Origin of the sequence: Mycolicibacterium wolinskyi str. Jessa 2025 (assembly GCF_049241375.1) — a bacterium.
Taxonomy (GTDB): Bacteria; Actinomycetota; Actinomycetes; order Mycobacteriales; family Mycobacteriaceae; genus Mycobacterium; species Mycobacterium wolinskyi.
This window is the reverse complement of the sequence record NZ_CP185960.1, coordinates 5781787-5892074: the sequence shown is the minus strand read 5'-3', so window position 1 is coordinate 5892074 and position 110288 is coordinate 5781787. Positions and strand designations below refer to the sequence as shown.

115 protein-coding genes and 2 pseudogenes (1 of these 117 running past the window's edge) are annotated in these 110288 nt (G+C 66.9%); 65 read left to right on the top strand and 52 right to left on the bottom strand.

Annotated elements, in window-relative coordinates; translation table 11 throughout:
- Positions 1 to 1370 carry the 3' portion of a signal peptide peptidase SppA gene (sppA, locus tag ACOI2T_RS29190; protein WP_409502066.1) on the top strand. The gene continues 415 nt to the left of window position 1, outside the view, so 1370 of the gene's 1785 nt are visible here — the last part of the coding sequence; its start codon lies beyond the left edge, outside the window; its stop codon occupies positions 1368 to 1370.
- 573 nt (positions 1371 to 1943) lie between these two features.
- Here the strand turns inward: sppA and ACOI2T_RS29185 are convergent.
- From ACOI2T_RS29185 to ACOI2T_RS29170, 4 genes are read right to left on the bottom strand one after another with little or no spacing between them, the layout of a single operon-like run.
- On the bottom strand, positions 1944 to 2855 hold the full coding sequence (locus ACOI2T_RS29185) for a class I SAM-dependent methyltransferase (protein ID WP_409502065.1): 912 nt from the start codon (positions 2853 to 2855) through the stop codon (positions 1944 to 1946).
- 7 nt (positions 2856 to 2862) lie between these two features.
- Positions 2863 to 3759, bottom strand: coding sequence for a class I SAM-dependent methyltransferase (locus tag ACOI2T_RS29180; protein WP_067842266.1), 897 nt, complete (start codon positions 3757 to 3759; stop codon positions 2863 to 2865).
- Between the two features lie 7 nt (positions 3760 to 3766).
- On the bottom strand, positions 3767 to 4669 hold the full coding sequence (locus ACOI2T_RS29175; RefSeq protein ID WP_085146551.1) for a class I SAM-dependent methyltransferase: 903 nt from the start codon (positions 4667 to 4669) through the stop codon (positions 3767 to 3769).
- A gap of 9 nt (positions 4670 to 4678) precedes the next feature.
- Entirely contained in the window at positions 4679 to 5593 is a 915-nt protein-coding gene (locus tag ACOI2T_RS29170; protein WP_409502064.1) for a class I SAM-dependent methyltransferase, read from the bottom strand.
- A gap of 266 nt (positions 5594 to 5859) precedes the next feature.
- Here ACOI2T_RS29170 and secY point away from each other — a divergent pair, with 266 nt between their 5' ends.
- The 11 genes from secY to ACOI2T_RS29115 all read left to right on the top strand — a co-directional run bounded on the left by secY (position 5860) and on the right by ACOI2T_RS29115 (position 15492).
- On the top strand, positions 5860 to 7185 hold the full coding sequence (gene secY, locus ACOI2T_RS29165; protein WP_067842272.1) for a preprotein translocase subunit SecY: 1326 nt from the start codon (positions 5860 to 5862) through the stop codon (positions 7183 to 7185).
- Positions 7182 to 7727 (top strand): adenylate kinase, encoded by a 546-nt coding sequence (locus tag ACOI2T_RS29160; protein WP_067842274.1) that lies wholly within the window; start codon positions 7182 to 7184, stop codon positions 7725 to 7727. The genes secY and ACOI2T_RS29160 overlap by 4 nt, the downstream gene beginning before the upstream one ends.
- Positions 7724 to 8521: a type I methionyl aminopeptidase gene (map, locus tag ACOI2T_RS29155; RefSeq protein WP_409502063.1), complete on the top strand. Its 798-nt coding sequence runs from the start codon at positions 7724 to 7726 to the stop codon at positions 8519 to 8521. Before ACOI2T_RS29160 ends, map begins: the two co-directional genes overlap by 4 nt.
- 113 nt (positions 8522 to 8634) lie before the next feature.
- Positions 8635 to 9156 carry a sigma-70 family RNA polymerase sigma factor gene (locus ACOI2T_RS29150; RefSeq protein WP_067842281.1) on the top strand — a complete coding sequence of 174 codons (522 nt, stop codon included), beginning with the start codon at positions 8635 to 8637 and terminating at the stop codon, positions 9154 to 9156.
- Positions 9153 to 9890 carry an anti-sigma factor family protein gene (locus ACOI2T_RS29145; protein ID WP_409502062.1) on the top strand — a complete coding sequence of 246 codons (738 nt, stop codon included), beginning with the start codon at positions 9153 to 9155 and terminating at the stop codon, positions 9888 to 9890. The genes ACOI2T_RS29150 and ACOI2T_RS29145 overlap by 4 nt, the downstream gene beginning before the upstream one ends.
- Before the next feature lie 136 nt (positions 9891 to 10026).
- Positions 10027 to 11760 carry a thiamine pyrophosphate-binding protein gene (locus tag ACOI2T_RS29140; RefSeq protein ID WP_409502061.1) on the top strand — a complete coding sequence of 578 codons (1734 nt, stop codon included), beginning with the start codon at positions 10027 to 10029 and terminating at the stop codon, positions 11758 to 11760.
- Positions 11741 to 12421 carry an SRPBCC family protein gene (locus tag ACOI2T_RS29135; protein ID WP_085146558.1) on the top strand — a complete coding sequence of 227 codons (681 nt, stop codon included), beginning with the start codon at positions 11741 to 11743 and terminating at the stop codon, positions 12419 to 12421. The genes ACOI2T_RS29140 and ACOI2T_RS29135 overlap by 20 nt, the downstream gene beginning before the upstream one ends.
- A gap of 8 nt (positions 12422 to 12429) precedes the next feature.
- A complete protein-coding gene (locus ACOI2T_RS29130) occupies positions 12430 to 13455 on the top strand; it encodes a 3-oxoacyl-ACP synthase III family protein (protein ID WP_110775282.1) in 1026 nt (341 codons plus the stop codon).
- On the top strand, positions 13455 to 14486 hold the full coding sequence (locus tag ACOI2T_RS29125; protein ID WP_409502060.1) for a pyridoxal phosphate-dependent aminotransferase: 1032 nt from the start codon (positions 13455 to 13457) through the stop codon (positions 14484 to 14486). Before ACOI2T_RS29130 ends, ACOI2T_RS29125 begins: the two co-directional genes overlap by 1 nt.
- A gap of 32 nt (positions 14487 to 14518) precedes the next feature.
- Positions 14519 to 15022: a MarR family winged helix-turn-helix transcriptional regulator gene (locus tag ACOI2T_RS29120; protein ID WP_085146563.1), complete on the top strand. Its 504-nt coding sequence runs from the start codon at positions 14519 to 14521 to the stop codon at positions 15020 to 15022.
- A 41-nt stretch (positions 15023 to 15063) separates the two neighbouring features.
- Positions 15064 to 15492: a hypothetical protein gene (locus ACOI2T_RS29115; RefSeq protein WP_409502059.1), complete on the top strand. Its 429-nt coding sequence runs from the start codon at positions 15064 to 15066 to the stop codon at positions 15490 to 15492.
- Here the strand turns inward: ACOI2T_RS29115 and ACOI2T_RS29110 are convergent.
- The 3 genes from ACOI2T_RS29110 to ACOI2T_RS29100 form a co-directional block, all read right to left on the bottom strand.
- Positions 15489 to 15872 carry a nitroreductase family deazaflavin-dependent oxidoreductase gene (locus ACOI2T_RS29110; protein WP_067842305.1) on the bottom strand — a complete coding sequence of 128 codons (384 nt, stop codon included), beginning with the start codon at positions 15870 to 15872 and terminating at the stop codon, positions 15489 to 15491. The two genes, ACOI2T_RS29115 and ACOI2T_RS29110, sit on opposite strands and share 4 nt — an antisense overlap.
- A gap of 84 nt (positions 15873 to 15956) precedes the next feature.
- A complete protein-coding gene (locus ACOI2T_RS29105) occupies positions 15957 to 17165 on the bottom strand; it encodes a GAF domain-containing sensor histidine kinase (protein ID WP_409502058.1) in 1209 nt (402 codons plus the stop codon).
- Positions 17162 to 17824 carry a response regulator gene (locus tag ACOI2T_RS29100; RefSeq protein WP_067842311.1) on the bottom strand — a complete coding sequence of 221 codons (663 nt, stop codon included), beginning with the start codon at positions 17822 to 17824 and terminating at the stop codon, positions 17162 to 17164. The genes ACOI2T_RS29105 and ACOI2T_RS29100 overlap by 4 nt, the downstream gene beginning before the upstream one ends.
- A gap of 104 nt (positions 17825 to 17928) precedes the next feature.
- Between ACOI2T_RS29100 and ACOI2T_RS29095 the strand changes: the two genes are divergently transcribed.
- On the top strand, positions 17929 to 18729 hold the full coding sequence (locus tag ACOI2T_RS29095; protein WP_409502057.1) for an HAD family hydrolase: 801 nt from the start codon (positions 17929 to 17931) through the stop codon (positions 18727 to 18729).
- 614 nt (positions 18730 to 19343) lie between these two features.
- Here ACOI2T_RS29095 and mmsB read toward each other — a convergent pair.
- The 4 genes from mmsB to ACOI2T_RS29075 all read right to left on the bottom strand — a co-directional run bounded on the left by mmsB (position 19344) and on the right by ACOI2T_RS29075 (position 23873).
- Positions 19344 to 20216, bottom strand: coding sequence for a 3-hydroxyisobutyrate dehydrogenase (mmsB, locus tag ACOI2T_RS29090; protein ID WP_409502056.1), 873 nt, complete (start codon positions 20214 to 20216; stop codon positions 19344 to 19346).
- A gap of 8 nt (positions 20217 to 20224) precedes the next feature.
- A complete protein-coding gene (locus ACOI2T_RS29085; protein ID WP_409502055.1) occupies positions 20225 to 21391 on the bottom strand; it encodes an acyl-CoA dehydrogenase family protein in 1167 nt (388 codons plus the stop codon).
- A gap of 7 nt (positions 21392 to 21398) precedes the next feature.
- Positions 21399 to 22919, bottom strand: coding sequence for a CoA-acylating methylmalonate-semialdehyde dehydrogenase (locus ACOI2T_RS29080; RefSeq protein ID WP_085146575.1), 1521 nt, complete (start codon positions 22917 to 22919; stop codon positions 21399 to 21401).
- Between the two features lie 129 nt (positions 22920 to 23048).
- The gene (locus tag ACOI2T_RS29075; protein WP_409502054.1) at positions 23049 to 23873 is read right to left on the bottom strand and encodes an MOSC domain-containing protein; all 825 of its coding nucleotides are present in this window, start codon (positions 23871 to 23873) and stop codon (positions 23049 to 23051) included.
- A gap of 78 nt (positions 23874 to 23951) precedes the next feature.
- On the opposite strand from ACOI2T_RS29075, the gene ACOI2T_RS29070 reads away from it, so the two are divergent.
- From ACOI2T_RS29070 to ACOI2T_RS29060, 3 genes are all read left to right on the top strand, one after another.
- Entirely contained in the window at positions 23952 to 25460 is a 1509-nt protein-coding gene (locus ACOI2T_RS29070; protein WP_409502053.1) for an FAD-dependent oxidoreductase, read from the top strand.
- Positions 25457 to 26059: a TetR/AcrR family transcriptional regulator gene (locus ACOI2T_RS29065; protein WP_409502052.1), complete on the top strand. Its 603-nt coding sequence runs from the start codon at positions 25457 to 25459 to the stop codon at positions 26057 to 26059. Before ACOI2T_RS29070 ends, ACOI2T_RS29065 begins: the two co-directional genes overlap by 4 nt.
- Before the next feature lie 81 nt (positions 26060 to 26140).
- Positions 26141 to 27010, top strand: coding sequence for an SAM-dependent methyltransferase (locus ACOI2T_RS29060; protein WP_409502051.1), 870 nt, complete (start codon positions 26141 to 26143; stop codon positions 27008 to 27010).
- Between the two features lie 242 nt (positions 27011 to 27252).
- Here the strand turns inward: ACOI2T_RS29060 and ACOI2T_RS29055 are convergent, their stop codons facing one another.
- Positions 27253 to 28122, bottom strand: coding sequence for an SAM-dependent methyltransferase (locus tag ACOI2T_RS29055; RefSeq protein ID WP_409502050.1), 870 nt, complete (start codon positions 28120 to 28122; stop codon positions 27253 to 27255).
- Entirely contained in the window at positions 28109 to 28594 is a 486-nt protein-coding gene (locus ACOI2T_RS29050; RefSeq protein WP_409502049.1) for a GbsR/MarR family transcriptional regulator, read from the bottom strand. Before ACOI2T_RS29050 ends, ACOI2T_RS29055 begins: the two co-directional genes overlap by 14 nt.
- 158 nt (positions 28595 to 28752) lie before the next feature.
- On the opposite strand from ACOI2T_RS29050, the gene ACOI2T_RS29045 reads away from it, so the two are divergent.
- The 3 genes and pseudogenes from ACOI2T_RS29045 to ACOI2T_RS29035 all read left to right on the top strand — a co-directional run bounded on the left by ACOI2T_RS29045 (position 28753) and on the right by ACOI2T_RS29035 (position 31123).
- Positions 28753 to 29655, top strand: a complete 903-nt coding sequence (locus tag ACOI2T_RS29045; protein WP_409502048.1) for an ABC transporter ATP-binding protein — start codon at positions 28753 to 28755, stop codon at positions 29653 to 29655.
- Complete coding sequence (locus tag ACOI2T_RS29040; protein WP_409502047.1) at positions 29652 to 30365, top strand: fluoroquinolone export ABC transporter permease subunit; 714 nt, start codon at positions 29652 to 29654, stop codon at positions 30363 to 30365. Before ACOI2T_RS29045 ends, ACOI2T_RS29040 begins: the two co-directional genes overlap by 4 nt.
- Positions 30362 to 31123: pseudogene (locus ACOI2T_RS29035) on the top strand (ABC transporter permease). Before ACOI2T_RS29040 ends, ACOI2T_RS29035 begins: the two are co-directional and overlap by 4 nt.
- 30 nt (positions 31124 to 31153) lie before the next feature.
- On the opposite strand, the gene ACOI2T_RS29030 reads toward ACOI2T_RS29035, so the two are convergent.
- Positions 31154 to 31555, bottom strand: coding sequence for a MarR family winged helix-turn-helix transcriptional regulator (locus ACOI2T_RS29030; protein ID WP_067842347.1), 402 nt, complete (start codon positions 31553 to 31555; stop codon positions 31154 to 31156).
- 168 nt (positions 31556 to 31723) lie between these two features.
- On the opposite strand from ACOI2T_RS29030, the gene ACOI2T_RS29025 reads away from it, so the two are divergent.
- From ACOI2T_RS29025 to ACOI2T_RS29010, 4 genes are all read left to right on the top strand, one after another.
- Positions 31724 to 32761 carry a substrate-binding domain-containing protein gene (locus ACOI2T_RS29025; RefSeq protein WP_085147298.1) on the top strand — a complete coding sequence of 346 codons (1038 nt, stop codon included), beginning with the start codon at positions 31724 to 31726 and terminating at the stop codon, positions 32759 to 32761.
- An 82-nt stretch (positions 32762 to 32843) separates the two neighbouring features.
- On the top strand, positions 32844 to 33473 hold the full coding sequence (locus ACOI2T_RS29020) for an AmiS/UreI family transporter (RefSeq protein WP_409502046.1): 630 nt from the start codon (positions 32844 to 32846) through the stop codon (positions 33471 to 33473).
- A gap of 34 nt (positions 33474 to 33507) precedes the next feature.
- Complete coding sequence (locus ACOI2T_RS29015; protein WP_067842353.1) at positions 33508 to 34545, top strand: aliphatic amidase; 1038 nt, start codon at positions 33508 to 33510, stop codon at positions 34543 to 34545.
- Between the two features lie 11 nt (positions 34546 to 34556).
- Positions 34557 to 35570: an AAA family ATPase gene (locus tag ACOI2T_RS29010; protein WP_409502045.1), complete on the top strand. Its 1014-nt coding sequence runs from the start codon at positions 34557 to 34559 to the stop codon at positions 35568 to 35570.
- A 113-nt stretch (positions 35571 to 35683) separates the two neighbouring features.
- Here ACOI2T_RS29010 and ACOI2T_RS29005 read toward each other — a convergent pair whose 3' ends face one another.
- Together ACOI2T_RS29005 and ACOI2T_RS29000 are read right to left on the bottom strand one after the other, a co-directional pair.
- On the bottom strand, positions 35684 to 36553 hold the full coding sequence (locus ACOI2T_RS29005; RefSeq protein WP_409502044.1) for an EamA family transporter: 870 nt from the start codon (positions 36551 to 36553) through the stop codon (positions 35684 to 35686).
- Positions 36550 to 37218, bottom strand: a complete 669-nt coding sequence (locus tag ACOI2T_RS29000) for a TetR/AcrR family transcriptional regulator (protein ID WP_409502043.1) — start codon at positions 37216 to 37218, stop codon at positions 36550 to 36552. Before ACOI2T_RS29000 ends, ACOI2T_RS29005 begins: the two co-directional genes overlap by 4 nt.
- Before the next feature lie 46 nt (positions 37219 to 37264).
- On the opposite strand from ACOI2T_RS29000, the gene ACOI2T_RS28995 reads away from it, so the two are divergent.
- Positions 37265 to 38356, top strand: coding sequence for a DmpA family aminopeptidase (locus tag ACOI2T_RS28995; protein WP_409502042.1), 1092 nt, complete (start codon positions 37265 to 37267; stop codon positions 38354 to 38356).
- A gap of 1 nt (position 38357) precedes the next feature.
- Positions 38358 to 39791, top strand: coding sequence for an APC family permease (locus ACOI2T_RS28990; protein WP_409502041.1), 1434 nt, complete (start codon positions 38358 to 38360; stop codon positions 39789 to 39791).
- Between the two features lie 6 nt (positions 39792 to 39797).
- On the opposite strand, the gene ACOI2T_RS28985 is transcribed toward ACOI2T_RS28990, so the two are convergent.
- The 4 genes from ACOI2T_RS28985 to ACOI2T_RS28970 all read right to left on the bottom strand — a co-directional run bounded on the left by ACOI2T_RS28985 (position 39798) and on the right by ACOI2T_RS28970 (position 43234).
- Positions 39798 to 40394 carry a dTDP-4-dehydrorhamnose 3,5-epimerase family protein gene (locus ACOI2T_RS28985; RefSeq protein WP_409502040.1) on the bottom strand — a complete coding sequence of 199 codons (597 nt, stop codon included), beginning with the start codon at positions 40392 to 40394 and terminating at the stop codon, positions 39798 to 39800.
- Positions 40391 to 41386, bottom strand: a complete 996-nt coding sequence (rfbB, locus tag ACOI2T_RS28980) for a dTDP-glucose 4,6-dehydratase (protein WP_067842408.1) — start codon at positions 41384 to 41386, stop codon at positions 40391 to 40393. Before rfbB ends, ACOI2T_RS28985 begins: the two co-directional genes overlap by 4 nt.
- 113 nt (positions 41387 to 41499) lie before the next feature.
- Complete coding sequence (locus tag ACOI2T_RS28975) at positions 41500 to 42366, bottom strand: LLM class F420-dependent oxidoreductase (RefSeq protein ID WP_409502039.1); 867 nt, start codon at positions 42364 to 42366, stop codon at positions 41500 to 41502.
- A gap of 16 nt (positions 42367 to 42382) precedes the next feature.
- Positions 42383 to 43234: an LLM class F420-dependent oxidoreductase gene (locus ACOI2T_RS28970; protein ID WP_067842414.1), complete on the bottom strand. Its 852-nt coding sequence runs from the start codon at positions 43232 to 43234 to the stop codon at positions 42383 to 42385.
- Positions 43235 to 43346: 112 nt separating this feature from the next.
- On the opposite strand from ACOI2T_RS28970, the gene vapB reads away from it, so the two are divergent.
- From vapB to ACOI2T_RS28955, 3 genes are all read left to right on the top strand, one after another.
- Positions 43347 to 43574, top strand: coding sequence for a type II toxin-antitoxin system VapB family antitoxin (vapB, locus tag ACOI2T_RS28965; protein ID WP_067842417.1), 228 nt, complete (start codon positions 43347 to 43349; stop codon positions 43572 to 43574).
- A complete protein-coding gene (locus tag ACOI2T_RS28960; RefSeq protein WP_234790670.1) occupies positions 43571 to 43975 on the top strand; it encodes a PIN domain nuclease in 405 nt (134 codons plus the stop codon). Before vapB ends, ACOI2T_RS28960 begins: the two co-directional genes overlap by 4 nt.
- A gap of 104 nt (positions 43976 to 44079) precedes the next feature.
- Positions 44080 to 44994, top strand: coding sequence for an AEC family transporter (locus ACOI2T_RS28955; RefSeq protein ID WP_409502038.1), 915 nt, complete (start codon positions 44080 to 44082; stop codon positions 44992 to 44994).
- On the opposite strand, the gene ACOI2T_RS28950 is transcribed toward ACOI2T_RS28955, so the two are convergent.
- From ACOI2T_RS28950 to ACOI2T_RS28935, 4 genes are read right to left on the bottom strand one after another with little or no spacing between them, the layout of a single operon-like run.
- A complete protein-coding gene (locus ACOI2T_RS28950) occupies positions 44995 to 46464 on the bottom strand; it encodes an ATP-binding protein (protein WP_409502037.1) in 1470 nt (489 codons plus the stop codon).
- 41 nt (positions 46465 to 46505) lie between these two features.
- A complete protein-coding gene (locus ACOI2T_RS28945; protein ID WP_409502036.1) occupies positions 46506 to 48197 on the bottom strand; it encodes an NAD(P)/FAD-dependent oxidoreductase in 1692 nt (563 codons plus the stop codon).
- Between the two features lie 50 nt (positions 48198 to 48247).
- Positions 48248 to 49801, bottom strand: coding sequence for a flotillin family protein (locus tag ACOI2T_RS28940; RefSeq protein WP_067842433.1), 1554 nt, complete (start codon positions 49799 to 49801; stop codon positions 48248 to 48250).
- A 21-nt stretch (positions 49802 to 49822) separates the two neighbouring features.
- Positions 49823 to 50317, bottom strand: coding sequence for an NfeD family membrane protein (locus ACOI2T_RS28935; protein WP_198538762.1), 495 nt, complete (start codon positions 50315 to 50317; stop codon positions 49823 to 49825).
- A gap of 299 nt (positions 50318 to 50616) precedes the next feature.
- Here ACOI2T_RS28935 and infA point away from each other — a divergent pair, with 299 nt between their 5' ends.
- The 8 genes from infA (at position 50617) to truA (ending at position 55248) form a co-directional block, all read left to right on the top strand.
- Positions 50617 to 50838: a translation initiation factor IF-1 gene (infA, locus tag ACOI2T_RS28930; protein WP_003418601.1), complete on the top strand. Its 222-nt coding sequence runs from the start codon at positions 50617 to 50619 to the stop codon at positions 50836 to 50838.
- Between the two features lie 83 nt (positions 50839 to 50921).
- A complete protein-coding gene (gene rpmJ / locus ACOI2T_RS28925; protein ID WP_003879483.1) occupies positions 50922 to 51035 on the top strand; it encodes a 50S ribosomal protein L36 in 114 nt (37 codons plus the stop codon).
- A 169-nt stretch (positions 51036 to 51204) separates the two neighbouring features.
- The gene (gene rpsM, locus ACOI2T_RS28920; protein WP_004571523.1) at positions 51205 to 51579 is read left to right on the top strand and encodes a 30S ribosomal protein S13; all 375 of its coding nucleotides are present in this window, start codon (positions 51205 to 51207) and stop codon (positions 51577 to 51579) included.
- Between the two features lie 3 nt (positions 51580 to 51582).
- Positions 51583 to 52002: a 30S ribosomal protein S11 gene (rpsK, locus tag ACOI2T_RS28915; protein ID WP_067842438.1), complete on the top strand. Its 420-nt coding sequence runs from the start codon at positions 51583 to 51585 to the stop codon at positions 52000 to 52002.
- A gap of 14 nt (positions 52003 to 52016) precedes the next feature.
- Positions 52017 to 52622: a 30S ribosomal protein S4 gene (gene rpsD / locus ACOI2T_RS28910; protein ID WP_067842441.1), complete on the top strand. Its 606-nt coding sequence runs from the start codon at positions 52017 to 52019 to the stop codon at positions 52620 to 52622.
- 86 nt (positions 52623 to 52708) lie between these two features.
- Positions 52709 to 53761, top strand: coding sequence for a DNA-directed RNA polymerase subunit alpha (locus ACOI2T_RS28905; RefSeq protein WP_067842444.1), 1053 nt, complete (start codon positions 52709 to 52711; stop codon positions 53759 to 53761).
- Positions 53762 to 53819: 58 nt separating this feature from the next.
- Positions 53820 to 54368: a 50S ribosomal protein L17 gene (gene rplQ, locus ACOI2T_RS28900; RefSeq protein ID WP_409502035.1), complete on the top strand. Its 549-nt coding sequence runs from the start codon at positions 53820 to 53822 to the stop codon at positions 54366 to 54368.
- Positions 54369 to 54387: 19 nt separating this feature from the next.
- Positions 54388 to 55248: a tRNA pseudouridine(38-40) synthase TruA gene (gene truA, locus ACOI2T_RS28895; protein WP_409502034.1), complete on the top strand. Its 861-nt coding sequence runs from the start codon at positions 54388 to 54390 to the stop codon at positions 55246 to 55248.
- Positions 55249 to 55364: 116 nt separating this feature from the next.
- Here the strand turns inward: truA and ACOI2T_RS28890 are convergent, their stop codons facing one another.
- From ACOI2T_RS28890 to ACOI2T_RS28870, 5 genes are read right to left on the bottom strand one after another with little or no spacing between them, the layout of a single operon-like run.
- Positions 55365 to 56231 (bottom strand): hypothetical protein, encoded by an 867-nt coding sequence (locus ACOI2T_RS28890; protein ID WP_409502033.1) that lies wholly within the window; start codon positions 56229 to 56231, stop codon positions 55365 to 55367.
- Between the two features lie 39 nt (positions 56232 to 56270).
- Positions 56271 to 56984, bottom strand: coding sequence for a cutinase family protein (locus ACOI2T_RS28885; RefSeq protein ID WP_409502032.1), 714 nt, complete (start codon positions 56982 to 56984; stop codon positions 56271 to 56273).
- Between the two features lie 53 nt (positions 56985 to 57037).
- Positions 57038 to 57709, bottom strand: a complete 672-nt coding sequence (locus tag ACOI2T_RS28880) for a cutinase family protein (protein ID WP_067842456.1) — start codon at positions 57707 to 57709, stop codon at positions 57038 to 57040.
- 25 nt (positions 57710 to 57734) lie between these two features.
- Positions 57735 to 58385 carry a cutinase family protein gene (locus ACOI2T_RS28875; protein WP_067843582.1) on the bottom strand — a complete coding sequence of 217 codons (651 nt, stop codon included), beginning with the start codon at positions 58383 to 58385 and terminating at the stop codon, positions 57735 to 57737.
- 39 nt (positions 58386 to 58424) lie between these two features.
- Positions 58425 to 59477, bottom strand: coding sequence for an EamA family transporter (locus tag ACOI2T_RS28870; RefSeq protein WP_409502031.1), 1053 nt, complete (start codon positions 59475 to 59477; stop codon positions 58425 to 58427).
- Between the two features lie 78 nt (positions 59478 to 59555).
- Between ACOI2T_RS28870 and ACOI2T_RS28865 the strand changes: the two genes are divergently transcribed.
- Positions 59556 to 60107, top strand: a complete 552-nt coding sequence (locus ACOI2T_RS28865) for a CGNR zinc finger domain-containing protein (protein WP_085146614.1) — start codon at positions 59556 to 59558, stop codon at positions 60105 to 60107.
- 50 nt (positions 60108 to 60157) lie between these two features.
- Positions 60158 to 61564: a type VII secretion protein EccB gene (eccB, locus tag ACOI2T_RS28860; RefSeq protein WP_409502030.1), complete on the top strand. Its 1407-nt coding sequence runs from the start codon at positions 60158 to 60160 to the stop codon at positions 61562 to 61564.
- Here the strand turns inward: eccB and mycP are convergent.
- Positions 61520 to 62839, bottom strand: coding sequence for a type VII secretion-associated serine protease mycosin (mycP, locus tag ACOI2T_RS28855; protein ID WP_409502029.1), 1320 nt, complete (start codon positions 62837 to 62839; stop codon positions 61520 to 61522). The genes eccB and mycP overlap by 45 nt on opposite strands.
- A complete protein-coding gene (gene eccD / locus ACOI2T_RS28850) occupies positions 62836 to 64185 on the bottom strand; it encodes a type VII secretion integral membrane protein EccD (protein ID WP_409502028.1) in 1350 nt (449 codons plus the stop codon). Before eccD ends, mycP begins: the two co-directional genes overlap by 4 nt.
- Before the next feature lie 123 nt (positions 64186 to 64308).
- Between eccD and eccCa the strand changes: the two genes are divergently transcribed.
- From eccCa to ACOI2T_RS28830, 4 genes are all read left to right on the top strand, one after another.
- On the top strand, positions 64309 to 68040 hold the full coding sequence (gene eccCa, locus ACOI2T_RS28845) for a type VII secretion protein EccCa (RefSeq protein WP_409502027.1): 3732 nt from the start codon (positions 64309 to 64311) through the stop codon (positions 68038 to 68040).
- Entirely contained in the window at positions 68037 to 69170 is a 1134-nt protein-coding gene (locus tag ACOI2T_RS28840) for a type VII secretion-associated protein (protein ID WP_409502026.1), read from the top strand. The genes eccCa and ACOI2T_RS28840 overlap by 4 nt, the downstream gene beginning before the upstream one ends.
- Before the next feature lie 74 nt (positions 69171 to 69244).
- Positions 69245 to 69565 carry a WXG100 family type VII secretion target gene (locus ACOI2T_RS28835; RefSeq protein ID WP_067842481.1) on the top strand — a complete coding sequence of 107 codons (321 nt, stop codon included), beginning with the start codon at positions 69245 to 69247 and terminating at the stop codon, positions 69563 to 69565.
- A 12-nt stretch (positions 69566 to 69577) separates the two neighbouring features.
- Entirely contained in the window at positions 69578 to 69874 is a 297-nt protein-coding gene (locus ACOI2T_RS28830; protein ID WP_067842485.1) for a WXG100 family type VII secretion target, read from the top strand.
- A gap of 113 nt (positions 69875 to 69987) precedes the next feature.
- Here the strand turns inward: ACOI2T_RS28830 and ACOI2T_RS28825 are convergent, their stop codons facing one another.
- The 5 genes from ACOI2T_RS28825 to ACOI2T_RS28805 form a co-directional block, all read right to left on the bottom strand.
- Positions 69988 to 70542, bottom strand: a complete 555-nt coding sequence (locus tag ACOI2T_RS28825) for a hypothetical protein (RefSeq protein WP_409502025.1) — start codon at positions 70540 to 70542, stop codon at positions 69988 to 69990.
- A complete protein-coding gene (locus ACOI2T_RS28820) occupies positions 70539 to 71294 on the bottom strand; it encodes a hypothetical protein (protein WP_409502024.1) in 756 nt (251 codons plus the stop codon). Before ACOI2T_RS28820 ends, ACOI2T_RS28825 begins: the two co-directional genes overlap by 4 nt.
- A 2-nt stretch (positions 71295 to 71296) precedes the next feature.
- On the bottom strand, positions 71297 to 71479 hold the full coding sequence (locus ACOI2T_RS28815) for a hypothetical protein (RefSeq protein WP_067842498.1): 183 nt from the start codon (positions 71477 to 71479) through the stop codon (positions 71297 to 71299).
- A gap of 226 nt (positions 71480 to 71705) precedes the next feature.
- Positions 71706 to 71993, bottom strand: coding sequence for a hypothetical protein (locus ACOI2T_RS28810; protein WP_067842500.1), 288 nt, complete (start codon positions 71991 to 71993; stop codon positions 71706 to 71708).
- Complete coding sequence (locus tag ACOI2T_RS28805) at positions 71990 to 72460, bottom strand: Asp23/Gls24 family envelope stress response protein (RefSeq protein ID WP_067842503.1); 471 nt, start codon at positions 72458 to 72460, stop codon at positions 71990 to 71992. Before ACOI2T_RS28805 ends, ACOI2T_RS28810 begins: the two co-directional genes overlap by 4 nt.
- A 135-nt stretch (positions 72461 to 72595) precedes the next feature.
- On the opposite strand from ACOI2T_RS28805, the gene ACOI2T_RS28800 reads away from it, so the two are divergent.
- A complete protein-coding gene (locus ACOI2T_RS28800) occupies positions 72596 to 73156 on the top strand; it encodes an RNA polymerase sigma factor (RefSeq protein ID WP_409502358.1) in 561 nt (186 codons plus the stop codon).
- Between the two features lie 71 nt (positions 73157 to 73227).
- Entirely contained in the window at positions 73228 to 73749 is a 522-nt protein-coding gene (locus tag ACOI2T_RS28795) for a hypothetical protein (protein ID WP_067843587.1), read from the top strand.
- Positions 73750 to 73758: 9 nt separating this feature from the next.
- Here ACOI2T_RS28795 and ACOI2T_RS28790 read toward each other — a convergent pair whose 3' ends face one another.
- Positions 73759 to 75090, bottom strand: coding sequence for a DEAD/DEAH box helicase (locus ACOI2T_RS28790; protein WP_198538766.1), 1332 nt, complete (start codon positions 75088 to 75090; stop codon positions 73759 to 73761).
- 294 nt (positions 75091 to 75384) lie between these two features.
- On the opposite strand from ACOI2T_RS28790, the gene ACOI2T_RS28785 reads away from it, so the two are divergent.
- The 3 genes from ACOI2T_RS28785 to ACOI2T_RS28775 all read left to right on the top strand — a co-directional run bounded on the left by ACOI2T_RS28785 (position 75385) and on the right by ACOI2T_RS28775 (position 78770).
- Positions 75385 to 76650, top strand: coding sequence for a helix-turn-helix domain-containing protein (locus ACOI2T_RS28785; protein ID WP_409502023.1), 1266 nt, complete (start codon positions 75385 to 75387; stop codon positions 76648 to 76650).
- A 106-nt stretch (positions 76651 to 76756) separates the two neighbouring features.
- On the top strand, positions 76757 to 78280 hold the full coding sequence (adh, locus tag ACOI2T_RS28780; protein WP_409502022.1) for an aldehyde dehydrogenase: 1524 nt from the start codon (positions 76757 to 76759) through the stop codon (positions 78278 to 78280).
- Between the two features lie 91 nt (positions 78281 to 78371).
- Positions 78372 to 78770, top strand: coding sequence for a GlcG/HbpS family heme-binding protein (locus ACOI2T_RS28775; protein WP_409502021.1), 399 nt, complete (start codon positions 78372 to 78374; stop codon positions 78768 to 78770).
- Here ACOI2T_RS28775 and ACOI2T_RS28770 read toward each other — a convergent pair.
- Positions 78767 to 79477, bottom strand: coding sequence for a (2Fe-2S)-binding protein (locus ACOI2T_RS28770; protein WP_409502020.1), 711 nt, complete (start codon positions 79475 to 79477; stop codon positions 78767 to 78769). The two genes, ACOI2T_RS28775 and ACOI2T_RS28770, sit on opposite strands and share 4 nt — an antisense overlap.
- Before the next feature lie 261 nt (positions 79478 to 79738).
- Between ACOI2T_RS28770 and ACOI2T_RS28765 the strand changes: the two genes are divergently transcribed.
- The 9 genes from ACOI2T_RS28765 (at position 79739) to ACOI2T_RS28725 (ending at position 89129) form a co-directional block, all read left to right on the top strand.
- The gene (locus ACOI2T_RS28765) at positions 79739 to 80167 is read left to right on the top strand and encodes a diol dehydratase small subunit (RefSeq protein WP_085146641.1); all 429 of its coding nucleotides are present in this window, start codon (positions 79739 to 79741) and stop codon (positions 80165 to 80167) included.
- 8 nt (positions 80168 to 80175) lie between these two features.
- Entirely contained in the window at positions 80176 to 81900 is a 1725-nt protein-coding gene (locus tag ACOI2T_RS28760; RefSeq protein WP_409502019.1) for a propanediol/glycerol family dehydratase large subunit, read from the top strand.
- 1 nt (position 81901) lies between these two features.
- Positions 81902 to 82474, top strand: coding sequence for a propanediol/glycerol family dehydratase medium subunit (locus tag ACOI2T_RS28755; protein ID WP_409502018.1), 573 nt, complete (start codon positions 81902 to 81904; stop codon positions 82472 to 82474).
- Complete coding sequence (locus tag ACOI2T_RS28750; protein WP_409502017.1) at positions 82474 to 84333, top strand: diol dehydratase reactivase subunit alpha; 1860 nt, start codon at positions 82474 to 82476, stop codon at positions 84331 to 84333. The genes ACOI2T_RS28755 and ACOI2T_RS28750 overlap by 1 nt, the downstream gene beginning before the upstream one ends.
- Positions 84299 to 84697: a glycerol dehydratase reactivase beta/small subunit family protein gene (locus ACOI2T_RS28745; protein WP_409502016.1), complete on the top strand. Its 399-nt coding sequence runs from the start codon at positions 84299 to 84301 to the stop codon at positions 84695 to 84697. Before ACOI2T_RS28750 ends, ACOI2T_RS28745 begins: the two co-directional genes overlap by 35 nt.
- 205 nt (positions 84698 to 84902) lie before the next feature.
- Positions 84903 to 86315 carry an ethanolamine permease gene (gene eat, locus ACOI2T_RS28740; protein WP_409502015.1) on the top strand — a complete coding sequence of 471 codons (1413 nt, stop codon included), beginning with the start codon at positions 84903 to 84905 and terminating at the stop codon, positions 86313 to 86315.
- A complete protein-coding gene (locus tag ACOI2T_RS28735; protein WP_085146645.1) occupies positions 86312 to 87727 on the top strand; it encodes an ethanolamine ammonia-lyase subunit EutB in 1416 nt (471 codons plus the stop codon). Before eat ends, ACOI2T_RS28735 begins: the two co-directional genes overlap by 4 nt.
- Entirely contained in the window at positions 87724 to 88497 is a 774-nt protein-coding gene (eutC, locus tag ACOI2T_RS28730) for an ethanolamine ammonia-lyase subunit EutC (protein ID WP_409502014.1), read from the top strand. Before ACOI2T_RS28735 ends, eutC begins: the two co-directional genes overlap by 4 nt.
- A gap of 53 nt (positions 88498 to 88550) precedes the next feature.
- Complete coding sequence (locus ACOI2T_RS28725) at positions 88551 to 89129, top strand: Lrp/AsnC family transcriptional regulator (protein ID WP_275082834.1); 579 nt, start codon at positions 88551 to 88553, stop codon at positions 89127 to 89129.
- Here ACOI2T_RS28725 and ACOI2T_RS28720 read toward each other — a convergent pair.
- From ACOI2T_RS28720 to ACOI2T_RS28685, 8 genes are read right to left on the bottom strand one after another with little or no spacing between them, the layout of a single operon-like run.
- The gene (locus ACOI2T_RS28720) at positions 89072 to 89545 is read right to left on the bottom strand and encodes an Lrp/AsnC family transcriptional regulator (RefSeq protein WP_409502013.1); all 474 of its coding nucleotides are present in this window, start codon (positions 89543 to 89545) and stop codon (positions 89072 to 89074) included. The genes ACOI2T_RS28725 and ACOI2T_RS28720 overlap by 58 nt on opposite strands.
- Before the next feature lie 34 nt (positions 89546 to 89579).
- Positions 89580 to 90314 carry a 3-keto-5-aminohexanoate cleavage protein gene (locus ACOI2T_RS28715; RefSeq protein WP_409502012.1) on the bottom strand — a complete coding sequence of 245 codons (735 nt, stop codon included), beginning with the start codon at positions 90312 to 90314 and terminating at the stop codon, positions 89580 to 89582.
- A gap of 38 nt (positions 90315 to 90352) precedes the next feature.
- Positions 90353 to 91027, bottom strand: coding sequence for an RraA family protein (locus ACOI2T_RS28710; RefSeq protein ID WP_409502011.1), 675 nt, complete (start codon positions 91025 to 91027; stop codon positions 90353 to 90355).
- Positions 91027 to 91827: a carbon-nitrogen hydrolase family protein gene (locus ACOI2T_RS28705; protein WP_409502010.1), complete on the bottom strand. Its 801-nt coding sequence runs from the start codon at positions 91825 to 91827 to the stop codon at positions 91027 to 91029. The genes ACOI2T_RS28710 and ACOI2T_RS28705 overlap by 1 nt, the downstream gene beginning before the upstream one ends.
- 46 nt (positions 91828 to 91873) lie before the next feature.
- Complete coding sequence (locus ACOI2T_RS28700) at positions 91874 to 92947, bottom strand: ABC transporter ATP-binding protein (protein WP_409502009.1); 1074 nt, start codon at positions 92945 to 92947, stop codon at positions 91874 to 91876.
- Positions 92947 to 94017 carry an ABC transporter substrate-binding protein gene (locus ACOI2T_RS28695; protein WP_067842564.1) on the bottom strand — a complete coding sequence of 357 codons (1071 nt, stop codon included), beginning with the start codon at positions 94015 to 94017 and terminating at the stop codon, positions 92947 to 92949. The genes ACOI2T_RS28700 and ACOI2T_RS28695 overlap by 1 nt, the downstream gene beginning before the upstream one ends.
- 40 nt (positions 94018 to 94057) lie before the next feature.
- A complete protein-coding gene (locus ACOI2T_RS28690) occupies positions 94058 to 94855 on the bottom strand; it encodes an ABC transporter permease (protein ID WP_409502008.1) in 798 nt (265 codons plus the stop codon).
- On the bottom strand, positions 94843 to 95724 hold the full coding sequence (locus tag ACOI2T_RS28685) for an ABC transporter permease (protein WP_409502007.1): 882 nt from the start codon (positions 95722 to 95724) through the stop codon (positions 94843 to 94845). The genes ACOI2T_RS28690 and ACOI2T_RS28685 overlap by 13 nt, the downstream gene beginning before the upstream one ends.
- A 475-nt stretch (positions 95725 to 96199) precedes the next feature.
- On the opposite strand from ACOI2T_RS28685, the gene rplM reads away from it, so the two are divergent.
- The 6 genes from rplM (at position 96200) to ACOI2T_RS28655 (ending at position 101104) form a co-directional block, all read left to right on the top strand.
- Positions 96200 to 96643 (top strand): 50S ribosomal protein L13, encoded by a 444-nt coding sequence (gene rplM / locus ACOI2T_RS28680; protein ID WP_067842570.1) that lies wholly within the window; start codon positions 96200 to 96202, stop codon positions 96641 to 96643.
- Positions 96640 to 97101: a 30S ribosomal protein S9 gene (rpsI, locus tag ACOI2T_RS28675; protein WP_084356365.1), complete on the top strand. Its 462-nt coding sequence runs from the start codon at positions 96640 to 96642 to the stop codon at positions 97099 to 97101. Before rplM ends, rpsI begins: the two co-directional genes overlap by 4 nt.
- Before the next feature lie 334 nt (positions 97102 to 97435).
- Positions 97436 to 97861, top strand: coding sequence for a hypothetical protein (locus ACOI2T_RS28670; RefSeq protein WP_409502006.1), 426 nt, complete (start codon positions 97436 to 97438; stop codon positions 97859 to 97861).
- Positions 97862 to 98012: 151 nt separating this feature from the next.
- Complete coding sequence (glmM, locus tag ACOI2T_RS28665) at positions 98013 to 99350, top strand: phosphoglucosamine mutase (protein WP_085146662.1); 1338 nt, start codon at positions 98013 to 98015, stop codon at positions 99348 to 99350.
- Positions 99351 to 99391: 41 nt separating this feature from the next.
- The gene (locus tag ACOI2T_RS28660) at positions 99392 to 99697 is read left to right on the top strand and encodes a DUF7162 family protein (RefSeq protein ID WP_067842579.1); all 306 of its coding nucleotides are present in this window, start codon (positions 99392 to 99394) and stop codon (positions 99695 to 99697) included.
- Positions 99698 to 99700: 3 nt separating this feature from the next.
- Positions 99701 to 101104 (top strand): hypothetical protein, encoded by a 1404-nt coding sequence (locus ACOI2T_RS28655; protein WP_409502005.1) that lies wholly within the window; start codon positions 99701 to 99703, stop codon positions 101102 to 101104.
- A 65-nt stretch (positions 101105 to 101169) separates the two neighbouring features.
- Here ACOI2T_RS28655 and ACOI2T_RS28650 read toward each other — a convergent pair whose 3' ends face one another.
- Complete coding sequence (locus ACOI2T_RS28650) at positions 101170 to 101658, bottom strand: hypothetical protein (protein ID WP_409502004.1); 489 nt, start codon at positions 101656 to 101658, stop codon at positions 101170 to 101172.
- A gap of 403 nt (positions 101659 to 102061) precedes the next feature.
- On the bottom strand, positions 102062 to 102940 hold the full coding sequence (locus ACOI2T_RS28645; RefSeq protein ID WP_409502003.1) for a LysR family transcriptional regulator: 879 nt from the start codon (positions 102938 to 102940) through the stop codon (positions 102062 to 102064).
- 70 nt (positions 102941 to 103010) lie between these two features.
- On the opposite strand from ACOI2T_RS28645, the gene ACOI2T_RS28640 reads away from it, so the two are divergent.
- A complete protein-coding gene (locus ACOI2T_RS28640; protein WP_409502002.1) occupies positions 103011 to 103727 on the top strand; it encodes an SDR family oxidoreductase in 717 nt (238 codons plus the stop codon).
- Here ACOI2T_RS28640 and ACOI2T_RS28635 read toward each other — a convergent pair.
- Together ACOI2T_RS28635 and ACOI2T_RS28630 are read right to left on the bottom strand one after the other, a co-directional pair.
- Positions 103724 to 104764, bottom strand: coding sequence for an LLM class F420-dependent oxidoreductase (locus ACOI2T_RS28635; RefSeq protein WP_409502001.1), 1041 nt, complete (start codon positions 104762 to 104764; stop codon positions 103724 to 103726). The two genes, ACOI2T_RS28640 and ACOI2T_RS28635, sit on opposite strands and share 4 nt — an antisense overlap.
- Before the next feature lie 38 nt (positions 104765 to 104802).
- Positions 104803 to 105645 carry a dienelactone hydrolase family protein gene (locus ACOI2T_RS28630; protein ID WP_409502000.1) on the bottom strand — a complete coding sequence of 281 codons (843 nt, stop codon included), beginning with the start codon at positions 105643 to 105645 and terminating at the stop codon, positions 104803 to 104805.
- Positions 105646 to 105712: 67 nt separating this feature from the next.
- Between ACOI2T_RS28630 and glmS the strand changes: the two genes are divergently transcribed.
- Both glmS and ACOI2T_RS28620 read left to right on the top strand, forming a co-directional pair.
- Complete coding sequence (glmS, locus tag ACOI2T_RS28625; protein ID WP_409501999.1) at positions 105713 to 107578, top strand: glutamine--fructose-6-phosphate transaminase (isomerizing); 1866 nt, start codon at positions 105713 to 105715, stop codon at positions 107576 to 107578.
- 82 nt (positions 107579 to 107660) lie between these two features.
- Positions 107661 to 108598: pseudogene (locus tag ACOI2T_RS28620) on the top strand (alpha/beta fold hydrolase).
- A gap of 13 nt (positions 108599 to 108611) precedes the next feature.
- Here the strand turns inward: ACOI2T_RS28620 and ACOI2T_RS28615 are convergent.
- Both ACOI2T_RS28615 and ACOI2T_RS28610 read right to left on the bottom strand, forming a co-directional pair.
- Positions 108612 to 109277 carry an MSMEG_1061 family FMN-dependent PPOX-type flavoprotein gene (locus ACOI2T_RS28615; protein WP_409501998.1) on the bottom strand — a complete coding sequence of 222 codons (666 nt, stop codon included), beginning with the start codon at positions 109275 to 109277 and terminating at the stop codon, positions 108612 to 108614.
- 12 nt (positions 109278 to 109289) lie between these two features.
- Positions 109290 to 110231 carry a PDR/VanB family oxidoreductase gene (locus ACOI2T_RS28610; protein WP_409501997.1) on the bottom strand — a complete coding sequence of 314 codons (942 nt, stop codon included), beginning with the start codon at positions 110229 to 110231 and terminating at the stop codon, positions 109290 to 109292.
- Positions 110232 to 110288: the final 57 nt, after the last annotated feature.

Sequence of the window (110288 nt, the reverse complement as noted above, 5' to 3'; positions counted from 1 at the left end):
CGTCGGGAACCGTCGGGCTCGTCGGCTTCGCGACAAGCGCGATGTTCCTGCGCGACGCGCTGGACAAGGCCGGCATCGAGGCACAGTTCGTGGCCCGCGGCGAATACAAGTCAGCGGCAAACCTTTTCACGCAGGACCGCTACACCGATGCGCACCGCGAGGCCGACAGTCGGTTGATCGAGAGCCTGCAGGGCCAGGTCTGGCAGGCCGTCGCCGAGTCACGCAATCTCGAACCGGAGGCGATCAACGCGCTCGCCGACCAGGCTCCGCTGCTGCGTGACGCCGCGGTGACCGGCGGCCTGGTCGATCGCATCGGCTTCCGCGATGAGGCGTACGCCCGTATCGGCGAGTTGTCGGGTGGGCCGCAGAACGTCGAGGCCGACGACGAAGATGCACCGCCGCGGCTGTATCTGTCGCGCTATGCGCGGGCGACGGCACCGAAACCTGCTCCGCCGCTTCCGCAATTGCCGGGCCGCAAGGCCAAGCCGACCATCGCCGTGGTGACCCTGCACGGCCCCATCGTCAGCGGGCGAGGTGGCCCGCAGATGCTGCCGTTCGGGAACGCGAGTGCCGGTGGCGACACCATCGCGGCGGCGCTGCGCGAGGCGGCCGCAGACGACGACGTGTCGGCGATCGTGTTGCGGGTGGACAGCCCCGGTGGATCGGTCACAGGCTCGGAAACCATTTGGCGCGAAGTGATTCGGACGCGCGACTCCGGCAAGCCGGTGGTGGCCTCGATGGGTGCGGTTGCCGCATCGGGTGGCTACTACGTGTCGATGGGCGCCAACGAGATCGTCGCCAACGCGGGAACCATCACGGGCTCGATCGGCGTGGTCACCGGAAAGCTGATCTCCCGTGAGCTCAAGGACAAGCTCGGGGTGGGCTCAGACGGCGTGCGTACCAACGCGAATGCCGATGCCTGGTCGACCAACGCGCCGTTCACCGATGAGCAGCACGCGCAGGTCGAGGCCGAGGCCGACCTGTTCTACACCGACTTCATCGAGCGGGTCGCCCACGGCCGCAATCTTTCGGTCGAGGCGGTCGACGCGGTGGCGCGTGGCCGGGTGTGGACGGGGGCGGATGCCAAGGAACACGGCCTGGTCGACGAACTCGGCGGACTTCGCGCCGCGGTCACGCGCGCCAAGGTGCTGGCCGGGCTGGAGCCGGACACCGAGGTGCGGGTGGTGAGCTTCCCAGGCACATCGTGGCTGGACATGTTGCGGCCCAAGCCCTCGTCGCAGCCGGCGGCGGCCTCGTTGCCGCAGGCCCTTGGTGCGTTGCTGGGACAGTCGGTGGCTGGTGTGCTCGATCATGCCGAACGGTCGGTTACCGGGGTCAGCGCGTTGTGGGTGGGGGATTACCGGTTCTGACGTCGCGCCTATGCGACTCGGACCCGAGTTGTCGATGCGCCCGGCTATGAGCGACAAAGTCGCTGAAATCGCCTCTGCCGCAACATTGGTCACAGAGGTTCCACGCTCTGAGTCACATGGGTCCGTGGGGCACCACCGGTCACGCTGGTTCCGCTATCTGACCTGCCCGCCTTGTAGCGACATTGTCGCTGGCAGGGTGGGTTGAATACGGACCCGCAATCGACGCCTTGACGTGGGATGTCGGTGGGCGGATGGCCCCACATTCGAAATGTTCCGCGTATGAAGCGCGGTGGCGGTCCCGAAGCCGATTTTCCGCCACCGCGCTTCACGCGCGGTTACTGGCGTGGATTGCGTTGCCCCGAAGTCGGAAGTCGCGCACCGTTGCCCGCCTTGGCGCGCGACATTGTCGCTGCAATGCGGGCAGCCGAAATCGCGTTGCCCGCGTGACCGCTGAGGCAAGAGTGGCTTTGCGTGACTCGCGGCTTGGTGCGCGTGTGACGAGCGTTGCCCACGAGGCGATTTCAGCGACATTGTCGCTCATAGCCGGGCGCAACGACTACGTGCCGTACCTGCTCAACCGAATGTCCCGCTCACATAGACGATTTCACCCAGTGGATCGTCCTCTCCGAGGTCGGGCACCGGCAGGCCGTAGCGCGTGAACAGCTCCGACCGCGGCACGGAATCCATCTGCCAGCCCTTGCCGGCGAGATAGTCTGCCGCGGAATGCCGTTCACCGTGGTAGATGAGTGACGGCATGTCGAGGTTCAGCCCGAACTGACTGAACGTCGCGGTTGCCTCGCGCGCCTTCTCCTCATCGAAATCCTTCAAGGCGGGCACGAACTCGGTGGCGACCGAGCTGCGGGGTGCGCTGAGTTCGGCGATGTTGTCGAACAGCCGGTCCTGCGCGTCCGGCGGCAGATAGATCAGCAGACCCTCCGCACACCACGCGGTCGGAGCCGACGGGTCGAATCCGGCGGCGCGCAGTGCGGCGGGCCAGTCCTCACGCAGGTCGATCGGCACGGTGTGCCGCTCGGCCGCGGGTTCGGCGCCCAGCCCGGCAAGCGTCCGGGTCTTGAACTCGATGACGTCGGGCTGGTCGATCTCATAGACCACGGTGCCGGCCGGCCAGGGCAACCGGTAGGCCCGCGAGTCCAGGCCCGACGCGAGGATCACGGCCTGGCGGATACCGCCTTCCGTCGACGCGACGAAGAAGTCGTCGAAAAACTTTGTCCGGACGGCCATCTCGTCGATGTTCGCGCGGACGCGCGCGGCGGCGTCGGGCACAACGGCCTCGATGTCGAGCGTGCCGTCGACCATCGCGGTGAACGCGTCGATGCCCACAGCGCGCACCAGCGGTGCCGCGAACGGGTCATCGATCAGCCTCCGCGGATCCTGGCTCGCGATGGCGCGCCCGGCGGCGACCATCGTCGCGGTGGCGCCGACGCTGGACGCCAGATCCCAGGTGTCGTTGTCGCTGCGTGCCATCAATTCCTCACTTGAACTGAGCCGACAGGTAACCCGAGTCACCGGCGAGTTCGGCCAGGTCCTCGGGGAGTTCGAAGCCGTTCCCAGCGTAGGCGTCGCGCGTGGACTCCACCGTCACCTGCCAGCCGTGTGAACTCAGATAGTCGCGGGCCGTGTGGCGCTCGCCCGAATAGAACAGGTCCTTCAGGTCGACTTCGGACCCGACGCGCTTCGACCACTCGCTGACCTTCTTGGTCCATTCCTCGGACAGCATGTTCATGTCCATGTGCTCGGTGGCCAGCCGGCTGCCCGGAGCCGACAGTGCGGTGATGTTGTCGAAGAGCCGGTCCTGGGCGTCTGGCGGCAGATAGATCAGTAGCCCTTCGGCGATCCAGGCGGTCGGGGCGGACGGATCGAAGCCCGCGGCGCGCAGCGCGGCAGGCCAGTCGTCCCGCAGGTCGATGGCGACCGCGCGACGTTCGGCACCCGGTTCGGCGCCCAGCTTGGCCAGGGTCTGGCTCTTGAACTCGATGACTTCGGGCTGATCCACCTCGAACACCACGGTGCCCGGCGACCAGTTCAGCCGGTAGGCGCGGGTGTCGAGCCCGGAAGCCAGGATGACCGCCTGCCGGATGCCTGCCGCACCGGCCGCCGAGAAGAAGTCGTCGAAGAACCGGGTGCGCACGGCGATCTGCTCACACATGCGCTGCCGGTCGAGCATCTGGTCGCCTTCGACGCACAACTCTCCGTTGGCGAGCTTGATGAAATGTTCCAGACCCACCGCGTTGACGAGCGCATCGGCGTACGGGTCGTTGATGAGCGGGTCAGGCTGTTTGGTCGCCAGCGCGCGGGACGCGGCGACGCCGGTAGCGGTCGAGCCGACGCTGCTTGCCAGATCCCACGTGTCGCCATCGGTGCGTGCCATCGGATTCCTACTTTCGTATCGCGGTTACCGCCAACGAACTACGCATCGGTGCGTTGTCGTCGGTGTCGGGAAATGTGCGGCCGTAGTCGGCGAACATCTCGGTCCGGGGACGCGTCGTCACCTGCCAGCCGTGCTGCGTCAGGTACCCGTCCACCGGGCTGCGATCGCCGTCGTACCAGAGGTCGGACAGGTCGATGTCCAGGCCGTGCTCGCGCCAGCGTTGGCTCATGGCCTGGCCGCGCTCCCGGAAAGTCGCCCCGACATCGAGGTGGAACTCGGTGGCGAGCCGGCTGCCAGGGGCGCTCAATGCGGTGATGTTGTCGAAGAGCCGGTCCTGGGCCTCGGGCGGCAGATAGATCAACAGCCCTTCGGCGATCCAGGCCGTCGGGACGGACGGATCGAAGCCGGCGGCGCGCAGAGCCGCAGGCCAGTCGTCGCGCAGATCCACCGCAACCGCCCGGCGTTCGGCGCTCGGGGCGGCCCCGATGCCGGCCATGGTCGCCGACTTCGCCTCGATCACCTGAGGCTGGTCGATCTCGTAGACGACGGTACCGGCGGGCCAGGCCAACCGGTAGGCGCGCGAGTCGAGACCGGAAGCGAGGATCACGGCCTGCCGGATGCCCGCCGCACCGGCCGCTGAGAAGAAGTCGTCGAAGAAGCGGGTGCGGACGGCCATGACCGAGATCATCATCTGCGCGGCCGCGGCGTCCTCACCGTCCAACTCGACGTCACCGTCGACCAGCTTGGTGAAAAAGTCCACGCCCACCGCACGGACCAGGGCAGCGGCATACGGATCGTCGATCAGAGGCTGCGGTTCCGCGCTGGCGAGGGCACGCGCCGCGGCGACCATGGTCGCCGTCGCACCCACGCTCGAGGCGAGGTCCCAGTTGTCGGTGTCGGAGCGCGCCATCGGGCGGTCCTACTTCTCGGCGCTGATGTAGACGACCGACGCGAACTGGGCATCGTCTTCGATCGGCGGCAGACCGGTGCGGACGAGGAGGTCGTTGGTGCTGATGCTCGTGGTGCGCCAGCCGTGCCCGTCCAGGTATGCCGTCACGTCGGCGCGATCGCCGAGGAACACCAGCTCGCTGAAATCGAGGTCGAACCCGTGGGCCTTCCACCGATCGGAGAAATCCTGCATCCGCGCGCGGATGGTTTCCTGATCCTCTGCCTTGGTGCTCGGGACACCTTCGACACCGACGCGGCTGCCCGGCGCGCTCAGCTCGGTGATCAGGTCGAGCAACCGGTCCTGGGCTTCGGGCGGCAGGTAGCCGAGAAGGCCTTCAGCGATCCAGGCGGTCGGTTTGGTGGAGTCGAATCCGGCCGCCCGCAGGGCCGCGGGCCAGTCGTAGCGCAGATCCTCGGCGACCGCGCGTCGGTCGGTGGTCGGGCCTGCGCCGAGTTCGGCGAGCGTGCGGGTCTTGAACTCGATCACCTGCGGTTGGTCGATCTCGAAGACCACGGTGCCGGCCGGCCACGGCAGCCGGTAGGCCCGCGAGTCCAACCCGGCGGCCAGGATCACGGCCTGCCGGATGCCTGCGCGCGAGGCGTCCAGGAAGAAGTCGTCGAAGAAGCGGGTGCGGGCGGCCATGCCGTTGGCGAACCGGGTGAGGCCGGTCGCGGCCTCCTCGTCGAGGTCTTCGACCTTGAAATCACCGTCCACGAGCTTGGTGAAGAAGTCGACGCCGACCGCGCGCACGAGCGGTCCTGCGTACGGGTCATCGATCACCGGATCTTCGGCGTTCGTCGCCATCGCCCTCGCGGCGGCAACCATCGTCGCGGTAGCTCCGACGCTCGATGCCAAATCCCAAGTATCGTTGTCCGTCCGCGCCATAACGTCCCCTTTTGTCCGTGTTAGTTAGTCGGTGTAACGAGCTGGCGCCGACTGTACGCTCCGAATCTGAAGACAGCCTTAGCCCGCGGGAGCGCGCAGCGATGCGGGCCAACGAGGGTGCAACTGTTACTCTCGTAGACTGTTTGACAGCTGAGTTCGCAGGCTGCGCGCCTGCCGAACTGCTGCACATGACTTGACCAAACCGCTGGACCCACCAGCCCCATTTGGCACGCCGCGCTGAAGAGGTCGGCTGCGCAGGAGGAAGAGTGCTTTCGGCTTTCATCTCGTCGCTGCGGACGGCCGACCTCAGACGCAAGATCCTGTTCACGCTGGGCGTGGTGATCCTGTATCGAGTCGGCGCGTCGATCCCGTCTCCCGGGGTGAACTACCCGAACGTGCAGAAGTGCATCGAGCAGGTGAGTGGCGGTGACTCGGCACAGATCTACTCGCTGATCAACCTGTTCTCCGGTGGCGCACTGCTGCAGCTCACGGTGTTCGCGGTGGGCGTCATGCCCTACATCACCGCGAGCATCATCGTGCAGCTGCTGACGGTGGTCATCCCGCGGTTCGAGCAGCTGCGCAAGGAAGGCCAGGCCGGGCAGGCCAAGATGACGCAGTACACGCGTTATCTGTCGATCGCGTTGGCGATCCTGCAGGCCACGAGCATCGTGGCGCTCGCCGCCAACGGCGGCCTGCTGCAGGGCTGCTCGCTCGACATCATCCAGGACAGCTCGATCTTCGGCCTCATCGTCATCGTGATGGTCATGACCGCGGGCGCGGCCCTGGTGATGTGGATGGGCGAGCTCGTCACCGAGCGCGGCATCGGCAACGGCATGTCGCTGCTGATCTTCGCCGGTATCGCCGCCCGCATCCCGTCGGAGGGCCAGACCATCCTGGAGAGCCGCGGCGGCGTGGTGTTCACCGCGGTCTGCGTGGCCGCGCTGATCATCATCATCGGCGTCGTGTTCGTCGAGCAGGGCCAGCGCCGTATCCCGGTCCAGTACGCCAAGCGCATGGTGGGCCGCAAGATGTACGGCGGCACCTCGACCTACCTGCCGCTCAAGGTCAACCAGGCCGGCGTCATCCCGGTCATCTTCGCGTCGTCGCTGATCTACATCCCGCACCTGATCACGCAGTTGATCCAGAGCGGCAGCTCCAACCCGGGCACCGGCTGGTGGGACAAGTTCGTCGCCGACTACCTGACCAACCCCGCAGATCCGGTCTATATCGCGATCTACTTCGGCCTGATCGTGTTCTTCACGTACTTCTACGTGTCGATCACGTTCAACCCTGACGAGCGTGCCGACGAGATGAAGAAGTTCGGCGGGTTCATCCCAGGCATCCGGCCCGGTAAGCCGACCGCGGACTACCTGCGGTACGTGCTGAGTCGGATCACCCTGCCCGGCTCGATCTACCTCGGCGTGATCGCCGTGCTGCCGAACTTGTTCCTGGAGATCGGTAACACCGGGTCGGTACAGAATCTGCCATTCGGCGGTACTGCGGTTCTCATCATGATCGGTGTCGGCTTGGATACCGTCAAACAAATCGAGAGCCAGCTCATGCAACGCAACTACGAAGGGTTCCTGAAGTGAGAGTCGTTCTACTCGGACCGCCCGGTGCGGGCAAAGGCACGCAGGCAGAGAAGCTGTCCGAGAAGCTCGGCATCCCGCAAATCTCCACCGGGGATCTTTTCCGCAAGAACATCGGCGACGGCACGCCGCTCGGCGTGGAGGCCAAGCGTTACCTCGACGCAGGCGACCTGGTGCCGGCCGAACTGACGAACCGCCTGGTCGAGGACCGTATCGACCAAGAGGACGCGGCTGCCGGATTCATTCTCGACGGCTACCCGCGCTCGGTCGAGCAGGCCGGTGCGCTCAAGGACATGCTGGCCGCCCGCAACACCAAGCTGGACGCGGTGCTGGAGTTCCAGGTTTCCGAGGACGAACTGCTGACCCGCCTCAAGGGCCGCGGACGCGCCGACGACACCGACGAGGTGATCCGCAACCGGATGAAGGTCTACCGCGACGAGACCGAGCCGTTGCTGGAGTACTACCGCGACGATCTGAAGACCGTTGACGCGGTGGGTGGTCTCGACGAGGTGTTCGCCAGGGCGCTGCGCGCATTGGGCAAGTGATCAACCTGCCGGGGCTGCGTAACCGCAAGGTCGTCGCGCAGCGCACCCCCGCGGAACTGGACGCGATGGCTGTAGCGGGCGCGCTCGTCGCCGCCGCATTGCGTGCGGTCCGGGCCGCCGCCGCGCCGGGCGTCTCGACGCTCGAACTCGACCGCGTCGCCGAGTCCGTCATCCGCGACGGTGGCGGCACGCCGTCGTTCCTGGGCTACCACGGCTTTCCGGCCAGCATCTGCGCGTCGGTGAATGACCGTGTGGTGCATGGGATTCCATCGGCCAGCGAGGTGCTGGCCGCAGGCGATCTGGTGTCCATCGACTGTGGCGCCATCGTCGACGGCTGGCACGGCGACTCCGCCGTCACGTTCGGCGTCGGCACTCTGATCGACGCCGACGCGGCACTCTCGGCGGCGACGAAGGCGGCCATGGAGGCCGGAATCGCCGCGATGGTACCCGGCAACCGGCTCACCGACGTCTCGCACGCGATCGAGGTCGAGACGCACGCCGCCGAGGCCCGGCATGACCGTAAGTACGGCATCGTCGCGGGCTACGGCGGGCACGGCATCGGCAGGCAGATGCACATGGACCCGTTCCTGCCGAATGAGGGTTCGCCCGGACGCGGCCCGTATCTGGCTCCCGGTTCGGTGCTTGCCATCGAGCCGATGCTGACGCTGGGCACCACCAAGACCGTGGTGCTCGAAGACGAGTGGACAGTCGTCACCGCCGACGGCACGCGCGCCGCGCACTGGGAACACACCGTCGCCGTCACCGACGACGGGCCGCGCATCCTCACCCAGTAGGGCCGCCAGCAATCACTACCTGTTTATCGCCCCAGCCCTGGTGAGGTGGGCCCGCGCAAAGGTAGTAATGAACTGGATCACCGCCAACGTCGTATCAAAGACGGAGGTTGGGAATGGACGATCCGGAGGCCGCGATGATGCGGGCGCTCTATGACGAGCATGCCGGGGCATTGTGGCGGTACGCCCTGCGGCTCACGGGCGATCGCGCCCGTGCCGAGGACGTCGTGCAGGAGACCCTGTTGCGGGCCTGGCGCCATCCCGATGTCACCGCCGACACGGACCGTTCGGCCCGCGCCTGGCTGTTCACCGTGGCGCGCAACATGATCATCGACGAACGCCGGAGCGCTCGGTTTCGCAACGAAACCGGTGTCCCGGACCCCGAACAGGTGGCCGACCATCATCAGGCCGCCCCAGACCAGGTGGATACCGCGTTGGACCGGCTACTGCTGAGCACGGCGCTCAGCCAACTCTCCGAAGAACACCGGGCGGTGATCCGCCGCGCCTACTACCAGGGCTGGACCACCGGACAGATCGCGAGCGATCTGCAGATACCCGAAGGCACAGTGAAATCACGGCTGCACTACGCGGTCCGCGCGTTGAAGCTCAACTTGCAGGAAATGGGGGTGACACGATGACCCGATTCGGTGTACCCCATGGCGTCGACCCCGTCGAGCCGGATCGATACGCGACCTGGGACGCCGCCTACGTGCTCGGCTCGCTGGACAGCAATGAGCGCCGCGAGTATGAGACGCACCTCGCGGGGTGTGCGCAGTGCCGCGCCGCGGTCGCCGAACTGAGCGGCATGCCGGCGCTGCTGGCGATGCTCGAACTCGACGACGTGCGGGCCCTCGACGAAGCAGAGCCCGAACCACCCCTGCGCCCTGAGGTGCTGCAGTCGGTGCTGACCAAGGTCAGCTCGCGGCGGCGGCGATCACGGTGGATCACCTCGGGCGCGGTCGGGCTCGCGGCGGCGCTGTTGGCGGTCGGCATGGTGATCGCGATCCGCCCGGAGATCATCGGCCTGCAGCGCGGCGCCGAGCAGCAGCAGACCGCGCAGATGCTCGAGATGACCAAGGTCTCCCAGACCCCGATCAACGCCAGTATCGCGATGACCAGCTACGGCTGGGGCACCCGGATCGACATGGCGTGCACGTACGGGGACTGGGGCCGTCGCGACGCACCTCCGCAGAACCTGGGCATGGTGGTGGTCGGCCGCGACGGCAGCCGTGAGGAGATCGCGACCTGGCTGGGGCTGTCCGGTGCGACGGCACTGCCGAGCGGCAACACCCAGAAGCCCATGGAGGAAATCGCTGCGGTGCAGATGGTTTCGTCGCCCGACGGCAAGGTGCTGCTCGAAAAGAAGCTGTAGACGCCGGGGACTGTCGCGCCGTCTCACCTGCCAGCTTGCTGCGCCGATGGTTGGAATCTGCTCAAACCCACCTCCGCGGTGAACCGACCCTACTCACCGGTCGTGTCACTAGGCAGAGGACAGGAGCAGGTGACATATGGCCAAAGGGCACCGGGTGGTCGACCACATCGTCGGCTTTCTCGCAGCAAGCGGGGTCTCACACATCTTCGGCGTCGACGGCGCCAACATCGAGGATCTGTACGACGCGGCATTCTTTCGTGAGGGCATCACCGCGGTGTTGGCCAAACACGAATTCTCCGCTGCCGCAATGGCGGACGGATACAGCCGCAGCGGCGCCGGGCTCGGGGTGGTGGCCGCGACCTCAGGGGGCGGCTGCCTGAACACCGTGCCCGGCCTGGGCGAATCACTGGCCAGCCGGGTCGGCGTGCTGGCGTTGATCGGGCAGGCGCCGACCGCCCTGGACGGGCGGGGCGCCTTCCAGGACACCAGCGGTGAGAACGGCGCACTCGACGGCCTGGCGCTGTTCTCGGCCGTTTCGGTGTATTGCCGCCGGGTGGTGACACCCGCCGACATTCTGACGATGCTGCCGGAGGCGGTGGCCGCGGCACGCAGCGGCGGGCCGGCGGTGTTGCTGCTGCCCAAGGACATCCAGCAGGCCGTCATCGACAAACCCACACACGCCAACGGGCGGGTCAACGGAAAGCCCGCGGGCACATCACTTTCCGATCCACGGATGCTGGCCGAGATGCTACGCGGCGCGGACGGTCCGATCACCATATTCGCCGGTGAACAGGTCGCCAGGGACGATGCGCGGCACGAGTTGGAGCAGCTGCGGGCAACTCTGCGGGCGCGGGTGGCGACGGTGCCCGACGCCAAGGACACCGCGGGCATACCGGGTCTCGGGTCATCCTCGTCGCTGGGGGTGTCCGGCGTGATGGGACATCCGGGTGTCGTGGCGGCCGCCGCGCAGAGCGCGGTGTGCCTGCTCGTCGGCACCCGCATGACGGTCACCGCCCGGGCGGGCCTCGACGATGTGCTGGGTACCGTCCCCACCATCTCGATCGGCTCGGCGCCGCCGTATCTGCCGTGCCCCCATGTGCACACCGACGACCTGCGCGGCACGCTGAACCTGCTCAGCCAGGCGTTGTCCGGGCACGGGCGCCCGACCCAGGTGCGCGTCCCGGAGAGCATGGCGCACAGCGAATTACGGCCGCCGCCCCACGACGGGCCGGGTATCCGTTACCGCGATGCCATGACGGTGCTCGACGCCGCGCTACCCGACGGCACCGACATCGTCGTCGATGCCGGCAACATCGGCGCCTCGGCCATCCACTATCTGCCGGTCCGCCGGGACGGCCGATTCATGGTCGCGCTCGGGATGGGCGGCATGGGCTACAGCTTCGGTGCGGGCATCGGGATGACCTTTCACCGCGCCGGCGGAGGCATGCGTCGGCGGACCGTGGTGATCGCGGGTGACGGGTCGTTCTTCATGCACGGCATGGAGATTCACACTGCCGTGCAGTACCGGTTGCCCATCACGTTCCTGCTGTTCGACAACCACGCGCACGCCATGTGCGTGACCCGTGAGCAACTGTTCTACGACGATCAGTACAGCTACAACAGGTTCGGCCCGAGCCGGCTGGGCGCAGGCCTGGCGGCCATGTTCCCTGGCCTGATCGCGCTCGATGTCGACGACATCGAGCACCTGCCCGCCGCACTGCGCACCGCTCTCGAATCCGACGGACCGTCCGTCGTCAGCGTGGAGTGCTCACCCGACGAAATACCCCCGTTCGCAGCGTTTCTCGCCAAGTCCACCAACACACCGTCGACCACGAAGGAGAACACATCCCATGTCGCTGCCCGCGCTTGAAGACATCACCACCCACCGGGGCACTGCCGACCCCATCGATGGGCTCATCCGCATCGAGACCTCACCCAAGGAGAAGGCCACGCCGATCATCATGGAGATGATGCGGTCGGTCTACCCGCACGACCAGGTGTTCGGCGAGTACTGCACCGTCAACGACTACATCGACTGCCCACCCGACGAGCTGTACGACTACCTGTCCGACACCCGTTGTCTGGAGGAGTGGACTTACAGCCTGCGCGGTTTCAGCCCCACGGAGGAGCCGGGCCTGTGGCTGGCCCACGACCGGCTCGGCGCCGGCCACGGGGGACCCGGCAGTGAGATCTACACGCGCACCGTGGCCAATCGCGATGCGATGACCGTCGATTACCACTGTGCCTGGGATCAGGGCAAACACCTGTGGATGATCTATCTGATGCGTGTCGTCGATGCCCAGGTGGTCTTCGACAAGCCGGGATCAGTTGTGCTGTGGACCAATTGCCACCATCCGTTCTACGACCACAACCCGTATCCGGAAACCGCGCCGCCGGGCCGGCCGGTGTGGGTCGGTGACTTCTGGGACATGTTCGGCCCCGGCCACCTGCTCGAACTGAAGAACCTCAAGGCGATCGCCGAGTACCGCCACCGCAACGGCCTGCCGCTCACCCCGGCCTGGATGAAATGAGCCTGCCCATGACCAACGACAACACCGCCGTGAGCCTCGTCGACGTCTCGACGTACCTGCCCGGTGACGCGATCGGCGCCGACTACTACGCGCAGTTCGCCGACTCCGATGATCTGCGGGACAACCTGATGTTCCGGGCGCCGCGGTTCCGTCACCACGTGGCGCCCGACGAGACCGCGATCGACATGGTCGAACGGGCGGCGGCCGGGCTCATCGAACGCCACGGCGCCGACGTCGTCACGGGCGCCGACGTGCTGATCACCCACACGCAGCTGCCCGACATGCCGTTCTACGGCGGCGGCGGGGGTATGGCGCATCGCCTTGGCATGAAACCGAACTGGGTCATCGATCTCCACAACGGCGGCTGCGCGGCGTTCGTGCTCGGCCTCAAACTCGCCCGTAATCTCCTGGCGTCGGGAGAGGGCCACACCGCCCTGATCGCGGTTGCCCAGAACGCGGCGGGCCAGATCTTCGAGCAGGAGACCATCCGCCGCAAGGCGCAGGCCTCGGTACCCGGCGACGGTGCGGCGGTCGGGTTGGTGACGCTTTCGGACAGCTCACCGATCCTCGACGTCGAATGCCGCACCTATGGCGAATACGCGGGTGACATGACCATCTCGGTCGACCCGCCGCGCAAATGGTGGGCAGCAGGCCCGGGCGAAGGATGCATCGGGTTCACCGAAAGCAAGATCACCAAGGTGTTGGCCCGCGGCAACCGGCAGGTGCCCGAGGTGTCCTACGCCGTGTGCGACCGGATCGGTATGCAGCCCAAGGACGTTGACCTGCTGGTGACCAACCAGCCGAACCGGGTGTTCCTGCGCAACTGGCGCGAGGCGCTCGAACTGCCCGCCGAACGCCACGTCGACACGTTCGACGAATGCGGAAACCTGTTCGCCGCGGGGATTCCCGTCAACCTGGACCGGGCGATCACCGACGGCCGGGTCAAGGCGGGGGACACCGTGTTGATGTCGGCCTTCGCGCATGCCGGTGATTTCGCCGGGGCAGCGGCCGTTCGATGGGGCGGGCGAGTCTGATGGCGTCGCCGCGCGGCGCACTGCTCGATGCGGTCAGTGCGCTCCCACAGGCGGTCAATCCGCTGGCGTTGTCGCTCAACGAATGTCCGTTCCCGCCGCTGCCCGCAGTCCGGTCGGCGCTGAGCACCTCGAACGACGCCGTCAACCGCTATCCGGAGTTCCTGCCCGAGCGGTTGCGGTCGCTGATCGCCGGACATGACGGGATCGGTGAGGACCAGGTCGTCATCGGGGTCGGTGCGACCGGCGTCATCATGCAGGTGCTGCACGCCGTGACCAGCCCGGGCGACACCATGGTGATGTCGTCACCGACGTTCGACGGGTATCCCATATTCGCTCAGATGGCGCGGTTGCGATCGGTCACCGTTCCGCTCGACCGCCACGGCCACCACGACCTCGACGCGATGGCCGAGGCCGCGGCACACGCCAGGGTCGTGGTGGTCTGCCGGCCCCACAACCCGACCGGCACCGTCGAACCGGCGGCCGACATCGAACGGTTCCTGGCCCGCGTGCCCGCCGACACCGTCGTGTTGCTCGACGAGGCGTATGTGGAGTTCCTGGCCGCCGAGCACCGTATCGACGGGCCGAGCCTCGTCGCCCGGTTCGGCAATGTCGTGGTGGTGCGCACCTTTTCGAAGGCATACGGTCTGGCGGGGCTGCGGATCGGGTACGGCTTCTGCGCCCCCGAACTCGGCCGGCAACTGTGGACGATGCAACTGCCGTTCGGCATCGGGCTCACCGCCATGGTGGCCGTTGCCGCGTCCTATGATGCGGAAAGCCAATTACGCCAAAGGATCCGGATGATCGCCGCCGAGCGGCGATACCTGCAGATGCGGCTGCGTGCGCTGGGTGTCTACACGACCGACGGCCAGGCCAACTTCATCTATCTGCCCGCCGACCACGCGCCGTGGCGCGAAGTCTTCGACGGCACCGGCCTGCAGGTGCGCCACTACGCCGACGGTGGTGTGCGGATCACCATCGGGTCACGACAGTCCACCCGAGCCGTGCTTCGGGCGGTGCGCGCAGTCCGCTGACGGGTTCGGGGCGGAATGCGGTATGAAGAACCGTGCCCTCCCCACCGGACAAGCGTGACCCCATCGCGCTGGCGCGCGCGAACTGGGAGGCTGCCGGATGGGGCGATGTCGCGGGCGGCATGGTCGCGGTGACCTCGGTTATGCGGGCGCACCAGATCCTGCTGGCGCGCGTGGAGACCGCGCTGCGGCCCTACGATCTGAGCTTCTCCCGGTTCGAACTGTTGCGCCTGCTCGCGTTCAGCCGTACCGGGGCCCTGCCGATCACCAAGGCCTCGGACCGGCTTCAGGTGCACGTCACGAGCGTCACGCATGCGATCCGGCGTCTGGAGGCCAACGGTCTGGTGGAACGGATCCCGCATCCGACCGATGGCCGCACCACGCTGGTGCGGATCACCGATCTGGGGCGCTCCACCGTCGAGGACGCGACCGTGACGCTCAACGAGCAAGTGTTCGCTGACGTCGGGATGTCCGACGAGGAATCGCGGGCGCTGGCCGCGTCGATCGAGACGCTGCGCCGCAACTCCGGGGACTTCTGAATTCTGCGGCAGTAGGCTCGAACTCAATCGAGGGGAGCACTATGTACGCCAAGCGTCTGGGGTTGGTGCTCGCGGCCGCCGCGATAGCGGTCGCGGCCTGCACCACCACCACGTCGGGGGTTGCTACCGCACCGGATGACGTAACCCCGTTCACGACGTCGAAGAAGCCGACCAAAAGCCCCACCCGGACCCGCACACCCACGGCGACCGCCGCACCGGGCACCGGTCTGCCGCCGGAGGCGTTCGCCGAGGTGCGGGGCGCGGGGATCGAGGGCTCGGATTCGGCGATCAGCGATCAGGTGTCACTGGCCTGCATCATGGCCGCGGGCAGCTTCAACGACTCCAAGCAGGATGTCGTCGACGTACTGATCCAGATGGGCAGCAAACTGCCGCCCGAAGCACTCCTGGTGATCGTCGACGTGGCCGTGAAATACGAGTGCCCCGAGTACGCGGGGAAACTCGGCGGTTAGGCCGCCAACTCGAGGCTGAGGAACTCCGGCGCCTTGATCACGCGGCGCAACATGAAGCGGATGAACGCCGGCATGCCCGCGGCGCTTTCGTCGCGGTAGACCCTGGGGTCGGTGAGTCGATAGTGGTGGCGCCGGGTTTCCAATTCGCACCCGCCGGCGGCGAGCACGTTGCGTACCCAATCGGCCTGCGATCCGTACGTGAGCGCGATGACGTAACCGTGTGGACGCCTGAACGCCCACAGCGGCGTGCGGAACGTGCGGCCCGACTTGCGGCCGCGATGGATGACGACGGCCCAGCCCGGAGCCCACGGGGCGATGAATTGGGTGAGCCGATTGAGGCCGATCTTGTTGGCGCGAGCGACCCAGCGTGGAGCCGGCATCAGAACTCCTCAGTTGTTGAATTACTCCGTCAAGCGTAGTGCGCCGGGTCCGGCGAAGTCAACGATCGTTGAATTTGTGCAGCGCTATTCCATGACGCTGGGCAGCGGAATGGTCGCGGTCACCGTGGTGCCCGTCCCTGGGCGAGAGCGGATGTTGAGCCGGCCCCCGACGATCTCGGCACGCTCGGCCATCGAGAGCAGCCCGTACCCACTCGTCTCGTCGCTGCCGAGAGGATGCTCAAAGGTGTCGAAACCCTTTCCGTCGTCGACTATTTCGAGACGTGCGACACCGTCCTCCACAGCGAAGGTGAGCCTCGCCCGGCTGGCCTCGGCATGTTTGACGACGTTCTGCAGGCACTCCTGGGCGATGCGGTACAGCGCCAGCTCGATGTGATCGGGCACGCGGGTCTCGGCGAGGTCGACCTCAAGTTCCACGCGGGGGATCGAGCGGGCCAGGCTCGCGAGGCCACCCGACAGGCCGAGGTCGTCGAGCACCGGCGGCCGCAAGCCGCTGATCGCGGCGCGGGCTTCCTGCAACGTGAGGTCGACGAGTTCGCGTGCCTTGTCGAGTTGTTCGGCCACCGCCGTCGGTTCGCCGACCGCGCGGGCCGCGGCGTCCAGCCGGTACGACAGCGTCACGAGCCGCTGCGAGATGCCGTCGTGAATATCGGCGGCGAGCCTGCGCCGTTCGAGTTCCTGCGCCTCGATGACCTGCTCGACGAAGTTCTCGTGGGCCCGTTCCCGGGCGACGAGCTGGCGGTGCAGCCGCGCCTGGTGCAGCGCACCCGCGATGAGCCGGCCGATGACCACGAGCAGTTCGACGTCGCGGGCGGTGAACTCGCGGCGATGCACGGTGTGGACGTTGAGCACGCCGACCAGACCGCCGGGGCCGGTCTCCATCGGCACCGAGACCATCGAGGTGAAGTCGCGTCCGCGCAGTGACTCGAACGGCAGATAGCGCGGATCGGCCTCCTTGTCGTGGCTGATCACCACGGGTTCGCGGTGGCTGGCCACCCAGCCCGAGATGCCCTGCCCGAGCGGCAGCCGGATCTTGCCCACCTCGCTGTCGAACGGCGGGGTGGCCCCGGTCAGGGTGAGGGAGCGATCGGAATCGTCGAGCACGTGTACGAAGCACACGTCGGTCGCGGTGGCCGCGGTGATCATCCGGGCTGCCGCGGCGGCGAGCGGCTCGACGCCTGGACCGCTCGACGCCGCCTGGATGAGTTCACGCAGGAGCGCGAGCTCGCGGTCGGCGGTGAGGTCGATCGAGGCGAGGTCACGTTTCGTGGTCATTGGTAGATGCCCTCGCGCAGTGCGGTCGCGACCGCGCCCGCGCGGTCCCCAACCCCGAGCTTGCGGTAGATCGACCGCAGATGCGTCTTGACGGTTTCGTCGCCGATCACGAGCTTGTTGGCGATCCCGCGGTTGGACAACCCGGCGACGACGTACGACAGGATCTCGCTCTCCCGTTGGGTCAACCCCTGGCGCACACCCGGCCAGAACTCGTCGCGCTGCAAACGGGCCGCGGTGCCCGCCGCCCTCGCGGCCATGCCGGGGTCGATCGCGGTCTCGCCACCATGGGCGAATTCCAGCTGACGTACCAGTTCATCGCTGCTGATGCTCTTGAGCAGATAGCCGGACGCGCCGACCCGCAGCGCCTGGAACAGGTATTGCTCGTCGTCGTAGACCGACAGCATGACCACTTTGCGGTCCGGGTCACGCTCGCGCAGCGTCCGGCACAGGTCGAGCCCGCTGGAGCCCTGCATGCGCACGTCGCACAACACGATGTCGGGGTTGAGGTCTTCGACCACGCCGAGCGCCCGCTCGGCGCCGACGGCCTGACCGACCACCTGCACCCGATCGGCGAACGCGGCGAGCATGGCCTTGAGACCCTCGATGACCATCTCGTGGTCATCGACCAGCACAAGGCGCACTGGGCTGGAGGGCGCCATGCCATCACCCTAAATGGGCAGATCGGTTCGGTAGCTCAACTTGGCCTGCCCAATCCCCCCTACGGGGGACGCGGAGCGGGTGTGATGTGGGCCACTCTCGTCAGGTGCCCACAACACAGGAGAAAACATGGCGTGCCGGACGGTTCTGGTGGGACTGTCCGCAGCCGTCAGACACCACTGCCTGTCCGTTGCGGACGGTGATCTTCGATCTCGATGCCCTGTCCGACCTTGACGTCGACGGGCATCGCGTTGTCTTCAACGCCGCGTTCGCCGCGCACGGGTTGTCCATCGCCTGGAGCGTCCCGCGTTATCGCCGGCTGCTGGCGTTGCACGACGAGCGCCAACGCGTCGCGGCCGAACTCCGCAAGCGCTGCGTCGGGCCGGAATGCGACGTGCTCACCGAACTGCTCGCCGACGAGATCTGCGCGACCAAGGACATGATGTTCGACGAGATGATCCTCGACCTGGGGCTGACGCCGCGGCCCGGTCTGGTGGACCTCGTGATGGATGCGTTCGCCGACGGGATACCGGTGGGCGTCGTGTCCAGCGGCCGTCGCCGCTGGGCCGAGCCGCTGGTTCGGCAACTGGTCGGCGAAGGCTTGGTGGAAACGGTCGTCACCGGCGATGACGTGAGCAAGCCCGCTGACGGTTACCGCCACGCACTGGCCGAACTCGGGGTGTTGCCGCATGACGCACTCGCCGTGACGGGCTCGGCCGACGGTCTGCGCGCCGCCAATGCCGCCGGGTTGGCCACGGTGCTCATCACCGCGTTCGACACCGGCGTGGCCGCGCGGACTGCCGCCGCGGTTCGGCCCGATTACGCCGGATCCGAACCGCTGCGGTTGACGACGTGCCGGCGCGTCCACGCCCAGTGGTGGGCCCAGCACAGCCCGTCGGCGGCTTAGCGCTGCGCGGCCGGGTCTGGCTGTCGCGTCGGCTCTTGGCGTTCTCCGGACATCGTTCTCCGGGCAGTAGGTGTGGTTCTGCCCGCCTATGCGCGACAATGTCGCTGATAGCGCCTCTCCCGCAACATGTTTCACATCAATCCCACACCTGTGATAACAGCTGACACTCTGGCGCCAATGAGTATCATGCGTATCGCCGATTCGCCTGCCCGCATACGAGCGACATTGTCGCGCGGGTGTGGCCATACGACATTCTTGGCCCGGAACGTCGAAAGCACCCGGCGGCTATCTGTTCACTATGCCTAGGCTTCCAGCCAGTAGGTGGCAGCAGTCCTCGGCGTAGACGCCGCAACGAATACCGTCAACACCAACGTCATCTGTTGTCCGCCTACGAGCGACAGTGCCGCTGCAACGCGGGCGCGTAACCAAAGTGGCTGGTGTTTCTCGGCGAAGTTGTTGTGGCCTGTGTGGTTTAGCGCTCTGGGCCTGGTAGGGCCAGTGAGGCTGGTGTGGCGAATTCAGCGACATTGTCGCGCATAGGCGGGCAGACAGGCACCGCGCTGGAGGCGTGGGCAGACACACGCCGCGACGAAGGCGCGTGCCCACCTCCGGCCTCAGCCGCGCAGCGTTTCGATCACCGCGCTGAAGTCCTTGTCGGCGTTGTCCACCGCAAACTGCGCGTAGATCTCGGCGGCGTGGGTACCGAGCGGGGCCGAGGCGCCGGTCGAGGAGACCGCCGCCATCGCCAGGCCGAGGTCCTTGTTCATCAGTGCAGTCGCGAAGCCCGGCTTGAAATCGTTGTTGGCCGGCGACGTCGGAACCGGTCCAGGCACCGGGCAGTTGGTGTGGACGGACCAGCAGTTGCCGGTCGCGCCGGTGATCACGTCGAACAGCGACTGTGCGGACAAGCCGAGTTTCTCGGCGAGCACGAACGCCTCACCGATCGCGATCTGCTGTACGGCCAGGACCATGTTGTTGCAGAGCTTGGCCGCTTGACCGGTGCCCGAGCCGCCGCAGTGAATGATCTTGCCCGCCATGGGATCGAGCACCGGCCGGGCGCGCTGCACCGCGTCGTCCTCGCCACCGACCATGAACGCCAGCGTGCCTGCCGTCGCACCCTTCACGCCGCCCGACACCGGTGCGTCGAGTTGCGCGTGTCCGTGGTCGACGGCCTGCGTGTGGATCTCACGGGCATCGTCGACCGAGATGGTCGACGTATCGATGAACAGCGTGCCCTTGGGTGCCGCGGGCAACACCTCGTCGTAGCACGCCTTGACGATGGCGCCGTTGGGCAATGACGTGATCACCACTTCGGCCTCGGCTGCCGCCTCGGCTCCGCTGTCGAACACCGTGGCGCCGTTGGCTTCTGCTGCCGCCTTCAGGTCAGGCACCGGGTCGAAGCCGCGCACCGTATGGCCCGCGGCGACGAGGTTGGCCGCCATCGGGCCGCCCATGTGGCCCAAACCGAGGAATGCGATCGTCGTCACGTGTCTCCCTATGCCGAGGCGCGGGCTCGGGCGGCTTCCGCGCGACCGATGACCACACGCATGATTTCGTTGGTTCCCTCAAGGATGCGGTGCACCCGCAGATCGCGGACGATTTTCTCCAGGCCGTACTCGCGCAGGTAGCCGTAGCCACCGTGCAGCTGCAACGCCTGATCCGCCACGTCGTAGCAGGTATCGGTGACGTACCGCTTGGCCATCGCGCACAGCGTCACCTTGTCGGGGTGATCCGCGTCGAGCGCAGACGCCGCACGCCACAACAGGTTTCGCGACGTCTCCAGACCGGTGGCCATGTCTGCCAGTGCGAACCGGACCGTCGGCTCATCGAGAAGTGCACCGCCGAATGCCTGACGGTCGGCGAGGTAGCCCACGGCCTTGTCATAGGCGGCCTGGGCACCGCCCAGCGAGCACGCCGCGATGTTGATCCGGCCGCCGTTGAGGCCCTTCATCGCGATGCCGAACCCGGTGCCTTCGCCCTCGGTGCCGCCCAGCATGGCATCGGCAGGCACCCGCACGCCTTCAAAGATCACCTGTGCGGTCGGCTGCGCGTTCCAGCCCATCTTCTGCTCGTCGGCACCGAAACTCAGTCCGGGCGTGTCCTTTTCGACCACGAATGCCGATATGCCGCGCGGCCCTTCGCCGCCGGTGCGGGCCATCACGACATAGACGTCGGATGTGCCCGCCCCGGAGATGAACTGTTTGACGCCGTCGAGGACGTAATCCTCTCCGTCGCGAACTGCCCTGGTACGCAACGCCGAAGCGTCCGATCCCGCCCCCGGTTCGGTCAGGCAGTAACTCGCGATCGATTCCATCGAGGCCAGCCGCGGCACCCAGGTCTTGCGTTGCTCGTGGGTGCCGAAGCTGTCGACCATCCACGCGCACATGTTGTGGATGGACAGGAATGCCGCGATGGTCGGATCGGCGGCCGCGAGTTGCTCGAAGATGCGTACCGCATCGATACGGCGCAGCCCGCTGCCCCCGGCGTCCTCACGGCAGTAGATCGCCGCCATGCCGAGTTCGGCCGCCTCGCGCAGCACGTCGGTGGGGAAGTGGTGCTTCTCGTCCCACTCCAACGCGTATGGCGCGATGCGCTTTTCGGCGAACGCGGCCGCCGTTTCGGCGATCACCCGGTCGTCGTCGTCCAGATCGTGCAGATTCACGCGGCCGCTACTTCATGGTCGGGATGACGAATTCGGCGCCATCCTTGATGCCCGACGGCCAGCGCTCGGTCACCGTCTTGACCTTGGTGTAGAACTGGATCGAGGCCGGGCCGTGCTGGTTGAGGTCACCGAAGCCGGACCGCTTCCAGCCGCCGAAGGTGTGGTAGGCCACCGGCACCGGGATCGGCACGTTGACGCCGACCATGCCGACCTGGACCCGGGACACGAAGTCGCGGGCAGCGTCACCGTCACGCGTGAAAATCGCGACGCCGTTGCCGTATTCGTGTTCGGTGGGCAGGCGCAATGCCTCGTCGTAGTCGTGTGCGCGCACGATGCACAGCACCGGACCGAAGATCTCGTCGGTGTAGATCGACATGTCGGTGGTGACGTGGTCGAACAGGCTGGGGCCGATGAAGTAGCCCTTGGAAAGGTCGGCTTCATCGAAGGTGAGCTCGTCGGTGGCCCGCTCGCGGCCGTCGACCACCAGCTCGGCCCCGGCTTCGACGCCCTGGCCGATGTAGTCCTTGACGCGCTTGAGCGCGGCCTCGGTGACCAGTGGTCCGTAGTCGGCCTTGGGATCGAGGCTGTGGCCCACCCGCAGTTGCTTGACGCGCTCGACGAGGCGGTTGCGCAGGCGATTTGCCGTCTCTTCGCCCACCGGGACCGCCACGCTGATGGCCATGCACCGCTCGCCTGCACTGCCGTAGCCCGCGCCGATCAGTGCGTCGACGGCCTGGTCGAGATCGGCGTCGGGCATCACGATCATGTGGTTCTTGGCGCCGCCGAAGCACTGCGCGCGCTTACCGTGTGCGGCCGCGCCGGAGTAGATGTACTGGGCGATGTCGGAGCTGCCGACGAAGCCCACCGCCTGGATGGTCGGGTGCTCGAGAATGGCGTCGACGGCCTCCTTGTCGCCGTGCACCACCTGGAAGACGCCCGGGGGCAGCCCGGCCTCGATGAAAAGCTCGGCCAGCCGCACCGGCACCGAGGGGTCACGCTCAGAAGGCTTGAGCACGAACGCGTTTCCGCATGCCAGCGCCGGGCCGGCCTTCCACAGCGGGATCATGGCCGGGAAGTTGAACGGCGTGATGCCGGCGACCACGCCAAGCGGCTGACGGATCGAGTAGACGTCGATGCCGGTGCCCGCACCCTCGGTGAACTCGCCCTTGAGCAGGTGGGGAATGCCGACGGCGAACTCGATGACCTCGATGCCGCGCTGGATGTCGCCGAGCGAGTCGGCGACGGTCTTGCCGTGCTCAAGCGACAGCAACTCGGCCAGTTCGTTGGCGTTCTGGTTGACCAGATCGATGAACCGCATGAGCACGCGCGCGCGGCGCTGCGGGTTGTAGGCGGCCCACTCTTTCTGTGCCTCAGCCGCGCCCGCGACGGCGGCGTCGACATCGGCGGCCGACGCCATCAGCACCTGCGCCTGAACCTCGCCGGTGCTGGGGTTCATGACGTCGGCGGTGCGAGTCGAGCCGGCGCTCGTGCGCTGGCCGTTGATGAAGTGCTGGATCTGTGTGGTCATGACATCCGTCCAAGGTTTGTGCGCATTGGTGCAGCAGTACAGCTCGGGTCGAACCCGAGATACTTGGATATCCTAGTAATTGGCCGGAGTGTTTGGCAAGAGTTCTGCCGATCTGAATGGGAAGGCCGGTCAGCCGAGGGAGACGGGGTCGCCGACCTGCATGGTGCCCTCGGACACCACCTCGAGGTACGTACCGGCACAGGGCAAAAGGCCCATCCCGAAGGCGTCGACACGATTCTCGGCCGCGGGTGTGCGCAGTGCCTGGGGTGCCCTGGGGAGCTCGCCGTGTTCGAGGGTCGGGATGACGCAGCGAGGCGTCGGCCCCATGGCGCGCAGCCGCGTTCCGCCCACGCTGAGAACCTGACCGGTCCACTCGTTCTCGGCGTACGCGGGATAACCCGGTGGCGTGGCGATCACGAGATTGGGCCGGTATCGCGCCGCCTCGACGCCGATGCGTTCGAGGGTCGCCGTCGTGATCGCGTGGACGGGAGCCAGATCGACGAAGGAGTCCCCTGGAGTTGCCTGGGCCAGTTCCAGAATCGGAGCATCGACTTCGGCATCGACTCCCATTTCGAGTACCTGGTCGGGGTCGGCGCGCTCGATCGAGGCGCCGTCGGACCGGCTGCGGCCGAGGCGGACCGAACGCCCCAGGAACCGTGACAACACGTCGTCGACGTGGTCGTCGTCGGAGGCCGCCGTGCTGCCGTCCGGCAGTCGGATCACGACGCCTCGGTCTTGCGTGAGGGCGCTGCACGACAAGAGTCCGCGCCACAGTCGTGCTTGCTTCGCACTCGCAACCCTGCCGCTGGATTCGTCGATCAGCGCCAGACGGCGATCGCCCTCGGCGCCGCGAGCGTCTATGAAGATCGAGTCGACGCTCTCGCCGAGCATCGACTTCACCGGATAGCGGTACAGACTCCCGACCCGCAGCTGCTCAACCGTCTCGGCGCTCATGAATCGAACATAGCCCTGTCCGCGCGCGCTCGGAGAAAGCCTCTTTCAATTACGAAACGGTACCGTTATAGTATTCGCGTGGATCCCGCTGACGTGAACCCCGATGTGCTCGTGGTCGGTGCCGGCCCCACGGGGCTAACCCTGGCGTGTTCGCTGCGCCTGCATGGTCTTTCGGTGCGGGTTGTCGACCGCGCGCCGGGTCCGGCCACCACATCCCGAGCCAACTTCCTCCATGCCCGCGGGTCGGAGGTCCTCAACCGCATCGGTGCGTTGGGCACGTTGCCGGACGAGTCGCTGCGGGCCATGCGCATCACCAACTACCTCGGCGACCGGCCGGTGATGACGCTGGAATTCGGTGACCCCGGCATGCGTACCGCGTCGCCGCCGATGGTCGTGTCGCAGGCCAAGGTCGAGGCGGCACTGCGGGCCCGGCTCGCCGAACTCGGCGTCACGCCGGAATGGGGCCTGCCGCTGCGAGCCGCGCATCAGGACACCGACATGGTGGTGGCAGAAGTGGGGGACGGCGAGGTGATTCGTGCGCGGTGGCTGGTCGGCTGCGACGGCACGTCGAGTACGACCCGCGAACTCACCGGCATCGACTTTCCGGGCGTCAAGCTGAGTGAACGTTTTCTGTTGGCCGACATCCACCTCGACTGGGATCTCGATCGGGGCGGCACGTCGGGCTGGATCCATCCCGACGGCGTCGTCGGCGCCATGCCGATGCCCTCCAGCGGCACGGACAACCTCTGGCGATTGTTCGTCTACGATCCGACGCTACGGGAAAAGCCAAGTGAGGCAGACATTCTGGAGCGAATCAAGCAGATCCTGCCGCGGCGTACCGGCCGGCGTGTGCAGATCGGTGACGCCGAATGGCTCTCGGTGTTCACCGTGCATCGCCGGCTGGCGGACACGTATCGGCGCGGGCGAATACTCATCGCCGGCGACGCGGCGCACGCTCACGCGCCGTTCGGCGGACAAGGCATGCTGACCGGTATCGGAGACGCCGAGAACCTGGCGTTCAAGCTGGCACTCGTGGTCCGTGATCGAGCATCCGATGCCCTCATCGACACGTACGAAGCCGAGCGCAGGCCGCTGGCCACCGAAGTGCTGCGCGGCACGAGCGCGATCACTCGGGTCAACGTCGCCGACAACCCCGTCGGGCGCTTCGTGCGTGACCACGTCGCCACGCGCATATTCGGGCTCGCAGTCGTGCAGCGACGGACGACGTATACGGCCTCGCAGTTGTGGGTCAGTTACCGCAAGGGGCCACTCGGTGGACGCGGACGTAAGCCACGCCCCGGCGACCGCATCGCCGATTCGGCCTGTAGCCGTGCAGACGGCACCTCGACGACACTGCACAGCGAGCTCGGCGGACGCTGGGCGCTGCTCGTGCCCGCAACCGCATCGGCTGATCCCGAAGCGGTGCACCGCCGACTCGGTGATCTTGTCGGAGTGCTGTACCACGGCGGTGACCAGATGATGTTGGTCCGGCCCGACGCCCACCTCGCGTGGCGGGGTAGACCGGACAACGTCGACGGCCTCGATCATTGGCTGTGCGCCGCATTGGGATCCGGGAACGCCCGATGACCACACCGGCAGGGCGAGGCCGGCCACGCGACGCCGCAGCCGACCGCGCCATATTGCAGGCCGCGCTGGATATGTTCATCGAGCGGGGCGTCGAGGGCACCAGCATCGAGCAGATCGCCAAGAAGGCCGGTGTCGGCAAACCGACGATCTACCGGCGCTGGTCAAGTAAGGAAGACGTGATCGCCGCCGCCATGGAGACTTTGATCGTTGACGAGGTGGCTTGGGCGTCACCGGCTGCGATCGAGGCGGAGCCGCCGTACGCGTTGGTGGAAGCGGCCATCGACAGTGCGGCCGCCACGGTCACCACGCCGCAGTATCGCGCCTTGGTCGCCAGGGTATACGGGTCGGCGGTCAACCATCCGGCCCTCATGGCGGTCTATTGGGAACGCTATATCCTGCCGCGCCGACAGCTCGCCGCACGCCTTCTCGAGCGTGCCCGCGCGGCCGGAACCGTCGACGCCGACACGGATTTCGACGTGGCCATCGACATGATGGTCGGTGCGATCACCTACCGTGTGCTGCAACCCAACCCTCCCGACATCGACGAGATGCGGCGCTACCTACGTGCCATCTACCGCCAAATTGGGCTGTTGCCCTGACGCCCGTCCTGCTACCGTCGACCGTGGTGCGCCGGGAAGCCTGGTCGGCAGTTGGTGAAACTGCGACGGCGAGGGGCACACATGAGCGTTGGAGTCGAGCGGACCGCGATCGGGCCGACATTGATCGTCGCGATCGATCAGCATGAGGATCCGCCGCTGATTCCGGATCCCTGGGCTCAGCGAATTCTTCCGCGACCGTGGCGTATTCCCTTGATTCTCAGCAGGTTCGGTCCGATACGGCGGGCCATGGTGGCAGCCACCGAGCAGTCGGTACCCGGCGGCTGGGCCAGCCTGTTGTGCCGTAAGCGCTACATCGACGATCTGCTGCGTGAGGCCGCCGGGCGGGGCCTGGACGCCGTGGTGATCCTGGGAGCGGGCTACGACACCCGCGCATACCGCGTCGCGGAGCTGGCCGGAATGCGGATATGGGAGCTGGACCTGCCCGCGAACATCGCCGCCAAGACCCAGGCACTCCGGCGGTGTTTCGGGCGAATCCCGGCCAACGTCACGCTGTTGTCAGTCGACCTGGAAACAGATGATGTATTGGACCAGTTGTGTCGCAACGGTTTCGACAGCAACATGCGGACCTTCTTCGTGTGGGAATCGGTGACGATGTACCTGCCGGACGCGGTCGTGCGCCGCACCCTCGACAGCTTGAGCGGTTCACCCGTCGGGAGCTGCCTGGCATTCACCTTTTTCCGCAAAGACTTTGTTGATGGGAGCAACCTCTACGGCGCCGATCGAGCACATCAGAAGTTTGTGGCCGAACATGGGCTGTGGAAGTTCGGGGTGAATCCGGATGAACTCGGCAGGATCCTGGCTGAATACGGTTGGCGCCAGATCGAGCAACTCGGCCGGGCAGAGTACCGCGAGCGCTATCTGAGGCCGTCGGGCCGCGACCAACCGGTGTCCGAGATCGAACGCGCGGCGTTCGCTGAACGGGTGTCGTGAGCACTTGTCGAGGCGCTAGCCATCTTGCCGTCCGTGCGCCTGTCGCTCCTGCCGCTTGACTATGTATCGCAGCGACAGCAGAACGGCGGCCGGTACCGCCATGAGCGCGAGGACTTGCATAAGCTCGCTCATCGTTCACCCCGTGCGAAAGTCCCTATGCGGTAGTGGTTTTGCTTCACAACCACTATCTCTACTCGCCGTCCTCGGCATGCGCATCAATCCATACGTATTCTTAACGCCGGTCAGCGTTCGGCATACACCGCGCGTTCGATGGCGGAGGCGGTCATCGTGCGCCCGTTCGGCGTCAGGTAACGGGCTGTGTATTCCTCGGGGCCGACCTGCTCGCGCTCGTGCCAGCCGTATTCGGCGAGGAACGCCGAGACGCCTCGGGGGTCCATGCCGAACTTCCACAATCCCTGCTTGACGACGAAGTCGTCGTAGGCCTTCTTGGCGCCATACATCTGCCGCCCATCAAGGAAGTCTTGGCGTACGTATGTGAACCCGAGTGCACTACCCGGCGCGGCACCGGCGAGGTGCTCCATGGTGCTGCGGACGGCGGCCTCGGAGAGGTATTGAGTGACGGCCTCCCAGATATAGAACATCCGCTGCTTGTGAGTGAATCCCGCGTCGGCCAACCGGGTCGTCAGATCGCTCGTTTCGAAGTCCGTCGGCAGGAGCGTGACGTTGTGAGGAGTGCGGCCGAAACAGCGTTGGAGCGCCGAGGACTTGCGCGTGACATTGGCAGGCAGATCGACTTCGCATACGGGAATGTCCGCGAGCTGGGGTAACCGGTATGCGCGGGTGTCGTAGCCGGCGCCGAGGATCACCACCGCTTCGATGCCCCGCGGAATCGTCGCGAGGAGTTGATCATCGAGGTAGCGCTTGCGGCAGAGGAAACTGGCCCAGCCGCCACTGAACTTCTCCTCCGTCGCCCTCATCAAATATCGCCGGACAGCCGGCCATCGGGTGGCGCCCGCGGCGATGCGACCGCTCCAGGGAAGGAGGCGATGTGCCCACGGATCGTGAACCAGCGGCGCCGGTTCGTATTGGTCGGCCGCGACGACGACCATGGGGCCGAGCGCGGTCTGGGCGGCGGGGTTATTCACGTGCATTCTCCGAAGACTCGTTGTTCGACAACTGATTCCACCGTTCGAGCAGCGTGGGGATCGCGGCCATCAGAAAGGCATAGAAATCGCGCATCTGGGTGAGGCGCTGGTGTGCCGGACTCCGACTGTCGGTCGCCTCGATTCCGGCTTCGGCGGCGGCCTGCATCGCCGAGATCGTCTCGTTCTGGTTGGTGAACAAGATCGCCCACGCATTGTCGCGCAGCCGGAAATGGTCGCGCCTGCTTGCTGGCGCGGGCACCCGTTCGGCAAGCCCGACAGAGGTGAGCATCTTGAGCGCCCCGGAGATCGCGCCCGCGCTGGCTTCGAGGCTGTCGGCGAGGTCACTCATGGTGACGCTGGTCTGCTCGGTGAACAGCAGCGTGGCCAGCACCCGTGCTGTCATCCGCTGCATGCCGTGGCTGGTGAGGACCAGTCCGAGCCGTTCGGCTGCGAGCTGAAGATCCGGCGAGGTCGGCATCCCAATCCTTGTCCATCAAAACAACCTTCACAAATTACTGAAAGTTTAGTACAGTCCAGATCGGTGCTCCGGGAAGTCTGGTCGGAAACGGTATCCACCTGCGCGGAGCCGGTCGGTACACGACAGGCCGCGCCGACCGAAGGGCGACTGAGTTACCGATGCAAACCATCCCCGCGGCGATGTCCACTGCCGCCACCTTAGACGTCATCGACGTCCGGGGCCTGACGTTCACCTACCCGAAAGCGGCTGAACCCGCTGTGCGCGGTATGGATTTCACTGTCGGCCGCGGTGAGATCTTCGGCTTCCTGGGCCCGAGCGGTGCGGGCAAATCGACGACGCAGAAGTTGCTCATCGGCTTGTTGCGCGGACACGGTGGCCAGGCCACGGTGTGGGGTCGGAGCCCGCTGGAGTGGGGTCCGGACTACTACCAGCGCGTCGGTGTGTCGTTCGAGTTGCCCAACCACTATCACAAGCTCACCGGCCTGGAGAATCTCCGTTTCTTCGCCTCGCTGTACGCCGGTGAGACGGCCGAGCCCATGGAACTGCTCGATGCAGTCGGACTCGCCGATGCGGCGAATGTGCGAGTTGGCAAGTATTCCAAGGGAATGCAGATGCGTCTGACATTCGCGCGGTCGCTGATCAACAACCCCGAGTTGCTGTTCCTCGACGAGCCGACATCGGGTCTTGACCCGGTCAATGCGCGCAAGGTCAAAGACATCGTCTTGGACCTCAAGGCCCGCGGGCGCACGATATTCCTGACCACACATGACATGTCGACCGCCGACGAACTGTGCGACCGGGTCGCGTTCGTCGTCGACGGCCGCATCGTCGCGCTCGACAGTCCCAACGAACTGAAGATCGCCCGCAGCCAGCGTCGGGTTCGCGTACAGTACCGTGTGCCCGAGACCGGGCTCACCACAGCGGAATTCGAGATGGACGGGCTCGCCGACGATCCCGAGTTCCACAGGATTCTGCGTAATCACCACGTCGAAACCATTCACAGCCGGGAAGCCAGCCTTGATGACGTGTTCGTCGAGGTGACCGGACGGCGGCTGACATGACGAGACTGCTGAGTGCGGTTCGGCTGGAGGTGATGGTCCAGTACCGGCAGAAGTTCCTGCACGCGGGCTTCTTTTCCGGGCTCATGTGGCTGGCGGTGCTACTGCCGATGCCGCACAGCCTTCGTCCCGTGGCCGAACCCTATGTGTTGATCGGGGACATCGCGATCATCGGATTCTTCTTCATCGGGGGCTCGGTGTTCTTCGAGAAGCAGGAACGCACCCTCGGCGCAGTCATCTCGACCCCGCTCCGGTTCTGGGAGTACCTGACCGCCAAACTCGCCGTGCTGCTGGCGATCTCGCTGATCGTGGCAATCGGGGTGGTGATTATCTCCAGTGGTACCGCCTACCGTCCGGTGCCGATGGTGCTCGGCGTGGTGCTCGGCACGCTGTTGATGCTGATGGTCGGATTCATCAGCTCGTTGCCGTTCACGTCGGTCACCGACTGGTTCCTCTTCTCGGTCATCCCGCTCGCGGCCATGCTCATTCCGCCCATACTCCACCACTCCGGGCTGTGGCCGAATCCCGCGTTGCACGTGGTGCCGACGCAGGGCCCGATGTTGTTGCTGGGTGCGGCCTTCGGTCAGGTGACCCTCTCGGCTTGGCAAGTGGTCTATGCCGTCGGCTATCCCGTTCTGTGGCTTGCGGTCCTGTGGCGCGCCGCTCACGCGCTCTTCGTCCACTACGTGATCGAGAGGTCGGGTGTGCAGTGACGACATCCTCCGTGCCGGCGGCCGGCCGTGCGTTGGCAGCTTTCGGCCGCAACGATATTCGTGGAACCTACCGCGATCCGCTGTTGGTCATGCTGGTTCTCGCGCCGGTGATCTGGACCAGCGGCGTCGCGTTGCTCACGCCGATGTTCACCGACATGCTCGCGCAGCGCTACGACTTCGACCTGGTGCCGTACTACCCGCTGATACTCACCGCATTCCTGCTGCTGACCAGCATCATCATCCCCGGAGGTCTCGGCGCGTTCCTGGTGCTGGACGAGGTCGACGCAGGCACGATGACCGCGCTGCGGGTGACGCCGGTTCCGATGTCGACGTTCTTCGCATATCGCGCGGTCACAGTCATGGTGGTGACAACCGTCTAAGTGGTCGCCACGCTGTCGTTGAGCGGGATTCTGGCACCCGGGCTGGTCGGCGTCCTGATCCCGATCGGCATGCTCGCCGGATTGTCCGCGATCGTGACGCTGCTGGCGATCATTGCGGTCGCGAACAACAAGATCCAGGGCATCGCGATGGTGCGTGCGCTCGGCATGCTGATCGCCGGGTTGCCTTGCCTGCCATGGTTCATCGACTCGGCGTGGAACCTGGCCTTCGGTGTGCTGCCGCCCTACTGGGCGGCGAAGGCCTTCTGGGTCGCCAGTGCGGGCGGGGTGTGGTGGCCGTATCTGCTGGGTGGTGTGGTCTACAACGTGGCCATCGCGTGGCCGCTGTTTCGCCGGTTCCTCGCCAAGACCGAAACGTAGGTGCGGAACCTGGCCGACGATCAGCCGGCGTCAGTCCTGAACCATCCACGCACTGGCGCCGTGCTGGTCGAACCAGGCCTGCTCGGCCGGGCGGATCGTGGACAGCAGGCGGGCGTGCAGCGCAGCACCACGCTTGCTGAGATTCACCCGTACCTTGCGGCGATCGTCGGCGTCGACCTCGCGGAACACGAGGGCCCGGGCAACCAGCCGGTCCACCACGCGCGTCAGGGTCGGCGCCGCGGTCAGAGTCTGCGCCCGAAGCTCGGCCATCGTCAGACCGGGGGCGGTGCCAAGTGCCTCCAGGACCAGCCAGTCGTCCAGGGTGAGGTCCTCGTCGGCGAGGTGGCGCTCGATCACCGCGCCGATCATGCGTGCCAGACGCACGAGGTGGGTGCCCGTCGGGGGACCGTCGGGCGGGAGCACGTCCGTCACTGCCGGTCGACCTCCCAACTGACGATTGCCTCGCGCCGTTGACCCGAGGATACTTCCAAGTGGAATGATTCTAGCTGACCGTCTCGTCGACCCGGTAACGAGGAATGGAATGCGCGGGTGAACGTACGAGTGCGCACGGCGGCCCGCGACGCCGAATGGCGGCTGGCGATGGTGGTGCCGCTACAGGGACCGGCCGGGCTGTTCGGGCCGTCCTGTGAGGCGGTCGCCGACCTGGTGGCCCACGACCTCAACGCCGCAGGCGGCGTGCTGGGCCGCGAAGTGCACATCGAGGTGGTCGACGGCGGTGCGCACCCGGCCGCGGTCGCGGCCGACGTGAAGCGGCTGATCGACCAAGATCGCATCGACGCCGTCAGCGGTTGGCACATCTCGTCGGTGCGGAACGCGTTGGCGCCCGTGGTGGCGGGTCGGGTGCCGTACTCGTACCCCGCGCTGTACGAGGGTGGGGAGCGGCGCCGCGGCATCTACTGTTGCGGTGAGACGCCCGACCAGCAGATCGCGCCCGCACTGCGATGGCTGCGCGACAACCTCGGCATCAAGAAATGGTTCGTGGTCGGCGACGACTACGTATGGCCGCGCACGTCGCTGGCCGAGGTGCGCCGCTACGTCCGGGAACTGTCGCTCGACCTCGTCGGTGGTTCGTTCGTCGCACTCGGTCACGGCGACATCGACCGGCTCGTCGACAAGGCCGCCCAGTCGCGCTGCGAGGCCGTGCTCATGCTGCTCGTCGGCCAGGATGCAGTCGAGTTCAACAGGTCGTTCGCGCGGCGCGGGCTGCACGAGAACCTGCTGCGATTCAGCCCGCTCATGGACGAGAACATGCTGATCGCGAGTGGTCACGAGGCAACGCAGGGTCTGTTCGTCGCGGCGTCATACTTCCGCTCGATGATCGGCCGGAACTCGATGGAACTGCTCGACCGATATCTCACGGTGAACGGATCCAATGCGCCCGCGCTGGGTAATGCGGCCGAATCCTGTTATGAGGGAGCGCATTTCCTCGCGCAGATGATCCACCGGTCCGGCGACTACCGCGACATCGAGGCCGTCGCCGACGGCGCTGCCTATGACAGCCCGCGCGGCACTGTCGAGTTCATGAAACGCCGCACCCGCCAACCGGTCCACCTCGCCGTCGCGTCCGGTGTCGACTTCGAGATCGTCACGACGCTGCCGTCCGACCTGTGTGACTGACCCTGATACCTGTTGACAGTGTGGCGCCAGTCACTTACTTTCATTTGAGTCTATTCCATTTGGAAGTAATGGAGGTGCCCCGATGGGCAACGTCGGTCTCCTTTACGTCGGTGCGGTGCTCTTCGTCAACGGACTGATGCTGTTGAACGTCGTGCCGGCGCGCTCGGCGGCGGTGCTCAATCTGTTCGTCGGTGCGCTGCAATGCGTACTGCCCACCATCATGCTCGTCATGGCTGACGGCGATGCCGCCGCGACGCTGGCAGCCTCGGGCCTCTACCTGTTCGGGTTCACCTATCTCTACGTCGGCATCGTCAACCTCGCAGGTCTGGAACCCGAAGGCATCGGCTGGTTTTCGCTGTTCGTGGCGGGCGGCGCCATCGTCTACGCCGTCCTGTCCTTCACCGTCGTCGACGACCCGGTGTTCGGCGTCATCTGGCTGAGCTGGGCCGTGCTGTGGCTGCTGTTCTTCCTCGTGCTCGGGCTGGGCCGCGAACAGCTCACCCGGTTCACCGGCTGGGCGGTGGTGCTGCTGAGCCAGCCGACCTGCACCCTGCCCGCATTCCTGATGCTCAGCGGCAACTACCGGACAACGCCTGGCGTCGCCGCGATCTGGGCAATCGGGCTCGCGTCGTTGTTGGTCGCCGCAAGGCTGCTCAGTTCGCCGCGCTCGCACCGAACCCGCACTACCGCAAGTCAACCCGTCTACAGCTGAATCACCGTAAACCCCTTCCAGAAAAGGAATCATCATGAGGCACGGAGACATCTCCTCGAGCAACGACACCGTCGGCGTAGCCGTCGTCAACTACAAGATGCCCCGGCTGCACACCAAGGCCGAGGTGCTCGACAACGCCCGCAAGATCGCCGACATGCTGATCGGCATGAAATCCGGCCTGCCCGGTATGGATCTCGTTGTGTTCCCGGAGTATTCGACGCAGGGGATCATGTACGACGAGCAGGAGATGTACGACACGGCCGCGACGATTCCCGGCGATGAGACCGCGATCTTCTCGGCCGCCTGCCGCGAAGCCGGCACGTGGGGCGTCTTCTCGATCACCGGCGAGCGCCACGAGGACCACCCGAACAAGCCGCCCTACAACACGCTCGTGCTGATCGACGACAAGGGTGACATCGTGCAGAAGTACCGCAAGATCCTGCCGTGGTGCCCGATCGAGGGCTGGTACCCGGGCGACACCACCTACGTCACCGACGGCCCCAAGGGGCTCAAGATCTCGCTGATCATCTGCGATGACGGGAACTACCCCGAGATCTGGCGCGACTGCGCGATGAAAGGCGCCGAGCTCATCGTGCGGTGCCAGGGCTACATGTACCCCGCCAAGGACCAACAGGTGCTGATGGCGAAAGCCATGGCGTGGGCCAACAATTGCTATGTGGCCGTGGCCAATGCGGCCGGCTTCGACGGCGTGTACTCCTACTTCGGCCATTCGTCGATCATCGGATTCGACGGGCGCACGCTCGGCGAGACCGGCGAGGAGGAGTACGGCATCCAGTACGCCCAGCTGTCGCTTGCCGCGATCCGTGATGCGCGCGAAAACGACCAGTCACAGAACCATCTGTTCAAGCTGCTGCACCGGGGTTACTCGGGCGTGCATGCGGCCGGTGACGGCGACAAGGGCGTCGCCGACTGCCCGTTCGAGTTCTACAAGCTGTGGGTGACCGACGCGCAGAAGGCGCAGGAGCGCGTCGAGTCGATCACCAGGAGCACCGTCGGGGTGGCCGACTGCCGGGTCGGATCGCTCCCGGTCGAGCAGACCATCGAAGCCTGAGAGGCGACGCGTTGCCGTTTCTCACCGATATGTACCACGACCAGAACCGCAACTCGGCCAAGGTCGCGGACCCGCCCGCCGCTGCTCCCACGGGAGGCTTTGATCCCGAAGCACTTTCACGGCGGTTGAACGCGGCGATCCTCGGGCAACAAGCCGCCGTCGAGGCGGTGGTCCGTGCGGTTTCGATCGCCCACATCGGTGTGGCCGATCCCGGTCGGCCCCTGTCCAGCGTGCTGCTGGTGGGGCCGACCGGCGTCGGGAAAACCGAGCTGGTCCGCCAGGTCGCGGCGGCGCTGCGCACCGGGCCCGACGACCTGTGCCGCATCGACATGAGCGCGCTGGCTCAGGAGCATTACGCCGCATCCTTCTCGGGCGCGCCGCCGGGCTACGCCGGGAGCAAGGAATCCTTCACGCTGTTCGAGAAGGCCAAGATCGAGGGCGGGCCGTACATGCCGGGCGTCGTGCTGTTCGACGAGGTCGAGAAGGCCGATGCGACCGTGCTCCGGGCACTGTTGCATGTGCTGGACACCGGGGAACTGCGGCTCGCCAACGGCCAGCAGAAGATCTCGTTCCGCAACAGCTACATCTTCCTGACGTCCAACCTGGGATCGCTGGAAGTCGCTGCGGCACAACGGTCCCGGCGTAAGAAGTGGTGGCCCCAGCGCAGGCCGGCGCATCGCACCATGGTGCGCGAGGCGGTCGAGTCGTTCTTCGATCCGGAATTCTTCAACCGCATCGACGAGACCGTCGTGTTCGACGCGTTCGACGACGACACGGCAGAGCAGGTGGCCCGCAAGGAAATCGGCGACCTCGTCACGAGGCTCAAGAGCCGCGGGATCGAGCTTGACGTCGATGACAGCGTCGTCGAACTGGTGCGGGGCCGTGGATTCGACCCGGTATACGGGGCGCGAGGGCTGCGCCGGACGATCCGGCACGAGCTCACCGAACCGGTCGCACGCGCGGTGCTGACGGGACAGTCGTCGTTGCGGGCACGTGTCCAGGACGGCGAGTTGACGGTCACCTAACCAGCGCGAGCAGTCCCCCGCAAGCGGGAGGTACCCCCAACGCAGATACCCAGGTAACGCCATTACCGGGTACGTACGCGTCTGCCCGCGCGGGAAATTGCGCCCAACGGACATCAGCCGAGCGGCTCGGTCGGGGCGTGTGCGGTGCGGACCGCACCGATGCTGGCGGCCGTCACGAGTACGACACCCAGATAGCCGAGCACGCCGATCTGTTGACCGAGCACGACGAGGCCGGCCAGCGCGGCGACCACCGGTGACAGACAGGTCAGCACGGCGAAAACCGCAGGCGCAAGGCGTCGAAGCGAGATCAGCTCCAACGAATAGGGAATCACCGACGACATCAATCCGACTGCCACCGCCACGCCGAGCACATGCCAGTACAGTACGTCGGCGACGTCGACCGAGGCGACGGCAAACGGCGCGACGACGAGTGCGCCCGCGGCGGTGGCGATCGCGAGCCCGTCGAGCCGACGGAACTCGGCCGCGGTGCGTGCCGATGCCAGAATGTAGCCGGCCCAGGCGATTCCGGCGGCGGCAGCGAAGGCGAACCCCGCCGGGTCGAAATGCCCACCGCCCTCGCGCGGCCAGCCCAACAGGGCGACCCCGGCCAAGGCGAGCACGGCCCACAGCCACGCCACCCGGCGTGTGCTCGTGACGACCGAAAGGGCCAGCGGTCCAAGGGCTTCGATGGTTACCGCGATACCGAGCGGAATACGCGCGATCGCGAAATAGAAGCAGAAGTTCATCACGGCGAGCGCGGCCGCCAACGCACCTGCCGAACCCCAGGCGCGTCGCGTCAGGCCGCGCACCGACGGGCGCGCCGCGGTGCACAGCACGACGCCTGCGACGGCGAACCGGGCGAACAACGCGCCCACGGTCCCGACCGCGGCGAACAAGCCAACGGCAAGCGCCGCGCCGACCTCTTGGCTTATCGCGGCGACCACGACCAACAGTGCGGCGCCGACCGGGGCGCGCGTGGTCACACCGTCACCGGAAGCCTTGCCCCTGTTGCCAGTTCGGCGTATCCCCGCTGCAGGCGCAGAGCCGTCTCGCGGCTGAGCTCCGGATCGCGCGCCACGATCCGGTAGCCCAGGTAGTCCTCCATCGCCATCAGCGTCATCGCGATATCGCGAGCGGGGGAGCCCAGCCGGAACACGCCGCTCTGCGCACCTGATTCGAGAATCCGCGTGTAGAGCTTCACCTGCCGGTGATAGATGTGCTGGACGTCGCGGCGCTGGTCGAGTTCGAAGCCCGCCGCGAGCACCGCGCGCCAGATGGCCCGCCACTCGGCGTCCTCCGGTCCGGTCGGCAGGCCCGCGGCGATGGTCAGCGCGAGTTGTTCACGGACGTCCTCGGTGCGGTCGACGACGGCGAGGCGCTCGTCGTAGAAGCGGGTGTCGGAACGCTGCGCGAGCTCCGAGAGCAGTTGATCCATCTCCTTGAAGTAGTAGCGCACCGCGTTGGCGGTCAATCCGAGCTCGGCGGCAACGTCGGCGATGCGCAGCGTGGCGAGGTCGTGACGTTCGATCAGCGCGATCGCGGCGTCGAGGATCTCCTCGCGTCGCTCTGCCTGTCTGTTTGGCCGTCCCACGCCTCCATAGTTACCGATTTCACGGTTCCTCTTGCGCATGGCTCCCGTCACGCGCATTATTTTCCAAACGTGAAAAAAACTCGATGTGAACGTTCGGAGACTTATGCGAGCCCGTGACCTCGGCGTTGTTGTCGGTGAACACCCCACCGGCCCCTACAACGCGATCACCGACGTGGCCGGCGTACGCGTCGGGCACACCACGATCCAGCAGGCGCCTGCCGTGAACACCGGGGTGACCGTCGTCGTCCCGCATTCCGGCATCTGGACCGAACCGGTGTTCGCCGGGGCGCACCGCCTCAACGGCAGCGGTGAGATGACAGGCCTCGAATGGGTGCGCGAATCCGGCGAGCTCACGTCGGCCATCGGACTCACGAACACCCACAGTGTCGGGGTCGTGCGCGACGCGCTCGTCGACGCCCAGGTGCAAGCCCGCGGTGAAGGGCTGTATTGGTCGCTGCCGGTCGTCGGGGAGACCTACGACGGCCTGCTCAACGACATCAACGGCCACCACGTCCGCGCCGAGCACGTCCGCGCGGCGCTGGACTCCGCGACCGACGGCCCGGTCGCCGAAGGCAACGTCGGCGGCGGCACCGGGATGATCTGCCACGGCTTCAAGGGCGGCATCGGCACGGCATCGCGTGTCACCGACACCGCCGCCGGCCGCTACACCGTCGGGGTGTTGGTTCAGGCCAACCACGGACGCCGAGAACGCCTGCGGGTCAACGGAGTTCCGGTGGGGGAGCTCGTCGGGACCGACCAGGTGCCGACGCCCGAGATGCCGCGCGCCTACGAGCCGGGGTCCGGCTCGATCATCGTCATCGTGGCCACCGACGCGCCGTTGCTGCCGCACCAGTGCACGCGGCTGGCTCAGCGGTCGGCGTTGGCGGTCGGTGCGCTCGGCGGCACCGGCGAACAGTACAGCGGCGACTTGATGCTGGCCTTCTCGACCGCCAACCGGGGCATCCCGCCGTACGCGTGGGACGAGAACACCGAGACCGAACGCCCCGAGATTCCGGTGCGGATGGTCGCCCCGCAGCTCATGACTCGGCTGTTCGATCTCGTCATCGAGGCCACCGAGGAAGCCATCGTCAACGTGCTCGTCGCCGCCGAGACCCTCACCGGACGCGACGGTCGCACCGCACATGCACTCGACCACAACCTGTTCCGCCGGGCCATGCAGCACTGGGAGGGCTGAAATGACAAATCAATCCGTTACCGACAACGGCAGCCGCCTGCACGGACGGCTCGGCCCGATCGGAGTCGTGTTCATGGTGGTCGCCGCGGCGGCCCCGCTGACCGTGATCGGCGGCAACATGCCACTGGCCATGGGGCTGGGCAACGGCGCAGGCGCACCCGTCGGCTTCCTGATCGCCGCGCTCGTCCTGCTGGTGTTCAGCATCGGGTTCGTCGCGATGACGCCGTACGTGCCCGAGGCCGGTGCGTTCTTCTCCTACGTGACACTCGGACTCGGCCGGCGCATGGGCAGCGGTATCGCCGCGGTCGCGCTCATCGCCTATACCGCGATCCAGGTGGGGATCTACGGCTACATCGGCTGGGCCATCGACGACACCGTGCGGTTCTACGGCGGCCCGCAGATACCTTGGCCCGTCTACTCATTCGTGATTCTCGCCATCGTCGCACTGCTGGGCTACCGCCACATCGAACTGAGCGCCAAGGTGCTCGGGGTCGCCCTGGTGTTGGAGATCGGCATCGTGGTGCTGCTCGATCTCGTGATCGTCGCCGATCCGGGTCCGCAGGGGCTGAGCCTCGCGTCGTTCTCGCCGGGCGTCTTCACCGACGGCGTACTCGGCATCGCGGTGCTGTTCGCGCTGACCGGGTTCATCGGATTCGAGGCGACCGCGGTGTTCCGCGACGAGGCGCGCGACCCCGAGCGCACCATCCCGCGGGCGACCTACGCCGCGGTGCTCATCATCGGCGGCTTCTACGCGTTGACCTGCTGGGCGTTCGTCGTCGCGATCGGGCCGGACCAGGTCACCGAGGTCGCGCAGCGCACGCTCGACGGCGAGGCCAACATGCTGCTCGACACCACCGACGACAACCTGGGCCGCATCGGCCGCGACGTGGTCAACGTGCTGCTGCTGACGAGTCTGTTCGCATGCGTGCTGTCATTCCACAACGTGATCGCCCGCTACCAGTTCGCCCTGGCCCGAAAAGGATTGCTGCCCAACAAGTTGGCCGTGGTGCACGACCAACACGGTTCGCCCGCGCTGTCGTCGGTGGTGCAGACCGTGACCGCAGCGGTGATCGTCGGAATCCTCGCAGTCCTCGGCATCGACCCGCTCGTCGGGGTGTTCGGGTCGATGGCGGGCGTGGCGACGGTCGGCATGGTCGTGCTGATGCTCACGACGTCGGTGGCCGTGCTCGTCTACTTCGCCCGAAACAGCGAGCATGCCCGCGGACGGGTCTGGCAGACCCGCATCGCCCCGGTGCTCGCGTGCCTCGGCCTGCTGGCCAGCCTGTGGCTCGTTTTGACGAACTTCACTCTGGTGACCGGCGGTTCGGCCACGCTGAGCGCGATCCTGGCGGCCGTGCCGTTCGTGGGACTCCTTGTGGGCGTTGCCATTCGCCCGCCCGGGAAGACCGATCCGGTCAGCACGGCCGGGGAGTGACGGCGGCTACCGGGCGCGCAGTTGCTCGACGAAGGTGCGGGTGTCGTCCCACGTCGGCAACAGGCCGGCGTCCCGCACCTCGTCGAGTGTCGGGGCATTGGCGTCGCGTTCGGACAGGACCAGTTCGTGATCGTCGGGCCAGTCGATGCCGAGCTCGGTGGCCCGGATCGTGTGCTCACGTTGCGGCGCATATGGCGTCGAGCACAGGTACATGACCGTCGAATCGTTTTCGAGCGCAAGGAAAGCGTGACCCAGACCCTCGGAGAGGTAGATCGACCGGCGGTCGCGGTCGTCGAGCAGCACCGAATCCCACTGCCCGAAAGTCGGTGAGCCGACCCGGATGTCGACCACGACGTCGAACACCGCGCCACGTAGGCAGGTGACGTACTTGGCCTGGCTCGGCGGCAGCTCGGAGAAATGGACGCCGCGCAGCACCCCGGCCGCCGAGACCGAACAATTGGCTTGCCGCATGTCGAAGCGGTGGCCGGCGAATGCGTGAAAGCCGCTGTCGGTGAACCATTCGAAGAAGAGGCCACGCGAATCGCCGTGCAATTTCGGCGTGATCTCCCAGGCGCCGGGGATCTTCAGTTCGCGTGCGGTCACTGCCCGCGCTCCCGATAGTTCGCTTCGACGGCGTCTTTCAAAGGGCCCCACCAGGATTCGTTGTCGCGATACCAGTCGATGGTGGCGCGCAACCCCTCGTCGAAGTCGGTGTGCTTGGGCGCCCAGCCGAGCTCGTCGTGCAGCGTCGACGGATCGATCGCGTATCGCAGGTCATGGCCGGCGCGGTCGGGCACATGGTCGAAGTCGTCGGGGTCGCGGTCCATCAGCCGTAGCAGCGTGCGCATGACGGTCAGGTTGTCGCGCTCGCACTCGGCGCCGATCAGGTAGGTCTGGCCGATCCGGCCGTCGGCCAAGATCCGCCACACCGCGCTGTTGTGATCGTCGACGTGGATCCAATCCCGCACGTTGGCGCCGGTGCCGTAAAGCTTGGGCCGCCTGCCGGTCAGCACATTGGTGATCTGGCGGGGGATGAACTTCTCGACATGCTGATAGGGGCCATAGTTGTTGGAGCAGTTCGAGATCGTCGCGCGCACACCGTAGGAGCGCACCCACGCCCGGACGAGCAGATCGGCGGCGGCCTTCGTCGACGAGTACGGGCTCGACGGGTTGTAGGGCGTGGTCTCGGTGAACCGCGCCGGATCGTCGAGTTCGAGATCGCCGTACACCTCGTCGGTCGACACGTGATGTAGCCGCACGCCGTGCCGGCGGACGGCCTCGAGCACCGTGAACGTGCCGATCACATTGGCTCGCAGGAACGGCTCCGGGTCGGCCAGCGCGTTGTCGACGTGGGTTTCGGCGGCGAAATGTACGACGGCGTCGGCCTCGCGCACCAGATCACCGACGAGCTTCGCGTCGGTGATGTCGCCCTGCACGAGCTGGATCCGGTCGGCGACCGGCGCGAGAGCCTCGCGGCTGCCGGCATACGTGAGGGCGTCGAGCACCGTCACCGACGTTGTCAGCGCCTCGTGGAGCGCGAGGTGCACGAAGTTCGCGCCGATGAACCCCGCGCCGCCGGTGACGAGCAACCGCATGCGTCAACCCTAACGGGCGGGAGTTTCCGGACGGTCACCCCGCGCGAGCGACCGCATAATGCCGGTGTTTGACGGCGTGTCGGTGTACAAACACGGTCGCTCGCGGTGTGGGGTTAGTCCTCTCCCAGGTCCTCGTTCAGGCCGAGGGGGCCGGCGAGCTCGGTGAGCGTGGGGATCAGCTTGTCCCAACCGCCGAGCACCTGGATCGTCACGTGATCGGCGCCTGCCGCGATGTGCTGGCGCAGCCGTGCGGCGATATCGCCCGCCGTTCCGTGCGCGACGACCGCGTCGATCAACTTGTCGCTGCCGGGCTTGGCGATGTCTTTCTCGGTGAACCCGAGCCGCTTGAAGTTGTTGAGGTAGTTGCTCAGGTTGAGGTAGAAGTCGACCGTCTCGCGGCCGATCTTGCGCGCCTCGGCCGAATCGGTGGTCAGCACCACCTTGTGCTCGGGCGCCAGGAACACCGTCTCGCCGAGCACGTCGCGCGCGTGCTCGGTGTGCTCGGGTGTGGTCAGGTAGGGATGGGCACCGGCGCTGCGGCGTGCCGACAGCTTGAGCACCTTGTCGCCGAGCGCCGCGAGCACCAGGCGACTCGTCGGCACCTTGGCGGCGTCGAGCACGTCGAGGTATTCGACGAGGGCGTCGTAGGGCTTGCGGTACTCGTCGGTGTGCTCGGGGTGGCCGACGCCGACCCCCAGCAGGAACCGCCCGGGATGCGCGGCCTCGATGCGGTGGAAGGACTCCGCCACCTGGTTGGCGTCGGCCGTCCAGATGTTGACGATGCCGGTGGCCACCTGCAGGTTCTCGGTGTTGTCGAGGATCGGCTCGACGGATGCGAGATCGGCCGCGGGGGATCCGCCGATCCACACGGCGCCGTAGCCGAGCTTCTCGATCTCGGCGGCCTGCTCGGGCTTGACCGCGCCGAGCGTCCACACGCCGTAGCGGCCGAGATCAGGTTTGAGTGAAAGTGCTTCGGTCACAAAGTCGTCCTTGTCCTCAGGCCAGGCCCAGCGGTCCGGCGAGTTCAGCCAGTGCCGGCACCAGTTTCTCCGGTGAGGTCAGCACCTGCACGGGTACGTGGTCGGCGCCGGCGTCCAGATGCTCCTTGAGGCGCGCGGCGACGGCTTCAACGGTGCCATACGCGACGACGGCGTCGATGAACCGGTCGCTGCCGGGCTTGGCCAGATCCTCGTCGGTGAACCCGAGCCGCTTGAAGTTGTTGAGGTAGTTGGTCAGCCCGAGGTAGATGTCGAGCGCCTTGCGGCCGACGGTGCGCGCCTTGTCCGCGTCGGTGGTGAGGACCGCCTTGTGCTCGGGCGCGAGAAACGCGTCGGGCCCGAGCACCTCGCGGGCCTGGGCGGTGTGTTCGGGCGTCGTGAGGTACGGGTGCGCGCCCGCCGAGCGCTCGGCCGACAGCTGCAACACCTTCGGTCCGAGGGCGGCCACCACGCGACGGTGCTTGGGGACGCCGTACTCGTCGAGTTTGTTCAGGTAGTCGGTGAGCGCGTCGAGTGGCTTGCGGTATTCGCCGATGGCTTCGCGGTGCCCGACACCGATACCGAGCAGGAAGCGCCCGGGATAGGCCGACTCGATGCGATGAAACGACTCCGAGACGGGGCCGGCGTCCGCCGTCCAGATGTTGACGATGCCGGTGGCGACCTGCAGCGTCGTGGTGGCCTCCAGGATCGGCTCCACCCACTCCAGCTCGGCGGGCGGCGAGCCACCGACCCAGACCGCGCCGTAGCCGAGCGCCTCGATGTCCTTGGCTTGCGCGGGCGTCACACCGCGACCGAACGAGCCGTACTTGCCGAGATCAGGTTTTGTGGGCTGAGCTGTGGTCTGCGTCATGGTTCGGTCAACCCGGCACCCCGGCGTGGCTATTCCGGACGAATCACGCCGATTCTGAGCACGGAGGTTGTGTCGCAGTCCTGCGATATCGTTGATATCAGGAGGCTTGGATATGGCTGATGTGCTGATCAGGGGATTGTCCGACGCGGCAGTTGCCCGCATCGATGCTGCGGCGGCCGAACAGGGATTGTCCCGCCAGGAGTACCTGCGGCGTCGATTCGAAGCCGAGCGCGCCGAGTCCCTGCCGCACGGCAGGATCACCGTCGATGACATGCGCCGCGCCGCTGCGGCGGCTGCAGACCTCGACGACCCCGACGTCATGCGTGATGCGTGGCGATGACAGTCTGGCTCATCGACAAATCTGCCTACACCCGCTTGGCGGTGTCGCCGGATGCGGACCTCTGGATCGATCGCATCGAACGTGGACTGGTGCGGCTCAGCACCGTCACCCGGCTGGAAATCGGCTACTCGTTCCGCACGGCAGCCCAAGCCCGACATGAAGTGGTGTCTCCGCCACTGTCTCTCATGCCGGTGGAGTACCTCACGCCTGCAGCCGAGGATCGCGCCGTCGAGATGCAACTGCTGCTGGCGGACCGAGGGCAGCATCGCGCACCGTCGATCCCCGATCTACTCGTGGCGTCAACCGCGGAGATCGCCGGCCTCACAGTTCTCGCAATCGACAAGGACTACGACCTCATCGCCGAGATCTCCGGACAGCCGATCGAACAATTGCGGATGTGACTTCGCCACGATTGGGCGCCTGCTGCGCCCTGCGCGATAATTCTCCGCGAGCGAAATAAACGGATCGCGCGAGGAGACGACTCATCAGACGGAAGGCCCGGTAGGTGCTGGCTGTATTGCAGGCCTTCGCCGTCATCGCGATCGTCATCGTCGTCGGAATCATCGTGGGGCGCTACGACGTCCTCGGCGAGAACGCGAGAATGGTGCTCAACCGCGCGGCGTTCCACATCGGCGTCCCGGCATTGATGCTGATCGGCCTCGCCGATGCTCAACTGTCCCAAGTGTTTTCGCTGTTGTTGTTGGCGTCGGCCGTCGCCGCGATGGCGGTGTACGTGTTGTATTTCGGGATCGCCAAGCTGATGCGCCGCCCGCGCGGCGAGACCGTCATCGGCTCGATGCTGGCGTCCTACGTCAACGCGGGCAATCTCGGTATCCCGGTCAGCGCCTACGTGCTGGGCAGCACCACCGAGGTATCGGCGATCATCCTGTTCCAGATCCTGGTCCTGGCGCCCATCAGCCTCGGGCTGCTCGACGCCGAGAACTCCCGGCACAAGCCGGTCGCCAAACGCGTGCTGAGCCTGTTCACCAACCCGATCATCGCGGCGAGCGCCGTCGGGCTGATCCTGGCCGAGACCGATGTCGACCTGCCGCAGGTCTTGCGCGATCCGCTCGAACTGCTCGCCGCGCTGGCCGTGCCGACCGTGCTGCTCGCGTTCGGTATATCCCTGAGTGCGCGCACGCGCGGCGACGGGCACCCGCACCGCGGCGAGCTCGCGCTTGCGATCGCGTTCAAGATCTTGCTGATGCCCGCGGTTGCGTACGGCGTGGCTTGGGCGCTCGGCGCCGACCATCACCAGCTCGAGATCGCCACCGTGCTGGCCGCGCTGCCGTCGGCGCAGAACATCAACACCTACGCCGCCTTGTACAAGCGCGGGGAAACGCTTGCCCGGGACGCGACACTGATCAGCACGATCCTGGCCGTCCCCGTGATCGTGGCCGTCGTCGCGCTGACGGAGTGACTACTCGGCGGATTCGACGGCCGCCGAAAGGGGTGCGGGAGCCTGCAACGGCAGCAGCACGACGAAGCGGGTGTTGCCCGGTTCGGAGTGCACCCGCAGGTCGCCGTTGTGCTTCTCGACGACGATGCGCCAGGCCAGGTCGAGGCCGAGCCCGGTGCCCTCACCGAACGGTTTGGTGGTGAAGAACGGGGTGAAGATCCGGCCGATGATTTCCTCGGGGATGCCCGGGCCGTCGTCGCAGATCTCGACGCGGATCATCTCGTCGTTCTCGCGGGCGGTACGGATGGTCAGCGTGCCGTGCCCGTCCATCGCCTGGATGGCGTTGTCGATGATGTTGGTCCACACCTGGTTGAGATCGCCCGGATAGCACTGCAATTCGGGCAACGACTTGTCCATGTCCTTGACGAGGGTGATCGGCTGATCCTTGCCGATCTTGCCGCCGAACATCATGAGCGTGCTGCGCAGCAGTTCGTGGACGTCGGCGCTCTGGTAGGAGCCCCGGTCCATCTGCGAGTACTGCTTGGCGCCGGCCAGCAGCGCCGAGATGCGCTTGCTCGCCTCGGCGATCTCGTTCATCCGCAATTCGGTGTCGATCGTGTACTTGAGCCACCCGATCGCGCCCTGCAGCGACGCCGACGCGTCGACATCGTCGACCGACGCCTCGATGCGCTCGAGCCAGTCGATGTCGAGGCCCGCCTCGACGAACGTCGGCGCGTAGTCCCACGCACTCGAGATGCCGTGATCCTCGAGCCAGTCGCCGATCTGGTCCTCGCGGTCGGAGGTCTCCAGCGCGGTGAGCTCGAGCCCCTTGCTCTTGGCGACCTGCTCGGCCACCTCGTCCTGGATGGTGACCAGCACGCGCAGCGCTTCCGGGGTGAACTTGCCGTCGGCGAGCATCGCGAGCTTGTGGCGCATCTTGCCGACGCCTTCGCGGAGGTCGGCGACGGCACGCGCGGTGGCCGCGGCCGGATTGTTCAGCTGGTGGGTCAGCCCCGCCGTGATGGTGCCGAGGGCCAGCAGCTTCTCGCGCTGACCGATGATCTGGCTCTGCCGACGCCCGCCGACCTTGTGCCCTTCGAGCAGGTGCACGGCCATCGGAAACTGCGACTGCATGAACGCCGCGAACGCGTTGGCGTCGAGCACGAACACCCGCGAGGGCTGCGTCAGTCGTACCGACGCCTCGTAGATGTGTTCCTCACCGGGAATGTAGGCCGACCAGGCGCCGAAGTAGACGCCGCGCTGGGAGGTCCGGTTCGTCTGGAGGTCGACGCCGCCCGACCGCTTCGACATGATGAGCTCGCCTTCGAGCATCACGTAGAAGCATGTGGCCGGGTCGCCCTCGGTGACGATCGGGCCTGCCGGGAAGGTCTCGATGCTGCCGGCCTCGCACAGGGTGTCGAGTTGCTCGTCGGAGAGATGCTCGAACAGGAACAGCGTCCGTAGTTCGTCGCGAACACACACTTCGCTCATATCCGTCGTCTACTCCTCATGCTTCGTCGGCGGGGCCGACCTCATGCCTCGGCCAGGTAGCGGTGCACCAGCATCACCGCCATCGACCCTTCGCCGACCGCGGCCGCCACCCGCTTCGCGGATTCGGCGCGCACGTCTCCTGCAACAAACACACCGGGCACACTTGTTTCCAGGTGATGCGGCGGACGTTCCAGGGTCCAGCCGCACACGTCCCGCAGATCGGGTCCGGCCAGGATGAAACCGTGGTCGTCGCGGGCCACGACACCTTCGAGCCAGTCGGTGCGCGGCGTCGCCCCGATGAAGCAGCACAGCCGGCTCGACCGCACCTCTTCCTGCTCGCCGGTGCGCTTGTTCTGCAGGACCAGGCCGACCAGGTGGTCGTCCTCACCGATCGCCTTGACCACCTCGGTGCAGGTCAGGACCCGGATCTTCGGGTTCTGCTCGATCTGCTGGATCAGGTAGTAGGACATCGACGCTTCCAGCGACGGGCCGCGGACCACCATCGTCACCGAGTTGGCCTCGCGGGCCATGAACATCGCGGCCTGGCCCGCCGAGTTGGCGCCGCCGACGATGAACACGTCCTCGTCCTTGCATTCCGACGCGTCGGACACCGAGGCGCCGTAGTAGACGCCGCGGCCGACGTAGTTGACCGGATTGTCGGGATCGTCCCAGCATCCCGGTACGGGAAGCTGGCGGTAGTCGACGCCCGTCGCCAGGATCACCGCCCGCGCACCGATGGTGTCGCCGTCGGCGAACGTGATGGTGCGGGCCGCGCCCGCGACGTCGAGTTGGGTGGCCTCACGAGTGGTGATGACCTCGGCGCCGAAGCGTTCGGCTTGCCTGCGGGCCGACGTCGCGAGCTCGGCGCCCGAGACGCCGGTGGGGAAGCCCAGGTAGTTCTCGATGCGGGAACTGCGGCTGGCCTGCCCGCCCGTCGTGGTGCCCTCGATGAGCACGGTCTTGAGCCCCTCGGACGCGCCGTACACCGCCGCGGCCAGGCCGGCCGGGCCGCCGCCGATGACGGCGAGGTCATACATCGTCAGCGACGGGCTCGTGGACAGGCCCAGCATGTCGGCGAGCTCGCCGTCGGTGGGCTCGACGAGCGTGGTGCCGCCTTCGGTGATCACGACCGGCAGCTGCAGGCCGTCGAGGCCCGCCGCCTCCAGAAGCTGGCGCCCCTTGGGCTCGTCGGCCGTGAACGCGCGGTACGTGTGCTGGTTGCGGGCCAGGAACTGGCGCACCTCCCACGATCGCGGGCTCCACTGGTGACCGATCACCTTGGTGTACGGAATCGCGCGGTCCCCGACGGCGTGCCAGGCCTCCAGCAGGCCGTCGATCACCGGGTAGAGCTTCTCCTCCGGCGGATCCCACGGCTTGAGCAGGTAATGGTCGAGGTCGACGACGTTGATGGCCGCGATCGCCGCAGTGGTGTCGGCGTAAGCCGTCAACAGCACGCGGCGGGCCATCGGGTACAGATCCATCGCGGCTTCGAGGAACTCGATGCCGCTCATCTGCGGCATCCGGTAGTCGGCGACGAACACCGCAACGGTGTCACCGCGCAGCTTGAGTTCGTTGAGCGTTTCCAGGGCGTCCGGACCCGACTCCGCACGCACGACGCGGTACCGCTCGCCGTAGTGGCGGCGTAGGTCACGAGCCACGGCACGGGACACGGCGGGATCGTCGTCGACGCTGAGAATTACGGGTTTGCGGGGCTGGGGAGCGGGTCCAGTCATATCGCCACTAATTATGCGCTCCCCAGCCAGCGATTTTCTTGGTCAGGCCGCTACTCGACGTGCGACAGCGATCCATTGCCGTCCGGCGCGACCGGCGGCACCGGAGCTTCGGACCGGTTGAGCAACGCGGCCACGTCGATGCCCGACGACTTGAGTGATTCGAGGATCTTGGCCACCGCGAGCGGGCTGACGCCGAGCAGGCCGCCGACCGCGTCCTGGGTGTCGCTCGAGCCGCCGATGATCGAGAGCCGTTCGATCTCGCCGAGCGGCGTCGCGGCCGCCTCGGTCGCCTTGACCACCGACTGCAGGACGTCCGGCAGCATCAGCAGCCGTGCCGCATCCGCGGTGTAGCTGTTGAGGGCGGCCGCGATCTCCTTCTTGCCGTTCGCCTCGGCGAGCAGCTTGGCCTCGATACCGGCCGCCTCGGCCTGCTGTTCGACGCGCAACGCGTCCGCGAGTTCCTTCTTGCCCGCGGCCTCCGCGACCAGCTTGGCCTGGAGGCTGTCGGCCTCGGCCTGCTTCTCGACCCGCAGCGCGTCGGCGGCGGCCTTGCGGGCGTCGGCCTCGGCCTGACCCTTGCGCCGCTCGGTCTCCGCCGCGGCCTCGGCCGCCAGGATCGAGGACTGGCGCTGGCCTTCGGCGATCGCGATGTCGGCCTGTCGTTTCGCCTCGGCGGGCGCGATCACGTCGGCCTGCAGGGCGGCCTGTGCCTGCTCGGCGCGCCGCTGCTCGACCTCGATGCGGGCCTGCACGCGGGCCGCCTCGGCCTGCTCGATCGCGATGCCGACGTCCTTCTGGGCGCGCGCGTTGGCGAGCGGCCCGGCCTGATCGGCCTGTGCGTTCTCGGCCTCGGTCTGTGCGCGCAACCGCGCGAGCTCGACGTCGCGTTTCTGGTTGGCCGTCGCGATCGCGGTGTCCGCCTCGGCCTGCGCGATCGAACCTTCCTGGCGGGCCTTGGCCGACTGGATCTGTGCGTCGCGCTCGGCCTCGGCGGTGCCGACCGTCGCGTCGCGCTTGACCTCGGCGATTCTGCGCTGGCCCAGGGACTTGAGGTAGTCGTTGGCGTCCGAGATGCCGGCGATCTTGAGAACGTCGACCTCCATGCCGATGCGTGCGAGGTCACCACCGGCCTCCTCGACAACGCTGCGGGCCAACGTGTCGCGGTTGGAGTTGAGGTCCTCGACCGTCATCGTCGCGGTGATACCGCGCAGGCTGCCGGCCAGGATCTCGTTGATCTGGCGCTGCAACTCGTTCAGGTCGGAGGTCAGGAAGCGCTGCACCGCGGTCTGCACGGCTTCGTCGGCCGATCCGATGCGGACCAGGCCGACGGCTTCGACGTTGACCGGCACACCGTTGTTCGACAGTGCGTTCTGCAGGTTGATGCTGACGTTGAACGGTTCGAGGCTCATGATGTCGACGCGCTCGATGCCGGGCATCCGGAACCGCGCGCCGCCGCGCACGACCTTCGGTTGGCCGCGGCCGGTGAACACCGCGACCTCGTTGGGCGGGACCTTGATGTAGTTCTTGACGTAGACCATGGGCAGCACCACCAGGATCAAGATCGCGGCGATAGCGGCCAGTACGACGATGAGCAGCAGGGACACGGTGATGGCCTTTCTAGCGGGTCAGGTCTCTGGAACAGCGACGACATGCACGAAATCGGAGTCGATGTCGGCGATGTAGATACGGGTGGACTTGGGCAGCGCGGCCGGTTCGTCGCTCTTGGCGCGCGAGAACACCCGATTGCCGTCGGCGTCGACGAACGACACCTCACCCCAGCCGCCCGCGGGCACTTCGAGGGTGACGGTGCCGAGCAGGCCGATATAGGAGGAGCGGCCCTTGTGGGAGTTGGACTGCTGGCGGCGCAGGTAGGGCAGGAGCACGCCGTTGAGCACGAACACCAGCACGACGGCGCAGGCCCCGGCCAACAGTGCGGTTGCGAAGGTCTCCATCCCGACCCAGGTGCCGATCAGGCCACCGGTGCCCGCGCCGACCAGCGCGGCCGACACCCCGGTGAGGCTCAGGAAGGGCATACCGTCGCCGTGGCCGATGTCGGCCAGCAACAGCGCAGACAGCAGGGCGACGCCGCCGACGACGAACGCCGCCAGGTACACAGCCATCACGTGTCTCGTCTCCGCTTCTGCGCCGCGGATGGCGCAAATCACTATGAACCATTGTCACGTGTCACGGGCGGCTCGCGTGCATGAATATTTGGTGCCCGCACGCTGGCCAGCCGTGATTTTGGCGCAGGCCGATGAGCGGGTATTGTGGACCAACGGTGCGGCTTCCGTGCCGACTTTCTGCGTGCCCCGTTCTGGATTTACCGGAATTCTGTCGATTCGGCTCACGTTTTGAAGTCGGATGGTCGCTGTGCCGACGGGCGCACGATACGAAACGAAAGCAAGGATCGCCAGACAGTATGGCCAAGAAAGACGGTGCCATCGAGGTCGAGGGTCGCGTGGTCGAACCCCTGCCCAATGCGATGTTCCGCATTGAGCTGGAGAACGGACACAAGGTCCTGGCCCACATCAGCGGGAAGATGCGGCAGCACTACATCCGCATCCTGCCCGAGGACCGGGTAGTGGTGGAGCTTTCTCCCTACGACCTGTCCCGGGGCCGCATTGTGTACCGGTACAAGTGACATAACCGAGCCCGACCGAAACGACAAGAGCACGTGTCGCGCATCCGCGCGTCATCGACAGACCTAGAAGGATCGAAACAGCCGTGAAGGTGAACCCGAGCGTCAAGCCCATCTGCGATAAGTGCAGGGTGATCCGCCGGCATGGGCGGGTCATGGTGATCTGCAGCGATCCGCGCCACAAGCAGCGTCAGGGCTGACCAGCCCCAGCTGACGGCACATCACAACTGAATGCAGACCTCCCAGCACCACTGAATGGATAGGCCATTCGCACACGTCCGGAACGGAGGCCGGACCCCGGAGAGCCCTTAGGGGCTGACGGGAACGGGCTGGGATCAGACCTCCGCATAGAAGAAGGAATACCGCCACATGGCACGCCTCGTGGGCGTTGATCTTCCGCGCGACAAGCGCATGGAGATCGCGCTGACCTACATCTACGGCATCGGCCGTACCCGCTCGAACGAGATTCTCGCCGCGACGGGCATCGACAAGAACATGCGCACGAAGGACCTGACCGACGATCAGGTGACCGTCCTGCGCGATTACATCGAAGGCAACCTCAAGGTTGAGGGCGACCTGCGCCGTGAGGTGCAGGCCGACATTCGCCGCAAGATCGAGATCGGCTGCTACCAGGGCCTGCGCCACCGCCGTGGCCTGCCCGTGCGTGGCCAGCGCACCAAGACCAACGCGCGCACCCGCAAGGGCCCGAAGCGCACCATCGCCGGCAAGAAGAAGGCCAGGTAGACTATGCCCCCAGCAAAGAAGGCAGCAGGTACGGCCGCCAAGCGCGGTAAGACCACTCGCCGCCGGGAAAAGAAGAACGTCCCGCACGGCGCTGCGCACATCAAGAGCACGTTCAACAACACGATCGTGTCGATCACCGACCCGCAGGGCAACGTCATCGCCTGGGCGTCGTCGGGCCACGTGGGCTTCAAGGGCTCGCGTAAGTCGACTCCGTTCGCCGCGCAGCTGGCCGCCGAGAACGCCGCCCGCAAGGCGCAGGAGCACGGCGTCAAGAAGGTCGACGTGTTCGTCAAGGGTCCCGGCTCGGGCCGTGAGACCGCCATCCGCTCGCTGCAGGCCGCCGGCCTCGAGGTGGGCGCGATTTCCGACGTCACCCCGCAGCCGCACAACGGCTGCCGTCCGCCCAAGCGGCGCCGGGTCTAGGAAGGATCTAGAAAATGGCTCGTTACACCGGCCCCGCGACCCGCAAGTCGCGTCGTCTCGGCGTCGACCTGGTCGGCGGAGATCAGTCGTTCGAGAAGCGCCCTTACCCGCCCGGTCAGCACGGTCGCGCGCGGATCAAGGAGAGCGAATACCGCCAGCAGCTTCAGGAGAAGCAGAAGGCGCGTTTCAGCTACGGCGTGATGGAGAAGCAGTTCCGCCGCTACTACGAGGAAGCAGTGCGTCAGCCCGGCAAGACCGGTGACAACCTGCTGCGCATCCTCGAGAGCCGGCTGGACAACGTCGTGTACCGCGCAGGCCTGGCCCGCACCCGCCGCATGGCGCGTCAGCTGGTCAGCCACGGCCACTTCCTGGTCAACGGCGTGAAGGTCGACATCCCCAGCTACCGGGTGTCGCAGTACGACATCATTGACATCAAGGACAAGTCGCTCAACACCCTGCCGTTCGAGGTTGCCCGGCAGACCGCGGGTGAGCGCCCGATCCCGTCCTGGCTGCAGGTCGTCGGCGAGCGTCAGCGCGTCCTCGTCCACCAGCTGCCCGAGCGTGCGCAGATCGACGTGCCGCTCACCGAGCAGCTCATCGTCGAGCTCTACTCGAAGTAGTAGAGCTGGCTCCTGTGTGGCCGACCGGCCACACAGGCAACTGACCGGCATCAAATAGCGGGTGCCGAGAAGGAGATAGAAACACCATGCTGATCTCTCAGCGACCCACACTGTCCGAGGAGAGCGTCGCCGAAAACCGCTCCAAGTTCGTCATCGAGCCCCTGGAGCCCGGCTTCGGTTACACCCTCGGCAACTCGCTTCGGCGCACGCTGCTGTCGTCCATCCCGGGCGCGGCCGTCACCAGCATCCGCATCGACGGTGTGCTGCACGAGTTCACCACCGTCCCCGGGGTGAAGGAAGACGTCACCGACATCATCCTGAACCTCAAGGGTCTGGTCGTGTCCTCGGAGGAGGACGAGCCGGTCACCATGTACCTGCGCAAGCAGGGCCCCGGTGCGGTCACCGCCGGTGACATCGTGCCGCCGGCCGGTGTGACGGTGCACAACCCCGACATGCACATCGCCACCCTGAACGACAAGGGCAAGCTTGAGGTCGAGCTCGTCGTCGAGCGCGGCCGCGGCTACGTCCCGGCCGTGCAGAACAAGGCCTCGGGCGCCGAGATCGGCCGTATCCCGGTCGACTCGATCTACAGCCCGGTGCTGAAGGTGACCTACAAGGTCGAGGCCACCCGTGTCGAGCAGCGCACCGACTTCGACAAGCTGATCCTGGACGTCGAGACCAAGAACTCGATCAGCCCGCGTGACGCCCTGGCGTCGGCAGGCAAGACCCTGGTCGAATTGTTCGGTCTCGCACGGGAACTCAATGTCGAGGCCGAGGGCATCGAGATCGGGCCGTCGCCCGCCGAGGCCGATCACATCGCCAGCTTCGCGTTGCCGATCGACGACCTGGACCTGACGGTGCGCTCGTACAACTGCCTCAAGCGCGAGGGTGTGCACACGGTGGGCGAGCTCGTCGCCCGCACGGAGTCCGACCTGCTGGACATCCGTAACTTCGGCCAGAAGTCCATCGACGAGGTCAAGATCAAGCTGCACCAGCTGGGTCTCTCGCTCAAGGACAGCCCGGCCACGTTCGATCCGTCCGAGGTCGCCGGTTACGACGCCGCAACCGGAACCTGGACCAGCGATGCCGGCTACGACCTGGACGACAACCAGGACTACGCCGAAACCGAACAGCTCTAACGAAACCGTCCCGGTCCTACCTGATACGGGGGCCGGCCCCATTTAGGAGATAGTCGCAATGCCCAAGCCCACCAAGGGTCCTCGCCTCGGCGGGTCGTCCTCGCACCAGAAGGCGCTCTTGGCCAACCTGGCCACGTCGCTGTTCGAGCACGGCCGCATCAAGACGACCGAGCCGAAGGCACGGGCGCTGCGTCCGTACGCCGAGAAGCTGATCACCCACGCCAAGAAGGGCCAGCTGCACAACCGGCGCGAGGTCATGAAGAAGATCCGCGACAAGGATGTGGTCCACACCCTGTTCGCCGAGATCGGTCCGTTCTTCGCTGACCGCAACGGTGGCTACACCCGCATCATCAAGGTCGAGAACCGCAAGGGCGACAATGCCCCCATGGCCGTCATCGAGCTGGTGCGGGAGAAGACCGTGACCTCCGAGGCTGACCGTGCTCGCCGCGCGGCCGCTTCGCAGGCCAAGGCCGAGGCTCCTGCTGAGGAGGCTCCTGCCGAGGACAAGGTCGAGGAGACCACCGAGGCTCCGGCCGAGACTGAGGAGACCACCGAGGCTCCGGCCGAGGAGGCCACCGAGGCTGAAGCCAAGGATGACGCCAAGTAGTCCTCCGGACACTCGCGACATGCCCGCCATCGATTCCGGTGGCGGGCATGTTCGTCTTCGGCTCGACATCGCCTACGACGGCACCGAATTCGCCGGGTGGGCGGTGCAGGCCGGCCAACGCACGGTCGCCGGAGTGATCGACGAGGCGTTGACGACGGTGTTCCGCACGCCCGTCGTGACCCGGACCGCGGGCCGGACCGACACGGGCGTGCACGCGACCGGCCAGGTCGCTCACGTCGACGTTCCGGTCGATGCGCTGCCCCATGCCTATCCGCGCACGGCGCGGCCGGGCGACTCCGAGTTTCTCCCGCTGGTTCGCCGGCTCGCCCGGTTCCTGCCCGCTGACGTGCGCGTGCGCGAGATCACGCGCGCGCCTGCGGGTTTCGACGCGCGATTCTCGGCGCTCCGCCGGCACTACGTCTACCGGCTGAGCACCGCGCCGTATGGCGTCGAGCCGCAGGAGGCCCGGTTCGTGACGCCGTGGTCGCGGCCGCTGGATGTCGAGGCCATGACGGCGGCATCGCAGGAGTTGGTGGGGCTGCACGATTTCGCCGCGTTCTGCCGTTACCGCGCCGGTGCGACGACGATCCGGGATCTGCAACGGCTCGAATGGGTCCGCGACGGCCACTACATCACCGCCTACGTCACCGCCGATGCGTTCTGCTGGAACATGGTCCGCTCATTGGTCGGTGCGCTGCTCAAGGTGGGCGGGGGTCGTCGTGAAACCGACTGGACCGCAACACTTCTCAGTGCTACGGGCCGGTCCAGTGATTTCGCGGCCGCGCCTGCTCGCGGTCTGACGCTCGTGCGGGTCGACTACCCGCCTGACGATCAGATGGCCAGCCGGACCGCCGTCACTCGGGATCTGCGCACGCTCTGACCCCGCACAGTTGCCGGTCGGCGCACTGTGACGAACGTGCAGGGTTCTGTTGAGATCTCGCAGATCTGCCGCAAAAGGTTGCACGTTCGGCACAGTGTCTGGCACGGAGCATGTGGTCAGCTCGCTCGCCGACGCGCAGCGGCCGACAACTTCCGCCGCACCTGCTCCCTGAGGTTGTTCTGGCCGAAGATCACCGACGCGGTGACCCACACGACCGACCAGTCGCGTTCTTCGAGCTCTGCGGTGTGCGCGTGTACCCACGTTCGATGGCGGGCAGAATTCAGCCCCTCGTCGCATTCGACGGCCACCTTCCACCGAGGCCAACCCATCGCCACGTGGGTGCACACCAGGCCCCACTGGTCGTAGAGCGGAATCCGAGTTTCGAGTCCTGGTACTCCCATGCAGCGGAGCGTGAGCCGAGTGTGTGTCTCGAGCGGCGATTCGGCACCGCCGTCGGCGTCGGCCAGGGACTCCCGCAGGCGGTTGACGCCTCTAATTCCCGGATTCGCTTTGCCCAACGACCACACGTCGTGCGGGTCGAGGCCGGTCTTGTTCATCAGTGCGTCCAAGATCGGCACTGCTTCGCTGCGGGGCAAGAAGCGGCCAAGGTCGAACGCCGTCCGCGCCATAGTCGTGACCCGCATCCCGTCGACCTCGCAGACATCTTGTGGTGCAAGGACATACGAGCGGGCCCGGAGACCGTCGGGCGCGTGCCGGTTGTCCTGTACGACCTCGGCCGGAGCGTCGACGGGAATCCACTTGGTCCCGTGCACCGCCGCGGCCGACAGCCCGCTCAGCACCGCGTCCGGACCGGCGAACAGCCACGCCGCTCGAGCCCGCAACACCGGCGTGACGGTGACCTCGTTGGCCAGATAGACGTTGCGGTACACGGCGCGATAATTCGTCCGCAGTTCGTGTGCGGTGAGCAGCCCGGCGCGTATCGCCTCGCTACCCAGAAACGGGCGTGGCCGTTCTCTGTCCATGGGGCAAGCATCGACGAGCCCACCGACAACTCGAGTGCGCTACAACCGGCCCGCCACGAAGTCCGCGGCCTGGTTGACCATCCCGCCGTCGATGTAGGCGCCCGCGAGGTGATCGGGCCAGTTGTTGCGCCACGTGTTCGGATCGGCCGGGTTGCAGATCGGGTCGGCACCGTGGCAGAGCTCGATGGTGCGGTCGCTGTAGAGCGGGCTGAAGTTGGTGATCGGTCCGACCCAGGCCGCGCCGTTGCCGAACAACGCGATGGCGGCGATATGGGTGTCGGCGCCGGCCGGCAGCGGGGTCTTGAAGCCGAAGGCCGTGATCGGGACGGCCAGCACGACGTCGGCGACCGCGGCGCCCAACGAGTACCCGCCGACGACCAGCCGGGTGTCCGGGCAGTTGTCCATCATGTACCGGATGTGCTGGCTCATGTCGTTGGCGCCGATGTCGATCTCGGTGTCGGCCGGGTACTTCACGGCATAGACGCCGATGTTCTTGTCGACCTTGGAGCGCAGCGCGTTGACGAACGCGTTGCCGAGGGTGCCCACACCGGCCGGCTCGGTGCGCCCGCGGGCGAACACCACCTCGACCTCGGGACAGGGTGCCGCTTCGGCTACGGGCAGAGCGGTTGGCGCGACGGCGGAAACCACCGGTGCGACGGCCGCCGCGGCCAGCACGGTGGCCGCCGCACACAGCCATCGGCGAAGCCGTCCGGTCCGCCGCTTTTCCCCGGAGTTGACGGAATGTTCGACCACCTAAGCGATCGTAGCGGAGGAAATTGACGACGTAGCCGATCGCGTCGTGCGAATTACAGTAATCCCGCCACGAAACTCGCTGCCTGATCGGCCGGCCCCTCGTATGCGCGGTGTGCCGGAACACTGTCTCCGTTGGTGCAGACGGGATCGTTGGCGTTGCACAGATCGATCGCGCGCGAGCCGTACACCGGGCTTGCGGTCAGCGGCAGGCCGAGCTTTGCCGACGGGTTGCCGAACACCGCGACGGCGGCGACGTGCTCGGGCACGTTGGGCGGCAGCGGTGAGTTGAAGCCGACCGCCGGGAACGGGACGGCGGCGATCACGTCGATCACCGCGGCGCCCTGTGAGTAGCCGCCGAGCACCAGTCGCGTCGCCGGGCAGTTGTTCACCATCCACTGGATGTGGGCGCTGGCGTCGTTCGCGCCGTTGGCCGCGGCCAGGAAGTCGTAGCTCGCCGGGTAGTTCACCGCGTAGGCGCCCACCGAGCGGCCGCCGACCTTGTTGCGCAGTGAGTTGACGAAGGCGTTGCCGATCCGGCCGAGCCCGGGTGCTTCGTCCGTGCCGCGGGCGAAAACGACCTCGACATCGGGGCAGTCAGCGGCGGACGCCACGCCGAGGCTGCCGACGGACGTCGATGCCAGCACAGGGCTGACGAGTACGGCCGTGGCGGTCAGCACGGCGGACGCTACGAGAAGGGTGTAACGGCGAACAAGATCAAAAGTCACACCAAATGTTAGCCGGTCTTGCTGACTACACCAGTCCGGCGATGAAACCCGCGGCCTGAGGGATGAAGGCCGAGCTCTCGTAGTGGGTGTGCGCGAACGGGTTGCGCCCATCGGAGCAGATGGGATCGCCGTCGCTGCACATGTCGATCGCGCGCCCGCCGAATCGGCTGGAGGTCACCGGGATACCGAACTTGGCCGAGGGATTGCCGAACACTGCGACCGCGGCGATGTTGTTCGACAGGTTGCCCGGCAGCGGGGGAGCCGAACCGATGTCGCCGACCCGGTTGCCCAGCGGCGGGATCCCCAGCAGCATGTCCACGACGGCGGCTCCCTGCGAGTAGCCACCCAGCACGATGCGCGTCGACGGGCAACTCTCGGCCATCGCGGCGATGTGGTTGGTCGCGTCGGTGGCGCCGTCGGCGGCGGCCATGAAGTCGTAGGTCGCCGGGTAGTTCACGGCGTACGTGCTCACCGTGCGACCGCCGACCTGACCCCGCAGCGCATCGGCCAACGCCTGGCCGACACGGCCGACGCCGGCGGGCTCACTGGTGCCTCGGGCGAACACCACCTCGATGTCGGGGCACGGTTCGGCGCTGGCGACCGGCGCTGGAATCGCGGCCAGGGCGGCACCGGCGCACAGAACTGCTGAGGCGATCGCGGCCACCCGGGCCGGCATCCGGAGGAAAGTCACGATCGCAATATTCACACAAAATGCTTAGCCACGGCTAATCGTTTGCTCGCCCGTCACATTCTGCACCGGATTATCGGGCCAGCACGCCTCGGACACGGCCGAGGATCGCTCGGCCTTCTGCTCACTGCGATCACCCTGACGCGCGAGCGCGAGCCCCGCGAGCACCACCGCACCGCCGAGCGCCTGGATCGGGGTGATGGCCTCGCCCAACATGATCCACGCGATCAGCACCGCGAACATCACCTCGGACAGGCCGACCAGGGACGCGAACCTCGGCTTGAGTCGCGAGATGCTCAGGATGCCGAGCGTGTAGGCGATCGCGGTGGGGATGAGGCCGAGTGCGATGACCGGCACGAGCCACGACGTCGTGAAGCCCGCGATGTCCACGGAGTTGGTGGTGAAGGCCAGCGGCATCACGCCGGTGAAGCCGAGCAGCGCCACGCCGGTCGTTCCGATGATCAGGCCGCCGGTGGCCAGGCTGATCGGGTTGAGGCCCGCGCCGTCGGTGCTCGCCTGGTTGGACATCATGAAGTAGCAGGCCGCGCAGATCGCGGCGGCCAGGCCCCACGTGACTCCGACGACGTTGATGTGGGCACCGCTGAACACGTCGAGCACCAACATGATCCCGGCGACCGCCAGTGCGACACCGGCGAACGTCATCGCGCTGGGGCGCCGGCGCGTCGTGGCCCACAGCCAGCCGACGACGAGGATCGGCGCGGTGTATTCGAGCAGCAGCGCGACGCCGACCGACAGATGCGCGACGGCGTTGTAGTAGCACAGCTGGGCGCCCGCGATGGGGATGAGACCGTACGCGACGACGGTCTTGGCGTGCCGGGTGACTTCGCGGATCCAGCCGGGGCGCACGATGGTCGCGAACACGGCCATCGCGACGGCGCCGCCCGCGAGCCGGGCAGTCACGGCCGCCGTCGGGCTCCAGCCGGCCTCCATCAACGCCTTGGCGAACGGGCCCGACGACCCGAACGCCAGCGCTGAGCTGACGGCAAGCAGCAGCCCGAGCCGAAAATGGTTGTCGGCGGACGTCCGGTTGAGCTTGGCCGGCCCGGTCGCTGTGGCCATCGATGCACCTCCCCGAGGATGTAATGAGTAAAATCAATTTTGGTCATGACGCTACGACGGAAGGGGGTCATGAGTCAAATGCTTTTTACTTATGACACGGAGCTCACACTCCGGGCCGCCGCCGTGCTGGTCAACAGTGATCGGGTGGACGGCGACCAACTCGCCGACCTGGCGGCGCTCGACGCCTACCTGGATCACTTCGGCTGGACGGGCCGCCGGGACCGCGACGCTGCCGAGCTGAGCGCCGTGCAGGGGCTTCGCGTGCGGCTCGGAGAGATTTGGGGCGCGGCGGAGGACGAGGAGGCCGCCGTCGCCTTGGTGAACGGGCTCCTCGGGGACACCAAGGCCTCGCCGTGGTTGACGCGACACCCCGAGATGCCGGACTGGCATCTGCACCTGGCTTCGGCCGACGACCCGCTGTGGCAGCGGATGGGTGCCGAGATGGCGATGGCGCTGGCCGACCTGATCCGCGGTGGTGAGCTGCGGCGGCTCAAGATCTGCGCGGCCCCCGACTGCGAAGCCGTGCTGACCGATCTGTCCCGCAACCGGTCCCGCATGTTCTGCGATACGGGCAACTGCGGCAACCGCCAACATGTCGCGGCGTACCGGCAGCGCCAGCGCGAGGAATAACTGTCCGAAGGCCGTCCCTGCGCGGGTTAGGGTTTTGCCCGGGGGACTTCATGGCACGGCAACCGGTAACCCGGCTCCAGCTCAGTGGGCATCGATTTCTGTTGCGGCGCATGGCGCATGCGTTGGTGCGCGGTGACGCCAGCATGCTCGACGATCCACTACGGGCACAAGCAATCGCGTTCACGGCGGGCGGTGTGCTGGCCGTCGTGGCGATCACCGCATGCGCGGTCTTGGCACTCGTGCGCCCGGGCGGTGAACTCGCCGATGCGCCGATTCTGTTGGCGCGCAATTCGGGTGCGCTCTATGTGCGTATCGGCGACACCATCCATCCCGTGCCGAACCTCGCCTCGGCTCGCCTGGTCGCGGGTGCCGCGGACGATCCGGTCCCGGTGAGCGATGATGCGCTCGCGCGGGCGCGGCGCGGGCCACAGGTCGGCATACCGGGGGCGCCGACGCAGATCGACAGTCCGCTGAGTATCGACGAGTCGGCGTGGGCGGTATGCGATATCGCCGAGCCGGTGTCCACCACACTGGTCGTCGGCGCGTTGTCAGACCGCGTCGCGCCGTTGCGTCATGGTCAAGCACTGTTGGTCGCGCCGCGCGGCGAACCGGCCGCGACGACGTATCTGTTGTTCGACGGCTGGCGCGCCGCAGTCGACCTACGGGATCTGGCCGTCACGCGTGCGCTTCGGCTGGACAGCCTCAAACCAACCGGTGTTTCGCGCGCGCTGTTGGACAGTGTGCCCGAGGCGCCCGCGATCCGGGCGCCTGCCATCGCGGGTGCGGGCCTGCCGGGCCCGGCAGCATTGCGTGGTGTCGACGTCGGCAGCGTCGTGCGGGTCACACGCGCCGACGACACCGACGAGTTCTACGTGGTGCTCGCCGACGGGGTGCAGCGGATCGGCAGGGTCGCCGCCGACCTCATCCGGTTCACCGTGGCACAGCCCGCCGCCGAGCCTCCGGTGGTTTCCGCGCAGGCCATCACGCGCGTGCCCGTCGTCGAAGACCTTGACGTGGCGAGGGTTCCGCAGTGGATCGACGCGCACGCGCGTCCCGTCGTGTGCGCGGGATGGGATCCCCGCCAACCCTCCGCCGAAACCAACACCACGCTGTACGCGGGGGACTCACTGCCGGAAACCGGGTTGCGGCTTGCGCAGGCCGATGAAGCCGGGCCTGCCATCGACCGCGTCGACATCCCCGCGGGGCGCAGTGCGCTGGTGCGGGCCACCGGCATCGACGGCGGCCTCGACGTCGCCGGACCGCGCTATCTCCTCAACGATCTCGGGGTTCTGTTCGGCATCCACGATGACGCTGCCGCAGAGCATCTCGGCTTGACCGGGCCCGCCGTGCCTGCGCCGTGGCCCATGCTTGCGATGCTCCCGCGTGGGCCGGAGCTGAGCCGCGACGCGGCGTCAGTCGCCCGCGACGGGCTGGCTCCGCCGGTTCGGGGCTCGTAACCGCGTGGAGGACAACGTGATTGCCAGCAACGCGGTAGCGGCGGCACAGACGGCCGCGCCACCGAACGCAACCCGGCGCGACCGGGCATCGTCCGGCGTCACGGCGGGCTGCGCGATGCTTGTCGCCGCAACCGGCGCCGGCTCCGAGGTCGGTACGCCGCCGTCGCTCACCGCGGCCAGCGGATCGACGACGCCGTGACCGAGATACGGATTCCATCCGCCGGGCGGCCGGTGCGCGGTGTCCTCGATGCGTCGCATCACATCCCGCGCGCTCAAGTGCGGGAACCGGGACCGAATCAGCGCGGCGATCCCCGACACGATCGGCGCGGCGTAACTGGTGCCCGATATCGGCTTGGACTTCCCGAGGGTGTCGATGAGCCGCTCGCCGTCGGGATGCAACGACACGATGCCCTCACCTGGTGCGGCGACGTCGACCCACGGTCCGCCCAGGCTGAACGTGGAGGCCGTGCCGTCGCGGCTGACTGAGCCAACGCACAGCACCAGATCGTCGTACCACGCCGGGGTGGCCACGGAAACCACGGTGTCCCAGTCCGGTTCACCTGCCGGATTCTGCTCGGGGCAATGCCCCGGCCCGCCGACGTTGCCTGCGGCAGCCACGACCACGACGTTCTTGACGTCGACGGCGTAGGCCAGCGCGGCGCCGAGGGCCCGGTCATCGAGCGCGTCGTCGGCGGCGACGCACGCCACCGACGAGATGTTGATGACGGTGGCACCCAGATCGGCCGCCGTACGAACCGCTTTGGCGAGTGTGTCGACATCGCCGACGCCGCTTGACCCGCTCGCATCGGCAAACTTGTTGCTGGACTGGCGGATAGCGAGGATCGACACGTCAGGAGCGACCCCGCTGAAACCGTCGGCCGCCGCGCCGCCGACGATTCCGGCGACGATGGTGCCGTGGCCGTCGCAGTCACTGGTCCCGTCGCCGGACGAGACGTAGTCACCGCCGCCGATCAGGTGCGGCAGAAGCCGATGCCGGGTGACGCCGGTATCGATCACGGCCACCGTCTGACCGCCGCCGCGGGACAGCCGCCACACCGCATCCAACGCAAGCGGTGTGCGAGGTTCGGCCACGTCACGCGGTGAGCCGCCGAAGCATTGCCCGCGTTGTTCGGTCGGGTGTGTCGCCGCGGGCGGAGCGGCCGGCGGTAGCAGCGCGTCGTCGATGGCGGGCGGTGTGACCGCGCCTGCCGCCGGAACGGCCACGAGCGGAAGTATCACGAATGTGGCTGCCAGGAGCCGATACTGGGCGCTCACAGCGGGCCCAGGCCACGCACAGCGTCCGCGATGCCGGTGAGCCAGCAAGCCAGCGGCGCGACCACGGCCAGCGCGATGTATTCCACGGCGTCCACGACGCGTATCGCGGCCGGGCTCGTCACGGCGGCCGGGCTGAGCACCGCAAGGCCCACTGCCACCGCCGCGGCTCCGGTCCAGCTGCCGTATCCGGGGGACCAGACCACGACAAGTGCGAACATCGCGGTGAGGCTGCAGAACCCGGAGATCGTCAGCACGTTTCGACACCGGCCCGATGCGTAGGACCGGCTGCGCAGCAGCAGTGCAACGCCGACGGCGGCGGCGAGTGCGAGCGCGGCGGGAGTGACCGCGCGCCGGCTGTCGACCGCGACCAGCAGCGTGCCGAGGGCGGCCGCGACCGAGCAGCCGGTAACCAGGCCGACCAGCGCCCGGCGCCCACGTTCGGCCAGCGCATCGGTGGAAATGCCGGTGTCGCCACGAGTTTCGGCGCCGTCGGTTTCGTCGCCGGGGATCGGCGGCGTAAGCCCGGCGAGCGCGATGGACAGCCGCGGCGTCAAGGACAACGCGCCCATGGCCACTGCACTCAGCACCGCGCCGACCGCGGAAGCGCTGAGCGGCCACAACACCGCAGGCGCGGTCGCAAACCCGATCAGCGCGGCGACCGTGACAACGGCGAGCAGAACGTCTGTGCCGCAGTCCGATACCCGCAGTAGCGCGACGCCGACGCAGCCTGCGGCCACCGCGGCGAGAAAGAAATTCGCCGCGTCAGGACCATCGGGAACGACGAGGAACCCGAGAACGGCAGCCTGTGTCACCGCGGCGACGCTGAGCGTCGCGACCGTGCGCCGTCCGAGACCCATCCGTTGCCCGGCCAACACGGCCGCGGTGACGATCACCGCCAGGGCCGCGGCCGCGACCACCCGCGACCAGCCCTGCGTGCCGAGGCCCGCGCAGACCACGGCGAGCGTTCCGAGCAAGCATGCCAACAGGCAGCCCGCCGACCGCAGCCCCTGCGGTGTTTCGGGGCCTGGGCCGTCGGCCGCGAGGGCAGCCGTCAATGCGCGTAACCGCGGCGGCTCGACGGCAACCGCGGCCAACATCAACAGATCTCCGTCGTCAACGCCGTTCTGCACCAACGTCATCGAATCGTCGAGTGTCCGGCCGGCGATCAACGACAGCTGCCAACTCCGCGGCCCGCCTCCTGGTGCCCCGACCGCGTCGACGATCGACGGCATCAACTCATTCACCGTCAACGCGGCCGGCAACACCAGGTCGATGGTTACCGGGCCCTCTCGACCGGCGGCGGCGAACCCGCAGTGAATCGACACGAAGCGCAGCGCATCCGGCATCACATCACCCCCCGGTCAACGCCAGTGCATTCGACCGTAACGGACGTTCTCGGTAGGTCTTTGCGGGAATTTCGACCGCACAACAGTGGAACTGATCGGCGCCGCCGTGCGTCCAAGCCTTTGATGGAACATCCGGTAGCACTGCAGACCTCCGGCGGGCCGCCCGCCGAGCTGGTGATCGATGCGCCGCCACCGGTGCCGAAGGCCACCCCGGTCAATCCGGTGGCCCGGCTGCTTCCCGTCGTTCTGGTCATCGCGATGGTGGGCATGATGGCCGTCTACTTCGGTTCGGGGCCGGCCGCGGCACGAGGTCCGGCGTTCATGTTCTTTCCCGTGATGATGGTGATGTCGGTGCTCGGCACCTTGGTGTACAGCCTGCGCGGCAACGGGCGGGCGGCTGAGCTCACTCGCGATCGCAGCGAGTATCTGCGCTATCTGGACGGGCTCGACGCCGTGGCGGCCGCAACGGCACAGGCCCAGTGGGAAACCTTGCACGGCGAGCATCCCGCGCCCGCGACGCTGTGGCTGCTGGTGGGCACCGACCGGATGTGGGTGCGTGCACCCGATGATCGCGGATTCGGCGATGTCCGGATCGGAATCGGCGTACGGCCTCTGCTCACGCGACTGGTGGCACCTGCCGCCGGTCCGGCCGAGGACCGTGACCCGGTCACCGCCGCAGCGTTGGACGACCTCATGCGAAACCGATCCGTTGTCGCCGACGTCCCCGTCACCGTGAACATCTGCAGCCGAGCACATCTGGCGGTCGGCGGGCCGTCCGACGACGCCGGCGCCCTGGTCCGGGCCATGCTCTGCCAACTGGCCGTGGCGCACAGCCCGCGCCATCTCAGAATCGCCGCGGTGCTCGGGCCGTCGGCGGCCGAGCAGTGGGACTGGTTGAAATGGCTGCCGCACCACTGGCATCCGCGAAGCCGGGCGGGTCAGCGCCTGCTGCGATACCAGACCGTGGCGCAGGCTTTGGACGACGACGCGGCGATGCACGTCGTCGTCATCGCGGACGGCGTCGCATCCGAACCCAGCATCTCCAAGCCGGGCGTCACCGTATTGACGATCGGATGTGCATCGGACACGAGCCCGGATCTGGCCGTCGGACCCGACAAGGTCAGCTTCGGCGACGCTCTCGCGCAACCCGACCGCCTGACCGTCGAGCAGGCGCTGACGTGCGCACGCCGCCTGGCGCGGTACCGGTCGGCGAAATCCCCGACTGCCGAACGGTCCACCTGGTTGCGTCTCATCGGTCTGGGCGACCCCGCGCGGTTCGATCCGGTGACCTGCTGGCGCACACCTGACGCGCAGAACCTGCTGCGGGTGCCGATCGGGCTGGCCGGGAACAACGCACCCGTCCACCTGGACCTCAAAGAGGCTGCGCACAACGGCATGGGCCCGCACGGGCTGTGTGTCGGAGCGACGGGATCGGGCAAGTCGGAATTCCTGAAGACGTTGGTGCTCGGGTTGGCGGTCACCCATCCGCCCGAGGCGCTCAATCTGGTTCTCGTCGACTTCAAAGGGGGCGCAACATTTCTCGGTCTCGAGTCGGTGCCGCACGTCAGCGCGTTGATCACCAACCTCGCCGACGAGGCTCCGCTGGTCGCCCGCATGGCCGACGCCTTGGCGGGCGAGCTGAACCGTCGTCAGGAACTCCTGCGGGCTGCGGGCAATCTCGCCGACATCACCGACTACCGCCACAAGCGCCCAGATCTGCCCGCGTTGCCCGCGCTGTTGATCGTCGTCGACGAGTTCTCCGAACTGCTCCACCAACATCCTGACTTCGCCGATCTGTTCGTCGCCATCGGCCGGCTCGGACGGTCACTGGGCATGCACCTGTTGCTGGCCAGCCAACGACTCGACGAAGGGCGGCTGCGCGGCCTGGAATCGCACCTGTCGTACCGCGTGTGCCTGAAGACATTCTCGCCGAACGAATCCCGTGCGGTACTCGGCGTGCCCGACGCCTATCAGCTGCCGAACGCACCCGGTGCGGCGTACTTGAAGACGCCGTCGGGTGAGCTGACGAGGTTCCAGACGGCGTTCGTCTCGGGCGGTTATGACGCCGACGCACCCGTGGTGGCGGCGCCGCAGCGTGTCCGTCCGTTCGTCGCGCGCTGCGTGGTGCCCGACCGGCAGGCGGCGCGTAAACCGAGAACGACCGTGCTCGACGCCGTGCTCGCCAAGTTGGTCGGGCACGGCACGCCGGCTCATCGGGTGTGGCTACCTCCGCTTCCGGATGCGGTCCCGCTCAGCGATGTGTTGATGCCGGCACGTCAGCACCTGACCGTCGCGATCGGCCTGGTCGACCGGCCCTTCGAGCAGCGCCGCGACCGGCTTGTCGTGCGACTCGACGGCGCGGCCGGAAACGTCGCGATCGTCGGTGGGCCGCAATCGGGAAAGTCGACGGCCGCAAAGACATTGGCGTTGGCGCTGGCCGCCACGCACCACCCGTCCGACGTCCAGCTGTACGGATTCGATTTCGGTGGCGGCGCGTTGTCGGCGCTGCGGGCCCTGCCGCATGTCGGCGCGATCGCCGGCCGCCACGACGTCGACCTCGTGCGACGCACCGTGACCGAACTGGAAGGCCTGGTGCGCGGGCGTGAGAAGCGGTTCGCCAGCTTGGGCATCGACTCGATGGCCGAGTACCGCAGGCGCCGCGACGAAAGATCCTGTGACGACCCGTTCGGTGACGTGTTCCTGATCGTCGACGGGTGGTCGACGCTGCGAGGCGAATTCGAGCACCTCGAGCCCGTGATCACCGCGTTGGCCGTGCGGGGACTGTCGTTCGGCGTGCACGTCGTGGCGAGCGCATCGCGGTGGGCAGAATTCCGCCCGGCTCTCAAAGACCAGCTCGGCACCCGGATCGAATTGCGGCTCGGTGATCCGGCCGAATCGGAGATGGACCGTAAACGTGCCCGCGAGCTCGGCCCGTGCCCGCCCGGCCGAGGTCTGACCCGTGACGGCCGAGAGTTGTTGATCGCCTTGCCGAGACTCGACGGCGCACCGAGCGACCACGGAATCGGCGCCGCGCTCGTGCGAACCGGTGACACCCTGCGATCTGAGCACCGGGGTGCCCGAGCGCCGGAGATCCGGCTGCTTCCTGCGCTGGTCGAGCATCACACGCTGCGCCCGCCCACCGGTATGCGGCCGGCCACTCAGGTGGTGCTCGGGCTGGGAGAACTCGAATTATCGCCTGTGGTATTGGATTTCGCCGAGCAGCCCGACCTCCTCATCCTCGGTGACACCGGCTGCGGAAAGTCCACGGCGCTGCGCACGATGTGTCGTGCGCTGGTCGATGCCAATGCCCCCGACGCCGTGCGACTGCTCATCGTCGACTTCCGCCGCACGCTCCTCGGCGTGGTCGAGTCGGAGCATCTGGCCGGGTACGCGGTATCGGCCGGTGCACTTGAAACAGCGTTGGCGGAGCTGACGGTCACGCTGCGGGCCCGCATGCCCGGGCCGGACGTCGACCAGCGCGCACTCCGCGACAGATCGTGGTGGGCCGGTCCGGAGCTCTACATCGTGATCGACGACTACGACCTCGTGGCAGGATCGGGGGCGAATCCGCTTGCTCTGCTGCTCGAATTCCTGCCACAGGCACGTGATATCGGGCTTCATCTGATCGTGGCGCGGCGATCGGGTGGCGCGGCGCGGGCGATGTTCGACCCGGTCCTGGCCCGACTGCGAGAACTCGGCTGCATGGGTCTGCTGATGAGCGCGAGCCCCGAGGAGGGCGTGCTGTTGGGTTCGGTAAGGCCGGCGCCGCTACCGCCCGGACGGGGCACCCTGATCACTCGGGCAGCAGCCGATCAGCTCATCCAGGTGGCGGTGATCCCGGAGGACGGGCAGTGACCACCGCAGTGCTGGAGATCGGTCCCGTGACCGTGCGCGGACCAGGAACGGTCTCGCCCGAACACGCCATGGCCGCGGTGGAGTGCATCGACGACACGACCGCATTGGTCGGCGAGCAGCCGATGGCGGTAGACGACCTGTGGGTCGAGGTGATCGCCGCTGCCGCCGGGGCCGAAGCCGATGCACTGACTTTGGTGTGTCCCACGTGGTGGACCGCTGATCGGATCGCCCGGATCCAATCCGCAGTCGGAGAAGGCGCGGGAAATCGTGTGCTGCAGCGTGTTCAGAGACTCACCGCCGATCGGGCCGATACGTCGTGGGCGGTGGTGGAGATCGCGGTGGAGCTGGTGCTGGTGTCGCGCGGCGATGGCGAGCCGGTGGCGTTGGTCCGCTGGGGTGAGGACGACGTGCTCGCGCAATCGGTGGTCGATGCGGTTGACGGTGCCGGTGAAGTCATCGTCGATGCGCCTGCCGAAGTCCCGGGGGCCCGTGCCCTCGGTCTCCTTGTCGCCGGCCGGATCGGCGACCGAGGCGCGCGCGTGACGATGGCCGACCCGGCACTGCTGCGCCGGGAAATCGCCACTGCCCACACCGAACCCGAGCTTCGACGGACGCGACCGAGCCGACGGGGCTCAGCGGTCTGCGCCGCGGTGATCGCACTGTGCGCCGCGCTCGCGGTGAGCCTTCCCGACCGCCCGCAGCAGGCAGAACCGATGGCCGTACTGGTCGAGGGCCGGGTCGGTGTGCAGGTCCCGGTCGGCTGGACCGTACAGCGCATCACCAGTGGACCCGGATCGGCGCGCGTCGAGGTCGTTTCGAATACCGACCCCGCCGTCGCCGTTCATCTGACTCAATCTCCGGTCTCCGACACCCCGGCCGCCGAAACCCTGCGCCGCGCGCTCGACGAGCAGCCCGCCGGGGTGTTCGTCGACTTCAATCCGACGGATCGGATCGCGGAACGCCAGGTGATCACCTACCGCGAAGTCCGCGCCGAGCGTCAGGTGCGGTGGGCGGTGCTGGTCGACGGCCCCGTTCGCATCGCCATCGGCTGTCAGAACCCGCCGGGCCGCGACGACCTCGTCCGAGCAGCGTGCGATATGGCGATCAGGTCGGCACATGCGGTGTTCTGAAATCGGGTGGAACCGAATCGGGCTGCGGTGCGTCGAAAAGGTATACCCCGCAACAGAAGACCGAAAGGCTGCCAATGGCTCAATCATCGAACTCGCTGGGCACCGACTTCGACGTGATGACAACGGTGGCCGGGAAGATCGACGTTCTCAACGACGACATCCGGGCCATGCTGCAGACGTTCATCGGCCGCATGAGCAGTGTGCCGCCATCGGTGTGGGGTGGTGTGGCGGCCACCCGGTTCCGTGATGTGGTCGACCGGTGGAACAGCGAGTCACTCAAACTGCACACCGCACTGCAGCGGATCGCCGACACCATTCGCAGCAACGAACAGACGCTGCGCGACGCAGCCGACACTCATTCGCAGCGGCTCGGCGCCGTCGGCGACAACCTCTGATCGGAGAATCTCGTGAACCAAGTCCTGTCTTATGATTTCGGCGAGATCGAATACTCGGTCCGGCAAGAGATCCACACCACGTCGAGCCGGCTGAACGCGGCCTTCGATGATCTGCGGGCGCAGATCGCCCCGCTGCAACAGGTGTGGACCAGGGAAGCGGCCGCGGCATATCAGGTCGAGCAAGCCCGGTGGAACCAGGCCGCGGCCGCGCTCAACGAGATTCTGTTCAACTTGGGTAATGCGGTCCGCGACGGGTCGGACGACGTAGCCGCCACTGATCGCAGCGCCGCCAGCGCGTGGGGGATCTGACACCGCACCCGGATGAGCCTGTGCGGTCCCGCTCGGAATGGAGAGGCCAAGCGGGACCGCACATTCCCCGATCCGGCGCAGACCCCTCGTACCTACCTGCGCCGGACGTCTTCTCAGATGACCCGCGAGCGGGCCTGTTCTGGGCGCACCTGGTTGATCAGCAGCTGAAATTCGAAGTCGGTTCCCGCGGCTCGTCGCGCGTCGGCCCCGCATCGGCGGGCCAGCCGGTGCACATCCTCGGCGGGCGTGTGCGAAGCCACTTCGGCGGTGATGCGCATGACCGGGCGGCCCCGTTCCGTGCGGGTGACGGCCTTGGCGCGCTGCACGGCGGGATGGCGCCCCAGGTCGTCGGCCACCGCGTCGGCGAGCCGATCGAGGTCGACCGCTCCGGCGTGGCCCGTCACCGTGCGAATCGAGCGCGGACGCATGTGCAGCAGCACCAGCCACAGGCCGAGAAGCGCCGCGACCACGCCGCCGACCCCCAACGCCGCGGGCCACCACGGCCATTGCGGTGCACTCGCGAACGCGTCGGCATCGAGCCGGGCGGATGCCTCGCGGGCCACCGGGACGTTCGCGCGGTAGCCGATCAACCATGCGCCTGCCACCAGCAACGCCGCTGCGGCGAAGAACGTGACGAGTCGATCCGCAACGCGGACAACAGTTGTCATGGTGTATCTCCCTCGGAATGGGCGGTGCGCCACCGCTCGAGCGCATGTTTACGTACCCAGACACCGTCTCCGACGGGCAGATACGCGCGGCGTCGTGGTTTGACGGCGATGACCAGAAGCACCACACCCACGAGCACCGCCAGGACCGCGGCCGGCCATGTCCACCACTGCCATTGGGCTTGCCCGGCCCAGCCGAGCGCGGGAGCGATCCATGCCGTCCCGCCGATCCAGCCGACGGCGATCAGGGCCTCCCGTACCGCGACGACCCCGGCCGCGATCACGGCCAATCCGACCAGCAGACCGGTGATCGTAGAACCTGCCACGCGACGCGGACCGTACTGCGCACTTTCACCGATGCCTGTGGTCTCAGCCTCGATCTCGTACGCGTCAGCCACCTGGGCCGGTGTTCTGTCGCTGTCGATCCGGGCGATCCGCACGGCGACGCGCTGCGGGCTTTCCCCGAGGGACGCCGCGAGCTCGCGCGACACCGCGGTCTCGACATCGCCGAGCACCGTAGCGCCGTCGATCGGCCAGTTCGCGGCGATCTCGACATCCACGACCCGTGACGTCAGCCCGCCGTCGACCTGCACGGCGGGAAAAGTCCTGCCGGGCACGATCGCGCGATGACGCACGACCCCCGGTACGGACAGCACCGCATGCTCGATCAGCCGCTGCCGGACGCGATCGCTGACCACGGTCCGGCCGCGAACGGGTTGCGCCGCAGGCAATGTCGCAGCCTGTTCGGTTGTCACTGTCAGCTCCTGGGCCGGCGTCCGAGTGCAGTCAGATCGATCGTCCCGTCGAGGTGGGCACCGATCGCCGCACCGCCACCGCCCAGAACCAGCGCCAGCAGAAATCCGATCAGACCGCCCGTCACTGCGGCTATCGCCAGGAGCAGACCCGCGAAAAGGCCGATCACCACATATTTTTGGTTCATCGTTGAGCTTTCTTGAGAGAGTTTGTGCGACGGCGACGGGCGCGCCGGCGTCGCGCGAGATACGCCCCGAACCGCCCCCGGCAGGTGCGCCGAACCCGGACCGCGGGTTGTCGAGCGCCCGGACCGGGGGCGTCCAGCGCGGCGAGCGCTTCGATCAGCGCCTCGGCGGAGCCGCCGACGTCGGGATGATGTCGTCGCACGACGTCACGGCGGGCACGCCTTCCGGTCACGGCACCGCCGTGACGTCGCCGACAACCACGTCGACGGGGACACGGGCCGCCGTCGAGGCCGCGTCCCGCACCCGATCCGCCGTATCGAGCAGGCCGGCCCGCAGTTCGAGCACGACGTGGACCTGGCCGCGATCGGCGCCGAGGCGGATGCCCCGCACGGTCCGGCCGGGCAGATGCGTCTCGGGCACGCCCGGGCCGAAGTGCAGGCCGATCACCCCGTCCACCGCGGTAACGGCTTCGACGACGCGATCGACGCGTTCAGCGGCCGATGAAGCTGTGCTCACTTGACGCGGGGCTCGCCGGTGCCGTCGCTGTCGGCGTCATCGTCGTCGGCGAAGTGGACGTCGTGCACGGTGACGTTGACCTCGGTCACCTCGAGTCCGGTCATGTTCTCCACCGCGGAGATGACGTTGCTGCGGATACCTTCGGCGAGGTCATGGATGGCGACGCCGTACTCGGCCACGATCCCGATGTCGACGGCGGCCTGCCGCTCGCCGACCTCGACACTGACGCCCTGGGTCAGGCTTGGCGAACCCGGCAGCGTCTCACGCAACTTGCCGACAACCCGTGCCGCCTGGCCGCCGAGGTCGTACACGCCGTCGATCTCACGCGTCGCGATACCGGCGATCTTGGAGACGACGATGTCGGCGATCGTGGTGACGCCATGGCCAGACACTTTCTCGATATCCTTGCCCGGCCCGGCGGTGTTTGCACTGGAGCTAACTTCACGGGTCTGGGTTGCTGTGGTCATCAAGTTCTCCTTCTCACCTAAGTCCCCGGACATTTCGTCCGGCACAATCGGTTCGTCGGGCCGAAGTGCCCGACGCGCACGCAAACGAGACGTAGAACACAGTCTCGGGGGAGACCAACGGGGGTGGCAGTGGTACTGAGCAGGGAAGGACTGCTGGAATGGCTGTCTGACGAGGTGCTCGCCCGCCGCGCTCAGCGCGGCGACCTGGAGGCTTTCGACACTCTCGTGGTGCGCCACGCGCCCGCGCTGCGGCGATTCGTCGCAAACACCTACCCCGACCGGCACGAGTGCGACGACATCGTGCAGGAGACGTTCATCGCGGCATGGAAAGCTCTGCCGACATTCGCGTTCCGGTCGCAGTTCCGCACCTGGCTGTATTCGCTGGCGTCACGAAGAACCGTCGATGCCCTGCGCCGGCGCCGGCCCCAGACCGATCTCGACGCCGCAGCGGAAACACCTGACCTCGGACCCGGCCCGGGCCAACGCGCCCTCGACGGGGACTTCATGACGGCGCTCAACCGCGAACTGGCGCGACTGCCGTATCCCGGCCGCGCGGCGTGGTGGTTGCGCGAGGTCTACGACTTGCCGTTGTCGGAGATCGCGACGGTTCTGCACACCACCGAGGGCTCGGTGCGCGGCCATCTGCAGCGCACCCGTAAACGGCTGGCCGAGGCACTTGAGGAGTTCCGCCCATGACGACGTCGAAGCTGTCGATTGGACGCGATGACTGGGCATCGGGCACCGTGTCACGTAAGACTGGAGGTTCGATGGGTAGCACAACCACGGACGATTACGACGCGGTCGCACGGTCGACCGCGTGGATCGCCGATGCCACCCGCAGCCTGGCCGGACTGGGCGCGACACCGGACGATGACCGCGCAATCGATCCCCGTTGGGGCGAAAGTGCTTCAGCCCTCGATCATCTGCGCGCCAGCATCGCCCACCACATCGCGGCGCTGCCGCGCCAGGGGCGGCCGATCCGCAGCGCGCGACCGGGTATCAGCATCTCGCATCTCGCGTTGTCCAAGGTGCTGACGGCGCAGCTCGCCGAACCGGCGGCGGCTGCCTCGGCGGCGGTGGCCGACATCGATGTGCGGGTCGATGCGCAGAAGCTGTCGGCGGTCCACATTCACCTGGTCGCGGTCGGAGCCGATCCGCGTGACCACACCTACCTGCACGACGGGGACAGCCTCCGCGACCACGCCGCGGCGGCCATCACCGATCTGCTCGGCGTCACCCCACACATCACCGTCACGTGGGAGGACATCGCCCTGCCACCCAACGGGTGACGGCCGCAGTCAGCTCACGGAGTCGTTCGACCGGCGGGGTCGCCTGCGGCCACCGCGCGAGGCGTGGGCCTTGGGAGCGTGATCGCCGCGCGAGGTGCTGCGCGGGCGGCGCGAGCCGGACCGTTCGGACCGCTGCGGTGCCTTCGGCTCGGGCCGTGCGGGGGCCTTCGGCTCACCGAAAACCCGCTCGCCCGGGGCGATTTCGCGCAGCACCGGGTGATCGAGCCCGTTGACGCGCGTGATGGTCGGCTTCACACCGGCCTTGCGGGTCAGCTGGCGTACGTCGGACACCTGGGCGTCGTGCATGAGCGTCACCACGGTGCCCTCGGCACCCGCGCGGGCGGTGCGGCCGGACCGGTGCAGATACGCCTTGTGCTCGACGGGCGGGTCGGCGTGCACGACGAGACTCACGTCGTCGACGTGGATGCCGCGCGCGGCGATGTCGGTGGCGACCAGCACGGTGGCGCTGCCGTCGGAGAACGCGGTGAGGTTACGGGTCCTGGCGTTCTGCGACAGGTTCCCGTGCAGCTCGACAGCCGAGATGCCGCGTGAATTCAGTTGGCGGGTGAGGTTTTTCGCTCCGTGCTTGGTGCGCGCGAACACGATCGTGCGGCCGGGAGCCGCGGCCAGGTCGGCGACTACGTTGACCCGCGCGGAATTGTCGACGTGCAGCACGTGGTGAACCATCGCGCTGACGGGCGACTGCGCGGAATCCACGCTGTGCACCACCGGGTCGTGCAGATAGCGCTTGACCAGGACATCGACCCCGGCGTCGAGCGTCGCGGAGAACAGCAGGCGCTGACCACGTTTCGGCGTGCGGTCCAGAAGCCGCTTGACGCCGGGCAGGAAGCCGAGATCGGCCATGTGGTCGGCCTCGTCGAGTACGGTGATCTCGACCGCCGACAGATCGGCATGGCCGGATTTCACATGGTCTTCCAGCCGTCCGGGGCACGCGATGACGATGTCGACGCCGCGCCGCAGTGCAGCGATCTGCGGGCCGGGGCCGACGCCGCCGAAGATGTTGACCGAGCTGAGCCCGGTCGCTTTGGCGAGCGCGGTCAGCGACGCCTCGATCTGGGTAACCAGTTCGCGGGTCGGCGCGAGGATCAGGGCGCGCGGTCGGCCGGGCGCGGGCCGGGTCCGGGTCGCCGACAGGCGGGCGACGAGGGGAAGCAGGAACGCATAGGTCTTGCCGGACCCGGTGCGGCCGCGGCCGAGCACGTCACGGCCGGTCAACGAATCCGGCAGGGTCGCGGCCTGGATCGGGAATGGGGCCTCGATGCCATTGGCGGCGAGGGTGGCGACGATCTCGGCGGGCAGGCCGAGGTCGGCAAAGGTCATTTGCGCAGACAAAAGAGAACTCCGAAAAGTAGATAGGCGGTCGTCCTGCCCGGCGCGGGTGACATCCCGCGGCGCTCGGTTGACGATCGAGATCGCGGCAGAGGCAGAACAGGCAAGCCGCGTGACCCGACTATACCGGTAGCGAGCCTGTTTACCCGCCTCGGAACGCCCCGCCGTTACCCGCGTCACACCGCCGTCAACTATTCTGGCGGGCACGCGTAAAGCCAGCTGACAGGCTCTGCGCTCAGGAGCGTGATCGTCGTGGCCACATCGAAGAGCGCAGGTGGGCGGGTAATGACCCGGCTCCCACCTGCGAAGGTGCGTGCCGTGCACAGCCTCTTCGTCGAAGGCCAGGTCGACGCGGCCTATCTGGAGTCCACACCGCTGCGCAAGGTCGTGGTCGAGAGTTGGCGGCGCAGCCTCGCGACCGGCGTCGACCCCGACCGTGGTGGTCAGACGGCAGCCGCCGTCGCGGCACTCGCCCAGCTTCGCGAATCACATCCGCTTGCGCCCACACTGCCGCTGATCCGGCGCCTGCTGGTCGACGACGCCGTCGATTCCGGCGTGGTCGTCGCGGTCAGCGCGGCCGACGGCACCCTGCTGTGGGTCGAGGGCGACCGTGTCGCGTGCCGCAAGGCCGAGGCGATGAACTTCGTGCCGGGAACGGACTGGAGCGAGCGCACCGCCGGGACCAACGCGCCGGGCACCGCGCTGGCGCTCGACCGTGAGCTGCAGATACGCGGATCAGAGCACTTCTCCCGCGTCGTGCATCCGTGGAGCTGCACGGCCGTGCCCGTGCACGATCCGGCCACCGGGGCGCTGCTCGGTGCCATCGACCTGACCGGCGGTTCGGCCGTCGCCTCCACACAAACCCTCGCGCTCGTGCGGGCCACCGCCGTCGCGGTCGAGAATCAGCTGGCGCTGCTTCAGCTGACCCGCCCGGTGCCGTCCGCGGAGGGAGCGCGCCTGACCGTGCTGGGCGCCGACCGCCCGCGCTGGCAGGTCACCGACGACGACGGGCATGCCCGCTCGAGCGTGCTGACCGGACGGCACGCCGACATCCTCGTGCTGCTCATCCGCCACCCCGAAGGGCTGTCGGCCGACCATCTCGCGATGCTGCTCGACGACAAGGATCTCGACGTCGTCACGATCCGCGCCGAGATGTCCCGGCTTCGCCGTGTCATCGGATCGCATTACATCGCCTCGCGCCCGTACCGACTGCTCGCGCCGGTCGCCAGCGACATGGGCGACGTATTCGACGGGCTGCAGGCCGGCGACGTTCCCGCCGCGCTCTCGGCCTACACCGGCGCGTTGCTGCCCCAATCGGTGTCGCCCGCGATCGGGCGCCTACGCACCGAACTGACCGCGAGCCTGCGCGAGGCCGTGCTGGCGCAATCCGCCCGTGGAAACCTCGCATTGCTGCGCAAATGGCTCCAACTGCCGGACGGCCGCGACGACCGGCACGCCTGGCGCATGCTGCATGACCACGCCCAAGCCGATCCGGTCGCCCGCGCACAGGCCCGTGGCCACCTCGCCGGACTCGACTCCGAACTGGGCTAGTACGGAATTCTCGGGTTGCACCGAACGTGCAACCGTGCTGCAACCTCTCACTGCCTACCTTGAGTGACGACCGACACATTTCGTCGTCCGAACGCAGGAGAATGCCATGACTGTTTACGCACGTCCGGGCGCTGAAGGCGCCCTGATGTCGTTCGAGGCCCGTTACGACAACTACATCGGCGGCGACTGGGTCGCGCCTGCCGAGGGCCGGTATTTCGAGAACCCCACGCCGGTGACGGGTCAGGTGTTCTGTGAGGTGGCGCGCTCGACCGAGGCCGATGTCGAGAAAGCGCTCGACGCCGCGCATGCGGCGGCGCCGGCCTGGGGTAAGACCTCGCCTGCCGAGCGGGCGGTGATCCTCAATAAGATCGCCGATCGCATCGAGGAGAATTTGGAGTCGATCGCGCTGGCGGAGTCGTGGGACAACGGCAAGCCGATCCGTGAGACGCTGAACGCCGATATCCCGTTGGCGGTCGATCATTTCCGCTACTTCGCCGGTGTGCTGCGCGCTCAGGAAGGCTCGCTGTCACAGATCGACGAGGACACGGTCGCCTATCACTTCCATGAGCCGTTGGGTGTGGTCGGTCAGATCATTCCGTGGAACTTCCCGATCCTGATGGCGGTGTGGAAGCTGGCTCCGGCGCTCGCCGCTGGTAATGCGGTGGTGCTCAAGCCGGCCGAGCAGACCCCGGCTTCGGTGCTGTATTTGATCTCGTTGATCGGTGATCTGTTGCCTGCGGGTGTGGTCAACATCGTCAACGGGTTCGGTGTCGAGGCGGGCAAGCCGCTGGCATCGAGCAATCGGATCGCCAAGATCGCGTTCACCGGTGAGACCACCACGGGCCGGTTGATCATGCAATACGCGAGCCAGAACCTGATCCCGGTGACCCTGGAACTCGGCGGCAAGTCACCGAACATCTTCTTCTCCAATGTCCTTGCCGCAGCTGATGATTACCAGGACAAGGCCCTTGAGGGCTTCACGATGTTCGCCCTCAACCAGGGTGAGGTGTGCACGTGCCCGTCGCGGTCGCTGATCCAGGCCGACATCTATGACGAGTTCTTGGAGCTGGCCGCGATCCGCACCAAGGCGGTGCGCCAGGGTGATCCGCTCGACACCGAGACCATGATCGGTGCCCAGGCCTCCAACGATCAGCTGGAGAAGATCCTGTCCTACATCGAGATCGGCAAAACCGAAGGCGCCAAGCTGATCACGGGCGGTGAGCGCGCGCAGCTCGGCGGTGACCTCAACGGCGGGTACTACGTCGCGCCGACGATCTTCACCGGCAACAACAAGATGCGGATCTTCCAGGAGGAGATCTTCGGCCCGGTCGTTGCCGTCACGTCGTTCAAGGATTACGACGACGCGATCGCGATCGCCAACGACACCCTCTACGGTCTTGGCGCCGGCGTGTGGAGCCGCGACGGCAACACCGCCTACCGTGCGGGCCGTGACATCAAGGCCGGCCGGGTGTGGACCAACTGCTACCACCAGTACCCGGCGCACGCCGCGTTCGGCGGCTACAAGCAGTCGGGCATCGGCCGCGAGAACCACAAGATGATGCTCGACCACTACCAGCAGACCAAGAACCTGCTCGTCAGCTACAGCAACAAGGCGCTCGGGTTCTTCTGACAAGCAGCCGATAGCTCGAACGTGAGCTTGTGTGCGAGATACCCCGCAAAATTCGCACACAAGCTCACGTTCGCGACCTGAAAGGCAAGGAATGACTTCACTGCCGCTGGCGACAGCGCAGAAAGTGCTCGACGCCGCGATGTCCAAGGCGGACGAGATCGGTCAGCCGATGAACATCGCCGTCGTCGACGACGGTGGTCATCTGGTCGCGTTCGTGCGCATGGACGGCGCCATCAAGGCCAGCATCGACATCTCGATTCGCAAGGCGCGCACCTCGGTGATGATGAACCTGCCCACGAGCGCACTCACAACGGTGTGCCAACCGGGCGGCGAACTCTACGGCCTGGAACAGACCGCGGGCGGGCTCGTGGTGTTCGGCGGCGGGATCCTGCTTGAGGCCGACGGCGAGGTGATCGGCGCGATCGGTGTCAGCGCCGGCAGCGTCGAGCAGGACGTGGCCGTGGCCGAGGCGGGTGTGGCGGCGCTCTAACGAGCTTCGGCGAGAACGCAGTCGCCGCAGTAACCGCCGCCCGGCACTTGGTAGAACAGGCAGCAGTTGCGCCGCCGGAACTGCCCGGCGGCGAACTCGGCCGCGTCGAGCAGGGGAGCGGTCGCGATGAGCGCCGCGACCAGCGCACGGCCCCGCCGCTCGGCGGCGGCCTGCGTCTGCGCGAGCACGGTCACCGCGCCGTTGGCGGCCGATGCCACGTTGCCCCACAACACCTGTGGGGACAACGCGGCCGCCGAGCGCATGGTGTCGTTCAACGGCGTGAAGACGTCGGTGATGACGGTTTCGGCGATGGCCCGCGCGGCCTGGTGTGGATCGGTCACCCTGACCCAGTCGGCTCGTGTCATCGCGAGCGCCGGCCGGTGTGACGAATCGCGTTGCCATTTCACGGTTTCGGTCGTCAATCGCGGGACCGCGGCCAGGCAGACAGCCGCCCCGACGACCGGGGACAGCAGCCGCGCGGCGATCGAGAGGTGCAACGAGGACGCCGCGGCCTTGAGCGGCACCGCCGATTCCGCGACACCCATCGACGACGCGATCGCCGCTTGCGTGCGCCTCGTGTAATCGCGCATCGCGGTATCGGTCAGCAGCGTGCTGATCGGCAACCACCCGCCGTCGTCGGCGACCGGCAGGGCGAAGAACTCACCAAGCTCGGCAACCTCACGCAGCAATGCCGCCGTATCGTCCATCGTCCGCACAGGCTAGCGCCGCCGCCGCGGGCAGGCACACCCCGACCGTCTTCCCGGCGTTCACTTCGACACCGGGGCTGTGGTTTTCGGGTTCGGGCCGCCGAATCGCAGCCATGGTGTCGAACTGAACACCAGGGAGTGCGACCGGTACGTGGCTACCGAGCGCGATCGAGCCTCTGACCTGCGGCGCAACGGTCATGCAACGTGATGCAGCGCACAATCAAGGGTCGACGGCAGTGTCATACCAGTTGGGAGCAGTGCATGACAGAACCGATCCTCGATCCCTCGGTGGATTACCCGCTGAGTCTCAATCGCAAGGACTTGCTCTTCACGCCCAACGGCAAGCCGATCGACGGCATCACGATGGATGCGGTGATGTCGGGTGATGTCGAAGCCTCAGATTTGCGGATCACGCCGCAGACCCTGCGTCTGCAGGCTCAGATCGCCGAGAAGGTGGGGCGCAAGCAACTCGGCGCGAACCTGCGCCGCGCCGCGGAGATGACGGCCATCAGCGACGAGCGGGTGCTGCAGATCTACAACGCGCTGCGGCCCAACGCATCGACCAAGGCCGAGCTCGATTCGATTGCCGACGAGTTGGAGACGCAGTACGGCGCGACACTTCTGGCCGGGCTCGTCCGTGAAGCCGCCGACGTCTACGAGCGTCGCGACATCCTGGCCACCAGCGAATAGGAGACGACGTGACGGCAGTATCGCCCGGGTCGGTATCGGCCCAGACGACCCAGAAGCGGCAGTCGGAGCGGACGAAGGTTCTGGAGGACCGTCCGGTCAACCTCGACGGATTCGTCGAGGAGTGGCCAGAAGTCGGCATGGTCGCGCTGGACAGCGCGTTCGATCCGGAGCCAAGTGTGCGTGTCGTCGACGGCGTGATCGTCGAGATGGACGGCCGGGCCCGCGCCGACTTCGACTTCATCGACCAGTTCATCGCCGACCACGCGATCGACGTGGCGACCACCGAACAGTCGATGGCGATCCCGGCGGTCGAGATCGCCCGCATGCTGGTCGATCCGCACGTGACCCGCGACGAGGTGATCGCGGTGACGGGCGGCCTGACCCCGGCCAAGCTGCTCGAAGTCATGAAGACGATGAACATCGTCGAGATCATGATGGGCATCCAGAAGATGCGTGCCCGCCGCACCCCGGCCAACCAGGCGCACTGCACCAGTGCCCGCGACAATCCACTGCAGGTCGCGTGCGAGGCCGCGGAGGCGTCGCTGCGCGGATTCTCGGAAGTGGAAACGACTTTGGGCGTGGTTCGCTACGCCCCGCTGGTCGCGATGGCGCTACAGATCGGCAGCCAGGTCGGCACCGGCGGGCCGCTGACCCAGTGCGCGCTCGAAGAGGCCACCGAGCTCGAGCTGGGCATGCGCGGCATCACGGCCTACGCCGAGACCATCTCGGTGTACGGCACCGAGTCGGTGTTCGTCGACGGTGACGACACGCCGTGGTCGAAGGCTTTCCTCGCCGCGGCGTACGCGTCGCGTGGCATCAAGATGCGGTTCACGTCCGGAACCGGGTCCGAGGTGCAGATGGGCAACGCCGAGGGGCGGTCCATGCTGTACCTGGAGATCCGGTGCATCCTCGTCGCGAAAGGTGCAGGCGTGCAAGGCCTGCAGAACGGCTCGATCTCGTGCATCGGCGTACCGGGCGCGGTGCCGGCGGGCATCCGGGCCGTGGCCGCCGAGAACCTCGTCGCGTCGGCCGTCGATCTCGAATGCGCGTCGGGCAACGACCAGTCGTTCTCGCATTCCCCGATGCGGCGTACGGCCCGGTTGTTGCCGCAGATGATGCCGGGCACCGACTTCATCACGTCCGGCTACTCGGCAACACCGAACTACGACAACATGTTCGCCGGGTCCAACGTCGACGCCGAGGATTTCGACGACTTCAACACGATCCAGCGCGACCTGCAGATCGACGGCGGTCTGCGCCACGTCAACGAGGCCGAGATCCTGGCGGTGCGCCGCCGCGCGGGCAAGGCTCTGCAGGCGGTGTTCCGTTACCTCGACCTGCCGGCGATCTCCGATGCCGAGATCGAGGCCGCCGTCTACGCGCACGGCAGTCGCGAGCTCATCCCGCGCGACGTGCTCGAAGACCTCAAGGGTGCCCAGCAGGTGATGGACCGCAACGTGACAGGTCTCGACCTCGTGAAGGCGCTCGAATCGACAGGGTTCTCCGACATCGCCGAGAATCTGCTCGCCGTTCTGCGGCAACGGGTTTCGGGCGATCTGCTGCACACCTCGGCGATCATGACGCGCGACCTCAAGCCGCTGTCGGCGGTCAACGACCGCAACGACTACGCGGGCCCCGGCACCGGCTACCGCCCGTCCGGCGCGCGCTGGGAGGAGATGAAGCGGTTGCGTCACGTCACGAGTGCCGAGAATCCGGAATTGGAGGTGGAGTGAAATGTCCGACAGAACACTCGCTTTCACCGGTGAGACGACCGCCGAGCCGGGCAAGCGTTCCGACGAGGTGGTGCTGGCGATCTCGCCTGCCTTCGCCGACTTCTTCAGCCAGACCATCATCGGCTTGTCGCAGGCCGACGTGATCCGCCAGATCCTGGCGGGCATCGAGGAGCAGGAGGTCGGTGCCCGGTGTATCCGCGTGCGGCACAGCAGCGATCTGGCGGTGGTCGCGCACACCGCGGCCAAGCTGTCGGGCTCGGGCATCGGCATCGGCATCCTGTCGCGCGGTACGTCGATGATCCACCAGCGTGACCTGCCACGGTTGTCGAGCTTGGAGCTGTTTCCGCAGAGCCCGCTCATGACGCTGGAGACCTACCGCAGCATCGGCTCGAACGCCGCGCAGTATGCGAAAGGCGAGTCACCCGAACCGGTTCCGACGCTCAACGACCAGATGGCCCGGCCGCGCTGGCAGGCCAAGGCGGCGCTGCTGCACCTCAAGGAGACCGAACAGATCCGCAAGAACGCCAAGCCCGTCGAGGTGATCCCGCAATTCTCCGAGGCCGTGGCGAACTGATGACCCGTACCGTTGTCGGCGTCGACATCGGTAACTCGACGACGGAGGCCAGCGCCGCGACCATCGCACCCGACGGAACGGTGCGGTTCTGCGGTGCGGCGCTCACGCCGACGACGGGAATCAAGGGCACGCCGAAGAATGTCGACGGGGTGGCCGCCGCGGTGGCCCGCGCGCTCGACGTCGCAGGCCTGGCGTTCGCCGACCTCGATGTCGTCCTGCTCAACGAGGCCACGCCGGTCATCAGCGGGCTGGCGATGGAGACCATCACCGAGACGATCATCACCGAGTCGACGATGATCGGCCATGATCCACGCACGCCTGGCGGCCGCGGGCTCGGCGTGGGCATCACCGTCGCGTTCGACGACCTCGCCGAAATCGCCACGGACGCGGGCACGATCGTGGTCGTGCCCAAAGGCGTCGACTTCGAAGTCGCGGCCCGCGCCATCAACGCCGCCACGCAGCGCGGGGTTCGCGTGACGGGGGCGATCCTCGGCAACGACGACGCCGTGCTGGTGGTCAACCGGCTCGACGTGGCGATCCCGGTCATCGACGAGGTGTCGCGCATCGACGCGGTGCCGCTGGGCATGCTCGCGGCGGTCGAGGTCGCCGGGCCCGGCCAGTCGATCCGCACGCTGTCCAACGCCTACGGGCTGGCCACGATCTTCGAGCTCGACGCGGCCGCCACCCGAGTGGTCTCGCCGGTCGCGCGGGCGCTGACGGGCAACCGCTCGGCGGTCGTGGTGCGTACACCCGCCGGTGACGTCGCCGATCGGACGATCCCGGCGGGCGCCCTGGAGCTGACCGGTGAGCGCAAACGGGCGACCGTGGACGTGTCGCGCGGTGCGGTCGAGATCATGGCCGCGGTCGAGCGCGTCAGCCCGCTGGCCGATGTGACGGGCGAAGCGGGCACCAACACCGGGGGCATGATCGCCAACGTGCGTCAGAGCATGGCCGATCTGTCCAACCACGCGGTCGCCGACGTGCACATTCAAGACCTGCTCGCGGTGGACACCTTTGTGCCGCAGGAGGTGCGGGGCGGGGTGGCGGGCGAGGTGGCGCTGGAGAACGCGGTGGCACTGGCGGCCATGGTGCGTACCAGGGAAAGCGGTATGCGGGCGGTGGCCGAGGCCGTGCGGCAACGCCTGCAGGCCGCGGGTGCCTGCGATGTCGAGGTCGTCGTCGGCGGGGTCGAAGCCGAGATGGCGGGGCTGGGTGCCCTCACCACGCCGGGTACCGACAAGCCGCTCGTCGTGCTCGATCTCGGTGGTGGTTCGACCGACGCGGCGTTGATCGAGGCCGCCGGTGACATCGACGCCGTGCATCTGGCCGGGGCGGGCGATCTCGTCACCAAGCTGATCGACGCCGAACTGGGCCTCGACAACCTTGAGCTGGCCGAGGACATCAAGCGGTACCCGCTCGGCAAAGCCGAGAGCTTCTTTCACGTCCGGCTGGAGAACGGCACCGTGCAGTTCTTCGAGAAGCCGTTACCGGCAACGGCGTTCGCGAGGGTAGTTACGCTGGCCGAGCACGGTATGAGCCCGATACCGACGCGTCATTCGATCGACCGGATCAGGGTCGTGCGCCGCGCCGCGAAGGAACGCGTCTTCGTCGTCAATGCCCTGCGGGCGTTGCGCACCATCGCGCCAGGCGGCGATCTGCGCCAGATCGGGTTCGTGGTGCTACTCGGCGGCTGTGCACTCGACTTCGAGATTCCCGAGCTCATCGCCGATGCCCTGGCCCCGTACGGGATCGTCTGCGGCACAGGCAACGTCCGGGGCAGCGAGGGACCGCGTAACGCGGTGGCCACCGGCCTGGTGGCCTCGCATGCGCAGTTGGTGGGGTCCGCAGTTGGGACGTAGCGGCGGGCAACCCGACCGGCCCGCCATCGTGGTCGTGAGTGGGGCCGGCGGTGGTGCGATCGAGCGTGAAGTGCTCGCCGGCATCGAGGAGGAGGGCGTTCCGTACTCGCTGCTGCCCGCAGGTTCCGACGCCGCCGCAGCCGATCTCGCGCGGCAGGCGGCAATGCGGTCACCCTTGCGCGTGGGCATCGGTCTCGACGTCACCGGCGGCGTCTGCGTGCACCATGACCAGCTCGCAGATGTGTTGCCGGACTTGAGTTCTGGCGGCGCGGCTGATGCCGGTACGGCCCGAACGCTCGGGCACAACGCGGCCCGCATCGTGGTGGGTCTGCCGCTGAAGCGGCAAAACCGGTTCAGCAAATAACGCTGTTTGGGTGGACACAACGCCCAAGGGGAGCGATACTCTCTTATCAAAGGTTGAGTTTCAGACCTTTAGGCGCACTTGGGGAGTGAGGGCCGAGCGTTGAAAGCCTGGTAACCGGGTGCCGAAAGGTTGGTTGCCGCTTTCTGGTCAGTCTCCGGCTGGCGGATGTCGAATGCAAAAGCATTGGAAAACAAGGGAGTTTGCCATGGCGGGTGTGGAAGAGCACCTGGAGAGTGCAGATTATCTGCAGAAGCGCCAACTGAAATCGGGCACGGCGGGCTGGGTCCTGCTGGCCGGGCTCGGCGTCAGCTACGTGGTGTCCGGTGATTACTCGGGCTGGAACTTCGGCCTGGCCGAAGGCGGGTTCGGCGGGCTCGCGATCGCGGCGGTGATCATCGCAGGCATGTACCTGGCCCTGGTGCTGGGTATGGCCGAGCTGTCGTCGGCGCTACCGGCCGCGGGCGGTGGGTACACGTTCGCCCGTCGCGCGCTCGGCCCGTGGGGCGGGTTCGCGACCGGCACCGCGATCCTGATCGAATACGCGATCGCCCCCGCGGCCATCGCGACGTTCATCGGGGCATACGTCGAGTCACTGGGGCTATTCGGTATCACGAGCGGCTGGTGGGTCTACCTCGCCGCATACGCCCTGTTCATCGGCATCCACCTGGCCGGTGTCGGCGAGGCGCTCAAGGTGATGTTCGTGATCACCGCCATCGCGCTCGTGGGCCTGTTGGTGTTCTCCATCGCCGCGCTCGGCCATTTCGACGTCGCCAACCTGACCAACATCGCGGTGGACGAGAGCGCGGCGGGGTCGTCCGCCTTCCTGCCGCACGGCTACCTCGGCATCTGGGCCGCGATCCCGTTCGCCATCTGGTTCTTCCTGGCGATCGAGGGCGTGCCGCTCGCGGCCGAGGAGACCGCGAACCCTGAGCGCAATGTCCCGCGCGGCATCATCGCCGGCATGGCCGTCCTGCTGGTCACCTGTGTGGCGGTGTTGTTCCTGACCACCGGCGCGGGCGGTGCCGATGAGATGTCGGACTCGGGTAACCCGTTGGTCGAGGCGCTGGGCGACGGCACGGCCGCCAAGGTCGTCAACTACATCGGCCTGGCTGGCCTGATCGCGAGCTTCTTCTCGATCATCTACGCCTACTCGCGTCAGCTGTTCGCGCTGTCGCGGGCCGGTTATCTGCCAAAGGTGCTGTCGGTGACCAACTCTCGCAAGGCGCCGACGCTGGCGCTGATCATCCCCGGCGTCATCGGCTTCATCCTGTCGCTGACCGGTCAGGGCGCGCTGCTGCTCAACATGGCGGTGTTCGGCGCCGCGGTGAGCTACGTGCTGATGATGGTCAGCCACATTGTGCTGCGGCGTCGCGAACCCGACATGCCGCGTCCGTACCGCACGCCGGGCGGGGCGGTCACCACCGGATTCGCACTCGTCGTCGCGGTCCTGGCGGTCATCGCCACGTTCCTGGTCGATCGCGTCGCGGCGGGCTGGTGCCTGGCGGTGTTCGCGGCGTTCATGGTCTATTTCGCCGTCTACAGCCGCCACCGCCTGGTGGCCAACTCGCCAGATGAGGAATTCGCAATGCTGGCCAAAGCGGAGAGTGAACTGAAGTGAAGTACCGGCAGCAGGTGTCGGGGGTGACCTACACCTTCGACGGACTCGTCGAGGTGATGGCCAAGGCCACCCCGTTGCGCTCGGGCGATCAACTCGCCGGGTGCGCAGCCGAACACGATGGCGAGCGGGCCGCGGCGGCCTGGGTGCTCGCGGACCTGCCGCTGGACACGTTCCTCAACGAAGAGGTGGTGCCGTACGACACCGACGAGGTGACCCGGCTGATCTTCGACAGCCATGACCGCCAAGCCTTTTCGCCGGTGTCGCACCTGACGGTCGGCGGGTTCCGGGACTGGCTGTTGGAGACCGCCTCGCACGATCACAGTGCCGAGCAGTTCGCCGCCGTCGCACCGGGTTTGACCCCGGAGATGGTGGCGGCGGTCAGCAAGATCATGCGCAATCAGGATCTGATCGCAGTATCGGCGGCCGCGCAGGTCACCGCGGCGCTGCGCACCACGATCGGCGCCCCCGGCACGCTGGCCACCCGGCTGCAGCCCAACCATCCGACCGACGATCCCCGCGGCATCGCCGCCGCGGTGCTCGACGGGCTGCTGCTGGGCTGCGGCGACGCCGTCATCGGGATCAACCCGGCGACCGATTCGCCGCAGGCCACCGCCGACCTGCTGTACCTGCTCGACTCGATCCGCACGCGCTACGACATCCCCGCGCAGTCGTGCGTGCTGTCGCACATCACCACCACGATCGGGCTGATCGAGGCGGGTGCACCGGTGGACCTGGTGTTCCAGTCGATCGCCGGGACCGAGGGCGCCAACACCGCGTTCGGGGTGAACCTGCAGTTGCTGCGGGAAGGCCGGGACGCGGCCCGCTCGCTCAACCGCGGCACGGTCGGCGACAACGTCATGTACCTGGAGACGGGCCAGGGCTCGGCGTTGAGTTCGGGCGCCCATCTCGGCGTGGGCGGCAAGCCCGTCGATCAGCAGACCCTGGAGACCCGCGCCTACGCGGTGGCGCGTGACCTGCAGCCGTTGCTGGTCAACACCGTCGTCGGCTTCATCGGCCCCGAGTACCTCTACGACGGCAAGCAGATCATCCGCGCCGGGCTCGAAGACCACTTCTGCGGCAAGCTGCTCGGCCTGCCGATGGGCGTCGACGTCTGCTACACCAACCACGCCGAGGCCGACCAGAACGACATGGACACGCTGCTGACATTGTTGGCCGCGGCCGGCGTCGCATTCGTGATCACCGTTCCTGGTGCCGACGACGTGATGCTCGGCTACCAGAGCCTGTCGTTCCACGATGTGCTCGTGACCCGGCGCACGCTCGGGCTGCGGCCCGCGCCGGAGTTCGAATCGTGGCTGCGCAGTGTGGGAATGGTCGACGACACCGGCCGGTTGACGCCCTTCGACCTGGAGCGTTCGGTGTTGCGGTCGTTGACCTCGGCGGAGGCGATGTGAGCACGAACAACCCTGCCGTCCAAGACTTTTGGGACGAGCTCCGCAAGACCACCCAGGCCAGGATCGGCCTCGGCCGAGCGGGAAATGCGTTGCCGACCCGGCAGGTGCTCGAGCTGGCCGCGGCCCACGCCGCCGCACGAGATGCCGTTCACGTACCGCTCGACACCGAGGAGCTGGCCGCCGAGATCCGCGACATCGGGATCGGCGAGCCGATCGTGGTGACGAGCCGCGCGACGTCACGCGACGAGTACCTGCGCAGGCCCGATCTCGGCCGCACGCCCGCAGCGGACATGGACGTGCCCGAGTCCGGGGCCGATATCGGCTTCGTGCTTGCCGACGGGCTGTCGCCGACCGCGCTGAACCACCACGGTGCCGGGCTGCTGACCGAATTGGTCGCGCGGCTCGCCGACCGCCACACCCTGGCCCCGCCGGTGATCGCCACGCAGGCCAGGGTGGCGCTCGGTGACCACATCGCAGCCCAGATGCGCTGTCGGACCGTGCTCGTGATCATCGGGGAGCGGCCCGGCCTGAGCGTGGCCGACAGTCTCGGCATCTATCTGACCCACCTGCCGATGCCGGGCCGTACCGATGCCGACCGCAACTGCATCTCGAACATCCACCCGCCGGACGGGCTCGGCTACGCCGAGGCCGCGCGTATCGCGGCGGGCCTGGTCGACGGCGCGCTGGCACTGGGCCGCTCCGGCGTCGACCTCAAGGACACGTCACGCACGGCCGCGCTGGGGCCGAGCGGTGCCACCGAATTGGAGTGACCGCAGCGCCGAACGTGAACAAGATTGCGCGTTTTCCCGAGAATCTCGCGATCTTGTTCACGCTCGGCGCGTGGCTGGCCGTAACTGAAGGGCAGAATGACGGGGTGGATCCTCAGCTCGCTGACAGCATCGACCGTCGCATCATCGATCAGTTACGCATCGACGGCCGAAGGTCTTTCGGTGAGATCGGCCGGTACGTGGGGCTCAGTGAAGCAGCTGTGCGTTCTCGGTACAACCGGTTGCGAAAGCTTGGGATCGTCCAGGTTGTCGGCATGTCGGATGCGCCCAAACTGGGCGAGATCGAGGCACATATCTCGATCCAGGTTCGCGGCGTGACAGTGGACAGCGTCGCGCGCCAGCTTGCAGCGCACCCCGAGGTCAAATTCGTCGGCGCGGCGCTGGGTGCGTTCGACCTCATGCTCGACGTCCGCTGCGCAGACAACAATCACCTGTCACAGTTTCTGCACGAAACGGTACGGCGCATCCGGGGAATCGAACGGCTCGAGACGGCTACCGTTCTGGAGGTCCTCGAGGACAGTTACCTGTGGGCGGGTTTTCGCGAGGCCACGAACCGTCAGGCCGGTGCTGTCGAGCCCTGCCCGACGCCGCCGCGTAAACCCAACCACGAGTAGTCCTTGAACAGCTCGGTGAGCACGTAGAGGTCCATGGTTGCAACGCCGGGAATGCGCCGGACATCATCGAGAAGCGCGCGCACCTGGGTGAGGTCTCGGCAGGTGGCCTCCACGTAGACATCGCGCGAACCGGTGCACAATGCGACGTGATTGACGAGCGGCATCGAAGTGAGTGCGACGGCGACGGAGCGCGGTGTGTGGTCGCGCACGGCGAGCATCAGCCGTAACGATTGATGGCCGAGGGTCAGCGGATTACACAGCGCGACAATGTGCAACGCTTCCTGCTCTTGGAGTTTGGCGACACGGCCGCGCACGGTCGCCTCGCTCACCTCCAGCTCTGCCGCGATGGATGTGAAGGTCCGGCGCCCATCGCGGCCGAGCATCGCGATTATTGCGCGATCCGTCTCATCGAACATGTCAGCCTCTCGCCGAGGATATCCTCCGTGTCGGCTAACTGTCGGGGCAACTCCGTCCGATTGCCAGCGCCTCGGAGATCATGGTTGCGTTGTCGGCTGCGCTCCCCGCGGAATCACATGTCACGTCCTCGAGCCCGATCCGCGCCTCCACACCGTCTTCGACCGCGGCGCGCAGCACAGGCCACGCCGTACCGTCCTGCCCGTGGTAGAGGATCGAACACGTCGCGCCGGCGTCGCGGAGAATCGCGGCGATCTGTCTGCACTCGGCGATCGCCTGGTCCGGGTCCGCAGTCTCGGGCTCGATGAGGATCCGGACGTTCTGATGCAGTGTCGGTGAGGACAGCAGGCTCGGTACATCGTCGATGGACCAGACCGCGCTCTCCAGCACGACGCCTCGGGATACCAACAGTTGCGCGGCCTCGGCGGCTCCCTCCTCGGAGAATGCGACCGACGCGAAGTCGGGGAGTGCGCCGTCGGGCCAACCGGCAACATGGCGCATGCGTTCGTCATGGCCGGAACACGTCCACAGCCCGGTCGTCGTGCCGATGATCACCGAGGTGTCCGTGGCCCGGACAGCACGCACCATCGCGCCGATATCGTCGGGGTGGATGCTCTGTCCACCATCGGCGGTGCGCGCGTGAGCGTGGACCACCGCTGCGCCCAGTGAGATGGCCCGTGAGGCATCTGTCGCGATCTCCTCCGGGGTCAGTGGCACCGTCGGCGCCTCCGCGCGGGAACGCCCGCCGTTGATCGCGGCTTTCAAAAACATCTCGCAAGCTCCTTGTCGACGTTGTCCTTCGTCTCTCGTCACTCCTGGCGCAGGTCCAGCAGGGCTTTCGTCGCGCCCGTTTCCTCCCCGAGCCGCGCACCTGCCCGGATTCGATCGATGAGTGCGGGTTCCTCCGCATCGTCTTGCAGCGCAACGTCGATCACCTGCGCGAGTACGGCGGCGGCGCCGATGAAAACCCCGTTCACGTCAGCCAGTACGACATCGCCCGAACTGACAGCCACTCCGCCGATGGAGACAGCTACGTGATGGCCGCCGGCGTCGATGCCGTGCAGCTTGGTGGTCAACATGCTGCGGCCGTAGGCGTATACCGGTATCCCGAGCTCGGCGATTTCCTCGACATCGGTGACGACGCCGTCGACGACGATCCCACGTGCGCCGCGCGCTGCCGCAGTGGCGGCGATGACGAGACCGACCGGGGCGTGGCGCCTGTCGCCGCCGGTGTCGATCACGAGTACGTCACCCGGCTCCAGGTAACCGGCCGCATGATGCAACATCGTCGAGTCGGTAGCGGTCGTGCGAACGGTTACCGCCCGGCCCACGACCCGGCCGGATCCCGCCTGACGCACGAGTGACGGATCGACGAAGCCTTCTTCGAGGTAGTGCCCGAGCGTCGGGAACGAGACTCGCTCGAGCTTGCCGACGAGCGACGGATCCAGCCGCGGGGGAGCGGAATTGAAGGTGATCGGTGTCATCACGAGGTCACCGTCATCGTGAGCTCGATACGCCGGTTGTCGAGTGCCGGCAAGACGCTGCGAACAGCCTGGGTCCGCGCGGTCGAAATCTCGACGGTGACCACGGCCTCCGGTTCGTCGCCGAGTGCCGCCTTCACCACCCCGAGCGGATCGACCACCAGGGAATCGCCGATGCACGCGGACGAAATGGTGCCCGCAGCCGCGACCCAGACGGTGTTCTCGATTGCACGGGCACGCACCAACGTTTCCCAATGGTCTGCCTTGCGGTGCCCCGACATCCATGCGGCTGACACCGAAATGAGTTCAGCGCCTTGCGAGATCAAGTGGCGAGTGAGTTCCGGGAACCGAAGGTCGTAACAGTTCACCAGTCCGATGCGCAACCCCGCGAGGTCGATTACCGGCGGCAACGTGGGGCCCGGTGTCACGTAGTCGGATTCGCGATACGCAAACGCGTCATACAGGTGCAGCTTGCGGTAGCGGGTGAGGACGTCACCGCCCGAATCCACCGCGACGAGTGTGTTGTTGGGGCGAGAGGTTCCGTTCGGCTCATAGCCACCCGCGATGACGGCGATGTCGTGACTTTCGGCGAGACCGGAAAGGTGCGCCTCGAAAAGGGGCCACTGCAGGTCGACCAGCTCGGAGAGCCGGTGATCGAGACCGTCGACGCTGAGCATCGCCTCCTCGGGGAAAACGATCACGTCAGCGCTGTCTGCGGCGGCGTGGGCGGTGAGTCGGTCGATGGCGGCGAGGTTCGCCGTCGTGTCGGTGGTGGGGCCGAACTGCGCGATGGCAACACGCATGACCACTCCTTTCTAGACGATGAAGGTGGTTGAACCGCTTCCAGATTCAGGAGGCGAGCGCCTTGGCGTCCGCGGCGCGCCAGCTGAGCCACAGGGTGCCGCCAGGCTCTACCGCGGCCAGCTCGGGCGTGAGCTGTGCACTCGGTACCGTGGCCACGAGGTGTGCCTCCGGTGCGATGCGCACGCCGAACCGCCACTCGTCGCCGGTGTAGATCGATTCGGTCAGTGCGCCCCTGATCGCAAAGTCCGCGTCAGGCTGCGTGGCCCCGATCGAGATTCTTTCGGGGCGTAGCGCCAGACCGACCGCAGCACCATCGGGGATCTCCCCGATGGTTGTGGCCGGGACTGGCCCCACAGCCGGTACGACGATGTCGTCGCCGACCTTTGCGGCCTCGATGACGTTGCAGCTACCGATGAACGAGGCGACGAAGCGCGAAGCGGGATGTTCGTAAATTTCAGTCGGTGAGCCGATCTGTAGTATCCGTCCGGCAGACATGACAGCGATGCGGTCACTCATGGTCAACGCCTCCTCTTGGTCGTGAGTGACGTAGACGAAGGTGGTGTGCACCTCGCGTTGCAGCTTTTTGAGTTCGACCTGCATCTCCTTGCGAAGCTGAAGATCGAGCGCGCCGAGCGGCTCATCGAGCAGAATGACCGCGGGACGCCCGACAACTGCGCGGGCAAGTGCGACGCGTTGACGTTGGCCGCCCGAGAGTTGTGTGGGCTTGCGATTCGCGAGCGCCTCAAGCCGTACGAGCTTGAGCGCAGCGTCGACCCGCTCCACAACCTCTGACTTTGGCACCCGTTTGACCCGCAGTTCGAATGCCACGTTCTCGGCCACGGTCAGATGGGGGAACAGGGCATAGCTCTGAAACACCATGTTCAGGTCGCGTTTTCGAGTCGGCACGTCGGTCACCGACGTTCCGGCCAGCTCGATCTCGCCGGCTGACGGCGTCTCGAAGCCGGCGATCATGCGCATGAGTGTCGTTTTTCCGCACCCCGAGGGGCCCAGGATCGAAAAGAACTCGTGCTGACCGATTTCGAGGTCGAGCGGATGAACAACGGTAGCGTCGCCGAAAGACTTCGTGATCCCGGAAAGGCGGATCGCCGACGTGGACATCAGGAGGCCTTGATCCTGGTCCAGCCGTCCTGGTAGTACTTCATCGCCTCACCCGGATCGAGGATGAATTCAGCCTTTCGAAGTTGATCGTCGGAGACGAAGATCGCGGGGTTCTCGCGCACGCTCGGATCGGTGATCAGTGTCTGTGCAGCCTGGTTGGTGGTGGCGAGCGATCCGTCGTTGGTTGCCATCGCGCCGACTTCCGGCCGGAGAACGAAGTTCAACCACTGATATGCGGCGTCCGGGTGAGGTGCTCCCTTGGCGATGGAGAAGCTGTCCACCCACAGGGTGCCGCCTTCTACGGGAAGTGTGTATTTCACGTCCGGGTTGGCCGCGACGACCTTGCCGACTGACGAACCGCCCCAAGCCAGTGACGCGCACGCGTCGCCTGCGGCCACCAGGTCGTAGTAGTTCGTCGAGTTGTAACCCGCGAGTAGGGGTTTCTGTTGGAGGAGCTTCTCGGTGGCTCTTTCGATCTCGGCTTCATCGGTCGACGTTGCGCTCGATCCGGTCGATTGCAGGCCGACGATGTAGCTGGCCAGCATGTTGTCGAGCATGTAGATCTTGCCGCGGTAGGCGGGATCGAACAGTGAATTCCAGCTTGTCAGTGGAGCTTTCGTACACGCCTGGTTGTACAGCAGGCCCGTGGTACCCCAAACCCACGGAACGGCATGCTTGTTTTCCGGGTCGAAGCCGGGGTTGACGAACTTGTCCATGACATTGTCCATGCCCTGAACCCGGCTGTAGTCGATCGGGTCGACGAGGTTCTGTCCCGCCAGATTCTGGACGGCGTACTGGCTGGGCTCGACAATGTCGTAGCCGGTGTTGCCCGCCGAGAGCTTGGCAATCATCGTCTCGTTGCTGTCGAACGTGTCTACGTTGACCGATATGCCGGTTTCCTTCTCGAATGCTTCGATCACGGAATCGGGAACTTCGCCGGCCCATGCGTACAGGTTGAGCTCGTTCGCCTCGCCTGAATCACTGCCGCCGCACGCGGTCAGGGCGAGCGCCGACGCCACCGCGAGCGCGATACATGCGACGCGTCGTTTCGGCCTGGTTGTCTTCTGCATGGTGGTGCCCTTTCGTGTGGCGAGTTAGGAAGTGAACGAGTCAGCTGGATTGGCCGGCATTTTCGTAGCCGACGAGAATCCGCCGCATCTGTTGGATGCCGACGGCGAAGATGAGCAGCACGGTCGCGACTATCAACATTGCGCCGAGCGCGTTGATCTCGGGTGTGATGCCGGTCTTCAGCAGGCTGTAGATGCGCAGGGGCAGCGTTGTGGAGCCGACGCCGCTGGTGAAGGTCGAAATGACGATGTTGGAAAACGATGTCGTGAACGCCAGTAGGAACGCGGCGAGAATCGACGACCGCAGCAGTGGGAAAAGCACGCGGATGAAGGTTTGCCACGGTGTGCAGCCGAGGTCTGCGGACGCTTCGGAGAGCGAGCTGTCCAGGGAGCTGATCGCACCCATCAGGATCAACGTCGTCAGGGGCAACGAGATGACGATGTGGCCGAGCACGATGGTCGGAATGCCGAGCGGCAGCTGGACGGTGCTGAATACGGTGAGTAATGCTGCGCCGAGGACGATCTCGGGGAGTACAAGGGGAAGCAGGACCGCGCCGAGGAACAACGTACGCCCCTTGACGCGGTATCGGGCGAGGCCGAAAGCTGTGAGGAAGCCGACCGTCGTCGCAACCGCCGCGGCAATGGCTCCAACGGTGAAACTCGTCTGCAGGGTTTTCAGAAGTGCGCGGTCGGTGAACACCTCGCCGTACCACTTGACGCTGAATCCGCCCCACCGACTGCTGGTTTCCGACGCGTTGAACGAGTACACCACGACGGCCACGATCGGTACGTACAGAAAAACCAAGGCCGCCTTGGCGACCCAGCCCGTCAGGCGGTCCATCGTGCGCTCCTATTACGGAACTTCAGGATCAGCCCGGCGATGCCGATCGAGGCAATCATGAGGATGAGCACGACCATGGACAGTGCTGCGCCCATTGGCTGATTGCGGAATTCGGTGTAGAGCGTGACGATCAGGTTGCCGACCAGCAGGCTCTTTCCGCCGCCGAGAAGCACCGGTATCACAAACACCCCCAGCGTCGGCACGAAGATCAACAGCGCGGCCGCGACGATCCCGGCTGAACTCAGTGGTGCGATCACCCGGAAATGGGTGCGCCACCACCCGCAGCCCAAGTCGGCGGCCGCTTCGCGCAGTGACGGGTCGATGCCGCGCATCGACGCGTAGATGGGAAAGATTGCGGTCGGCAAGAATGCGTAGAGCAGCGCCAGCATGACGGCGGTCTGGCTCGGCACAAGGGGATCGCCCACATCGCCGAATATTCGGAGCAGGCCGAGGACGGGACCGTCTGATCCGAGCAGCGTCATCCACGCGAAGGTGCGCACCAGGAAGTCGGTCCAGAACGGCACGATGATGAGTAGCAGGATCAACGGTTGGCGATGAGCGGGTTGGGAAACCGTGTAGTACGCGACGATGTATCCGACGACGAGGCAGAAGATGGTGTTGAGCGCCGCCATGGCGAGGCTGTAGACAAGCGTCTTCGCGTACACCGGATCGGCCAGTCGGGTGAAGTTCTCGAAGGTGAACCCGCCGCGAACCTGGCCGTAACGGTCCGCCTCCGCCACGCTGTTGCGGGCGACCAGCAGGAGCGGGAGCACGGCCAGCACACAAACGATCAGCAGTCCCGGCGCTAGCAGCGGCCAGGCGGTCAGCGTCTGGCGCCGGTTGGAACGCGGCGCGTCGGTGGTGGTCATCCGGTGTTTCACTCTCTGGCTGGTCGGGTGTGATCATTGTTCTGCTGAGCCGAGGTGGCTGGGAGCGCTTCTCGCTTCGAGATCAGTGGTTGACGCGTTACATCTGTGCGCATATCGCAGGCGTCCAGCGCGCCCAACGTGAAAAAGATTGCGGCTTTTCCGGCGAATCTCGCGATCTTGTTCACACTCGGCACTGTCGCCTGCGCGACCGAGGGCTACATCGAACCCAGCGCCAGGAGGACGGCCTTTCCCGACGAGTGTTGGCTTGTGTGCCAGATTTGCCGCGAATCACGCACACAAGCCAACGCTCGGCGCCCGCAACCGCGTTTTGACCTGCGCGGACACCGGCCGGTAAGCTGCTCCGTTGGCGTGTGCTGCCCTCATGGGCAAGCGGGCCCCGGGTCAATGTCGGTCGCCGGGAATCCCAGTGCACATGCCTGACCGGCACTCAACCCGAGAAGAGAAGGTAAGCACTGTGCCTACTTACACGCCGAAGGCGGGTGACACCACGCGTTCGTGGTACGTCATCGACGCCCAAGACGTGGTGCTCGGCCGGCTCGCCGTCGAAGCAGCCAAGCTGCTGCGCGGCAAGCACAAGCCGACATTCACGCCCAATGTCGATGGTGGCGACTTCGTCATCGTCATCAATGCCGAGAAGATCGCCGTCAGCGGCGACAAGCTCACCAACAAGTTCGCTTACCGCCACTCGGGTTACCCCGGCGGCCTGCGTAAGCGCACGATCGGTGAGTTGCTGGAGAAGCACCCGACCCGCGTTGTCGAGAACGCGATCGTCGGCATGCTCCCGCACAACAAGCTCGGCCGGCAGATCCAGAAGAAGCTGAAGGTGTACGCGGGTCCTGATCATCCGCACGCCGCGCAGCAGCCGGTTCCGTTCGAAATCAAGCAGGTGGCCCAGTGACCGAAGTGACAGAGACCGAGGTGACAGAGGTCGTGACCGAGGCCGCCGAGCCGCGCGAGCCGGTCATCATCGACCGTCCCATCCAGACCGTCGGCCGCCGCAAGGAGGCCGTGGTGCGGGTTCGCCTGGTGCCCGGCACCGGCCAGTTCAACCTGGACGGCCGCACCCTGGAGAACTACTTCCCGAACAAGGTGCACCAGCAGCTGATCAAGGCCCCGCTGGTGACCGTGGATCGGCTGGAGCAGTTCGACATCTACGCCCATCTCGATGGTGGCGGCCCGTCCGGCCAGGCCGGTGCGCTGCGCCTCGCGATCGCGCGTGCCCTCATCCTGGTGCAGCCGGAGGATCGTCCCGCGCTGAAGCGCGCCGGGTTCCTGACGCGTGACCCGCGTGCCATCGAGCGCAAGAAGTACGGCCTCAAGAAGGCCCGCAAGGCGCCTCAGTACAGCAAGCGCTGATCTGTACAGCCTTATGCCGCCGAGCGTGGAATCATCCACGCTCGGCGGTTTTTATTCTGCCGATGTCGGCATTTTCAGTAATGGTCTCCGCCGGCAGGCGAATTTGATGGTTTCCTGCTCACGGCGATATTCGCCGAATGGTGAGCTAATTCGATTGTCGATATTCATGCGAATTATCGGCTGATCTTGGTTTGACATCCGGCGCGAATGTGAAAAACCATGGGGTCGAGGCGGGGGCGTGGAAGCGCGCCCAGGCAGGCCGAATCTGCCGCCGGTGCGAGTCAGTCAGCTCGTTGGGGGACCGGACCGCTTCCTGACTGAAAGGGAGTAGTTGATGAAGAGCACTATCAAGCGAGTGACAGTCGGCGCCGCGTTCGGTGGGGCGCTGTTCCTGTCCGCCGGAATGGGCATCGCCAACGCTCAGCCGAATGACGGTCAGGTGGATCTCGCACTCGGCACCGCAGGCGTTCTCGAAGACGTGCCTATCGGCACCGCGGCCCAGATCGCCGCAGGCGTCTGCGACGGCGAGGTGGCCCAGGTGACCACGGTCGCGCAGAACGTCGACGCCAGCGGCACGCAGCAGAATGTCTGCAACAACAACGTTGGCGCGGTCGAGTTCAAGCAGAACGAGGGCGCACCCGCCGAGGGCGCGGCCGAACAGCCCGAGGGCGCGGCAGAGGGCTCCGAGGGCTCCGGCACCGCCGAGGAGACCGGGAGTGCTCCGGCCCCCGCCGAGGAAGGCAGTGGTGAAGGCAGCTAGGCCTCGCAGCTAGGTGAATCGCCGTCCGCACCCAGACGAGGGGAGCGGGCGGCGATTCTCTTTGTCTCGATCCGGTACCGATTCGGCCGCGGCACGGTCGTTGACCTCGTCGGTTGTGTTTCGGGCGGGAAATTATGAGAAGTTTAAGGGCATGGCTCGACTGTTCGGCACCGACGGCGTGCGCGGCGTCGCAAATCGCGATCTGACCGCGGAGCTCGCGCTGGCGCTGGGTTCCGCGGCTGCCCGGCGACTCGGCAACGCCGCCGGACACGGGCGGCGGGTCGCCGTGGTCGGACGTGACCCGCGGGCGAGCGGCGAGATGCTGGAAGCCGCGGTCATCGCGGGCCTCACCAGCGAGGGCGTCGACGCCCTGCGCGTCGGAGTCCTGCCCACCCCCGCGGTGGCGTACTTGACCAGCGCCTACGACGCCGACTTCGGCGTGATGATCTCGGCATCGCACAACCCGATGCCCGACAACGGCATCAAGATCTTCGGTCCCGGCGGGCACAAGCTCGACGACGCGACCGAGGACCGCATCGAAGAACTGGTGAACGCGGGTCCGGGGCAGCGGCCGACGGGCGCGGGCCTCGGCCGGGTGGTCGACGCCGAGGACGCGCTGGACCGCTATCTGCGCCACGTGAGCAAGGCCGTCACGACGCGGCTTGAGGGACTGACCGTCGTCGTCGACTGTGCGCACGGCGCGGGCTCGGCGGCCGCGCCCCGCGCCTACCGGGCCGCGGGCGCCAACGTCATCGCGATCAACGCCGAGCCCAACGGCCTCAACATCAACGACGGCTGCGGCTCCACCCACATGGAGGTGCTGCAGGCCGCGGTCGTCGAACACGGTGCCGATCTCGGACTGGCCCACGACGGCGACGCCGACCGCTGCCTCGCGGTCGACGCGACCGGGCAGGTGATCGACGGCGACGCGATCATGGTCGTGCTCGCCCTGGCCATGCAAGAAGCCGACGAGTTGGCGTCCAACACGTTGGTGGCCACGGTGATGAGCAACCTCGGCCTGCACCTGGCCATGCGTGCGGCCGGTATCGAGGTCCGTACCACGAGCGTCGGTGACCGCTACGTCCTCGAAGAGCTGCGGGCCGGCGAGTTCTCGCTCGGTGGCGAGCAGTCCGGCCACATCGTGATGCCCGGCCTCGGTACGACGGGTGACGGCATCGTCACCGGCCTGCGGCTCATGTCGCGCATGGCGCAGACCCGCTCGACTCTGGCGGCGCTCGCGGCTCCGATGCAGACGTTGCCGCAGGTTCTGATCAACGTCGAGGTCGCCGACAAGGCAACCGTGGCCAAGGCCCCGTCGGTGCAGTCGGCGGTGGCGCAGGCCGAAGCGGAACTCGGCGACACCGGACGCATCCTGCTGCGCCCGTCGGGCACCGAGCAGGTGGTCCGGGTGATGGTCGAGGCCGCCGATGAGAACACCGCGCGCCAGCTCGCGGTGCGCGTGGCTGAATCTGTCAGCCATCAACGCTGATTCGACGGAACCCGTTGGGCCCCGTCCGCGTCTAACCGGACATGGGAGTAGTTGACGCTGCCCGTATCGACGTCGAGGCACTCATGGACGCGGCGCGCCAGTACGAGGCCGCGGCAGACATCGTCGACGCCACCGTCCGGACGCGGTTGAGCAGAGCGGCTTTCGACGGATCGGCGGCCGGCCAGGCCCATGTTGCCCAGGGCGACGCGGTGCGTGCCGCCCTCGACGATCTGGCCGAACCGCTCGGAGAATGGGCCCGCGCGGCGGGGGAGATCGGCGCCGTGCTGCGAGCCTCGGCGGATCGGTATGTTGCCGCCGACGGCCGAGCAGCGAGCCGGGTGGGCTGACCGGTGGCGCTGAACATCGACACCACAGACCTTTTGGCGCCCGCACGCCCCGCCGTCGACACGTTCGCCGAATATGTGTGGGCCTGCCGGCTGCTCGGCTACCACCATCAGGACCTCACCGGCCATGCCCGTCAGGTCCACGAGTGGTACGACACCGAACGAGGTCTGAATCTGCGGGCGATCGACAACGAATGCGCGGCGCTGACGGCCGCGGCGGCATCGATGGAGCCGGCATTGCAATTGCAGGACAAGCAGATTCGCGTGCTGTCTGACGGTTGGCACGGTAGTGGGGCGCGAGCGTCTGGCGATTTCCTGCAGCGCCACTCAATCTCCGCGGGACACGCGGTCACGGCACTGCGCGCTGCCTCATCGACACTGGGCCAGCTCTCCGACGAGTTACGGTCGGCGGTCGAGCGCAAAGTCACTGTCACCCAGCAGATCGAGGGCCGCCACGGCGCACAGCGTGACATGTGGCTGGCCGCGGCGCGCACGGTGACCACCGGGTTGGGGGACCGGTCGACCGCCAGCGAGCTCATCGACCAGCAGGTGAAGCCCTTCGTGGACAACGAGATTGCCGGCGAGTGGCTGGCGGCGATGCGCGCCGCGACGACTGCGGTGGCCGATGCCTACGACGCGGCCCTGACCGCGCTCAGGTCCGGGCCGGTTCCGGTGTTCGAGATACCCGGGGCGCTCGGCCCGGCGTGGTCTCCTGCCGTCGCGGCTCGTGACGCCGCGGTCCGTGACGACGCACCGCCGGTCGGCGCCACGAGTGCTCCCACGGTGCCCGCCGGCTTCACCCCGGGTCCGAGCAGTGTGCCGTCGTGGGCTCCGGCGCCGAGTTGGTCGGCTCCACCGCCGACGATGAGCCCAGCAGAGGTGTCCGCGCCGGCACCGCCGCCGGCCGCACCGGTCGAGCCGTTGACGCCGCCGGGTCTGGGCCAGACGCTCGGCGCGGGATTGCCCGGTGCCGGCGGCGGTTTACCCGACATTGGCGCAGGTTTGGCGGGCACCGGCCAACAGCTCGCCGACCTGTTCGGTGGACTGATCGGATCGGCTGCTGAGGGATTGCCGGACGAGGATCCGCTCGACGATGAGCCGCTGGACCTCGACGACGAGGTGGCCGAGGACTCTGAGGGTCCGGAGGATCCGGAGGATCCGATCGACGAAGGCGAGGAAGAGGAGGAAGGCGAGGACGACGCGGCTGCTGAGGACGAGCCCGTCGAGGAGGACGACGAAACACCCGTTGCACCGGAACAGGTGGAAAGCGTTGAGCCGCCGCCGGATCCGCCCGATCCGGTCCACACGGCGCCACCGCCTGCCGAGCCGGCCGCTGAACCGCTCGCCGCGCCGGAGGGGGAGACACCGTGTGAGATCGCGGCTGACGAGCTGCCGCAGGTCGGTCAGTGACCGATGCTCACTCTGGTCACATCAGCACCGCAGAGGACACGGTAGATGGTTTGCAGAACGTGATATCACCGGTGATGCTTGGACGAATCGTCAGGTTTGTCGTCGCGTTCGCCGTCGTCAGAGTCGCGATCGGCCGATGACTTGCTGGCCGGCGACGCTTCGCGCGGAGTGGATTTGGATTTGGTCACTCCATCATCGGCTGCGGTGTCGCGGGTGGTCGATCGGCGATCATCGCGCCCCGGAGCCAGAACGCGGAGCCGCTCCCCGTCCTCCAGCGACTCGCGAACCACGGGTCGAGGTGTCGGTGCCCGCCGGGCAGGCTTGGTCAGCTCGCGTTCGGTTGGCTTGGCCGAAGACTTCGCAGTCCTTGGTTTAGTGGGTTGCTCGTCCACCGCTGCCGGCTCGGTCGGCACTTCGCGCTTGGCCTGGACGGGTGTATCAGTCGGTAAAACCGCTGCGGAAGTTGCGTTTTCGCGGTTGTAGAAGAAATTCTGAATCTGCGATATCACCCATGCGAGGCCCACGAACGCAACGACAACCGGGGCGAGGATCACGGCGGCAGCGGTACTCGTGATCGTTGAGATCAACGCCCGCCAATCGACACTCGTCGCCGCGGAAGTGGCGTTGGCGAGTTGGCTACTCGCCGCCTGATCGCCCGGCGGAACTGCAGTGACCGCGGTTCGGCCAAGGTGCACAAGCAGGGTGTCGGGGGCGTACCTGGCGACGGCTGCGGGTTGCACCGCGCGAACTTCGGTTCGTATGGCGTCGGCGTCGGGCGGTACGGCGACCAGGGGCAATACGAGGGCGCCGGCGAGGGCGAGCGATGGGGTTGCATGACGCATGTGTCCGTCCTTCCACTGTCTCGGACCATCGTCATGCCGCCGCGGGGGTATGGATGCAGTAATGCCCTACTGCATTTTTCGCCGCGCCGGCGCGGTCCTACTCCATGGCGGACAGTCAGATCGTGTCGTCGCGGCAGGCGAGTGCCGCCGCCACGAATGCGTCGCGCACCGGATTGTCGACGGCCGCATTCCAGATCAGGGTGACGTGGCTGGGACGAAGATCGTCTATCGGCACCACCCGGACGTCGGGGCGCCGGTAGTAGGCCGTCGTCGACCGCGGTAGCACGACGAAGCCTTCGCGCGCGGCGACGTGTTCGAGTTTGTCCTCGACGGTGCACACCGTGGCGCGCGGCGGCGCCCAGCGTTGATCGGCCGGCGCCTGGGTACGCCATTCCGGAAGTGTCGCGGGATCCTGCAGCAATAGTCGGTCGGTCAGGTCGGCCAACCGCACCGATGACCGCGCGGCCAGTGGATCGTCGGCAGGCAACACCGCGTCGAGCGGTTCCTCCAGGAGCGGTGCGGTGCCGAGGCCGCGGTGGTCGATCGGCTCGCGGGCGTAGACGACGTCGATCTCGCCGTTGCGCACCACCTCGACCTGCTCGTTCCAGCCCACCTGGCGTACCACCGCGCGGCGGCCGGACCCGGCGGCTTCGAACGCCGTCGCGGCCGCCGTCGCCCGCAGCCCCGGCATCACCCCGACCGTCACCGTCACGGTCGGTGCCGCGACGCGAGACAGCCGCTGGCGCAACGCCTTCGCCTCGTCGAGCAGAACCTTGGCGTCCTGCAGGAGTTGCGTCCCCGCCGGGGTCAGCTGAGTGCCACGCGAACCGCGCGTGAACAGCTGCGCACCGAGTTCGTCCTCGAATGCCCTGATCTGGCGGGACAGCACTGGTTGCGCGATGTGCAGGCGCTGGGCCGCGCGGCCGAAGTTCAACTCTTCGGCGACCGCGACGAAGTACCGCAGTTTGCGCAGATCGAGATCGCTGCTGCTCATACCTCAAGGGTATCGCTGAACGACGAAAAGAGTCTTGGACGAACCCGGCCACCGGCTCGACAGTGGAGACATGAACCTCAAGAACGCACGCGTCCTGATCATCGGCGGCACGTCGGGCATCGGCCTGGGTGTCGCGTCTGCCGTCGCCGACCGTGGCGGTGTTCCGATCGTGGTGTCGCGCAAGCAATCCAGCGTCGACAACGCATTGGCCACGTTGCCCGACTACGCCCGCGGTTCGACCGTCGATCTCACGGACCCCGAGTCGCTGGACCGGTTGGCCGATGAGGTCGGGACGATCGATCACCTGGTGTTCTCCGCGGGCGAGGCTCTGGAGATGATCGGGTTCAACGATCTCACCCCCGAGGCGATCACCGGCTTCTTCGGCACCCGGTTCATCGGCCAGTTGCAGGCGATACGGGTGTTCGCGCCGCGGATCAACGCGGGTGGCTCGATCACCCTCACGAGCGGCACGGCCGCGGAGAAGCCCGGGTTGGGCATTTTGCCCACTGCGGTGTGCGGTGCCATCAACGCGATGACCCGGGCATTGGCCATCGAACTGGCACCGCTGCGGGTCAACGCAGTCGCGCCCGGCCCGATCGTGACGCCGCTGTGGTCGGCGTTGGGCGACGCCGATCGTCAGGCGGTCGTCGAGCGGTACGCACAACAGCTTCCGGTTGGGCGGATCGGTGAGCCCACCGACACCGCGTTGGCCTACGTCTACTTCATGGAACAGGAGTTCGGCACGGGCGTGGTGCTCACGGTCGACGGCGGCACGGTCCTGGTCTAACGTGCCAGCGACACCAATTCCGCACAGAACCGGACGGATTCGGCGCTGTCGGACGCCAGCGGGTGCACCAGCAGCGTCGTCACGCCGGCTTCGGCGTAGGCGGCCAGCCGCTCCTTGACGAAACCCATTGGCCCGACCAGCGATACGTTGCGGACGAGCTCATCGGGCACCGCGTCGATGGCTTCAGCCTTCTTGCCCGCGAGGTAGAGGTCCTGGATGCGGTCGGCCACCTCGCCGAACCCGTACCGGGTGGCGAGGTTGTGGTAGAAGTTCTTGCCCCGGGCGCCCATGCCGCCGATGTACAGGGCCAGTTGGGGTTTCGCCCACGCCAGCCGGTCGTCGACGTCATCGCCGATCGCCAGGCTCGCACTCACCATGACATCGAGCGGACCGAGCTCCGCATCGCGTTTGGCGAAGCCCGCGCGCAGCGCCTCGCCCCATACGTCATCGGCCTTCTCGGGGAAGTAGAACACGGGCTGCCAGCCCTCGGCGATCTCGGCCGTCAGCTCGACGTTCTTCGGTCCAAGGGCCGCAATGGTGATCGGAATACGTTCTCGCACCGGATGATTGATCAAGTGCAGCGATTTGCCCAGGCCGGTCCCGCGGTCGGCCGGCAGCGGGAGTTGGTAGTACCTGCCGTCGTAGTGGACATTCTCGCGACGCCACACCTGCCGGCAGATCTCGACGACCTCGCGGGTACGGCCGAGCGGAGCGTCGAACGGCACGCCGTGAAAGCCTTCCATCACCTGCGGGCCCGAGGTGCCGATGCCAAGGCGGAACCGCCCGTCGGACACGTAGTCGACCCCGGCTGCCGTCATCGCCAGTAGTGAGGGAGTCCTGGTGTAGATCGGCACCACCCCGGTGCCGAGTTCGATGGTCGAGGTCTTGGCGGCCAGGTAGCCGAGCTGGCTGATCGCGTCGTACGAGTACGCCTCGGCCACGAGCGCGATGTCGACGCCGACCTTCTCCAGTTCGACGACTTGGTCGGCGGCCTCTTTGAAGCCACCGGCATAACTCAGAAAGATGCCTGTCCGCATCATCGAGTTATATACCCAACCGGTTGGTTGGGGTGCGCTCAGGGTTTGAGGAGCGCGACGACCTTGTCCTCCAGCGCGACGGGATCCGCGTTGGGGTCGGGGGTCCGGGTGTGGGGCAGCTGAACCTCGGGGTCGGCGAAATCCTTGTACGTCTTGTCACCGGCGAGCGTCGCGAGCAGGTAGCCGGTCAGCAGCGCACGCACGATCTTCTGGGTGCCGCGGTGAGCACCGGGCAGGCCGAGGACACGGGCCAGCCGGCGTCCCTCCATCAGCCCACCGGCCTTGATGTCGTCGACCGTGCGCAGCGTCGCGCCCTCCCACGCCCGCGCGAGCTCGACGGCATTCGAGCGCAACGTCATGGGATCGCCCGGATCGGTCAGCACCAAGCCCGGCACCTGCAGCGTCGCCGCGGGCTGCTCGGCAGGCGGTTTGGTGATCGTGGGGAACAGTGCGGCGACGGCTTTGGGCTTGTTCGGCATGCCTGCCGCCGCGAACACCGCCGCGGACGCGCCGAACCCGTGACCGACGAGGCCGCGTTTGGTCGGGTGGACGCTGATCTTGCCCGGCCCCAGCCGCACCCCGCTGACGATGTCGAGCGCCGCGCCCAGGTCGAATGCGAGGTTGAGCACCGACGGGGCCAGCCCGGTCTCGGTGTTGGGCGCCGCGGCGACGATGCCCCAGGACGCCAGGTGCTCGAGCGTCTTGGTGTAGTTGTCGGACTTTGCCATCCAGTCGTGGGCGAACGCCACACCGGCCAGGTTCAGGCCGGATTCCGGGGTGTAGACGACACCCGGCACGCCGGCGAAAGCCAGGTCACCGCGCAGTACGCGGTGCGGCCCGCGGCGGGTCAACGCAGCGAAGAGCTTCTTGGTGCTGGCCACCCGTTGACCGTAGCCCACACCTCACGGAATCGGGTGCCAGGTGGGTGTTGCACTACCCTGGATCCCTATGTGTGGAATCGTCGGCTACGTCGGGGCGCGCCCGGCCCGCGACATCGTGGTCGACGCGCTGCGCCGCATGGAGTACCGCGGTTATGACTCCGCAGGTATCGCCCTGATCGACGGTCGCGGCGGATTGACGGTGCGGCGGCGCGCCGGCCGACTGGCCAACCTCGAAGCCGCCCTCGCCGAGACCGATGACAGCACCCTGACCGGCAGTACGGGCCTCGGCCACACCCGCTGGGCGACGCACGGCAGGCCGACCGACCGCAACGCCCATCCGCACCGCGATGCGGCGGGCAAGATCGCCGTCGTCCACAACGGCATCATCGAGAACTTCGCCGCCCTGCGTACCGAGCTTGAGGCCGCCGGCGTGGAGTTCGCCAGCGATACCGACACCGAGGTCGCAGTCCACCTGGTCGCCCGGCAGTACACGCACGGCGACACCGCGGGTGATTTCCCCGCGTCGGTGCTGGCCGTCCTGCAGCGCCTCGAGGGCCACTTCACGCTCGTGTTCGCCAACGCCGACGATCCCGGAACCATCGTGGCGGCGCGCCGGTCCACCCCGCTGGTGCTCGGCGTGGGTGAGAACGAGATGTTCCTCGGCTCCGATGTGGCCGCGTTCATCGAGCACACCCGCAACGCCGTCGAACTCGGACAGGACCAGGCCGTGGTGCTGACCGCCGACGGCTACCGGATCAGCGACTTCTACGGCAACACCGACGTCGACTACCGCGAATTCCACATCGACTGGGATCTGTCCGCCGCCGAAAAGGGCGGCTACGACTACTTCATGCTCAAGGAGATCGCCGAGCAGCCGACGGCGGTCGCCGACACCCTGCTCGGCCATTTCGTCGACGGGCGGATCGTGCTCGACGAGCAGCGGATGAGCGATCAGGAACTCCGCGAGATCGACAAGGTGTTCATCGTCGCGTGCGGTACGGCCTACCACTCGGGCCTGCTGGCCAAGTACGCGATCGAGCACTGGACGCGGCTGCCCGTCGAGGTCGAGCTCGCCAGCGAGTTCCGCTACCGCGACCCGGTGCTGGACCGCAGCACGCTCGTGATCGCGATCTCGCAGTCCGGCGAAACCGCCGACACGCTCGAAGCCGTGCGGCACGCCAAGACCCAGAAGGCCAAAGTGCTGGCCATCTGCAACACCAACGGCAGCCAGATCCCGCGCGAGGCCGACGCGGTGCTCTACACGCGCGCCGGGCCGGAGATCGGCGTGGCCGCCACCAAGACGTTCCTCGCCCAGATCGCCGCCAACTACCTCGTCGGCCTGGCGCTGGCGCAGGCCCGCGGAACCAAATACCCCGACGAGGTCGAGCGCGAGTACCGCGAGCTCGAATCCATGCCGGATCTGGTTGCCCGCGTGCTGGCCGGCATCGCTCCGGTGGGCCAGTTGGCGCAACGGTTCGCGCCGTCGTCGACGGTGCTGTTCCTGGGCCGACACGTCGGTTATCCGGTGGCGCTGGAGGGTGCGCTCAAGCTCAAGGAACTCGCGTACATGCATGCGGAGGGCTTCGCGGCCGGCGAGCTCAAGCACGGCCCGATCGCACTGATCGACGAGAATCTTCCGGTGATCGTGGTCATGCCGTCGCCCAAGAACGCCCAGACGCTGCACGCCAAGCTGCTGTCGAACATCCGGGAGATCCAGGCGCGCGGGGCGATCACGGTGGTCATCGCCGAGGAAGGCGACGATACGGTGCGGCCGTACGCCGATCATTTGATCGAGATCCCGGCTGTCTCAACGCTTTTCCAGCCGCTGCTGTCGACGATCCCGCTGCAGGTGTTCGCGGCCGGCGTGGCGCGGGCCCGCGGCTACGACGTCGACAAGCCGCGCAACCTCGCCAAGTCCGTCACCGTCGAATAATCATCGTTTCGTCCAACGTGAACAAGATGTCGAGTTTTTCGCGAAATCTCGGCATCTTGTTCACGTTCGGGACCCCGGTCTGATGGACCTCGCGGTACCAGCGGTCAACATCGCGCCCCGGTGGAGCCGGGGCGACCTCGGGGCATTCGTCAGCGCGGCGGCCTTCGATCACTTCCTCGCCACCTATCGCAACGGCATGGCCCAGCTGCCGGATTTCGGACTCTTCGATGTACCGACCTCGTTCGGATCCGTGCGGGCCTACCGATTCGGCGGACCCGACGACGGTGCGCCGGTCGTGCTGTTGCCGGGCCGCAACGCGTCAACGCCGATGTATCTCGCGAATCTCGGCCCACTGCTCGAGCGTCGTACCGTCTATGGCATCGATCTACTGGGTGAGGCCGGACTGTCGGTGCAGCACACCAAGATCCGTGGTGGCGAAGACAGGCGCAGTGGCTTGACGAAACCCTCGGCGGGCTCGGATTCGAACGCGCGCATCTGCTCGGAGTGTCCATGGGCGGCTGGACCGCGGCGAACTGCGCGGTGCACCGGCCGCGCCGCATAGCGTCGATCACCTTGTTGGACCCCGTCTTCACGTTCGCGCGCGTCCCCCTGAAACCGGTACTGGCTTCGGTCGCGTTGCTCGCTCCAGGAGTGCCAGAGAAGTGGCGCCGGGGCGTGATGTCGTGGATATCCGGTGGGGCCGACATCGAGGCCGCCGCGACCGAGGCGGAGCTGATCGCCTCGGGTGCAAAGGATTTCGTGCTCCGCAACCCGATGCCGAAGTTGTTCACCGACGAGCAGTTGCGCTCACTCGACGTGCCCGTACTCGCGCTGCTCGCAGGACGCAGCGTCATGCTGGACGCGCAGCGGGCGGCCGAACGGGCCCGACGGCTCCTGCCGCGCGGTCAGGTCGAAATCTGGCCCGCCGCCTCACATGCCATCAACGGCGAGTATCCGAACGAGATCGCCGAGCGGGCCGGCCGGATGTGGGACGAGATCGACGACATCCGCCGAACGTGAACCCATGTCGGGGTCAATACAAGTCGTTCTCGTAGTGGTCGTCGATGACGGCGTGTAGTGAACCGGCGAGGTTGCCGAGCTTCTCGGCCATCTTCGCGGCGCTTTCGGTGATCGTGAGGGTGTAGAAATCCCCGCCGAGGGTCACGGCTTCGGCCAGCCCGCGGCTGTCACCCTCCCACAACTTGGCCCGAATGACGGCCTTGCCGCATTGGCCGAAGACTTCGCGAATCCGCACGATTGTCGCCAGCACCGCCGGTTTGCCGTCTGCGCTGAGCATGTCGAGTAGTTCGGGATCGTCGGTGACGAATGCGTCACCGTTCACCCGGATCACCTCGCGAAGGCCGGGCACGAAGAAGACAAGCCCAACCGCGGGATGACTCGTGATGTTTTCGTGAGTGTCGGCGAGCTTGTTGCCGGGCCGGTCGGGAATCGCGAGCGTCCACGGATCCAGAATGCGCACCGAACCCGGTGGGTCTCCCCGCGGACTGGTATCGAGTTGGCCGTCGGCGCCAACCGTGGACATGCAGAAGAATGGGCTGTGCGCGATGAACCGGGCGGAGAATTCGCCCAGTTTGGCTTCCTTCTTCTCCGCGATGAACCGTTCCGGGAAGCCGACGACCTCGCGGATGCGCTCCATCGTGATCGGCGCGTATGCGTCCGCGGCGGTAGCTGTTTCCATGTCCTGCCCTCCTCACACGTCGAGAACGAGCTGTGGGGTTTGCGCACGCGAAACGCAAACGTACATACGGTCATTCGCGGCTCGCTCGGTTTCGGAAAGAATGTCGTCGCGATGGTCGGGCACACCCTCGAGCACGCGGGTTTCGCAAGCTCCGCATATCCCTGACCGGCACGACGACGGCACATTGACGCCGCCGGCTTCCAGTGCGGTGAGGATGCTCTGATCCTCGGAAACGGTGACGGTCTTGCCCGACGCCGCACACACCACCTCCACCGGCCTGTCTGGCGTCGACGGTTTCGACCTCGGCTTGAACCGCTCGAGCTGCAGGCTGCCGGGCGGCCAGTGCGCGACAGCGTCCTCAAGCGACGCAAGCATCGTCGCCGGACCGCACGCGTAGATCTTCACTCCCGCGCGAACTTGGGCGAAATGTTCGGTCAGCGGTATCCGGCCGTCCGCGTCCGATGGATAGAAGGTCACGCGTGAACCGTGCGCCCGAAGTTCGTCGAGGAATGGCATCGACGTGACGGTGTGGCCGCCGTAGAGGAGTTTCCAGTCCAGACCCCAAGATTCGGCTTGACGGATCATCGGAATGATCGGCGTGATGCCGATGCCACCGGCCACGAACACGTATGAATCGGCGCGTCGGAGTTCGAACGTGTTTCGCGGACCGGCAATCATCAGGCGCTGACCCGGCCGCAGGAACGCGTGCACGTACTCCGACCCGCCGCGGCTGGCCCGTTCGCGCCGGACCCCGATCCGGTAGTAAGACCGCTCGCCGACCGGGCCGCACAACGAGTACTGGCGTTGGATGCCGGTCGGCAGCACCAGATCGATGTGGGCGCCGGGACTCCAGGGCGGAAGAAGGCCACCGGCCGACGGTTGCAACTGCACGGACACGACGCCGTCGGCCTCCCACCGGAGCTGGCGCACGGCAACGCCGATCCCTTCGGTCACGTCACGTCCTCCGTTCCATTAACAATGTTAATTGCAGGTCAGACCCTAGTGTTAACA

Excerpts from the sequence above, each read along its gene's own strand:
- ACOI2T_RS29185 (WP_409502065.1), bottom strand. The coding sequence starts at position 2,855 with ATGGCACGCAGCGACAACGACACCTGGGATCTGGCGTCCAGCGTCGGC.
- ACOI2T_RS29180 (WP_067842266.1), bottom strand. The coding sequence starts at position 3,759 with ATGGCACGCACCGATGGCGACACGTGGGATCTGGCAAGCAGCGTCGGC.
- ACOI2T_RS29175 (WP_085146551.1), bottom strand. The coding sequence starts at position 4,669 with ATGGCGCGCTCCGACACCGACAACTGGGACCTCGCCTCGAGCGTGGGT.
- ACOI2T_RS29170 (WP_409502064.1), bottom strand. The coding sequence starts at position 5,593 with ATGGCGCGGACGGACAACGATACTTGGGATTTGGCATCGAGCGTCGGA.
- ACOI2T_RS29150 (WP_067842281.1), top strand. The coding sequence starts at position 8,635 with ATGGACGATCCGGAGGCCGCGATGATGCGGGCGCTCTATGACGAGCAT.
- ACOI2T_RS29145 (WP_409502062.1), top strand. The coding sequence starts at position 9,153 with ATGACCCGATTCGGTGTACCCCATGGCGTCGACCCCGTCGAGCCGGAT.
- ACOI2T_RS29140 (WP_409502061.1), top strand. The coding sequence starts at position 10,027 with ATGGCCAAAGGGCACCGGGTGGTCGACCACATCGTCGGCTTTCTCGCA.
- ACOI2T_RS29135 (WP_085146558.1), top strand. The coding sequence starts at position 11,741 with ATGTCGCTGCCCGCGCTTGAAGACATCACCACCCACCGGGGCACTGCC.
- ACOI2T_RS29130 (WP_110775282.1), top strand. The coding sequence starts at position 12,430 with ATGACCAACGACAACACCGCCGTGAGCCTCGTCGACGTCTCGACGTAC.
- ACOI2T_RS29125 (WP_409502060.1), top strand. The coding sequence starts at position 13,455 with ATGGCGTCGCCGCGCGGCGCACTGCTCGATGCGGTCAGTGCGCTCCCA.
- ACOI2T_RS29115 (WP_409502059.1), top strand. The coding sequence starts at position 15,064 with ATGTACGCCAAGCGTCTGGGGTTGGTGCTCGCGGCCGCCGCGATAGCG.
- ACOI2T_RS29110 (WP_067842305.1), bottom strand. The coding sequence starts at position 15,872 with ATGCCGGCTCCACGCTGGGTCGCTCGCGCCAACAAGATCGGCCTCAAT.
- ACOI2T_RS29105 (WP_409502058.1), bottom strand. The coding sequence starts at position 17,165 with ATGACCACGAAACGTGACCTCGCCTCGATCGACCTCACCGCCGACCGC.
- ACOI2T_RS29100 (WP_067842311.1), bottom strand. The coding sequence starts at position 17,824 with ATGGCGCCCTCCAGCCCAGTGCGCCTTGTGCTGGTCGATGACCACGAG.
- ACOI2T_RS29080 (WP_085146575.1), bottom strand. The coding sequence starts at position 22,919 with ATGACCACACAGATCCAGCACTTCATCAACGGCCAGCGCACGAGCGCC.
- ACOI2T_RS29075 (WP_409502054.1), bottom strand. The coding sequence starts at position 23,873 with ATGAGCGCCGAGACGGTTGAGCAGCTGCGGGTCGGGAGTCTGTACCGC.
- ACOI2T_RS29065 (WP_409502052.1), top strand. The coding sequence starts at position 25,457 with ATGACCACACCGGCAGGGCGAGGCCGGCCACGCGACGCCGCAGCCGAC.
- ACOI2T_RS29060 (WP_409502051.1), top strand. The coding sequence starts at position 26,141 with ATGAGCGTTGGAGTCGAGCGGACCGCGATCGGGCCGACATTGATCGTC.
- ACOI2T_RS29055 (WP_409502050.1), bottom strand. The coding sequence starts at position 28,122 with ATGCACGTGAATAACCCCGCCGCCCAGACCGCGCTCGGCCCCATGGTC.
- ACOI2T_RS29050 (WP_409502049.1), bottom strand. The coding sequence starts at position 28,594 with ATGCCGACCTCGCCGGATCTTCAGCTCGCAGCCGAACGGCTCGGACTG.
- ACOI2T_RS29045 (WP_409502048.1), top strand. The coding sequence starts at position 28,753 with ATGCAAACCATCCCCGCGGCGATGTCCACTGCCGCCACCTTAGACGTC.
- ACOI2T_RS29040 (WP_409502047.1), top strand. The coding sequence starts at position 29,652 with ATGACGAGACTGCTGAGTGCGGTTCGGCTGGAGGTGATGGTCCAGTAC.
- ACOI2T_RS29025 (WP_085147298.1), top strand. The coding sequence starts at position 31,724 with ATGGTGGTGCCGCTACAGGGACCGGCCGGGCTGTTCGGGCCGTCCTGT.
- ACOI2T_RS29020 (WP_409502046.1), top strand. The coding sequence starts at position 32,844 with ATGGGCAACGTCGGTCTCCTTTACGTCGGTGCGGTGCTCTTCGTCAAC.
- ACOI2T_RS29015 (WP_067842353.1), top strand. The coding sequence starts at position 33,508 with ATGAGGCACGGAGACATCTCCTCGAGCAACGACACCGTCGGCGTAGCC.
- ACOI2T_RS29000 (WP_409502043.1), bottom strand. The coding sequence starts at position 37,218 with ATGCGCGTGACGGGAGCCATGCGCAAGAGGAACCGTGAAATCGGTAAC.
- ACOI2T_RS28995 (WP_409502042.1), top strand. The coding sequence starts at position 37,265 with ATGCGAGCCCGTGACCTCGGCGTTGTTGTCGGTGAACACCCCACCGGC.
- ACOI2T_RS28990 (WP_409502041.1), top strand. The coding sequence starts at position 38,358 with ATGACAAATCAATCCGTTACCGACAACGGCAGCCGCCTGCACGGACGG.
- rfbB (WP_067842408.1), bottom strand. The coding sequence starts at position 41,386 with ATGCGGTTGCTCGTCACCGGCGGCGCGGGGTTCATCGGCGCGAACTTC.
- ACOI2T_RS28970 (WP_067842414.1), bottom strand. The coding sequence starts at position 43,234 with ATGACGCAGACCACAGCTCAGCCCACAAAACCTGATCTCGGCAAGTAC.
- vapB (WP_067842417.1), top strand. The coding sequence starts at position 43,347 with ATGGCTGATGTGCTGATCAGGGGATTGTCCGACGCGGCAGTTGCCCGC.
- ACOI2T_RS28960 (WP_234790670.1), top strand. The coding sequence starts at position 43,571 with ATGACAGTCTGGCTCATCGACAAATCTGCCTACACCCGCTTGGCGGTG.
- ACOI2T_RS28950 (WP_409502037.1), bottom strand. The coding sequence starts at position 46,464 with ATGAGCGAAGTGTGTGTTCGCGACGAACTACGGACGCTGTTCCTGTTC.
- ACOI2T_RS28945 (WP_409502036.1), bottom strand. The coding sequence starts at position 48,197 with ATGACTGGACCCGCTCCCCAGCCCCGCAAACCCGTAATTCTCAGCGTC.
- ACOI2T_RS28935 (WP_198538762.1), bottom strand. The coding sequence starts at position 50,317 with ATGGCTGTGTACCTGGCGGCGTTCGTCGTCGGCGGCGTCGCCCTGCTG.
- infA (WP_003418601.1), top strand. The coding sequence starts at position 50,617 with ATGGCCAAGAAAGACGGTGCCATCGAGGTCGAGGGTCGCGTGGTCGAA.
- rpsM (WP_004571523.1), top strand. The coding sequence starts at position 51,205 with ATGGCACGCCTCGTGGGCGTTGATCTTCCGCGCGACAAGCGCATGGAG.
- rpsK (WP_067842438.1), top strand. The coding sequence starts at position 51,583 with ATGCCCCCAGCAAAGAAGGCAGCAGGTACGGCCGCCAAGCGCGGTAAG.
- rpsD (WP_067842441.1), top strand. The coding sequence starts at position 52,017 with ATGGCTCGTTACACCGGCCCCGCGACCCGCAAGTCGCGTCGTCTCGGC.
- ACOI2T_RS28905 (WP_067842444.1), top strand. The coding sequence starts at position 52,709 with ATGCTGATCTCTCAGCGACCCACACTGTCCGAGGAGAGCGTCGCCGAA.
- rplQ (WP_409502035.1), top strand. The coding sequence starts at position 53,820 with ATGCCCAAGCCCACCAAGGGTCCTCGCCTCGGCGGGTCGTCCTCGCAC.
- truA (WP_409502034.1), top strand. The coding sequence starts at position 54,388 with ATGCCCGCCATCGATTCCGGTGGCGGGCATGTTCGTCTTCGGCTCGAC.
- ACOI2T_RS28890 (WP_409502033.1), bottom strand. The coding sequence starts at position 56,231 with ATGGACAGAGAACGGCCACGCCCGTTTCTGGGTAGCGAGGCGATACGC.
- ACOI2T_RS28875 (WP_067843582.1), bottom strand. The coding sequence starts at position 58,385 with ATGCCGGCCCGGGTGGCCGCGATCGCCTCAGCAGTTCTGTGCGCCGGT.
- ACOI2T_RS28870 (WP_409502031.1), bottom strand. The coding sequence starts at position 59,477 with ATGGCCACAGCGACCGGGCCGGCCAAGCTCAACCGGACGTCCGCCGAC.
- ACOI2T_RS28865 (WP_085146614.1), top strand. The coding sequence starts at position 59,556 with ATGCTTTTTACTTATGACACGGAGCTCACACTCCGGGCCGCCGCCGTG.
- eccB (WP_409502030.1), top strand. The coding sequence starts at position 60,158 with ATGGCACGGCAACCGGTAACCCGGCTCCAGCTCAGTGGGCATCGATTT.
- eccD (WP_409502028.1), bottom strand. The coding sequence starts at position 64,185 with ATGCCGGATGCGCTGCGCTTCGTGTCGATTCACTGCGGGTTCGCCGCC.
- eccCa (WP_409502027.1), top strand. The coding sequence starts at position 64,309 with ATGGAACATCCGGTAGCACTGCAGACCTCCGGCGGGCCGCCCGCCGAG.
- ACOI2T_RS28835 (WP_067842481.1), top strand. The coding sequence starts at position 69,245 with ATGGCTCAATCATCGAACTCGCTGGGCACCGACTTCGACGTGATGACA.
- ACOI2T_RS28825 (WP_409502025.1), bottom strand. The coding sequence starts at position 70,542 with ATGACAACTGTTGTCCGCGTTGCGGATCGACTCGTCACGTTCTTCGCC.
- ACOI2T_RS28815 (WP_067842498.1), bottom strand. The coding sequence starts at position 71,479 with ATGAACCAAAAATATGTGGTGATCGGCCTTTTCGCGGGTCTGCTCCTG.
- ACOI2T_RS28805 (WP_067842503.1), bottom strand. The coding sequence starts at position 72,460 with ATGACCACAGCAACCCAGACCCGTGAAGTTAGCTCCAGTGCAAACACC.
- ACOI2T_RS28795 (WP_067843587.1), top strand. The coding sequence starts at position 73,228 with ATGGGTAGCACAACCACGGACGATTACGACGCGGTCGCACGGTCGACC.
- ACOI2T_RS28790 (WP_198538766.1), bottom strand. The coding sequence starts at position 75,090 with ATGACCTTTGCCGACCTCGGCCTGCCCGCCGAGATCGTCGCCACCCTC.
- ACOI2T_RS28785 (WP_409502023.1), top strand. The coding sequence starts at position 75,385 with ATGACCCGGCTCCCACCTGCGAAGGTGCGTGCCGTGCACAGCCTCTTC.
- adh (WP_409502022.1), top strand. The coding sequence starts at position 76,757 with ATGACTGTTTACGCACGTCCGGGCGCTGAAGGCGCCCTGATGTCGTTC.
- ACOI2T_RS28775 (WP_409502021.1), top strand. The coding sequence starts at position 78,372 with ATGACTTCACTGCCGCTGGCGACAGCGCAGAAAGTGCTCGACGCCGCG.
- ACOI2T_RS28770 (WP_409502020.1), bottom strand. The coding sequence starts at position 79,477 with ATGGACGATACGGCGGCATTGCTGCGTGAGGTTGCCGAGCTTGGTGAG.
- ACOI2T_RS28765 (WP_085146641.1), top strand. The coding sequence starts at position 79,739 with ATGACAGAACCGATCCTCGATCCCTCGGTGGATTACCCGCTGAGTCTC.
- ACOI2T_RS28755 (WP_409502018.1), top strand. The coding sequence starts at position 81,902 with ATGTCCGACAGAACACTCGCTTTCACCGGTGAGACGACCGCCGAGCCG.
- ACOI2T_RS28750 (WP_409502017.1), top strand. The coding sequence starts at position 82,474 with ATGACCCGTACCGTTGTCGGCGTCGACATCGGTAACTCGACGACGGAG.
- ACOI2T_RS28745 (WP_409502016.1), top strand. The coding sequence starts at position 84,299 with ATGCGCAGTTGGTGGGGTCCGCAGTTGGGACGTAGCGGCGGGCAACCC.
- eat (WP_409502015.1), top strand. The coding sequence starts at position 84,903 with ATGGCGGGTGTGGAAGAGCACCTGGAGAGTGCAGATTATCTGCAGAAG.
- ACOI2T_RS28720 (WP_409502013.1), bottom strand. The coding sequence starts at position 89,545 with ATGTTCGATGAGACGGATCGCGCAATAATCGCGATGCTCGGCCGCGAT.
- ACOI2T_RS28715 (WP_409502012.1), bottom strand. The coding sequence starts at position 90,314 with ATGTTTTTGAAAGCCGCGATCAACGGCGGGCGTTCCCGCGCGGAGGCG.
- ACOI2T_RS28710 (WP_409502011.1), bottom strand. The coding sequence starts at position 91,027 with ATGACACCGATCACCTTCAATTCCGCTCCCCCGCGGCTGGATCCGTCG.
- ACOI2T_RS28705 (WP_409502010.1), bottom strand. The coding sequence starts at position 91,827 with ATGCGTGTTGCCATCGCGCAGTTCGGCCCCACCACCGACACGACGGCG.
- ACOI2T_RS28700 (WP_409502009.1), bottom strand. The coding sequence starts at position 92,947 with ATGTCCACGTCGGCGATCCGCCTTTCCGGGATCACGAAGTCTTTCGGC.
- ACOI2T_RS28695 (WP_067842564.1), bottom strand. The coding sequence starts at position 94,017 with ATGCAGAAGACAACCAGGCCGAAACGACGCGTCGCATGTATCGCGCTC.
- ACOI2T_RS28690 (WP_409502008.1), bottom strand. The coding sequence starts at position 94,855 with ATGGACCGCCTGACGGGCTGGGTCGCCAAGGCGGCCTTGGTTTTTCTG.
- ACOI2T_RS28685 (WP_409502007.1), bottom strand. The coding sequence starts at position 95,724 with ATGACCACCACCGACGCGCCGCGTTCCAACCGGCGCCAGACGCTGACC.
- ACOI2T_RS28670 (WP_409502006.1), top strand. The coding sequence starts at position 97,436 with ATGAAGAGCACTATCAAGCGAGTGACAGTCGGCGCCGCGTTCGGTGGG.
- glmM (WP_085146662.1), top strand. The coding sequence starts at position 98,013 with ATGGCTCGACTGTTCGGCACCGACGGCGTGCGCGGCGTCGCAAATCGC.
- ACOI2T_RS28660 (WP_067842579.1), top strand. The coding sequence starts at position 99,392 with ATGGGAGTAGTTGACGCTGCCCGTATCGACGTCGAGGCACTCATGGAC.
- ACOI2T_RS28645 (WP_409502003.1), bottom strand. The coding sequence starts at position 102,940 with ATGAGCAGCAGCGATCTCGATCTGCGCAAACTGCGGTACTTCGTCGCG.
- ACOI2T_RS28640 (WP_409502002.1), top strand. The coding sequence starts at position 103,011 with ATGAACCTCAAGAACGCACGCGTCCTGATCATCGGCGGCACGTCGGGC.
- ACOI2T_RS28635 (WP_409502001.1), bottom strand. The coding sequence starts at position 104,764 with ATGCGGACAGGCATCTTTCTGAGTTATGCCGGTGGCTTCAAAGAGGCC.
- glmS (WP_409501999.1), top strand. The coding sequence starts at position 105,713 with ATGTGTGGAATCGTCGGCTACGTCGGGGCGCGCCCGGCCCGCGACATC.
- ACOI2T_RS28615 (WP_409501998.1), bottom strand. The coding sequence starts at position 109,277 with ATGGAAACAGCTACCGCCGCGGACGCATACGCGCCGATCACGATGGAG.